The organism is Chromohalobacter sp. HP20-39 (assembly GCF_033052815.1).
Taxonomy (GTDB): domain Bacteria; phylum Pseudomonadota; class Gammaproteobacteria; order Pseudomonadales; family Halomonadaceae; genus Chromohalobacter.
In genome coordinates this window covers 113,783-227,579 of sequence record NZ_JAWHTP010000001.1, presented here as the reverse complement: position 1 = coordinate 227,579, position 113,797 = coordinate 113,783, and the positions used below count along the sequence as shown (strand labels likewise).

At 61.9% G+C, this 113,797-nt stretch carries 104 protein-coding genes, 1 tRNA gene and 1 riboswitch (2 of these 106 cut by a window edge); of the genes, 73 read left to right on the top strand and 32 right to left on the bottom strand.

The features are described 5' to 3' along the window. From RVY79_RS01055 to cra, 3 genes are all read right to left on the bottom strand, one after another. Nucleotides 1-419 carry the 5' end (the start) of an alkaline phosphatase family protein gene (locus RVY79_RS01055; protein ID WP_317462187.1) on the bottom strand. 1,510 nt of this gene lie to the left of the window's left edge, so 419 of the gene's 1,929 nt are visible here — the first part of the coding sequence; the start codon lies at nt 417-419; its stop codon lies beyond the left edge, outside the window. A gap of 119 nt (nt 420-538) precedes the next feature. Further along, complete coding sequence (locus RVY79_RS01050) at nt 539-1,207, bottom strand: phosphoribosyltransferase (protein ID WP_317462186.1); 669 nt, start codon at nt 1,205-1,207, stop codon at nt 539-541. 75 nt (nt 1,208-1,282) lie between these two features. Further along, nucleotides 1,283-2,296, bottom strand: a complete 1,014-nt coding sequence (gene cra, locus RVY79_RS01045) for a catabolite repressor/activator (RefSeq protein ID WP_317462185.1) — start codon at nt 2,294-2,296, stop codon at nt 1,283-1,285. Between the two features lie 315 nt (nt 2,297-2,611). Here cra and ptsP (RVY79_RS01040) point away from each other — a divergent pair, with 315 nt between their 5' ends. From ptsP (RVY79_RS01040) to fruA, 3 genes are read left to right on the top strand one after another with little or no spacing between them, the layout of a single operon-like run. After that, nucleotides 2,612-5,491, top strand: a complete 2,880-nt coding sequence (ptsP, locus tag RVY79_RS01040; protein ID WP_317462184.1) for a phosphoenolpyruvate--protein phosphotransferase — start codon at nt 2,612-2,614, stop codon at nt 5,489-5,491. Then, nucleotides 5,491-6,459 (top strand): 1-phosphofructokinase, encoded by a 969-nt coding sequence (pfkB, locus tag RVY79_RS01035; protein WP_317462183.1) that lies wholly within the window; start codon nt 5,491-5,493, stop codon nt 6,457-6,459. Before ptsP (RVY79_RS01040) ends, pfkB begins: the two co-directional genes overlap by 1 nt. Continuing rightward, nucleotides 6,456-8,240, top strand: coding sequence for a PTS fructose transporter subunit IIBC (gene fruA / locus RVY79_RS01030; protein ID WP_317462182.1), 1,785 nt, complete (start codon nt 6,456-6,458; stop codon nt 8,238-8,240). Before pfkB ends, fruA begins: the two co-directional genes overlap by 4 nt. A gap of 188 nt (nt 8,241-8,428) precedes the next feature. On the opposite strand, the gene RVY79_RS01025 is transcribed toward fruA, so the two are convergent. Beyond that, the gene (locus tag RVY79_RS01025; protein ID WP_317462181.1) at nt 8,429-10,483 is read right to left on the bottom strand and encodes a choline transporter; all 2,055 of its coding nucleotides are present in this window, start codon (nt 10,481-10,483) and stop codon (nt 8,429-8,431) included. A 425-nt stretch (nt 10,484-10,908) separates the two neighbouring features. On the opposite strand from RVY79_RS01025, the gene RVY79_RS01020 reads away from it, so the two are divergent. After that, a complete protein-coding gene (locus RVY79_RS01020) occupies nt 10,909-12,687 on the top strand; it encodes an acyl-CoA dehydrogenase (protein ID WP_317462180.1) in 1,779 nt (592 codons plus the stop codon). 10 nt (nt 12,688-12,697) lie between these two features. On the opposite strand, the gene RVY79_RS01015 is transcribed toward RVY79_RS01020, so the two are convergent. Then, nucleotides 12,698-13,360, bottom strand: a complete 663-nt coding sequence (locus tag RVY79_RS01015; protein ID WP_317462179.1) for a 2OG-Fe(II) oxygenase — start codon at nt 13,358-13,360, stop codon at nt 12,698-12,700. A gap of 23 nt (nt 13,361-13,383) precedes the next feature. Continuing rightward, nucleotides 13,384-14,007, bottom strand: coding sequence for a CoA pyrophosphatase (locus tag RVY79_RS01010; protein WP_317462178.1), 624 nt, complete (start codon nt 14,005-14,007; stop codon nt 13,384-13,386). A 48-nt stretch (nt 14,008-14,055) separates the two neighbouring features. On the opposite strand from RVY79_RS01010, the gene RVY79_RS01005 reads away from it, so the two are divergent. Further along, nucleotides 14,056-14,613, top strand: a complete 558-nt coding sequence (locus RVY79_RS01005; RefSeq protein ID WP_317462177.1) for an NUDIX hydrolase — start codon at nt 14,056-14,058, stop codon at nt 14,611-14,613. A 66-nt stretch (nt 14,614-14,679) separates the two neighbouring features. Here the strand turns inward: RVY79_RS01005 and RVY79_RS01000 are convergent, their stop codons facing one another. Continuing rightward, complete coding sequence (locus tag RVY79_RS01000; RefSeq protein ID WP_317462176.1) at nt 14,680-14,991, bottom strand: NGG1p interacting factor NIF3; 312 nt, start codon at nt 14,989-14,991, stop codon at nt 14,680-14,682. A 117-nt stretch (nt 14,992-15,108) separates the two neighbouring features. Between RVY79_RS01000 and ftsB the strand changes: the two genes are divergently transcribed. The 12 genes from ftsB to lpxL all read left to right on the top strand — a co-directional run bounded on the left by ftsB (nt 15,109) and on the right by lpxL (nt 26,273). Beyond that, a complete protein-coding gene (gene ftsB / locus RVY79_RS00995; protein WP_317462175.1) occupies nt 15,109-15,474 on the top strand; it encodes a cell division protein FtsB in 366 nt (121 codons plus the stop codon). Next, complete coding sequence (gene ispD / locus RVY79_RS00990; protein WP_317462174.1) at nt 15,471-16,193, top strand: 2-C-methyl-D-erythritol 4-phosphate cytidylyltransferase; 723 nt, start codon at nt 15,471-15,473, stop codon at nt 16,191-16,193. Before ftsB ends, ispD begins: the two co-directional genes overlap by 4 nt. Continuing rightward, nucleotides 16,190-16,678: a 2-C-methyl-D-erythritol 2,4-cyclodiphosphate synthase gene (gene ispF / locus RVY79_RS00985; RefSeq protein WP_317462173.1), complete on the top strand. Its 489-nt coding sequence runs from the start codon at nt 16,190-16,192 to the stop codon at nt 16,676-16,678. The genes ispD and ispF overlap by 4 nt, the downstream gene beginning before the upstream one ends. Next, nucleotides 16,675-17,721: a tRNA pseudouridine(13) synthase TruD gene (gene truD / locus RVY79_RS00980; protein WP_317462172.1), complete on the top strand. Its 1,047-nt coding sequence runs from the start codon at nt 16,675-16,677 to the stop codon at nt 17,719-17,721. The genes ispF and truD overlap by 4 nt, the downstream gene beginning before the upstream one ends. A gap of 36 nt (nt 17,722-17,757) precedes the next feature. After that, a complete protein-coding gene (surE, locus tag RVY79_RS00975) occupies nt 17,758-18,510 on the top strand; it encodes a 5'/3'-nucleotidase SurE (RefSeq protein ID WP_317462171.1) in 753 nt (250 codons plus the stop codon). Beyond that, on the top strand, nt 18,491-19,180 hold the full coding sequence (locus RVY79_RS00970) for a protein-L-isoaspartate(D-aspartate) O-methyltransferase (RefSeq protein ID WP_317462170.1): 690 nt from the start codon (nt 18,491-18,493) through the stop codon (nt 19,178-19,180). The genes surE and RVY79_RS00970 overlap by 20 nt, the downstream gene beginning before the upstream one ends. Next, a complete protein-coding gene (locus RVY79_RS00965) occupies nt 19,177-20,118 on the top strand; it encodes a DUF368 domain-containing protein (RefSeq protein ID WP_317462169.1) in 942 nt (313 codons plus the stop codon). The genes RVY79_RS00970 and RVY79_RS00965 overlap by 4 nt, the downstream gene beginning before the upstream one ends. After that, nucleotides 20,111-21,247, top strand: a complete 1,137-nt coding sequence (locus RVY79_RS00960) for a peptidoglycan DD-metalloendopeptidase family protein (protein WP_317462168.1) — start codon at nt 20,111-20,113, stop codon at nt 21,245-21,247. The genes RVY79_RS00965 and RVY79_RS00960 overlap by 8 nt, the downstream gene beginning before the upstream one ends. A 120-nt stretch (nt 21,248-21,367) precedes the next feature. Further along, a complete protein-coding gene (gene rpoS / locus RVY79_RS00955) occupies nt 21,368-22,345 on the top strand; it encodes an RNA polymerase sigma factor RpoS (protein WP_317462167.1) in 978 nt (325 codons plus the stop codon). A 279-nt stretch (nt 22,346-22,624) separates the two neighbouring features. Then, complete coding sequence (locus RVY79_RS00950; protein WP_317462166.1) at nt 22,625-24,076, top strand: TolC family outer membrane protein; 1,452 nt, start codon at nt 22,625-22,627, stop codon at nt 24,074-24,076. A gap of 138 nt (nt 24,077-24,214) precedes the next feature. Continuing rightward, nucleotides 24,215-25,309 carry an alanine racemase gene (gene alr / locus RVY79_RS00945; RefSeq protein WP_317462165.1) on the top strand — a complete coding sequence of 365 codons (1,095 nt, stop codon included), beginning with the start codon at nt 24,215-24,217 and terminating at the stop codon, nt 25,307-25,309. A gap of 43 nt (nt 25,310-25,352) precedes the next feature. After that, entirely contained in the window at nt 25,353-26,273 is a 921-nt protein-coding gene (gene lpxL / locus RVY79_RS00940) for an LpxL/LpxP family Kdo(2)-lipid IV(A) lauroyl/palmitoleoyl acyltransferase (protein WP_317462164.1), read from the top strand. Between the two features lie 8 nt (nt 26,274-26,281). Here lpxL and RVY79_RS00935 read toward each other — a convergent pair whose 3' ends face one another. The 4 genes from RVY79_RS00935 to RVY79_RS00920 form a co-directional block, all read right to left on the bottom strand. Then, a complete protein-coding gene (locus RVY79_RS00935; RefSeq protein WP_317462163.1) occupies nt 26,282-27,649 on the bottom strand; it encodes a DUF2254 domain-containing protein in 1,368 nt (455 codons plus the stop codon). A 250-nt stretch (nt 27,650-27,899) separates the two neighbouring features. Beyond that, nucleotides 27,900-29,561 (bottom strand): energy-dependent translational throttle protein EttA, encoded by a 1,662-nt coding sequence (gene ettA / locus RVY79_RS00930; protein WP_317462162.1) that lies wholly within the window; start codon nt 29,559-29,561, stop codon nt 27,900-27,902. Between the two features lie 127 nt (nt 29,562-29,688). Then, a complete protein-coding gene (locus RVY79_RS00925; RefSeq protein WP_317462161.1) occupies nt 29,689-30,123 on the bottom strand; it encodes a PAS domain S-box protein in 435 nt (144 codons plus the stop codon). Between the two features lie 105 nt (nt 30,124-30,228). Then, a complete protein-coding gene (locus tag RVY79_RS00920) occupies nt 30,229-31,545 on the bottom strand; it encodes an MFS transporter (RefSeq protein ID WP_317462160.1) in 1,317 nt (438 codons plus the stop codon). A gap of 126 nt (nt 31,546-31,671) precedes the next feature. Between RVY79_RS00920 and RVY79_RS00915 the strand changes: the two genes are divergently transcribed. Continuing rightward, nucleotides 31,672-31,944 (top strand): SelT/SelW/SelH family protein, encoded by a 273-nt coding sequence (locus RVY79_RS00915; protein WP_317462652.1) that lies wholly within the window; start codon nt 31,672-31,674, stop codon nt 31,942-31,944. A 4-nt stretch (nt 31,945-31,948) separates the two neighbouring features. Here the strand turns inward: RVY79_RS00915 and RVY79_RS00910 are convergent, their stop codons facing one another. Then, complete coding sequence (locus tag RVY79_RS00910; RefSeq protein WP_317462159.1) at nt 31,949-32,923, bottom strand: zinc transporter ZntB; 975 nt, start codon at nt 32,921-32,923, stop codon at nt 31,949-31,951. 172 nt (nt 32,924-33,095) lie between these two features. Between RVY79_RS00910 and RVY79_RS00905 the strand changes: the two genes are divergently transcribed. Continuing rightward, complete coding sequence (locus RVY79_RS00905; RefSeq protein ID WP_317462158.1) at nt 33,096-33,986, top strand: DMT family transporter; 891 nt, start codon at nt 33,096-33,098, stop codon at nt 33,984-33,986. A 76-nt stretch (nt 33,987-34,062) separates the two neighbouring features. On the opposite strand, the gene RVY79_RS00900 is transcribed toward RVY79_RS00905, so the two are convergent. Then, nucleotides 34,063-34,677: an arylesterase gene (locus RVY79_RS00900; RefSeq protein WP_317462651.1), complete on the bottom strand. Its 615-nt coding sequence runs from the start codon at nt 34,675-34,677 to the stop codon at nt 34,063-34,065. Between the two features lie 76 nt (nt 34,678-34,753). Between RVY79_RS00900 and RVY79_RS00895 the strand changes: the two genes are divergently transcribed. From RVY79_RS00895 to RVY79_RS00835, 13 genes are all read left to right on the top strand, one after another. Beyond that, nucleotides 34,754-35,473 carry an ABC transporter ATP-binding protein gene (locus RVY79_RS00895; protein WP_317462157.1) on the top strand — a complete coding sequence of 240 codons (720 nt, stop codon included), beginning with the start codon at nt 34,754-34,756 and terminating at the stop codon, nt 35,471-35,473. Further along, nucleotides 35,470-37,998 (top strand): ABC transporter permease, encoded by a 2,529-nt coding sequence (locus RVY79_RS00890; protein ID WP_317462156.1) that lies wholly within the window; start codon nt 35,470-35,472, stop codon nt 37,996-37,998. The genes RVY79_RS00895 and RVY79_RS00890 overlap by 4 nt, the downstream gene beginning before the upstream one ends. A gap of 54 nt (nt 37,999-38,052) precedes the next feature. Continuing rightward, nucleotides 38,053-39,075, top strand: a complete 1,023-nt coding sequence (locus RVY79_RS00885) for a sensor domain-containing diguanylate cyclase (RefSeq protein ID WP_317462155.1) — start codon at nt 38,053-38,055, stop codon at nt 39,073-39,075. 415 nt (nt 39,076-39,490) lie between these two features. Then, nucleotides 39,491-40,753 (top strand): serine hydroxymethyltransferase, encoded by a 1,263-nt coding sequence (gene glyA / locus RVY79_RS00880; protein WP_317462154.1) that lies wholly within the window; start codon nt 39,491-39,493, stop codon nt 40,751-40,753. A 258-nt stretch (nt 40,754-41,011) separates the two neighbouring features. Then, nucleotides 41,012-41,794, top strand: coding sequence for a FadR/GntR family transcriptional regulator (locus RVY79_RS00875; RefSeq protein ID WP_317462153.1), 783 nt, complete (start codon nt 41,012-41,014; stop codon nt 41,792-41,794). Nucleotides 41,795-41,805: 11 nt separating this feature from the next. Further along, nucleotides 41,806-42,879 carry a TRAP transporter substrate-binding protein gene (locus tag RVY79_RS00870; protein ID WP_317462152.1) on the top strand — a complete coding sequence of 358 codons (1,074 nt, stop codon included), beginning with the start codon at nt 41,806-41,808 and terminating at the stop codon, nt 42,877-42,879. Nucleotides 42,880-42,989: 110 nt separating this feature from the next. Next, the gene (locus RVY79_RS00865; RefSeq protein WP_317462151.1) at nt 42,990-43,586 is read left to right on the top strand and encodes a TRAP transporter small permease; all 597 of its coding nucleotides are present in this window, start codon (nt 42,990-42,992) and stop codon (nt 43,584-43,586) included. Next, on the top strand, nt 43,587-44,888 hold the full coding sequence (locus RVY79_RS00860) for a TRAP transporter large permease subunit (protein WP_317462150.1): 1,302 nt from the start codon (nt 43,587-43,589) through the stop codon (nt 44,886-44,888). Between the two features lie 102 nt (nt 44,889-44,990). After that, nucleotides 44,991-46,139 carry a galactonate dehydratase gene (gene dgoD / locus RVY79_RS00855; RefSeq protein ID WP_317462149.1) on the top strand — a complete coding sequence of 383 codons (1,149 nt, stop codon included), beginning with the start codon at nt 44,991-44,993 and terminating at the stop codon, nt 46,137-46,139. 10 nt (nt 46,140-46,149) lie between these two features. Continuing rightward, nucleotides 46,150-46,836: a 2-dehydro-3-deoxy-6-phosphogalactonate aldolase gene (locus RVY79_RS00850; protein ID WP_317462148.1), complete on the top strand. Its 687-nt coding sequence runs from the start codon at nt 46,150-46,152 to the stop codon at nt 46,834-46,836. After that, the gene (locus tag RVY79_RS00845; RefSeq protein ID WP_317462147.1) at nt 46,833-47,744 is read left to right on the top strand and encodes a 2-dehydro-3-deoxygalactonokinase; all 912 of its coding nucleotides are present in this window, start codon (nt 46,833-46,835) and stop codon (nt 47,742-47,744) included. The genes RVY79_RS00850 and RVY79_RS00845 overlap by 4 nt, the downstream gene beginning before the upstream one ends. 265 nt (nt 47,745-48,009) lie before the next feature. Further along, nucleotides 48,010-48,897: an HAD-IIB family hydrolase gene (locus RVY79_RS00840; protein WP_317462146.1), complete on the top strand. Its 888-nt coding sequence runs from the start codon at nt 48,010-48,012 to the stop codon at nt 48,895-48,897. Then, nucleotides 48,894-50,114 carry a glycosyl transferase gene (locus RVY79_RS00835; protein WP_317462145.1) on the top strand — a complete coding sequence of 407 codons (1,221 nt, stop codon included), beginning with the start codon at nt 48,894-48,896 and terminating at the stop codon, nt 50,112-50,114. Before RVY79_RS00840 ends, RVY79_RS00835 begins: the two co-directional genes overlap by 4 nt. Nucleotides 50,115-50,144: 30 nt before the next feature. On the opposite strand, the gene RVY79_RS00830 is transcribed toward RVY79_RS00835, so the two are convergent. From RVY79_RS00830 to RVY79_RS00820, 3 genes are all read right to left on the bottom strand, one after another. Then, nucleotides 50,145-50,894: an amino acid ABC transporter ATP-binding protein gene (locus RVY79_RS00830; protein WP_317462144.1), complete on the bottom strand. Its 750-nt coding sequence runs from the start codon at nt 50,892-50,894 to the stop codon at nt 50,145-50,147. Continuing rightward, complete coding sequence (locus RVY79_RS00825; RefSeq protein ID WP_317462143.1) at nt 50,891-51,565, bottom strand: amino acid ABC transporter permease; 675 nt, start codon at nt 51,563-51,565, stop codon at nt 50,891-50,893. The genes RVY79_RS00830 and RVY79_RS00825 overlap by 4 nt, the downstream gene beginning before the upstream one ends. A gap of 62 nt (nt 51,566-51,627) precedes the next feature. Further along, a complete protein-coding gene (locus RVY79_RS00820) occupies nt 51,628-52,386 on the bottom strand; it encodes an amino acid ABC transporter substrate-binding protein (protein WP_411161692.1) in 759 nt (252 codons plus the stop codon). Nucleotides 52,387-52,691: 305 nt separating this feature from the next. Between RVY79_RS00820 and RVY79_RS00815 the strand changes: the two genes are divergently transcribed. After that, on the top strand, nt 52,692-53,603 hold the full coding sequence (locus RVY79_RS00815) for an MBL fold metallo-hydrolase (RefSeq protein WP_317462142.1): 912 nt from the start codon (nt 52,692-52,694) through the stop codon (nt 53,601-53,603). A gap of 191 nt (nt 53,604-53,794) precedes the next feature. Then, nucleotides 53,795-54,514 carry an SDR family oxidoreductase gene (locus RVY79_RS00810; RefSeq protein WP_317462141.1) on the top strand — a complete coding sequence of 240 codons (720 nt, stop codon included), beginning with the start codon at nt 53,795-53,797 and terminating at the stop codon, nt 54,512-54,514. Nucleotides 54,515-54,526: 12 nt separating this feature from the next. Here RVY79_RS00810 and dsbD read toward each other — a convergent pair whose 3' ends face one another. Continuing rightward, nucleotides 54,527-56,437, bottom strand: coding sequence for a protein-disulfide reductase DsbD (gene dsbD, locus RVY79_RS00805; protein WP_317462140.1), 1,911 nt, complete (start codon nt 56,435-56,437; stop codon nt 54,527-54,529). Between the two features lie 152 nt (nt 56,438-56,589). Between dsbD and RVY79_RS00800 the strand changes: the two genes are divergently transcribed. Further along, complete coding sequence (locus RVY79_RS00800; RefSeq protein ID WP_317462139.1) at nt 56,590-57,114, top strand: hypothetical protein; 525 nt, start codon at nt 56,590-56,592, stop codon at nt 57,112-57,114. Nucleotides 57,115-57,136: 22 nt separating this feature from the next. On the opposite strand, the gene crcB is transcribed toward RVY79_RS00800, so the two are convergent. The 3 genes from crcB to RVY79_RS00785 form a co-directional block, all read right to left on the bottom strand. Next, a complete protein-coding gene (gene crcB / locus RVY79_RS00795) occupies nt 57,137-57,535 on the bottom strand; it encodes a fluoride efflux transporter CrcB (protein ID WP_317462138.1) in 399 nt (132 codons plus the stop codon). A gap of 100 nt (nt 57,536-57,635) precedes the next feature. Then, nucleotides 57,636-57,768: riboswitch (Fluoride riboswitch) on the bottom strand. A gap of 29 nt (nt 57,769-57,797) precedes the next feature. Further along, on the bottom strand, nt 57,798-59,603 hold the full coding sequence (locus RVY79_RS00790; protein ID WP_317462137.1) for a sugar phosphorylase: 1,806 nt from the start codon (nt 59,601-59,603) through the stop codon (nt 57,798-57,800). Nucleotides 59,604-59,717: 114 nt separating this feature from the next. Continuing rightward, nucleotides 59,718-59,966 carry a GlsB/YeaQ/YmgE family stress response membrane protein gene (locus tag RVY79_RS00785; protein WP_075369582.1) on the bottom strand — a complete coding sequence of 83 codons (249 nt, stop codon included), beginning with the start codon at nt 59,964-59,966 and terminating at the stop codon, nt 59,718-59,720. 190 nt (nt 59,967-60,156) lie between these two features. On the opposite strand from RVY79_RS00785, the gene nrdR reads away from it, so the two are divergent. From nrdR to RVY79_RS00750, 7 genes are all read left to right on the top strand, one after another. Further along, a complete protein-coding gene (gene nrdR, locus RVY79_RS00780) occupies nt 60,157-60,642 on the top strand; it encodes a transcriptional regulator NrdR (RefSeq protein WP_040243189.1) in 486 nt (161 codons plus the stop codon). A 40-nt stretch (nt 60,643-60,682) separates the two neighbouring features. Further along, entirely contained in the window at nt 60,683-61,849 is a 1,167-nt protein-coding gene (ribD, locus tag RVY79_RS00775) for a bifunctional diaminohydroxyphosphoribosylaminopyrimidine deaminase/5-amino-6-(5-phosphoribosylamino)uracil reductase RibD (RefSeq protein WP_317462136.1), read from the top strand. Nucleotides 61,850-62,025: 176 nt separating this feature from the next. Next, complete coding sequence (ribBA, locus tag RVY79_RS00770; RefSeq protein ID WP_317462135.1) at nt 62,026-63,186, top strand: bifunctional 3,4-dihydroxy-2-butanone-4-phosphate synthase/GTP cyclohydrolase II; 1,161 nt, start codon at nt 62,026-62,028, stop codon at nt 63,184-63,186. Nucleotides 63,187-63,374: 188 nt separating this feature from the next. Beyond that, a complete protein-coding gene (ribE, locus tag RVY79_RS00765) occupies nt 63,375-63,857 on the top strand; it encodes a 6,7-dimethyl-8-ribityllumazine synthase (RefSeq protein WP_133698010.1) in 483 nt (160 codons plus the stop codon). Then, the gene (gene nusB / locus RVY79_RS00760) at nt 63,854-64,354 is read left to right on the top strand and encodes a transcription antitermination factor NusB (RefSeq protein ID WP_317462134.1); all 501 of its coding nucleotides are present in this window, start codon (nt 63,854-63,856) and stop codon (nt 64,352-64,354) included. The genes ribE and nusB overlap by 4 nt, the downstream gene beginning before the upstream one ends. Nucleotide 64,355: 1 nt before the next feature. After that, nucleotides 64,356-65,315, top strand: coding sequence for a thiamine-phosphate kinase (gene thiL, locus RVY79_RS00755; protein WP_317462133.1), 960 nt, complete (start codon nt 64,356-64,358; stop codon nt 65,313-65,315). Further along, nucleotides 65,312-65,785 (top strand): phosphatidylglycerophosphatase A, encoded by a 474-nt coding sequence (locus RVY79_RS00750; protein WP_317462132.1) that lies wholly within the window; start codon nt 65,312-65,314, stop codon nt 65,783-65,785. Before thiL ends, RVY79_RS00750 begins: the two co-directional genes overlap by 4 nt. Nucleotides 65,786-65,869: 84 nt before the next feature. On the opposite strand, the gene mqo is transcribed toward RVY79_RS00750, so the two are convergent. Together mqo and RVY79_RS00740 are read right to left on the bottom strand one after the other, a co-directional pair. Beyond that, nucleotides 65,870-67,396, bottom strand: coding sequence for a malate dehydrogenase (quinone) (gene mqo, locus RVY79_RS00745; RefSeq protein ID WP_317462131.1), 1,527 nt, complete (start codon nt 67,394-67,396; stop codon nt 65,870-65,872). 199 nt (nt 67,397-67,595) lie between these two features. After that, nucleotides 67,596-68,252 carry an HAD family hydrolase gene (locus RVY79_RS00740; RefSeq protein ID WP_317462130.1) on the bottom strand — a complete coding sequence of 219 codons (657 nt, stop codon included), beginning with the start codon at nt 68,250-68,252 and terminating at the stop codon, nt 67,596-67,598. Nucleotides 68,253-68,413: 161 nt separating this feature from the next. Between RVY79_RS00740 and RVY79_RS00735 the strand changes: the two genes are divergently transcribed. Together RVY79_RS00735 and ptsP (RVY79_RS00730) are read left to right on the top strand one after the other, a co-directional pair. After that, nucleotides 68,414-68,911: an RNA pyrophosphohydrolase gene (locus tag RVY79_RS00735; RefSeq protein ID WP_133698004.1), complete on the top strand. Its 498-nt coding sequence runs from the start codon at nt 68,414-68,416 to the stop codon at nt 68,909-68,911. A gap of 120 nt (nt 68,912-69,031) precedes the next feature. After that, complete coding sequence (gene ptsP / locus RVY79_RS00730; protein WP_317462129.1) at nt 69,032-71,293, top strand: phosphoenolpyruvate--protein phosphotransferase; 2,262 nt, start codon at nt 69,032-69,034, stop codon at nt 71,291-71,293. A gap of 39 nt (nt 71,294-71,332) precedes the next feature. Here the strand turns inward: ptsP (RVY79_RS00730) and RVY79_RS00725 are convergent, their stop codons facing one another. Next, the gene (locus RVY79_RS00725) at nt 71,333-72,118 is read right to left on the bottom strand and encodes an NRDE family protein (protein WP_317462128.1); all 786 of its coding nucleotides are present in this window, start codon (nt 72,116-72,118) and stop codon (nt 71,333-71,335) included. Nucleotides 72,119-72,268: 150 nt separating this feature from the next. Between RVY79_RS00725 and RVY79_RS00720 the strand changes: the two genes are divergently transcribed. From RVY79_RS00720 to RVY79_RS00695, 6 genes are all read left to right on the top strand, one after another. Then, the gene (locus RVY79_RS00720; RefSeq protein ID WP_317462127.1) at nt 72,269-74,317 is read left to right on the top strand and encodes a response regulator; all 2,049 of its coding nucleotides are present in this window, start codon (nt 72,269-72,271) and stop codon (nt 74,315-74,317) included. Between the two features lie 87 nt (nt 74,318-74,404). Next, nucleotides 74,405-75,211, top strand: coding sequence for a prolipoprotein diacylglyceryl transferase (gene lgt, locus RVY79_RS00715; RefSeq protein WP_317462126.1), 807 nt, complete (start codon nt 74,405-74,407; stop codon nt 75,209-75,211). Nucleotides 75,212-75,275: 64 nt separating this feature from the next. After that, a complete protein-coding gene (locus RVY79_RS00710) occupies nt 75,276-76,070 on the top strand; it encodes a thymidylate synthase (RefSeq protein WP_317462125.1) in 795 nt (264 codons plus the stop codon). Beyond that, nucleotides 76,067-76,615: a dihydrofolate reductase gene (locus tag RVY79_RS00705; RefSeq protein ID WP_317462124.1), complete on the top strand. Its 549-nt coding sequence runs from the start codon at nt 76,067-76,069 to the stop codon at nt 76,613-76,615. Before RVY79_RS00710 ends, RVY79_RS00705 begins: the two co-directional genes overlap by 4 nt. A 282-nt stretch (nt 76,616-76,897) precedes the next feature. Next, nucleotides 76,898-77,668: a ProQ/FINO family protein gene (locus RVY79_RS00700; protein WP_317462123.1), complete on the top strand. Its 771-nt coding sequence runs from the start codon at nt 76,898-76,900 to the stop codon at nt 77,666-77,668. Between the two features lie 471 nt (nt 77,669-78,139). Next, complete coding sequence (locus tag RVY79_RS00695) at nt 78,140-79,282, top strand: porin (RefSeq protein WP_317462122.1); 1,143 nt, start codon at nt 78,140-78,142, stop codon at nt 79,280-79,282. A gap of 130 nt (nt 79,283-79,412) precedes the next feature. Here the strand turns inward: RVY79_RS00695 and RVY79_RS00690 are convergent, their stop codons facing one another. Together RVY79_RS00690 and RVY79_RS00685 are read right to left on the bottom strand one after the other, a co-directional pair. Then, nucleotides 79,413-80,447 carry a WYL domain-containing protein gene (locus tag RVY79_RS00690; protein WP_317462121.1) on the bottom strand — a complete coding sequence of 345 codons (1,035 nt, stop codon included), beginning with the start codon at nt 80,445-80,447 and terminating at the stop codon, nt 79,413-79,415. A gap of 94 nt (nt 80,448-80,541) precedes the next feature. Next, the gene (locus RVY79_RS00685; protein WP_317462120.1) at nt 80,542-81,249 is read right to left on the bottom strand and encodes a DUF2201 family putative metallopeptidase; all 708 of its coding nucleotides are present in this window, start codon (nt 81,247-81,249) and stop codon (nt 80,542-80,544) included. A 169-nt stretch (nt 81,250-81,418) separates the two neighbouring features. On the opposite strand from RVY79_RS00685, the gene RVY79_RS00680 reads away from it, so the two are divergent. Next, nucleotides 81,419-82,249: a mechanosensitive ion channel family protein gene (locus RVY79_RS00680; protein ID WP_317462119.1), complete on the top strand. Its 831-nt coding sequence runs from the start codon at nt 81,419-81,421 to the stop codon at nt 82,247-82,249. Between the two features lie 98 nt (nt 82,250-82,347). Here the strand turns inward: RVY79_RS00680 and RVY79_RS00675 are convergent. Next, nucleotides 82,348-82,424 (bottom strand) — tRNA-Arg (locus tag RVY79_RS00675). A gap of 67 nt (nt 82,425-82,491) precedes the next feature. Continuing rightward, nucleotides 82,492-84,960, bottom strand: a complete 2,469-nt coding sequence (locus tag RVY79_RS00670; protein WP_317462118.1) for an EAL domain-containing protein — start codon at nt 84,958-84,960, stop codon at nt 82,492-82,494. A gap of 257 nt (nt 84,961-85,217) precedes the next feature. Between RVY79_RS00670 and RVY79_RS00665 the strand changes: the two genes are divergently transcribed. Together RVY79_RS00665 and RVY79_RS00660 are read left to right on the top strand one after the other, a co-directional pair. Continuing rightward, complete coding sequence (locus RVY79_RS00665; RefSeq protein WP_317462117.1) at nt 85,218-85,994, top strand: methyltransferase domain-containing protein; 777 nt, start codon at nt 85,218-85,220, stop codon at nt 85,992-85,994. Further along, nucleotides 85,991-86,986 carry a methyltransferase gene (locus RVY79_RS00660; RefSeq protein WP_317462116.1) on the top strand — a complete coding sequence of 332 codons (996 nt, stop codon included), beginning with the start codon at nt 85,991-85,993 and terminating at the stop codon, nt 86,984-86,986. Before RVY79_RS00665 ends, RVY79_RS00660 begins: the two co-directional genes overlap by 4 nt. An 18-nt stretch (nt 86,987-87,004) precedes the next feature. Here RVY79_RS00660 and greB read toward each other — a convergent pair whose 3' ends face one another. Further along, nucleotides 87,005-87,544: a transcription elongation factor GreB gene (greB, locus tag RVY79_RS00655; RefSeq protein ID WP_317462115.1), complete on the bottom strand. Its 540-nt coding sequence runs from the start codon at nt 87,542-87,544 to the stop codon at nt 87,005-87,007. A gap of 197 nt (nt 87,545-87,741) precedes the next feature. Between greB and RVY79_RS00650 the strand changes: the two genes are divergently transcribed. The 9 genes from RVY79_RS00650 to RVY79_RS00610 all read left to right on the top strand — a co-directional run bounded on the left by RVY79_RS00650 (nt 87,742) and on the right by RVY79_RS00610 (nt 96,742). Next, nucleotides 87,742-88,425, top strand: a complete 684-nt coding sequence (locus tag RVY79_RS00650; protein ID WP_317462114.1) for a hypothetical protein — start codon at nt 87,742-87,744, stop codon at nt 88,423-88,425. Between the two features lie 125 nt (nt 88,426-88,550). Beyond that, nucleotides 88,551-89,180 (top strand): NUDIX domain-containing protein, encoded by a 630-nt coding sequence (locus tag RVY79_RS00645; protein ID WP_317462113.1) that lies wholly within the window; start codon nt 88,551-88,553, stop codon nt 89,178-89,180. Nucleotides 89,181-89,183: 3 nt separating this feature from the next. Then, a complete protein-coding gene (locus tag RVY79_RS00640) occupies nt 89,184-89,630 on the top strand; it encodes a DUF1249 domain-containing protein (protein WP_317462112.1) in 447 nt (148 codons plus the stop codon). Beyond that, on the top strand, nt 89,630-90,352 hold the full coding sequence (locus tag RVY79_RS00635) for a metallophosphoesterase (protein WP_317462649.1): 723 nt from the start codon (nt 89,630-89,632) through the stop codon (nt 90,350-90,352). The genes RVY79_RS00640 and RVY79_RS00635 overlap by 1 nt, the downstream gene beginning before the upstream one ends. A 172-nt stretch (nt 90,353-90,524) precedes the next feature. Further along, nucleotides 90,525-91,442, top strand: a complete 918-nt coding sequence (cysD, locus tag RVY79_RS00630) for a sulfate adenylyltransferase subunit CysD (RefSeq protein WP_317462111.1) — start codon at nt 90,525-90,527, stop codon at nt 91,440-91,442. A 103-nt stretch (nt 91,443-91,545) separates the two neighbouring features. Then, nucleotides 91,546-91,902 carry a four helix bundle protein gene (locus tag RVY79_RS00625; RefSeq protein WP_280564846.1) on the top strand — a complete coding sequence of 119 codons (357 nt, stop codon included), beginning with the start codon at nt 91,546-91,548 and terminating at the stop codon, nt 91,900-91,902. A gap of 77 nt (nt 91,903-91,979) precedes the next feature. Then, nucleotides 91,980-93,422, top strand: coding sequence for a sulfate adenylyltransferase subunit CysN (gene cysN / locus RVY79_RS00620; protein ID WP_317462110.1), 1,443 nt, complete (start codon nt 91,980-91,982; stop codon nt 93,420-93,422). Nucleotides 93,423-93,602: 180 nt separating this feature from the next. After that, nucleotides 93,603-94,514: a serine O-acetyltransferase EpsC gene (epsC, locus tag RVY79_RS00615; RefSeq protein WP_317462109.1), complete on the top strand. Its 912-nt coding sequence runs from the start codon at nt 93,603-93,605 to the stop codon at nt 94,512-94,514. A 152-nt stretch (nt 94,515-94,666) separates the two neighbouring features. Continuing rightward, on the top strand, nt 94,667-96,742 hold the full coding sequence (locus tag RVY79_RS00610) for an LTA synthase family protein (protein WP_317462108.1): 2,076 nt from the start codon (nt 94,667-94,669) through the stop codon (nt 96,740-96,742). Nucleotides 96,743-96,744: 2 nt separating this feature from the next. Here RVY79_RS00610 and RVY79_RS00605 read toward each other — a convergent pair whose 3' ends face one another. The 3 genes from RVY79_RS00605 to cmoA form a co-directional block, all read right to left on the bottom strand. Further along, on the bottom strand, nt 96,745-97,533 hold the full coding sequence (locus RVY79_RS00605) for an ABC transporter ATP-binding protein (RefSeq protein WP_317462107.1): 789 nt from the start codon (nt 97,531-97,533) through the stop codon (nt 96,745-96,747). Between the two features lie 63 nt (nt 97,534-97,596). Next, complete coding sequence (cmoB, locus tag RVY79_RS00600) at nt 97,597-98,601, bottom strand: tRNA 5-methoxyuridine(34)/uridine 5-oxyacetic acid(34) synthase CmoB (protein WP_317462106.1); 1,005 nt, start codon at nt 98,599-98,601, stop codon at nt 97,597-97,599. Then, entirely contained in the window at nt 98,594-99,337 is a 744-nt protein-coding gene (gene cmoA / locus RVY79_RS00595) for a carboxy-S-adenosyl-L-methionine synthase CmoA (RefSeq protein ID WP_317462105.1), read from the bottom strand. The genes cmoB and cmoA overlap by 8 nt, the downstream gene beginning before the upstream one ends. 117 nt (nt 99,338-99,454) lie before the next feature. Between cmoA and pgi the strand changes: the two genes are divergently transcribed. The 11 genes from pgi (at nt 99,455) to RVY79_RS00540 (ending at nt 113,741) form a co-directional block, all read left to right on the top strand. Further along, nucleotides 99,455-101,134 (top strand): glucose-6-phosphate isomerase, encoded by a 1,680-nt coding sequence (gene pgi / locus RVY79_RS00590; protein ID WP_317462104.1) that lies wholly within the window; start codon nt 99,455-99,457, stop codon nt 101,132-101,134. A 52-nt stretch (nt 101,135-101,186) separates the two neighbouring features. Beyond that, the gene (locus tag RVY79_RS00585; protein WP_317462103.1) at nt 101,187-101,840 is read left to right on the top strand and encodes a YqiA/YcfP family alpha/beta fold hydrolase; all 654 of its coding nucleotides are present in this window, start codon (nt 101,187-101,189) and stop codon (nt 101,838-101,840) included. Between the two features lie 10 nt (nt 101,841-101,850). Further along, nucleotides 101,851-103,731, top strand: a complete 1,881-nt coding sequence (gene parE / locus RVY79_RS00580; RefSeq protein WP_317462102.1) for a DNA topoisomerase IV subunit B — start codon at nt 101,851-101,853, stop codon at nt 103,729-103,731. Further along, entirely contained in the window at nt 103,728-105,986 is a 2,259-nt protein-coding gene (gene parC, locus RVY79_RS00575; RefSeq protein WP_317462101.1) for a DNA topoisomerase IV subunit A, read from the top strand. Before parE ends, parC begins: the two co-directional genes overlap by 4 nt. Before the next feature lie 10 nt (nt 105,987-105,996). Continuing rightward, nucleotides 105,997-107,220, top strand: coding sequence for a phosphoserine phosphatase SerB (gene serB / locus RVY79_RS00570; RefSeq protein WP_317462100.1), 1,224 nt, complete (start codon nt 105,997-105,999; stop codon nt 107,218-107,220). A gap of 119 nt (nt 107,221-107,339) precedes the next feature. Then, entirely contained in the window at nt 107,340-109,052 is a 1,713-nt protein-coding gene (locus RVY79_RS00565) for an HD domain-containing phosphohydrolase (RefSeq protein ID WP_317462099.1), read from the top strand. A 95-nt stretch (nt 109,053-109,147) separates the two neighbouring features. After that, on the top strand, nt 109,148-110,191 hold the full coding sequence (locus tag RVY79_RS00560) for a M4 family metallopeptidase (RefSeq protein ID WP_317462098.1): 1,044 nt from the start codon (nt 109,148-109,150) through the stop codon (nt 110,189-110,191). Next, nucleotides 110,188-110,538, top strand: a complete 351-nt coding sequence (locus tag RVY79_RS00555; protein WP_317462097.1) for a protealysin inhibitor emfourin — start codon at nt 110,188-110,190, stop codon at nt 110,536-110,538. The genes RVY79_RS00560 and RVY79_RS00555 overlap by 4 nt, the downstream gene beginning before the upstream one ends. A 377-nt stretch (nt 110,539-110,915) precedes the next feature. Next, nucleotides 110,916-112,631 (top strand): 2-isopropylmalate synthase, encoded by a 1,716-nt coding sequence (leuA, locus tag RVY79_RS00550; RefSeq protein WP_317462096.1) that lies wholly within the window; start codon nt 110,916-110,918, stop codon nt 112,629-112,631. A 7-nt stretch (nt 112,632-112,638) separates the two neighbouring features. Further along, on the top strand, nt 112,639-113,100 hold the full coding sequence (locus tag RVY79_RS00545) for a DUF3465 domain-containing protein (protein WP_317462095.1): 462 nt from the start codon (nt 112,639-112,641) through the stop codon (nt 113,098-113,100). Between the two features lie 47 nt (nt 113,101-113,147). Next, the gene (locus tag RVY79_RS00540) at nt 113,148-113,741 is read left to right on the top strand and encodes a DUF4202 domain-containing protein (protein ID WP_317462094.1); all 594 of its coding nucleotides are present in this window, start codon (nt 113,148-113,150) and stop codon (nt 113,739-113,741) included. Between the two features lie 35 nt (nt 113,742-113,776). Here the strand turns inward: RVY79_RS00540 and epmB are convergent, their stop codons facing one another. Next, nucleotides 113,777-113,797, bottom strand: the final stretch of a protein-coding gene (epmB, locus tag RVY79_RS00535; protein WP_317462093.1) for an EF-P beta-lysylation protein EpmB. It continues 1,050 nt past the right edge of the window; 21 of the gene's 1,071 nt are visible here — the last part of the coding sequence; the start codon falls outside the window, past its right edge; it ends in the stop codon at nt 113,777-113,779.

Here is a 113,797-nt window from a genome sequence, read left to right as displayed (position 1 = left end):
TGCGGCTTGCGACACGAGCCGTGCAGCAATGCATCGAAGCGCGAGCGCAACACGAAGCGGGGACGGTCGGCACCGTCATGCAGCAGATGGGGCGCCCAGTCGGCGATGTTGCGTGATGTGTCATCGGCTGCCTCGGCTATGTGCAGGTCGTAGCCGATCGAACGATCGCAAGGCAGTGGCGTGGAGAGTGGCACGTCGATGAGGTGCAGCCATGCCCGCTCGCCCACCGGCAAGCGTCGGCACAGCGAACTATCCAGTACGAGACGCTGGCTCGGCGTTTTTGTGTCGTCGAGGTGCAGGGTCAATGTCAAATCGAGCGAACGCGACCCGACCAGCCAGATCACCAGGCGGTTGGGGAGTGCGCGACGCAGGATGGGACCGGCGAGAACGTCAGGTAAAGAGGCGGAAGACTGCTTCATGGACGCCAGCATAACGGGCGGTTGGCATGCCGTCATCAAGCGTCTCGCGGAAACGGTGCGCGACGTACCAGGAGGTCGGTCGCCGCCGATGTCACTGGCAAGCAGGCGCGGGCGGTTGTTTACTCCTCGGCTGCGCCTGCGTCATGCGCACTACGCAAGCAAGCGCGCACCTCAGCGTCGCTGGTCTGGTCGAAATGCCGGTACCACTGGCCCACCGAGGCAAAGTTTTCCGGCGCTGCCAGACATTCGATGTGATCGACCTCGGGACGCAGTGACGCGAGACTCTCGGGCGCGGCGACCGGTACGGCCAGGATGCAGTGCTCGGCGCCGAGTCGGCGCACTGCGCGAATCGCCGCGCGCATGGTTGCGCCAGTGGCAATGCCGTCGTCGACCAGCACCACTTGCCGGCCGGTGAGCGTCGGGTAAGCTTGGTTGCCGCGAAACGCGTGTTCACGACGTTCGAGTTCGTGACGCTCATGATCGATGACTGATTCGAGTCTCCGTTCGTCGAGCCCCATTCGGCGTATGAAGGGAGCGTCGAGTACCTGTACGCCATCGCTGGCGATGGCGCCCATGGCGAATTCCTCGTGACCGGGGACGCCCAGCTTGCGCACGACGATCACATCGAGTGCGACCCCTAGCGCGTGTGCGATTTCGGCAGCAACCGGGACACCGCCACGGGGGAGACCTAGCACGAGGGCCGAAGTGCCAACATGGCCCCGTAAGCGCTGGGCGAGGCGCTGGCCGGCGTCTCGACGGTCTTGCAGTGGTAGCTCTTGCTCTGTCATGACGTGCCTCATCGGATGGCGGGCAATTCCGAAGAAAGCATGGTCAATTTTGCGAGCCTGGGCCAACGCTGCGGGTCAACCAATCGGTGCGCGTCTCTGTTTGAATGCTCGGCGATCGTGCAGCGAGCGTTCGATGATGTCGATACCGGGACGATAATCGCCGGATGCCGCCTGCATGGCGCGGTGTAGTGCCAGCTCGGCGATGCGGTCATGGTGCTGGGGAAGCGAGTTGACCGCTACCGGCAAGAAGTCCAGCAGGCGGTCGTCGCCGAACGTAGCCAGACGCAGTTCTTCCGGTAGTCCCCCTTGTTCGAGCAACACATCGAAGACGCCATCGAGCAGCACATAGGATGCGGTGACCAGCGCATCGGGAATGCCGTGCTCGTCGATCAGGCGCCGCATGAGCGCCGCGCCGGTGGCACGGTCGTAGCGCGCACCGCTGAGCAATATCGGGTTGTCGAGAGACGCCTCGCGAACGGTCTCCAGAAAGCCCGCCCGCCGTTCCACGCTGATCGATAGTTCCGGCACCGCATCCAACCAAGCGATGCGCGCGACATCGGCGTCGAGCACCGAACGTGTCAGGGCGCCCGCGGCCTGGGTATTGTTGCTGACGACGCAGACCACGCGCTCCGGATCGAGTGTGCGGTCGAGCGCGATGATCGGTAGACCGCTCGCCATCAGGTCGGGATAGAACGGGTCGTTCATGGCCAGACTGCTGGCGACGATCAGGGCATCGCAGCGCTGGGCGCGCAAGGCGCGTGCCAGCTCGCGTTCGGTCTCCGGGTCATCATCCGAGCCGGCGATCAGTAGCTGATAGCCCAGGCGGCGCGCGCCATTCTCCAGGCGTTTGGCCAGGCGGGCATAACTGGTGTTCTCCAGATCCGGGACGATGAATCCCAGCGTGTGGCTCGCTCCCCGGCGCAGCGCCGCTGCCTGTGCATCGATGCGGTAATCGTGCTTGGCGACCACGGCCATGACGTGTGCCACCGTCTCGGGACGGATCCGCCGCTCGGCGGCCTGACCGTTGATCACGTAACTGGCGGTGGTGCGCGAGACGCCGGCCAGCCGAGCGATTTCTGCGAGAGTCATGGGTGAATTCCTTGAACGAACCGGTAACACAAAAGCGCCTATTCTAGAGGCTGACACGCCGTCTTGCTTGCCTGCCCCTGCGAAGGTCTAGTGTCGTGTGGCTTGATAAATCGCGATGAACGTTTCAGCATTGATTCCAAGATAGCTGACACGATTCAGCCCGTCACTTGAACTAACATGTCAAAAGTTGAATGGCCAGATTCAGCGACCGGTGATGTTGGCGCGCTAACGGCGTGACGAGATCAAGACGGGCGTGATCGTTGTCCTTACCCGACGAGCGGATGGCTCCGTTCCGGCGGCATTATGGAGAGTTCCATGCTGACATTGACAAGCGAAGACGTTCTGCTCGACCGGCGCGCCGAGGACTGGCGCGATGCTTTGAACCAGGCAGGCGAGTCCTTGGTCGAGGCCGGACGCGTGGCCCCCGGCTATCGCGACGGATTGCACGCGCGCGAGGCACAGTCTTCCACCTACCTGGGCAATGGCATTGCCATTCCTCACGGCACCCCGGAGAGTCGCGAACACGTCAAGAGTACCGGTGTGCGGGTACTGCAATTTCCCCATGGCATCGAATGGCATGACGGCCAACGCGTCACCCTGCTGGTGACGATCGCCGCGCAGAGCGATGAGCACCTCGATATTCTGCGCCAGTTGACGCATGTGCTTGATCGGGAGGGCGTGGCCGAGCGCCTGGCCGCTGCCGGCAGTCGTGAAGAGGTCATTGCATTATTGTCCAAGGCGCCGGTCGAGGCGCGTCTGGATGCCGATACGTTGTGCCTGGGGTTCCCTGCGCGTGACCGCTTCGAGCTGGCGCTGGCCGCTGCGGCGCGGTTGCGTCAGGTGGGTAGCGTGGATAGCAGCTTCGTGGCCGAGATCAACACGCTGGAGCCAGTGGCACTGGGTCAGGGGCTGTGGCTGGTGAGCAGTGCTCAAGGCGTCTTCACGCCGACGTTGGGCGTGGCCACGCCGGAACAGGCCTTCTCGGGACCCAAGGGTCCGGTCAATGCGGTGTTCTGTCTGGCGGCGCAAGGCGATGCGCATCGCGGTCTGCTCGAGCGTTTGGGTAGCCTGCTGGATGCCGGCGACGGCGAAAGCCTCGCCGATGCCGACGCTGCGACGCTGCTGGCGCGGCTTTCCGGTGAGTCCGCCGAAGCGGACACTGCGCGCGCGACGGTGCTCAACGCCCACGGGCTGCATGCGCGGCCGGCGAAGCAACTGGTGCAGGTTGCCCGACGCCAGTCCATGCCGGTCAAGGTGCGTCTGCTCGAGGGCAGTGCCGAGGCGGTCTCGGCGGCGAGTCTGACCAAGGTCATTGGGTTGGGGGCGCGGCGTGGACAGACGTTGGTGTTCTCCGCCGAGGGCGAAGGCGCCGGCGAGGCGCTGGAAGCCCTTGTCGCGGCCGTCAGGGATGGTCTCGGCGAGCACGTGACACCCCTTCAGGAGACATCGTTCGAAGCACCTGCCGCCACAGAAGAAGCTTCGCTGCCTGAGCCGCTGGAAGACGACGTCGCGCATCCCGCCGTGCCGGCGTCGCCCGGTCTTGCCATCGCGCCGGTCTTCGTGATGCGCACGCCGCGATTCGAGTACCCCGAACGTGCCGACGCTCTCGACGAAACCCGCCGCGGCGACAGTGTCGCGCAACTGGTGCGCCTCGACGCAGCGATCCAGGAAGCGGCTGAGCAGCTTCGCGCCTTGGTGCGGACCGCGCAGGGCGGCGAGGTCGCCGAGATACTGTCGATGCACGAGGAAATGCTCGACGATCCTGAATTGCGTGAAGCGGCGCATGAATCACTGAATACTGGCATGAGCGCTGAGGCGGCGTGGTGGTCGGCCATCGACACTGCCGCCCGTGCTCAGGAAAATCTCGCCGATCGTCTGCTCGCCGAGCGCGCCGCCGATCTGCGCGACGTCGGCCGACGCGTGCTGGGGATCCTGTGCGGCGTGCGACTGCCCACGCCGCCGGAGACGCCTTACATTCTGATCACCGACGATATCGGTCCTTCGGACGTCGCACGACTGGATACCAGCAAGGTACGCGGCCTTGTCACCGCACGTGGTGGGGCGACCTCGCACAGCGCGATTCTCGCTCGGGCGCTGGGTATTCCTGCGGTGGTGGGCGGCGGTGAGCGCGTGCTGACACTGACCAACGACATTGATGTGATCGTCGATGGTGAGCGTGGCCGCGTGATCCCGGCACCTTCGGACGAGCGCCGCTCGCGGACCGAGTTACGCCTGAAAGAGCATGAAATGCGCGAGCGCGAGGCCTATGCCGCGCGGCATGAGGAAGCGCGCACGCAGGACGGTCACCGTGTCGAAGTCGCCGCTAACCTGGGTAATACGGCCCACGCGGCGGATGCCGTCGAGCGTGGCGCCGAGGGTGTGGGGCTATTGCGCACCGAGTTCGTGTTCATGGCGCACCCCGAAGCGCCGGATCTGGATACCCAGATCGCCGAATATCGCCAGGCAATCGACGCCCTCGATGGCCGCCCGTTGGTCGCCCGCACGCTGGATGTCGGCGGCGACAAGCCGTTGCCTTACTGGCCGCTGCCGCCGGAGGACAACCCGTTTCTCGGCCTGCGCGGCATTCGTCTGGCACTGACTCGCCCCGAGGTGCTCGAGACGCAGTTGCGCGCCCTGCTCACCGCAGCGGGTGACCGGCCGTTGCGGATCATGTTCCCGATGGTCAAGGACATCGCCGAGTTCCGGGCCGCCCGTGAGATCTTCGACCGCGTGCAGGCCGAGGTGCAGGCCGGCGACGTGCAATTGGGGGTGATGATCGAAATTCCCTCGTGCGCGCTGCTGGCACCGAGTCTGGCTGCCGAGGTCGATTTCTTCTCCATCGGTACCAATGACCTGACCCAGTACACCCTGGCCATCGACCGCGGTCACGCCCAGCTCTCGGCCCAGGCCGACGGCCTGCATCCCGCAGTGCTGGCGCTGATTCGCATGACCGTCGAGGCCGCGCACGCCCAGGGCAAATGGGTGGGCGTGTGCGGCGAACTGGCCAGCGATGCCCAGGCGGTGCCCGTGCTGGTGGGACTGGGTGTCGATGAGCTTTCGGTCTCGGCGCGGCAGGTACCGATGGTCAAGGCGCGTCTGCGTGAGCTGACCCTCGAGACCGCGCGTCATCATGCCGATATGGCGCTGCGCCAGTCGACCAGCGATGCCGTGCGCGAAGCGCTGGAGGCCCTCTGATGGCGCGTGTGATGACCTTGACCCTCAATCCCGCGCTGGACCTGGCGATTCGTTTGCCTTCGCTCACGCTGGGGGCGGTCAATCGCACCGAGGCCACGCATCTCGAAGCGGCGGGCAAGGGGGTCAACGTTGCCCGGGTGCTGGCGGCGCTGGGTCATGAGGTGGTGGTCTCGGGCTTTCTGGGCGCGGACAACGACGGCGCCTTCGTGCGCGCTTTTGCCGACTGGGGGTTGGAAGACGCCTTTCTGCGCTTGCCTGGGGATACCCGTATCAACGCTAAGCTCGCCGAAGCCGAGGGCCGCGTCACCGATATCAATGGCCCTGGTCTCGAGGTGGCGCGCGATGACCTGGCGGCGCTTTATGCCGCGCTCGAAGCGCAGCTGACGGATGCCGCGAGATGCCCCGAAGCGGTGGTGATCGCCGGGAGTCTGCCGCCAGGCATGTCGCCTGGTGATCTGGCGGCCTTGATCGGCTGGCTGCGCGAGTATGACGTGCCGGTCTGGGTGGATACCAGCGGCGCGGCGTTGAACGCCGCAATTGCCGCCGTGCCCAGTGCCGTCAAACCCAACGAGACAGAATTGGCCGAGTGGGCGGGTGAGCCGCTGGAAGACGCCGCGTCGCGCCTGGCCGCCGCCACGCGCCTGCACGCGTCAGGCATCGAGCACGCCCTGGTGTCGCTGGGCGGGGAGGGCATGCTGTGGGTCGGCCCCGAGGGGGCCTGGCAGGCCACGCCGCCGCGCGTCGAGGTCGCGAGCACGGTGTGTGCCGGCGATACGTTGCTCGCGGCGATGCTCCACGGTCGGCTCGCAGGTCTCACGGCCGAGGCCATCTTGCGCCTGGCGACGGCGCTATCCGCCGAGGCGGTTCGTCATGTCGGGGTGGGCGATGTGCATGCCCCGGATCTAGACCAACTCCAACAAAATACGTGCGTGCGTCGGCTCGACGAAAACGCGAGGGAGGACTCATGAAAGCGATCCTTATCACGGCCTGCCCGAGTGGCGTGGCGACGACGTTTCTGGCGGCCCGACGCCTCGAGCAGGCCGCCCGACGTCGCGGTTGGCAGGTTACGGTGGAAATGCACGGCGAGCTCGAGCCGCCACAGCCGGTGTCCGAGGCGGACGTGCGCGATGCCGAACTTGTCATCGTGGCCGCCGACCATGTGCCCGATGCATCCCGCTTCACGGGCAAGCGCCTGTTCCAGGCACCCATCGCCGAGGCGCTGCCCGACCCGGATGCCTTCCTGTCACGGGCCGAGCGCGAGGCCGAGCCCTTCGTCGGCGCTGACACAGAGGCGCCGCAAGCGGCATCCACAGGCACCGCCGGAACCGGCGATGATCAAGGCCAACGCATCGTCGCGGTGACGGCATGCCCCACCGGGGTTGCGCATACCTTCATGGCGGCCGAGGCGCTGGAGGAGGCCGGACGCAGTCTTGGACATCACATCCGCGTCGAAACTCAGGGCTCGGTCGGGGCGCAGAACCAGCTCAGCGAGGCGGACATCGCCGCCGCTGATGTGGTGCTGCTGGCCTGCGATATCGAGGTCGACGACGAGCGCTTCGCAGGCAAGCGGATCTACCGGACATCGACGGGCAATGCCCTCAAGAAGGCCCGACAGACCGTTCAGGAAGCCCTCGCCGAAGCCGCCGTGGAGCGCCAGAACGGTGCTGCCGCGTCGTCTGGCGAAAAAAGCACCGGCAAGGGCAAGAGCGTCAAGGACAAAGGGGTCTACAAGCACCTGCTGACCGGTGTCTCGTTCATGCTGCCGATGGTGGTTGCCGGCGGCTTATGTATCGCTCTCTCGTTCGTGTTCGGTATCGAGGCCTTCAAGGAAGAGGGCACCCTGGCGGCGGCCCTGATGCAGATCGGTGGTGATGCCGCCTTTGCCTTGATGGTGCCGGTACTCGCCGGTTATATCGCCTATTCCATCGCCGACCGACCCGGGATTGCACCCGGCATGATCGGGGGGATGTTGGCCAGTAATATCGGTGCCGGGTTCATCGGGGGCATCCTTGCCGGTTTCCTTGCCGGGTACGCCGCCAAAGCGATTACCCAGTATCTCAAGCTGCCGGCGAGTGTGGAATCTCTCAAGCCGATCCTTATCATTCCCTTGCTGGCGAGCTTGTTTACCGGCCTGGTGATGATCTATGTGATCGGCACGCCGGTGGCTGGGCTGCTTGATGCGTTGACCAATTTCCTCGATAGCATGGGCTCGACCAATGCCGTACTGCTGGGACTGCTGCTCGGTGGAATGATGTGCGTCGATATGGGCGGGCCGGTCAACAAGGCGGCGTATACCTTCGGCGTGGGCCTGCTGTCGACCGAAACCTATGCGCCCATGGCGGCCATCATGGCGGCGGGGATGGTGCCGCCGCTGGCGATGGGGATCTCCAGCATGCTGGCCAAGCGCAAGTTCGATCAGACTGAACGTGAGGGGGGCAAGGCGGCCTTCGTGCTGGGGCTTTGCTTCATTACCGAAGGTGCGATTCCCTTCGCCGCCAAGGACCCGTTGCGCGTATTGCCGGTCTGCATCATCGGTGGGGCGATCACCGGGGCCTTGTCGATGTACTTCGGCATTCAACTGATGGCGCCACATGGTGGGCTGTTCGTGCTGCTGATCCCGCACGCGGTCAACTTCGCGCTGTTGTACCTGCTCGCTATCGCAGTGGGCGCGGTCATCGCCGGGGTGGCGTATGCGCTTATCAAGCCTGGGGCTTCCGCCGTGCCGGTCGAAGAGAACGCGACGGTTTGAGTACCCGTTTGACTGATACATCCGCCGCATGAGGATGCCAACGCAAGGAGCGCCCCCAGGGGCGCTCCTTTTGCATGAGCAGACGTTATCAGTGGCAACGCAATGGCACGGTGTCGCCAATAGCAAGGGGCGCATCGAGTGATGCGCCCCTCACCTAGCTTATGCCTCGAACTTAGCGGTTGCCAAGATTACTCCGGCGGTTGCTCGGGACTGTCCGGCATGGTCACGTGACCGGGTGTTTCCCGGTTCAGGTGCAGGAAGTGGAGATGGCGTTCGTACTGATCGAGAATATCCTCGATGACCTGCTCCTTGTTGTAACCCATCAGATCATAGCCCTGGCTGCCTTCGAGGAGGTAGACCTCCAGGCGATAGTAATGGGCATTGTCCTGTTGGGCGCGAAGTGCGAACGAAGGCGTAGCGAAGCGTCGCGGCCAGACCTGATAAGTGAAGCTCTGCTCATCGCCGAGGCTGACATTGAGGGCGAGGTGTGACTCGTCGCCTTCCTTCTCGTCGACCTCGACCTTGACGCCTTCCTGGCCGATGGCCTGGCTGACCTCTTGCATTGCCGGTTTGGCCACGTCATCAAGGAAGCGCCGGGCCTGCTTGCTGTTCGGGAAGCTCATTGCCCGGCTGAGGCGTAGGCGCCATCCGCGCGGTGTGCGTTCGCCGACAGTCGTGCGACTGGAAAGATGTCCTGCGAGACTGGTGCGATGACTATCTTCCTTGAGACCTTCCACGCGCAGTGCCTTGAGTAAGCCCGCCATCATGAAGAACAGCACGATGGAGAAGGGCAGGCCGGTGATTACCACCACGCTCTGCAATGCCGACAAGCCACCGGCCATCAGCAACGCCAGGGTCAAAAGCCCGATCACGCAAGCCCATAGGATGCGCATCCAGATCGGCGCGTCGTTGTTGACGTCCTTGAGCTTGGAGGTGAAGTTGGACAGTACCAGTGCCCCAGAGTCGCCGGAGGTCACGAAGAATACGATGGCCAGAATGGTGGTGATGATGGTCGTCAGCCCCGTCCATGGCAATGATTCGAGGAACAGGTAGATGGACGACTCTGGCGTGTTCATTGCCGCTTGGCCGAAGTCCGTGGCGCCATTCATGACCATGTCAATGGCGCTATTCCCCATGATCGACATCCACGCCATCATGAATACCAGCGGCAACATCAGCGTGCCGGCGACGAATTCACGAATCGTGCGACCGCGCGAGATACGTGCCAGGAACAGCCCCACGAACGGCCCCCAGGCGATCCACCAAGCCCAGAAGAAGATCGTCCAGCCGTTGAGCCAGGCGGTGGGCGGGTCGAAGGCGTAGGTATTCATCGATAGGCTGATGAAGTCGGAGAAGTAGTCGCCGACGTTGAGGACGAGCGCATTGAGCAGGAACAATGTCTTGCCACTGAAGAGTACGAACAAGAGCAACAGCAGCGCCAGCAGCATGTTGAACTCGGATAGGCGACGAATGCCCTTTTCCACCCCGGTGACGGCGGATATCGTGGCGAAGAACACGATCATGACCACCAGCGCGGCCTGCACCAGGGTGTTCTCGGGAATCGAGAACATATAGTTAAGGCCAAAGTTGAGCTGGATGACCCCAATTCCCAGGCTGGTGGCGATACCGAAGACGGTGCCTAGCACGGCGGCGATATCCACGGTGTGACCGATAGGGCCATGGATCTTCTTGCCGATGATCGGATAGAGCGCGCTGCGAATGGTCAGCGGCAGATTGTGCCGATAACTGAAGAAGGCCAGCGACATGCCTACCAGGGTATAGATTCCCCAGCCGGAAAGGCCCCAGTGCAAGAAGGTCAGCTGCATGGCATGGCGCGCAGCTTCTACCGTGTTGGCGCCTCCCTCCGGAGGGGCGAGGAACTGCGATACCGGTTCGGCGATACAGAAAAACAGCAGGTCGATGCCGATCCCTGCCGAGAACAGCATTGCCGCCCAGGAGGCCATGTTGAAGTCGGGCTTGGAGTGGTCGGGCCCCAACTTGATCTTGCCGAAGCGTGACAGGCCGATGGCGATCACGAACACCAGATAGGCAACCACGGCAAGGAAGTAATACCAACCGAAGGTGTCGGAGATCCAGCCAAGCACGGTATTGATGATGCCGCTGGCCGAGTCTGTGAAGAACATCGTCCAGAGTGCGAAGAGCACGATGCCGATCACCGAGCCGAAAAAGACCACCGGGTTGAGGCGGTCGCGACTGACGTCGTCTGTGTGTTGTGGATGCATGAGCGATCCTCTAGTTGTGTTTTAGCACGGCGGTAGCGAGAAGTGGCGCGCTTTCCTGCACTATTCCCACTTGCATGAAAAGTGATCTGGTCATGTGTGAGGCGCCACTGCCCCTGTGGAAACGGCGCACCCCGCGAGCTTCTAGGTAGCGGATCCCTGGCCGCTGCCGAGAAACGCGACGGGCTTGGTTGTGCGTCACGTTCCGTTGGAGATGCACGTCGCATGACTACCAATGGAATGAATCTTTTTTATTGATTGATTGTTCAATAAAAATACTTGGTTATGTATCGTCTTTCAACCGCTAGGGACAATCACTGCACCGTTCGGCTAATGGCTCGTCGCGGCCGGTACCTCTATGATCACGGCATGTATTCCAATTGACACATACGTTTGAATGATAAACGTCTGAACGATGAAGGTGAGCCATGTCTTCCTATGCCGCGCCGTTACGCGATCTTCGCTTCGTCCTCGAGGAGCTCCTCGAGCACCGCTCGCTTCGTCTACCCGAGTATCAAGAGCTTTCAGAGGATCTGGTCACTGCCATCCTCGACGAGGCTGCACGCTTGGCCGGTGAGGTGTGGGCACCACTCAATCGTCGTGGCGATGAACAAGGGTGCCGCCTGGTAGAAGGTGAAGTGCACACGCCGGCGGGCTTCGCCGAGGCCTATCGTGCCTTCGTCGAGGGCGGGTGGAACGGCATCGGCAGCGATCCTGCTCATGGCGGGCAGGGTCTGCCGGAGGTCGTCGCCAGCGCGGTGCAGGAAATGTGGCAAGCCGCCAACATGGCGTTGGCGCTGTGCCCGCTATTGACGGCGGGGGCCGTCGAAGCACTGGCCCAGCATGGCAGCGAGGCACTCAAGGCGCGCTATCTGGAAAAGCTGGTCAGTGGCGAGTGGACGGGCACCATGAACCTCACCGAGCCACAGGCCGGCTCGGATTTATCGGTGGTTCGTACGCGGGCAGTGCCGGAAGGCGAGCACTATCGCATCAGCGGCCAGAAGATATTCATCACCTGGGGCGAGCATGACTGCGCCGACAACATCATCCACCTGGTCCTCGCTCGTCTGCCGGATGCCGCCGAGGGCAATCGCGGTATATCGCTGTTTCTGGTGCCCAAGTTCCTGGTCGATGAACAGGGGCATCTGGGAGAGCGCAATGATGTGAGCTGCGTGTCGCTGGAGCATAAGCTAGGCATTCATGGCTCGCCGACCTGCATGCTCAGCTTCGGCGAACACGAGGGCGCCATCGGGTATCGGGTCGGCGAACCCGGCCGCGGGCTTCAACACATGTTCACGATGATGAACGCGGCGCGCCACAAGGTGGGTATTCAAGGTATTGGCGTGGCCGAGCGATCTTATCAGCAAGCGCGTGCGTATGCCGCCGAGCGCGTGCAAGGCCGCACGCCCGAAGCGCGCGGTGGCCGCCCCGCCGTGCTCAGCGAGCACTTTGATGTGCGCCGTATGCTGCTGTCGATGCGCGCGCGCCTGGAAGCCCTGCGGGCTCTGGCCTTGCTCTCGGCTAGCGAGATGGACCGTGCTCGGCATGCGCCCACGGCGGACGGAAGGCAACGCGCCCAGCAGCGGGTCGATCTCTACACGCCGGTGGTCAAAGCCTTTTCTACCGACCAGGCGGTAGACATCGCGTCGCTTGGCATTCAGGTACATGGTGGCATGGGGTATATCGAAGAGACCGGCGCCGCGCAGCATCTACGCGATGCACGCATCGCGCCTATCTATGAAGGCACCAATGGCATTCAAGCGCTCGACCTCGCCGGTCGGAAGATCTACCGCGATGGCGGTGCCGCCTTGGGTGGCGTGCTCGACGAGGTCGCTGCTTGCGCCGATGAACTTACCGCCGATGCTGATCTCGCTAACTTGGGTGTGTCGCTGCATCAGGGCGTGATGGATCTACGCCGGGCGGTGGCGATCGTGCTGGCGCGGGGCGATGATGCCGCGCGCGGCGCCGACGCGCTCCAGGCCCTGGCGACACCATTGCTGGCGTTGACCGGTCATGTGTTGTGTGCCTGGCAGATGGGGCGTGCGGCACTGATCGCGCAGGCGGCGCTGGCAACCGGGAGTGACGATGCCTTCTATCAGGCCAAACTGGCCAGTGCGAATTTCGTCTTGCGCCAGTGGCTACCCATGGGGAGAGCGCATCTTGCCGCGATCGAGGCCGATCCGGGCGTGTTCGACGAAGCGTGGTAAAGCGGGGTCTTCAGCGGGCCGGGTCGATGGTGCCGCCCAGCGAGGTGTTGCGGCGGAACCAGCCGGCGATGCTGGCGCGTGGGGCCTGGGTAGGCAGCACCTCGTGGGGGATGCGGTCGGCGAGAAAACACACGAAAGTGCCGAGTTCGGGATGTATCCGCGCGATTTCACGCTCGGGGGCGTCGGGGTCGAACAACGCCATTTCGCCGCCATGCGTTGTCGTCCATGCGGGATTGAGATACAGCACAGTCGAGATGATGCGGTTGCTGCGGCCGCGAAAGCTGTCGAGGTGCTTTTTGTAGAAGGCACCGGGCGGGTACAAGGCAAAGTGCGCCTCGAACTCGAAAAGCCCCAGATAGAGCTCTCGATTGATGGCCTGCTGCAAGAATGTCATGACCGTCAGGTATTGGCGCTGGGCCCGGCTTTCGCGATCCAGCCAATGAATGGCATCACCTCGAACATCGCGTTTGATACGGTGCGCCTGGCCGCGGCCGATGCCGGCTTCGTCGAGATGCGAGCGTGCCTTCAGCGTCTGCAATTCCGCCTGCAAGGTGTGGCATAGCGCGGTATCGATGAAGCGTTCGCCGACGAACCAGCCCTGCGTGACCAGCGCATCAAGCAGCCGGGGTAACGCGGCCATGTCGAGGTAGTCGGCGGGGTTAGATTGCGACATGCAGAGAGGGTCCAGTGCAGGTTTCAAGGCCGTGGCGGGGGTGGTGCGGGCAGATGACGCAACGGACTACCGAGGGGCGCACGGTCGAGGCTGATGGGGCGCGCGAACCCCACCGCCAGCAGTTCGACCAGCATCATCGCCGACAGCCCCCATATTACATGATTGGCGTAGGCGTAGCTGGGCACATAATAGGTGTACTCGCCGTGACGGATGACATCCGTGTGGCTGCGGCGATCCTCTAGGAACCACGCCAGCGGCACCTCGAAAATGGTATCCAACTCATTATGGTCCGGTCTCAAGGGGAGGCCGGGCGGAATCAGGCCGACGAATGGCGTCACGCAGATGCCGTGGCGCGAGGTGACATCGCTCAGCCGGCCGAGGAGCGCGACGTGCGCGGGCGGCAGGGCGATCTCTTCGTGTGCTTCACGCAAGGCCGTGGCCCACAAGTCGGCATCCTCGGGCTCGACCTTGCCGCCGGGAAACGCGACCTGCCCGCCATGCTGCGCGAGATGACCAGCGCGACGTGTCAGTACGAGCGTGGGCTCGTGGCGCTCGACGATCGCAAGCAGCACTGCGGCTCTCGGCATGTCGGCGCGCAATTGCCGTGGTCGATGCGCTTGCAGGCGTTCGCGCAGAGTCTCTAACATGTTGCTTTTCACCTAATGGGGCGCCGTATCGCTCGCCCGAGGACGACCATGAATTTCTGTAGCCATTGTGGCCAAACCGTGCGCTTCGCGATTCCCGAGGGCGACGATCGCAGGCGTTTTCTCTGCGATGCCTGCGGCACCATTCATTACCAGAACCCGCGTATCGTAGCCGGTACCTTACCGGTAGCGGGTGAGCGCGTCTTGTTGTGCCGGCGTGCCATCGCACCTCGTATGGGCTACTGGACGCTGCCCGCAGGTTTCATGGAAAACGGCGAAACCACATCCCAAGCCGCCATGCGCGAGACACGCGAGGAAGCCTGCGCCGACGTCGACCTCGAGGGCCTTTATACGCTCATCAACCTGCCGCACATCAACCAGGTCTACATGATCTTCCGTGGCGCACTGCGCGGCGACTATGCGTCCGGTCCCGAGAGTCTCGAAGTGGCGCTGTTCGAGGAAGCCGAGATCCCCTGGCACGAGTTGGCTTTCCCCACCATCGAACGCACCTTGCGCCACTATTTCGACGATCGCCGCGGCGGTGATTATCCGCTTCACGTGAGCGATATCACCGCCGAGGACCGCGAGCGTTATTTGGGCAGTGCGTAAGCGACTCGCGCAAGCCTAAGCTGTATCTGACACACTGGCGAGCGACGGTCAGTTTCCGTACACAATCTAGATATCTACCAGACGCCACGCTTCATACGCCGGCTCCTCGTAGGGGTGAGCCAGTTTGAGCGCCGCCACGGCGGCTTCTAGATGATCGTCGTCGCAGACCAGTTCGACCTTCAATTCTGTGACATGAGTGAGCGCGCCGACCTGGCCGATATGCGGGTCGGCGCCGTCGCGCGGGCGAAACTGGCCTTGTCCAGGCGTTTGGAAGCAGCAGGCCTCGTAGTCGCCGATGCGCCCGGCACCGGTGGCGAACACGGCTTCCTTGACGCTTTCGGCATCGTCCACAGGAACGAAAAACGCGAGTTTGTACATGGGCGGCTCCTTGGCATCGTCGGTCAGACGCGCGGCGAAGGCTCGCCGCGCGGACTGCGCGGGTGCCTTGATGATGGCATAATGCCGAGCAGCTGTCGGTCCAGGACGGAACCAACGATGTTGAAGTGGATATGCATTGCACTAGTGGTACTGATCGTTCTACTGCAGTATCACCTGTGGTTCGGTGAGGGGGGAGTGCTCGAACTCAACCATATTCGTCACCGTGCCGATGTGCTCGAGGAGAAAAACGAGCGTCTACAAGCGCGCAACGACCGCTTGGCGGCGGAAGTGATCGACCTCAAGAACGGACTCGATGCCATCGAGGAGCGGGCGCGCAGTGACCTGGGCATGGTCCGCCGTGACGAACAGTTCTTCTGGGTCCCCGGCGTGACCGCCGAGCGCTCCATTCTGGAGCAAAGCGCGACCGCGCTGCAGGGTGATCCCGAGAAAGCGGCGGCGATGCCCGAGGAGGCCGCACCGTGAGTCGACTTTGGCTAATCGTGCCGGCGGCGGGGCAAGGCCGTCGCATGGGCGCTACCTTGCCCAAGCAGTATCTCGAGATCGCGGGCCGTCCGGTGCTGGCGCATACGTTGGCGCGTCTGCATGACGCCTTTCCGAACGCGGCTCTGCGCCTGTGCCTTGATGCCGACGATGCCCGCTTCTCGCCCGAGTGGGTGCCTTTCGCCGACTGGCAGCGGGTGCCCGGCGGGCAGGAGCGCGCCGATTCAGTGGCCAATGCGCTGGCCTCGCTCGAGGGTAGCGCGGCGGACGCTGACCTGGTGCTGGTCCACGATGTCGCGCGGCCTTGCGTGGCGCTTGAGGACTTGCGTCGCCTGCGCGGGGTGCTGGAAAGCTCGCCCGACGGGGGGCTGCTGGCAGCGCCGGTGGCCGACACCATGAAGCGCGCCGATGCCGATGGGCACGTCGTGCATACCGTGTCGCGCGAGGGGCTATGGCATGCCATGACGCCGCAAGGTGCTTCCTATCGCGTGCTGTGTCGGGCCTTCGCGCATGCCCGTGACACGCGTGTGGCGCTCACCGACGAGGCCTCAGCACTCGAGGCGCTGGGCCTGGCACCGCGCTTGGTGCCCGGCCGCCGGGATAATCTCAAGATCACGCACCCCGAGGATTTTGCCCTCGCTACGCGGCTTCTCAGCGAGGCCGCCTGGGATTCCACGATTTCCGACGAGACTTGCTCATGACGTTACGTATTGGTCACGGTTTTGACGTGCACCGCTTCGGCGATGGCGATCACCTGATGATCGGCGGCGTGCGCATCGCGCATACGCATGGCTTCATTGCCCATTCGGACGGCGACGTTCTACTGCATGCATTGTGCGATGCTCTGCTCGGCGCCTGCGGCCTGGGCGATATCGGCCATCATTTTCCCGATACCGACGCAGCCTGGGCCGGTGCCGACAGTCGTGAATTGCTGTGCCGGGTACACGAGCAGTTGATCGCCTCGGGCTATCGGATCGTCAACCTGGATACCACCGTCATCGCTCAGGCGCCGCGCCTCGCCGACCACATCGCGCTGATGCGCACGCGTATCGCCGAGACGCTGGGAATGGAGAAAGACGCGGTCAACGTCAAGGCGACCACCAGCGAGCGGCTTGGCTTCACCGGGCGCAAGGAAGGCATCGCCGCCGAGGCCGTGGTGCTACTGGCACGCGCGGATGCGACATGATCGATATGTCGCTTTGGCCACCCGACTGGCCCCGCGCCCATGGCGAGCCACGGGCGTCGGGCGAGTTTCGCATGACGCCCGATGACTTCCTCGTCGAGGAGGTGTTTGATTTTGCGCCGGAAGGACAGGGCGAACACCTCTGGCTGTGGATCGAGAAGCGCGATTTGACCACGCCGGAAGCCGTCAAGCATGTGGCGCGGGTGTGTGGTGTGCGCCCGCGCGACGTGGGATATAGTGGCCTCAAGGACCGCGTCGCGGTCACCCGCCAATGGCTCTCGGTGCACTTGCCGGGGCGTGATGCTCCCGAGGCGTTCCGCGCCCAACTGAGCGATGTGGGGATCGTGGTGCATGATGCACAACGCCATCCACGCAAGCTCAAGCGCGGCGTGCATCGCGCTAACCGTTTCACGCTTCGCCTGAGTGGCGAAGTTGCATCGCATCCCGATCTGGCGCGCCGTTGGCGGACTCTGTGCGAAGACGGTGTGCCCAATTACTTCGGGCCGCAACGCTTCGGCCGCGAAGGACGCAATCTGGTGCTTGCCCAGAAAGCCTTCGCACGCGGTTGGCGCAAGCGTGACGATCCGCATGGCATGCAGCTTTCCGCAGCGCGCAGCTTCCTGTTCAATGAGGTGCTGGCTGCGCGTCTGCGCGCGCAGACCTGGCGAACCCCGCGTCCCGGCGATGTGCTGGCGTTGGCGGGGACGTCCAGCCGTTTTGTGGCCGACGACATCGATGCCACCTTGCATGAACGCGCCGCGCGCGGCGACGTCACCCCCACCGGTCCCTTGTGGGGGCGCGGGCGTCTGGAGAGTGGTGCGGAGGTGGCAGCGGAAGAAACGCGGCTCGCGATGCAACATGAAACGCTGACGCAGGGACTGGAAGCGGCCGGCGTGCGCTTGGATCGGCGTGCGCTATGCGTGCCGCTTGACGCACCGTCGCTGACCCATGAGACCTCTGACCGGATGACACTCGGTTTCGGCTTGCCGCGTGGTGCCTTCGCCACCTCGGTATTGCGTGAATTGATGCACCACCCGTTGCTGTGAAGGGATACCGGCTATCAGACAAGCAAGAGGATAGATATGCGCAAGTTACTGTTATCCAACGATGATGGCGTCCATGCGCCGGGGCTACGCGCGCTTCATGATGCGCTCTCGGCACATGGGCGCCTGCGTGTGGTGGCCCCGGACCGCGACAAGAGCGGGGCCAGTAACTCGCTGACGCTGACGCGCCCCTTGTCGTTGACGGCGCTCGACAACGGCTTCTATTCGGTCGACGGCACGCCGGCCGATTGCGTGTACCTGGGGGTTAACGGCGTCTGGGACGAGAAGCCAGACTTGGTCATCTCGGGAATCAACCATGGCGGCAACCTGGGCGATGACGTGTTGTATTCGGGTACCGTGGCCGCCGCGATGGAAGGACGCAATTTAGGCATGGCGGCGATTGCCGTCTCCTTGTGTGGCGAGCGCTATTTCGAGACGGCTGGGCGTGTCGCGTCAACCCTGGTGGGGGCGGCGGAGTCGCTGTCATTGCCGCCGCGGAGCCTGCTCAACGTCAATGTGCCGGACGTGCCCTGGGAGGACATCCAGGGTGTGCGAGTGACGCGCATGGGATATCGCGGGCCTGCGGCCCAGCCGATGAAGGTGAAAGATCCGCGTGGCCGTGAGCGTTATTGGATTGCCGCCGTCGGCGATAACGCCGATGATGGGGCGGACACCGATTTCGCGGCCATCGAAGCGGGATTCGTATCGATCACACCCCTTCAGACCGATCTAACGCGGCATGCCGCGTTGGACGACGTACGGAACTGGCTGGATGCATTGTCAAACGCCTGATACTCACGATATGTACCGATTCGGTGGCATTGGCATGACCTCGCAGCGTACTCGCAATCGACTGATACGCCGCCTGCAAGCAGGTGGTATTCGCGATACCCGGGTGCTCGACGTCATGGCGCGCGAACCGCGTCACGTCTTTCTCGACGAGGCGCTGTCGCACCGCGCTTATGAGGATACCGCCTTGCCGTTGGGTCATGGCCAGACGCTTTCGCAGCCGTGGATCGTGGCGCGGATGACCGAACTGGTGTTGGCCGCGCAACCGCGACGCGTGCTGGAGGTAGGGACCGGCTCGGGCTATCAGACGCTGATTCTGGCGCGTCTTGTCGAGTCGGTATGCAGCATCGAACGCATCGGGGCGCTGCATCGCAGAGCCGCCTCTCGCCTGGCCATGCTGGGCGTCTATAACGTGCGCCTGCGCCATGAAGATGGCGGGCATGGATGGCCACAGGCCGCCCCCTTCGATGTCATCCTCTTCACTGCCTGTGCCAGCGTACTCCCCCAGGAGCTATTGTCTCAGTTGGGTGATGGGGGAGAACTGATCGCACCGCTTGAGGATGAGGCGGGCCGCCAATGGCTGACACGCGTGCGGCGCCGCGGCACCACATTCGAACGAACACGACTTGAACGCGTCAGATTCGTACCGCTATTGGAAGGGGTCATACAATGAAGCGTTATCTGACGCTTTTCTTCAAAGGCGCCGGGATGGGCGCTGCGGACGCAGTCCCCGGAGTTTCCGGCGGCACCATTGCTTTCATCACCGGCATCTACGAAGAGTTGATTGACTCGATCAAGCAGTTCGGCCCCCGCGCCTTCGGAGTGTGGCGTCGTGGCGGTCTGACGGGGCTCGTGAAGTATCTCAATCTGGCGTTTTTGCTGCCCTTGCTGCTGGGGATCGTGGCGAGTCTGGTGAGTGTCGCGCATCTCGTCACCTGGCTGCTGGACCATCACCAGTTGCTGCTCAATGCCTTCTTCTTCGGATTGGTGCTGGCCTCGGCCATCGTCGTGGGCCGACAGATCGGTGATTGGCAGTGGCGGCATGCCTTTCCCTTGATTCTAGGTGTCTGCGCAGCGTTGTGGCTGCCCAGCCTGCTGCCGGCACCCAGCGAGGCCAGTCAGTGGATATTGGTGGTGGGCGGCGCCATTGCCATCAGTGCGATGCTGTTGCCGGGCGTCTCGGGGAGTTTTCTATTATTGGTGATGGGGCTTTACGGGACGGTCATGGAAGGCATCAAAAGCGTCGACCTGTCCCTGATCGCGACCTTCGGGGCGGGCTGCGTCATCGGCTTGATGGTTTTCTCGCGCGTACTCTCATGGCTTTTTCATCACTACCGAGTGGGGACGCTCTTGACCCTGGTCGGCTTCATTCTCGGTTCATTGCCACAACTCTGGCCATGGCGCGAACTCGCCAGCTACCGCCTTGCCGGCGATGGCAAGATCGTGCCGCTCGATTATCGCTATCTCATGCCTTCGGACTACAGCGCGATTACCGGTGAACCAGCCCACTTGTTGGCGGCGATCGCTCTGATGATCGCCGGCCTGGTGCTGGTCATGGTGATCGGTGAACGCAGTCCTTCCCCCTTTCAGGAGGATCGAACTCATGTCTGACTCTCGTCGACTACTGCCTGCGCTGGGACTCGTGGCGCTGGGCCTGGCGGGGTGTGTAAGCTCCAGCGGCGCTCCCCAGGTGCAGGACCTTTCGGTCAGCCGTAACAGCGCCCCCCCGAGTACGTATACCGTGAAGTCGGGCGATACCCTGTACGGCATCGCCTGGCAGAACAATCTCGATTTTCGTGACTTGGCGCATCTCAACGGCATCACGCCTCCCTATCGCATCGAGCCAGGGCAGACGTTGCGCTTGACGTCCGAAGGTAGCCCCGAGGCGTCCTCAAGTGCGTCGCCGTCAGGGGCATCTTCGGATGAGATGACAGCCGCGGTGACAACTCCGCTGGGCGGTGGAAACACGTCCAGCGGTGCTGGCACTGACGATGACTGGCTGGCACCGGCGGAGAGTTCATCACCGTCATCTCGCGAGCCGGATGGCGTCGCTACCGATCCACAGGCTGTAGAGGCTGCTTCCAAGGTCGGCGGCGTTGGTGCGCCGGGGCCGGTCTACGACGCGGAAGATGCGACCGACTCTGCAGGAGATGGCACAGACACCCGTAAGGTCCCGGATGCGTCATCCGTCAGTGACGCGCCGCAGGAGACGGCAACCGACAAAGCGTCCCGTCAGGGCGATGAGAGCGGTACGACAGGCGGTACGTCGTCTGCCGCCACCAGCGGTGACAGTGATGCCGGCACGCGCGTTGCCGGCGAGAGCAAGGCGGCTACCGATCGTTCGCAACGCGAGTACCAGCCGGTTGATAATGTCGCTTGGCAGTGGCCCACCCAGGGCGATGTCGTCAGCGGCTTCGATGATGAATCCAGCGTGACGGCTGGCATTGATATCGCCGGGGAAAAGGGGCAACCTGTCAAGGCAGCGGGACCGGGCATCGTGGTGTATGCCGGCAGTGGCGTCCGTGGATACGGCAACCTCATCATTCTCAAGCATAACGACCATTTTCTGAGTGCTTACGCGCATAACGACACATTGCGCGTGGAGGAAAACGATGTTGTCGAAGCGGGAGACGTCATCGCCACCATGGGCGACACCGATGCCGATCGCGTTAAATTGCATTTCGAGGTGCGCCAGGACGGCCAGCCTCAAGACCCAATGGAGTACCTGCCGTCGCGTTGAGCGCGGTAGGGCTCGGACCCTGAACATGCGCACAACAATAAACGGGTAGTCCGCCATGGCCGGTGGCTCGCGCCCCGGCTGTGGTCATCAAATCGGCAGCAGTAAAGTGGGGTATCGGATATGAGCATGCTGGAGCGGGATATTCAGGGTGTGGATCTTGACGACGTTGACAACGAAGTGGAAGTCGATGCCGCAGAGGTCACTCGTGACAAGGATGACGATGCGTTTGAGAAAGCGCTGAACCGTGATGACAACACTTACCACCAAAGCCTCGACGCTACCCAGATCTACCTCAACGAAATCGGCTTTTCGCCGCTTTTGACCCCCGAAGAAGAAGTGCACTACGGGCGCCTGGCTCAGAAGGGCGACCCTGCCGGACGCCAGCGCATGATCGAGTCCAATCTGCGTCTGGTGGTCAAGATAGCCAGACGTTACCTCAATCGTGGATTGTCGCTCCTTGATTTGATCGAGGAGGGTAATCTGGGCCTAATTCGGGCCGTGGAGAAATTCGATCCCGAGCGAGGTTTTCGCTTCTCGACCTATGCGACCTGGTGGATTCGACAGACCATCGAGCGGGCGCTGATGAACCAGACACGCACGATCCGCCTGCCTATCCATGTGGTCAAGGAACTCAACATTTATCTGCGCGCCGCACGCGAGTTGACGCAACGGCTCGACCACGAAGCCACGGCCGAGGAAATCGCCGAGTTTCTGGACAAGCCGGTGGGCACTGTCAAGAAGATGCTTGGGCTCAACGAGCGGGTGTCGTCGGTCGACTATCCGATGGGCGGCGAGAGCGACAAACCCTTGATCGACACGCTGGCCGATGAAAATGAAGCAGGACCCGAGTCGTTGCTGGTCGGCAACGATGTCAAACAGCACGTCGACGACTGGTTGGCGGAACTGACCGACAAGCAAATGGAAGTCGTCGTGCGTCGTTTCGGTTTGCGCGGACATGAAGCTGCGACTCTCGAGGATGTCGGCGCGGAAATCGGGCTCACGCGCGAGCGGGTACGTCAGATTCAGGTCGAAGCGCTGAAAAAACTGCGCCGAGTACTGGAGAAGCAAGGGTTGTCGTTGGACTCGATCTTCGAATGACACGTCGGGCATGAAGGACCATATGGCCCTTCATGCCTGCAACCTGTCACAGCAATGACGTGTTTTCCCACTATCCTTGGTACTTGCATATTCTCCTGATACATTGATCTGAAGCAATACATGCGGCATTGTATGTAACCTCGATGCCTCCTGTAGGCGGTGACGCTGCCGGTGGGCGAGTCTGTGATCAGCTCGCCCCCGAGAAAATCAGTGAAAAGCAAGTCAGTCAAAAGTACGTTCATCAAAAGGACGTGCGTCAAAAGAAAGGAACCCAAGCCGATGTCCTCTCGAGAGCCGTCATCGCCGAAATTTCGGTTGCGTTTATTGCCGGTGTTGATTGCCGCTGCCGTCACTTCTCAGGCGCATGCCGCCGATTTGTGGACGATCACGCAGGATGCCTTGCAGAACAACGCTACCCTGGACGCCTCGCGGTCGACCTTCCAGAGTGTCGAGGCGGGACGTGACGTGGCACGTGGCAGCTTGTTGCCGCAGATCGACGCGACTGCGCAGGTGGCGCACAACAACACGTTAGAGAGTCAGGAGGGCGGTACCCAGAGTGGTTTAGGGAACTCCGAGGATAGCTACAATTCCACTAGTGCCAGCCTCGAATTGACCCAAGCGCTGTACGACGCGGCGAGCTGGGCTTCGCTGGAGATCGCCAAACGCGAGACTGATCAGCAAGCGCTTTTGTTGCAAGCGGATCGTCAGCAGCTTCTTTACGATGTCGCCTCGGCGTATTTCGAGATTCTACGTGCCTATGAGGTGCTCCAGGCACGCATTGCGCAAGAAAAAGCCATCAAGCGCCAACTCGACCAGGCGAAGGAACAGTTCGATGTCGGGTTGGTGGCCATTACCGATGTCAACGAGGCCCGGGCGTCGTACGATCTGGCTCGTGCGCAGCGTATATCCGCCGAAAATGACCTGCAGGTTAGTTTCGAGGCGCTACAGCGATTGACCGGCAAGCGTTATGACAGCATCGAAATGCTCTCGGAAGACATTCCTATCGAAACCCCTGAGCCTGCGGCACGTGATAAGTGGGTTCGTATGGCGATCGCCAATAATCCTAGTGTGCAAGCAGCGCAGGCAGCGGTGAATGTCTCGCAAGCCGAGGTCGATCAGGCTCAGGCCGGCCACCTGCCGACACTATCGGCCTTCGCCAATTATAACTATTCGGATAGTGATCAGGATTATCTCAATGGCCATAATGAAGGCACTGAGGTCGGCCTCCAGGCCTCGCTGCCTATCTACAGCGGTGGCGCGACCAGTGCTCAGGTGCGTCAGCAGACCTATTCGCTGGAAGCCACACAATATGATTTCGAAGCTCAGCGTCGCGACACCACCCAGCAGGTACGCTCGCTGTTCACGCAGGTCATGAACGATGTCGAAAGCGTCGAGGCTCAGCGGCAGGCGATCATTTCCAACCGGAGCGCACTGGAAGCGACGCGTTCAGGCTACGAGGTGGGAACCCGCAATATCGTCGATGTGCTCGATGCCGAGCAAAGCCTCTATCAAGCGATTGCCGATTACGCCGACGCGCGCTACACCTACGTGACCGACATGGTGGCGCTGCGTCAGCAGGCAGGTATGCTCGATCAACAGGTGATTCGTGAGCTCAACGAGTGGCTGCGGGAGACTCAGACAGTGAAGCTTCGTTTGCCCGAAGACGGCGGCATGAGTCAGATAGAAGACATTGGCAAGCGACCCACCATGGGGCCGTCGGCCACGCCCTGAGGCGAGTTCGAGACGCGCCATCCGTTACGCCGCACCTTTCCTTTGGGGGTGCGGCGTTTTGCATCGTGCCGCGCGCCACGCCGCGCGAGCGGGTAGAATAATGCGCTGCTTATCGCCTTGTGAGGAGGAACGTTTGCCATGTCCCGGCCGTTGGTCGCCGATATCGACCTGGGCGCCTTGCGCCACAATTATCGTCTCGCCTGTGAGCAAGCGCCTCAAAGCCGCGCGGTAGCCGTCCTCAAAGCGGATGCTTACGGCCATGGTTCGGTAGAGTGCGCCCACGCCCTGGCCGATATAGCGCCCGCGTTTGCCGTCGCGAGTCTCGAGGAAGCAGTCGCGCTGCGCGACGCGGGAATTGCCCAGCCGATCATGCTGCTGGAGGGGGTCTTCGATGCCGAGGAGTTGCCGCTCATCGACGCGCACCGGCTATGGATCGTCGTGCACAGCGACTGGCAGCTCGACGCTTTGTTGGCATTTCGGCCACGAACGCCGATTCCCACCTGGCTCAAGCTGGACTCGGGCATGCATCGTCTAGGGTTCGCGCCGGAGGCTTTCGTGGCGCGCTGGCAGCGCCTGAAGGCGGCACCGACCCAGGCCACCGATCTGCACTTGATGACGCACTTCGCCACCGCCGATGCGCTCGATCCGGCGTATTTTCGCCGCCAGATGGCGTGTGTCGAGGCGCTGCGTCAGCAGCTTGAAGCACCGGTCTGCCTCGCCAATTCGCCGGCCACGCTAGCCTGGCCCCAGGCGCATGGCGATTGGAACCGTCCGGGGGTCATGCTCTACGGCAGCGACCCGCTGGAAGGTGCCAATGACGCCAGCCGCGCCCTCAAGCCGGTGATGACCTTGCGCTCAGAACTCATAGCGGTACGTGAATTGGCGACGGGGGAGGCAGTCGGCTACGGGGGACGTTGGCGGGCGATGCGCCCCTCGCGTATCGGTGTGGTCGCCTGTGGCTACGGTGATGGCTATGATCGTCACGCCCAAGACGGCACGCCAGTACTCGTCGAGGGGCGGCGTGTACCACTCGTCGGCAAGGTGTCCATGGATATGCTGACGGTCGATCTCACCGACGTATCCGAGGCGGATGTCGGTAGTCGGGTCGTGTTATGGGGCGAAGGGCTACCCGTCGACGAGGTGGCGCGTTATTGCGATACCATCAGTTATACGTTGCTGACCGGCATACTGCCCCGTGTCCCGCGCCGTTATCGGGCTGCCGACACAGTATAAAAATCCGCTACAATGAGCGGCGTTTCGATGCCCCGAGAGAGATATGGCCAAGCACGTATTTCCCGACAGTTTCTTTCACCCACGCTATTGGCCCACCTGGCTGGCCATCGGTGCCATGTACCTCGGTGCCTGGCTGCCCTGGCGTCTCAAGATGGCGGCAGGACGTGTCATCGGGTTGAGCGTCTGGCGTTTCGCGCGCAGTCGACGGCGTATTACCGAGACCAACCTGGCGCTGTGCTTTCCCGAATTGAGCGAGGAGGCGCGGGCTCGGCTGGTACGCGACACCTTCATCGCCAACGGCAAGGGGATTCTCGAGACCGCCACCGGCTGGTGTCGTAATCCTCAGCATTTGCGCCACCGGGTGACCTTCACGGGTGAAGAGCATATGACGCAGGCCTTGGCGCAGGGCAAGGGGGCGCTGATCGTCGGGGTCCACTTCTCGACGCTCGATCTCGGCGGCGCGCTGCATTCGCTGTTCTTCCCTGCGGACGTCGTCTACCGGGCGCATGACAACCCCTTGTTCGAGCGCTTCATGACACGTGCACGACGGCGTATCTTCGGTCGCGCCATCGATCGTCACGATCTGCGCGGCGTGGTGCGTCGCATCAAGGAGGGCCACGCCGTGTGGTATTCGCCGGACCAGGACTTCGGGCGCGATGCTAGCGTCTTCGCGCCCTTTTTCGGCGTCGAGGCCGCCACGCTCAAGTTGACCGCCAAGATTGCGCGCATGACAGGGGCGCCGGTGATGCCGCTGATCTTTCATCGCAATCCCGATGACGAGACCTATACGATGGAGTATCTGCCCGCACTGGAAGACTTTCCTTCGGGCGACGATGTCGCCGACGCCACGCGGATCAACGACCTCATCGAAGACGCCATTCGCCGTCATCCCGAGCAGTATCTATGGCTGCATCGGCGCTTCAAGACGCGTCCGCGTGGAGAGGCCTCTCTGTATCCCAAGTGAGCGGTCGCTCATTCGCGGCCGGGGACGTTGATGGCGTCGGTGGGTGGCATTGCTTGAGAGAAGTCGCATGGCAGCTTTAAACGATGTTCACCGGCTTGCATGCGCTGGGCAATGAAATGCTGGTCCAGCGTATGCTTGGACGCTGTCTCAAGTGTCTCGACTACGCGGTCGGCGTGCGCTTGGATGACCGCCAGTGTCTCTTTATCGGCAAATAGCGAAAGCGTTTTCAAGGCTTTGAGCAGGGCCAGCATTATGCTGATGTCGTCGCGACCGTAATGCAGGATCGGCGTAAAAAGCCGGTAAAGTAGGCTGTCAAAGTCGTGTGTCTTCCAGCTCACTCTAAGGGCCCCATGCTCATCGGTCACGGCGTTGCTGGGGGCGAGCGTTAGTCGCCTGCATAGCAGTTCCGTCAGTTGATGTAGACACAGGCGGGCGGTGCCGGGGTCATTGATACCCGGTGAAAGCGCCTTGACGGCGATCTCCATCAATTGTGTCAGACCATTGATATAGAGGTCTTTCACCGACTCCCCCTGCACATAGATCAGTGTTTCTAGCACTGCGTCCTCGAACGCCTCGCCGGGTTCGTCGACGGTATCGATTGTAAAAAGAGGCAAGCCGACGACGGTGTAGTCGCCGAACATGAAGTTGAGATGAATGACCATGCCGTGCTCTTTGGCGAGCCGCGCCAGCGTTTCTAGTTGAACGTACTGGACATACCCACTTTGTCGACCATAGATCACATGGCCGTTGGTCGGTACGTCAATGTGGGCGTATCGCCGCCAGTGCTCTCGCTGCTGCAGGGTAGCCAAGTGTTGCATCGACTCGCGAGTGGACTTGTGCAGGCCTTGGAGGATGGCGTTGATCTGCACTGACTGGGAAGAGTTGTGGATGAAGTAGACGAACAGACCCAGGCAATGGATGACCATCAACACCCCCAGATACCCTCCCAGTGAGCGCCATAGGCTGGGCGTATTGCCTTCGAAAGGCACCATCAACAGAATCAGAATAAAGAGAATGGTGCCCAAGTAGTGGCCGAGTACCCGTTGATGATGGCTTTCCGTGATCAGGCCGAAGACCAATTTGTGTGAAAAGTTGCCGCCCGCCTGGGAAAGCACCGTCATGACCATCGAGAAACTGAATACCACCATTGAGATCATCCCGGCGATCAGCGTCGATAGCAGTGCTCGAGCCGTCTCGGGATCCTTGAAGTCGAGATGGCCGAGTATCGCGGGTAGGGCGGAGGCGGGCACTCGCGGCACGACGGCGATCAAGCCCAAGATAAAGTAGATCAGTGCCAGCAGGCAGGGGAGAAAAGCGATACTCTGTCGAACACGGTTGAACAGCTGGTACGGCCAGGTGATAACGGCAGCCATCATGTCATCCCTCAAGAGTCATAAGTTCTATCGTGTCCAGTCTTCGCCTTTCACGTCTTCCCTGTCTTGGCCTGAAGCACTCGATGAGCGGGTGGTGAGGCTAGGCAGCGCTGGTAGTAATGACGTGTCCGGGGCGTCAGTCCACGGTTCGTGCCGATTATTATGCGGCCTGGGCAGGGGGTGTGCGTCGTCCAGAGCGTAAAAGGCCCCGCTGTATTACACAACGGGGCCTTTGTGCTGCCACGCATTAGGGTCAGGCGTCGATGCGCTTGTACTTCATGCGCTTGGGCGTGTCGCTACCCACGCGTTGGCGATAGTCTTCTTCGTACTCGCTGTAGTTGCCCTCGAAAAACGTCACGCTGGAATCCCCTTCGTAGGCGAGAATATGCGTAGCGATACGGTCGAGGAACCAGCGGTCGTGCGAGATGACCAGCGCGCAGCCGGGGAAGGCGAGCAGCGCTTCTTCAAGCGCGCGCAGCGTCTCGATGTCGAGATCGTTGGAGGGTTCGTCCAGCAGCAGGACGTTGGCGCCTTGCTTGAGGGTCTGTGCCAGTTGCAAGCGACCGCGTTCGCCCCCCGAGAGCTCCGAGAGTCGCTTCTGCTGATCATTGCCCTTGAAGTTGAAGCGTCCCACGTAGGCGCGTGAGGACATCTCATAGCCATTGATGCTGATCATGTCCTGACCGCCGGATACTGCTTCCCATACGGTCTGCTTATCGTCGAGATGATCGCGCAACTGCTCCACGTAAGCGATGTCCACGGTTTCGCCGATGACGACCTCGCCGCTGTCGGGTTGTTCCATGCCGGCGATCAGCTTGAACAGCGTGGACTTGCCGGCGCCGTTGCCGCCGACGATGCCCACGATGGCGCCCTTGGGTAGCTGGAACGATAGATTTTCGAACAGCAGCTTGTCATCGAAGCGCTTGGCCACGTCGTGGAACTCGATGACCTTGTCGCCGAGACGCGGCCCGGGCGGAATATAGATCTCGTTGGTCTCGTTGCGCTTCTGGAAATCGCCCGATTGCATTTCTTCGAAGCGGTTCAGACGCGCCTTGCTCTTGGCCTGGCGTCCCTTGGCATTACTGCGGACCCACTCGAGCTCCTGCTTGATCGCCTTGTTCTTGGAAGCCTCCTGCTTGGCTTCCTGCTCGAGGCGTTTTTCCTTCGATTCTAGCCACTGCGAGTAGTTGCCCTCGAAGGGGATACCCTGGCCACGGTCCAGCTCGAGAATCCAGCCGGCGACGTTATCGAGGAAATAGCGGTCGTGGGTGATCGCCACCACAGTCCCACTGTAGTCGTGTAGATAGCGTTCCAGCCAGGCCACCGATTCGGCGTCGAGGTGGTTGGTCGGCTCGTCAAGCAGCAGCATGTCGGGGCTCGAAAGCAGAAGGCGACACAATGCCACGCGGCGACGCTCACCCCCGGAGAGGTTGCCGACCTTGGCGTCCCAGGGCGGCAGGCGCAAGGCCTCGGCAGCAACTTCAAGCTTGCGCTCGATGTTGTGCGCGTCGGCAGCCTCGATCAGGTCCTCGAGGCGTGCCTGTTCGGCGGCCAAGGCATCGAAGTCGGCATCCGGCTCGGCATAGGCGACATACACCGCCTCGAGTTGTGCCTGAGCGTCGGTGATCTCGCTCAAGGCTTCCTCGACGGTCTCGCGGACGTTCTTTTCGTCGTCGAGTTCGGGTTCCTGTGGCAGGTAACCGATATTGATGCCCGGCATGGGACGCGCTTCGCCGTTATATTCCTTGTCCACTCCGGCCATGATCCGCAGCAGCGTGGACTTGCCCGCGCCGTTGAGGCCGAGCACGCCGATCTTTGCGCCAGGGAAAAAGGAAAGCGAAATGTCCTTGAGGATTTCATGTTTGGGTGGGACGGTCTTGCCCACCCGATTCATGGTATAGACGTATTGCGCCATGGAATTCCGGTTTGGTTGAGAAGTGAATCATGAGTGACGATGATAGAGGGGGCGTAGCGTAAAGGCTAGCGTGATGGAGTAGCCCTTACTCTCAGCGAGTACCCGTCCTCGCGTCTGCAAACGCGCCTCAGATTTGATCATGCCGGGCGCGCAGGCGCTCGAGCTCCTGCATTGCCTCGACACGTTCGGTGACGTCCTTCTGCACGCCGACGAAGTAGGTTAGTTGATCCTCGTCGTCGTAGACAGGCGTGACCGACAGTTCATTCCAGAACATCGCTCCGTCCTTGCGATAGTTGCGCAGAACCTCCCGGCAAGGCTTGCCCTCGCGGATCGCCTGGCGGATGTTATCCAACTGAGGCTGGTCGCGATCGTCGTTCTGGAGGAAACGGCAGTCGCGGTAGAGAATCTCATCGGCACTGTAACCGGTGAGGCGTTCGAAGCCCTGGTTGGCGTAGATCAGGATGGTTTCGTCGCCTTCTTGTTCGGCCACCACGATGCCATCGTCTGACGCATTGACGATACGTTCGAGTAGCGCCGGGCTGATCATGGGAGGTCGTTTCATCTCTCTCGCGTTCCTTTGCCTTTCGTTGTCATGAGCCGTTCGTGCGAGGCAGTCGTATATTCATCATGGCCATGCCGGGACCGGATTTCAACGCGCTGCAAGGCGTCACGTCTCGACTTCCGGCAAACGCTGGCTGGCTGCCGTCGCGCCAATTGCGCATAGCGCCAGTACGAGCAATAGCCCACCGCTGCCTATGAAGTGTGCGACGGCACCCAGTAGCCCGCCTACCAGCAACATGAGAATGCCGGTGAAGGTATTGGAGAGCGCGACATACAAGGCACGCTTGTCGCTTCCCGCCATGTCGACCACGTAAGTCTTGCGGCCCAACCGAACACCGGCATGGGCGATGACGAGCAGTGCGTATACCAGTGCGTATGGCCATATGCTATTGCTCCATGCGTCGGGCAGCCAGGCGATCAATGCCGCCGCCGCGCAGCACAACGCGGCAATCGCGGCGCTGTTGCGCATCACCTTGCGGCTGGAACGATCGGCCAGCTTACCCCAGATAGGACTGGCCAGCATGCCTGCCAATCCTGAGACCAGGATCATGATGCCCAGACCGCCGAGGTTGGAGCCGCTTTGTTGCTGTCCCAGCAGGGCGATATAGGGCAACGCCAGGGCGCTGGAAAGCAGCAGCGCCCGCGCCAGGTTGAAGTGCAGGAAGTGGCGGTCGGTTCGCAGCAGGTGCAGGCCTTCGCCGAGACTGCTCCAGACATTCTGGCCGCCCTCGGTGGCGCCGGGCTCTTCCTTGATGCGTGATGCACAGAGAGCATTAAGTGCCCAGCCGAGCGTGGCGATGAGCAACAGGATTGCCAGCGCGATCTGCCCTGGGCGGTCGCCGAATAACATCAGCACCGCGCCTACTGCCAGCGTGATGGCGCCCGCGGCGCTACCGCTCCATCCCATGAGCGTGCCACGGCGTTGCTTGGCTATCGTCTTACCCAGCACGTCCTTGGTGGCAATCGACGATAGCCCCCGGCCGAGCGACAGCACCACCAAGGCCGCAAGGACGATGGCGCCGCCCCAGAAACCCTGGCCAAACAGCGCCATGATGGCCATGACCAGCGCCGCGAGCGCTTGCACGATGCCGCCGGTGACCCACACCCCCTTGCGAATCGCCTTGAGGCGAATGTAGCCGGCGACGAACACTTGCGGAAGCAAGGCGCCGGCCTCTCGGATCGGGACCAGAAAGCCTACCATCCACACCGGCGCGCCGAGGGCGCCCAATAACCATGGCAAGACCAGGCGGGCGCTGGAGAGCTCATCGGCGAGCTTGTTGCCCAGCGAGGCCAGTAAGTGGCGCAGGAAGTTGCCGGGCTGCTCATGGCAGGCGGCGTCGGGAATGTCCTTGCATAGCCGGCCATCTTCGTCGCCGGTCAAGCGCTCGTAGAGTCGCGTCAAGGAAGAGGCGCGATCACCCATGCGTTTTGTCCTTACGTTGTGCCTTTACGTTATGTCCTTGCTGACTGGGCGCGGTTGCCAGGCTTGTTCGAGGGGCGCGGCCACCGCATCATGGCCGCCTTATCCACCGACGGAGGCACGCTCGCCATGTCCTGCATTCGCATCCATTATTGCACGCAATGTCACTGGTTGTTACGGGCCGGGTGGTATGCACAGGAACTACTGCAGACCTTCGGTGAAGATCTCGAGCAGGTTGCGCTGGCGCCCAGCCACGGTGGCCATTTCGAAATTATCTACGATGGCGACGACGTGGTCTGGGAGCGCAAGCGCGACGGCGGTTTCCCCGATATAAAATGGCTCAAGCAGCAGGTACGTGACCGGCTCGATCCCCAGCGAGATTTGGGGCATACCGACCGATAACGCGTTACCACCAATGCTTGCGCTTGAGCAGCCACATCACGCCCAGCCCCACCGCCAGGGTGATGGTGATGAAGACGGCGAAACCGTAGGGGCTATCGGCGCCGGGAATGCCACCTACGTTGATGCCCAGTAGCCCGGTCAAGAAGCTCAAGGGCAGGAAGACAGTGGTGACGATGGCTAGCATGTACATGCGCTGGTTGAGCTGCTCGTTGTGCTCGCTCCAGATCTGCTCCTGGAGGATCAGCGCGCGCTCCTGCATGGCGCTGAAATCCTCGACGTAGCGCGAGAGCTGGTTGGCGTTCTCGCGCAATGAGACCTGGGTCGTCTCATCGAGCCACTGAGGGCTCTGGGCAAGCTGCGAGAGGCAGTCGCGCTGCGGCCCCATGAAGCGCCTCAGGGTAATGAAGGGGCGGCGCAGCCGGGTGAGATCATCGGCGTCGACATCGCCCTTGGCGAGTTGCAATTCCTCGAGCTCGCCGAGGGCGTTATCGAGTTGGTGGGAATAGTCGCCGACCTGATCCACTAGCGCCTCGACCAGCCAGGCGAGGAGGTCGGGTACCGACAGCGCGCCTTCGCCGGCATCCAGGCGTTCTCGGACATCGCTGGCGGCCTTCAGTGGGCGGCGACGCAGCGTAATCATGCGCTTGGGTGTCATCCACACGCGCAGCGAGATCATGTCGTCCATGGCGGCGCCGGGGTTGTGGTTGACGCCGCGCAGCGTGGTGACGACGCCGCGCCCGAACTTGGCCACACGTGGACGCGTGTCTTCCTCGAGCAATGCTTCGACGACTGTCTCGTCGAGCTCGGCCAAGTCGTTGAGATAGGTCTCGACGTCGTCGTGACGGAAGTCGAGATGCATCCATATCGGCGCACCGTCGTCGGCCCAGGCAGACTGCAAAGCGCGCCGGCTCAGTAATTCTCCACCCCCCTGACCGTTCAATCGGTAGGCGGCCACTAGCGCGGTGTCCATGTCACTCATCGGGGTCTCCTTGTCGACGATTCGCTTTGCAGGGTATGCATGCGTTAAATAGTCATCGCTGATATGCGTAAAATCAACCGGATAAGCATTCTGGGGACGTCGCTTTGGTCATGCGAACGCATTAGGCTGGGCTTTATTACGTACCGAGAAACATGTATTTGCAGGGAGGCGCATGACAGGGGATCGTCGAGCAATCGCATGTGGGCTGGTGGCGGTGGGGCTATGGTCGACCGTGGCCACGGCTTTCAAGCTGGCCTTGGAGACGATGCGTCCTGTCGAGCTGATATGGCTGGCGGTACTGGTGTCCTGGGCGTTGATCGGGGGATTGGTCATTGCCCAGGGGCATGCCCGCGAGGCGCTCACCCATGGTTGGCGTACCGCATTATGGGCGGGCCTGATGAATCCCGTGGCCTATTATCTGGTGTTGTTCGCCGCCTACGACCGTCTACCGGGGCAGGAGGCGATGGCGCTCAATTACACCTGGGCGCTGACCATGGCATTGCTGGCCGTACCACTGCTCAAGCAACGCCTGACATTGATGGATATCGTCGCGGGGCTCGTTGCCTATGCCGGCGTGTGGACGATCGCCACACGCGGCGATGTGTGGCAAATAGCGTTTGCCGATGGCTTGGGTGTTGCCCTGGCGCTGGTATCAACGCTGATCTGGGCGTTGTACTGGCTCTTCAATGCTCGTGATGCGCGTGCACCGCTGGTCGCCCAGTGGCAGAACTTCAGTGTCGGGATCCCTGTGTTGACGGCAATCGTGTGGTTCGGACCGGGCTTTGAATGGCATGGCTGGTTGTCGCTGGGCGCAGGCATCTATGTCGGCTTGTTCGAAATGGGCATTGCGTTCGTCTTCTGGCAACTTGCGGTTCACCAGGTATCGCGCACCGCCAAGGTCGCCAATCTGATCTTCCTGTCGCCGCCCATCTCGCTGTTTCTGCTGCATTGGGTGGTTGGCGAACCCATCCTGATCTCCACGCTGGTGGGGTTGGTGCTGATTCTCGCCGGGTTGGCGCTGCAACAGTTTCAGAAGGCGCCGGCGTCAGTAGCGGAAAAGTAAACTCTGCTGAATAAAGTGACCAACGAATCAGCTCGATAAAATTTAGTCCCATTATAGTCCGCAAACAACGTGACGATTACGGCTTATCGGTATTGGCGGCATCGTCGGGTAGCAGGTTTTTCAGTTCGGGCCACACATTGTCGAGAATGATCGGCTGTGCCTCGGCGGTGGGATGGATGCCGTCGTCCTGCATCATGGCGTCTTGCAGGGCGACACCGTCGAGAATGAAGGGCACAAGCGGAATAGCGTATTCTTCACTGAGCTGCCGGAAGACACCGCGAAAGGCATCCGTGTAGGCCGCGCCGTAATTGGGCGGTATTTCGATGCCTAGCAGCAGTACGCGTGCGCCGGCGGCCTGGCTTTTTTCGATCATGTCACTCAAGTTGAGCTTCATCTGTTGCGGTGAAAGCCCCCGCAGGCCATCGTTACCGCCTAGTTCGAGCAGCACGATGTCCGGTGCGTGACGCTCGAGTAGTGCCGGCAGGCGCGCCGCACCGCTCGAGGTGGTGTCGCCGCTGATGCTGGCATTGATCACTTGGTGTTGACTGCCTAGGCGTTGTCGAAGCAAGTTGACCCAGCCGGCGTCGCGCTCGATACCGTGGGCTGCGCTCAGACTGTCGCCGACCACCAGGAGGGTGGCGGCCCGGGCATTCACCGCATGTCCTGCAGCGAAGCACAACACGGCGACCATCAGGACCTGGAGGCAGCCCCGTGTCCATGATTGGCGCACTCTTGGCCAGCTTCCCAATACGAAGGAATTCTCACGCATGGTCGACGACTCCCTGAATGACTCGAAGGTTTCCATTCTACACGCAGCACAGGTGTCACAGCGCGTGCGCAGTGGTGAGCGTGTACTGACGATTCTCGATGACTTGGCGCTGGACGTCCATGCTGGCGAAAGCGTGGCCATTCTGGGTAGTTCGGGGTCGGGGAAATCGACCCTGCTGGGCTTGCTGGCGGGGCTGGATACGCCCAGTGAAGGCGAGATTCAGTTGTTTGGCGAGTCGTTGAGCGCCTTGGATGAAGATGGCCGGGCGCGGCTGCGTGCGGGGCAAGTCGGTTTCGTGTTTCAGAACTTTCAACTCCTGCCCACCCTGACGGCGTTGGAAAACGTCCTGCTACCCCGGGAGCTTTCGCCATCGGGCGATGACGAGCAGCGCGCGCGCAACTGGTTGACGCGGGTTGGGCTCGGCGAGCGGCTCGGCCATTTGCCCAAGCAGCTTTCCGGCGGCGAGCAGCAACGCGTGGCGGTGGCACGTGCCTTCGTCAGCCATCCCCGGCTGGTCTTCGCTGATGAACCCACCGGTAACCTCGACCGCGCCACGGGAGCACATATCATCGACTTGCTGTTCGAACTCAACCGGGAAATGGGTACCACCTTGGTGCTGGTCACGCACGATCATGCCTTGGCGCGCCGCTGCGGGCGTTGCCTGCGCCTTGAAGAAGGGCGCCTGCAGGCCATGAGCCATGATGAGGTGGCCTCGTGAAGGCTCTGTCGCTATCGCTCAAGGGGTTGTGGCGCGATCTTCGTGCCGCCGATGTGCGGGCGCTTTTCGTAGCGTTGGCCCTGGCGGTGGCGGCCTCGACGATGATCGGTTTCTTCCTGGATCGCCTCGACCGGGGGCTGACCCGCCAGGCCGGGCAGTTGATGGGCGGCGATCTGGTGCTCGAACAAAGCGATCCTTTCTCCGAGGAACTCCGCCAGACGCTGCGCGATGCCGGGCTGACGCTCTCGCAGCAGGTCGATCTGATCTCGATGGCGAGTCGTGATAATGCCTTCCAACCGGTCAGTCTCAAGGTCGTTGACGCCGCTTATCCGTTATATGGGCAGGTACGTGTCGCGCGTGGCGAGGGCACCGAGACGCTGGACCATGGCCCTGCACCCGGCAGTGTGTGGGTAGCACCGCGGCTGGCTCGACTGATGGAATTCGAACTCGGCGACGTGCTGCGCATCGGCAAGAGCACACTCACCGTGAGCGGCCTGATCGAGCGCGAGCCGGATCAGAGCGCCGGGTTCTCGGCCTTCAACCCACGGGTGATGATGCACCGCGACGATCTGGCGGCCACCGACCTGGTGCAGCCCGGCTCGCGGCTCGAATACGAGTTGTTGGCCAAGGGCCCGCCCGACGCCGTGGCGCGCGTGCAGTCGCGTCTGGAGCGACTCCGCGACAACGGTGTCGAGGTGCGCGATGTACGCGAGGATCGCCCCCGGCTGGGTGGCGCGTTGGATCGCGCGCAGCGCTACCTGAGTTTGTCGGGGCTGGCGGCAGTGTTACTGGCGGGCGTGGCGGTGGCCATGGCTACGCGCCGCTATGTCGACCGACACCTCGACACGGCGGCGTTGTTGCGCTGTTTCGGTGCTTCCCAACGCCAACTGGCGACACTGTTCGCCCTGCAGCTCGCCTGGCTGGCGTTGGCAGCGGCGGTGGTGGGGGCGCTATTGGGCCTGCTGGGACAGGCTGGTTTGCTGATGATTCTGACGAATTTTCTGCCGCTCGAGCTGCCGCCGCCGGGGCCGCTGCCGTTATTGATGGGGGTGCTCACTGCGCTGGCAGTGCTCATCGGCTTTGCCGGCCCCACCTTGTTGCGTCTCAAGCGGGTGAGCGCACTCAAGGTGCTGCGACGAGAACTCGACCCCGTGCCCATGGCCGGCTGGGCCGTGGTGGCCATCGCTAGTGGGGTTTTTGGTGCTTTGCTGTGGTTGTATTCGGGGGATTTCACGCTCTCGCTGGGGCTTTTGGTCGGCGGCGAACTGGCGCTGGCGGCGCTGTGGTTATTAGGCCACGGGCTGCTCTCGGTCTTGATGCGATTGGTGCGAGGTGCCGCCGGCGAGCGTCGCCACGGCGCGCGGCACGCGTGGCGCCTCGGCGCGCGGCAATTGGCACGGCGCCGACATGCCAGCCTGGGGCAGTTGCTGGCCTTTTCGGTCACCTTTGCGGCCATGGCGATTATCGCCCTGGTGCGTGGCGATCTGGTGAGCGCCTGGGAAGCTCAATTGCCCGAGAATACCCCCAACTACTTCGCCATCAACATCCAGCCTGATGAACGCGAAGGCTTTCGCGAGATCGTCGAGGATGCCAGTGACACGCGCAGCGACCTGTATCCTATAGTGCGCGGACGACTTGTCACCCTCAATGGCAAGCCCGCCGGTGCAACGGTGCCGGCGGGTCAAGAAGCGCCGGATGAGTTACGCCGAGAGCTCAATCTGACCTGGCGCGATACTCTGCCCGAGGGCAATCGCATCGTCGCCGGTGAGTGGTTCGATGCGGACACACCCGCTGCCGATGGTCAACCGGCGCCGATTTCCATGGAGCAGGGGCTGGCCGAGCGCCTGAACGTGTCACTGGGCGACGTACTGGGGTTCGATATCGGCAGCGAGCACGTTTCAGGGCGCGTCACCAGTTTGCGCAGCCTCGACTGGGAAAGTTTCCGGCCCAATTTCTTCGTGATTTTCCCACCGGGGGTGCTTGAGCGCTTCAGCCACAGCTATATCACCTCGTTTCATCTGGAGGGTGACCGTCAGGCGACCATCGGCAAACTGGTCTCGCGCTACCCCGGTGTCTCGCTGCTTAATGTCGATGCCATTCTCGAGCAAGTCCGCGAATTGCTGGTACAAGTGACGCGTGCCATCGAACTGGTACTGGTTTTCGTGTTGCTGGCGGGGATCAGCGTGCTCTACGCCGCGCTTACCGCGAGCCGTCCGATGCGTGCTCATGAAAGCGCGTTACTGCGGGTGTTCGGCGCCGGCGACCGGATGATCGCACGGATTCAAGGTGCTGAGTTCGCGCTGCTGGGCATCGCCAGTGGCTTGTTGGGGGCGTTGCTGGCGGAGTCTGCGGCGCTGGGTGTCTACCTGATGTGGTTCGACTTGCCGCCGCGACTGCATTGGCCGCTATGGGTCGTGATGCCCGTGAGCGGTGGGCTGCTCATCGGTGGCATAGGCCATCTGCTGACACGCCAGGTACGTCGTCAGGCACCCATGGAAAGCCTGCGACTGTTGGGGGAAACTTGAATGCGTTGCAGGCACCGCCGTTACATCACCACAACGTGAACCCGGAGCCATACGATGATGAGCCAACGTCCCATTCCCGAGTCGCTTCTGGCACGTCTCGACAACGCGCCTGGTGATCCCGAACGGCTGGAAGAAGTGATTAGACCCCTGCTGACGCTGTTGGTCGAGATCACGGGGCTCGAGTCGGCCTACTTCACGCTCGTCGATGAAGCGCAAGGCGTGCAGAGCGTGCTCTATGCCCGCAACACGCGGGACCTGTGCATTCCTGAAGGGCTCAGCGTGGCGTGGGAGGACACTCTGTGTCGACGTGCGCTGAATTCGGGGCGTACGTATACGCAAGACGTTGCCAATTGTTGGGGGGATTCTCAAGCCGCGCAAGCGCTGGGCATACAAACCTACCTCAGTGAACCGGTCAAACGCATCGGCGGCCAGCTCTTGGGCACTCTGTGTGTGGCAAGCAAAGCCTCACAACACGTCGCCGACGAGGCACGTCACTACGTGGCGATCTTCGCCACCTTCATCGGCAAGTATCTCGAAAGTGAAGCCTTGCTGGATCTCTTGCTCAACGAAAACCTGCGTCTCAGCGAACAAGCCTTTACCGATCCGTTGACGGGTATCGCCAACCGGCGTGCCATCGACCAGGCTTTGGCGACGCAGCTGGCACACGCCGAGCATCGCCATGGCGTGCTGCACGTGGCTTTCATCGATCTGGATGGCTTCAAGGAAATCAATGACGAGTACGGTCACGATGCCGGCGATCGTTTTCTGATTCAGATCGCGATGTTGCTGAGCGGGCACTGCGACGCCAGCGATATCGTGGGACGTTACGGCGGTGACGAATTCGTGGTGATACGCCCTGTCGGCGCGGACGACGACCTGGAGGCCCAGCGTGAGGCATTCAGGCAACACCTGATGCACTTGACGTGCGGGACCTTTGAGCTTGAAGGCGCCACTTTCGAGTATATCGGCGCCAGTGTCGGAGTGATTACCACTGCGCTCGGCGAAACCGATGTGCAGGCAGTCCTGCGCCAGTCGGACGATGCCATGTACCGCTGCAAGCAAGCGCGCCGCGAATGACGCACGAGATCGAGGACACGGCCTGCGAGGCAAAATACGCAAGAAGCCCCGCCAACGATCGCTTGATCGTGCGGCGGGAAAGGCCAAACTTGCAGGGCATTGTCGGTGGGCATCCATACCCGTTGCATTCCTTAGACTCGACGACGAACTGCCGACGAGCCGTGCCACTGTAGCGTTCAAAGGCGAGGCGCAGAAGATGAGTTCACTCATCGCCGCGTGCGGTTTTGCTCATCGCGCGCGTGCTTGAGTGCCTCTAAAACGACCATGAGAAATCCTGCAGCGACCCATGATCCCCTTTCATATGAAAGGCGTTGCGGGCTGCGCTATCATGGCGCCCTGGTAGCCCGACGCACTACCCGTTGACCCCATGCGGCTTGCGCCGCTTAGACCTTCCGTGATTCGAGGACTCTCGCCGATGTTCACCCGTGACATGCAGATTGCCGGTTTCGATGATGCCCTGTGGGACGCCATGCAGCAGGAGGTGGGCCGTCAGGAAGCGCACATCGAGCTGATCGCCTCCGAAAACTATGCTAGCCCGCGCGTCATGCAGGCGCAGGGCACGCAGCTGACCAACAAGTACGCGGAAGGCTATCCCGGCAAGCGTTATTACGGCGGTTGCGAGCATGTCGATGTCGTCGAGCAGATGGCCATCGACTACGCCAAGGAGCTATTCGACGCGACCTACGCTAACGTTCAGCCGCATTCCGGCTCCCAGGCCAATGGCGCGGTGTTCCAGGCGTTGATCAAGCCCGGCGACACCGTGCTGGGCATGAGTCTCGATGCCGGCGGCCACCTGACCCACGGTGCCAAGCCGAACTTCTCCGGCAAGCATTACAACGCCGTGCAGTATGGCCTCGACGACAACGGCTTGATCGATTACGACCAGGTCGCCCGTCTGGCACGTGAGCACCAGCCGAAGATGATCATTGCCGGTTTCTCCGCCTATTCGCAGATCATCGACTGGGCCAAGTTCCGCGAAATCGCCGACGAGGTGGGCGCCTACTTGCTGGTCGACATGGCCCACATCGCCGGCTTGGTCGCGGCGGGCGTCTACCCCAGCCCCTTGCCCCATGCGCATGTGGTCACCACCACCACGCACAAGACTCTGCGCGGCCCGCGCGGAGGGTTGATTCTCTCTGCTGAAAACGACGCCGAGATCGAGAAAAAGTTTCAGTCCGCCGTCTTCCCCGGTAGCCAGGGCGGCCCGCTGATGCACGTCATCGCCGCCAAGGCGATCTGCTTCAAGGAAGCGATGGAGCCCGACTTCAAGGCCTACCAGCAGCAGGTGGTCGTCAACGCCAAAGCCATGGCCGGTGTGTTCATCGAGCGCGGCTATGACGTCGTGTCCGGCGGCACCGAGGATCATCTCTTCCTGCTCTCGCTGGTCAAGCAGGGCCTGACCGGCAAGGATGCCGATGCCGCGTTGGGTCGTGCACATATCACCGTCAACAAGAACGCCGTGCCGGGCGATCCGCAGAGCCCGTTCGTCACCTCCGGGCTGCGTATCGGCACGCCGGCAGTGACCACCCGAGGCTTCGGTGAGGCCGAATGCGCTGACCTCGCCGGCTGGATCTGCGACATCCTCGACGCCATGCAGCAGGGCGATGCCAGCCAGGCCGAAGCCGACGTCAAGGCCAAGGTCGAAGCCGTCTGCGCGCGGTTGCCGGTGTATCGCTAAGCGTGTGATGTTGTCCTGACGCTGGCCGCATGCGGCGTCACAAAAGCGTGGGCCATGTCCTTCAGGGGCATGGCCTTTTTTGTTGTGATGGCCCTCTACGCTGACAAGCAGTGATCTTGTGGGAGGAAGGACCGTCGCGCCGACACATGCCACGTTGGCGCAGCCGATGAAACTAATGTCTAAAAGCCAACAGAGCGAAAATAAGCGATTCTATATCAGACATAGAGTTTGGTTTGTTTTACAAGGCGGGAGCCAGGCATGCCCTCGGCGTTTTCAGAGACAACAATTTCCGATTCAACGACGCGGGTCGATCTCACGGAGGCGCTGGCTGAGGCGATCTTCAGTGGACGCTACGCGCCGGGGGAGTTGATTCCGCGCGAAGTCGATCTCTGCAAGCAGTTCGGGGTCAGTCGCAGCAAGGGCCGTAGTGCGTTGCAGGAGCTGGTCTCGGCGGGGCTTTTGGTGCGTGTTTCCGGACAGGGGACACGGGTACGCGAGCTGACCCAATGGCACATGTTGAATCCACGCGTCACCGACTGGATGGTGCGCTACGCTGAACCTAATCCACGCATTCAACGTGAGATATTCGCTTTCCGTGTGGCGGTGGAACCCTTCGTCGCGCGCCTGGCCGCCGAGAACGCTACGGCGGTGGATCTATTGGCAATCGAAACCGCCTATGAAGGCATGATCAATGCGCTGGCGCAGGAGGACCTGCGTTGGCAAGGCACGACGCACGACGAATATGACGTGGCGTTTCATGAGGCGATCTTCGATGCCTCGCACAACTTGATATGGGCGCAGTTGAGTCATGTGCTGCGGCCCGCCATCTCGCTGGTGGTGGAACGTTCCAATCATAGTGCCGAGGAACTCAACGACAGCATGGAGCGCCACCGTTGCGTGATGGAGGCGATCCGATTGCGTCAACCCGAGCAAGCCGCTGCGGCGGCTTTGGCGGTGCTTGATCGCACCGCATGGGATCTAGGCTTTTCCGGCCTGATTCATGAACTTGCCGTTCTCGAACCATCTACAACAAGCGACTAGAGGATGACGACATGATGTCACGCACTCCGCTCAAGACGCTCACCGCTGCCATCCTGGCTGCGAGTGCCTTTTCCGTACAGGCCGCTGAGTATGAATGGACATTTCAAACCTCGGAGACTGCAGGCGAGCCCCAGTTCGAGATGAAGAAACAATGGGCCGAGAACGTCGAGAAGATGTCCGATGGCCGTATCTCGATCGAGATCCTGCCGGTGGGCGCCGTGGTACAGGCCAATCAGACACTGCAGGCGGTAAAATCCGGCATCTTGCAGGGTCACCTGACCGATCCTAGCTACTTTACAGGCCAGAATCCGGCCTTCGGCATGATCGGTAACCTGGTGGGTGCCTGGAGCGATCCCTACAACTTCCTGGATTACATGAACAACGGCGGCGGCGAAGAGATTTATAACAAGCTGTCCGAATCATATGGCGTGCATCTGATCGGTGCGGCGGCCACGGGGCTGGAGTCATTGCCGTCTTCCAAGCCGATCCGCTCGGTCGAGGACATGAAGGGCCTGAAGCTGCGTACGCCGGAAGGCATGGTCTCTAACGTCTTCGACAAGGCGGGCGCCACGCCGGTCAATCTGCCGGGCTCCGAGGTCTACACGTCACTGGAAAAGGGCGTGATCGACGCGGCGGACTACACCGTGTTCGCGACCAACCAGTCGCAAGGCTTGCATGAGTTCGCCAACTATCCGCTGTATCCCGGGTTTCACTCGCTGCCGATGGTCGCCGTATCGATCAACAATGAAATCTGGAATGGTCTGCCCAGTGATCTGAAGGCGATCTTGAGTACGTCCGTCGACGCCATGGCTTACAAGATGGTCGGTCAGCTCAAGACGCGTGATCTAAAAGCCGTGCGCGAAGCGCGCAAGGATCCCAATATCCACATCATCGACCTGCCTGCCGAGGAGCGCGCCAAGTTCCGTAGCATTGCCAAGCAGGAATGGCAGAGCTGGGCCGACAAGAACGCGACCACTCAGGAATTCTACAATTCCGTGGTCAGCTACCTGGAAAACCATAACTTGCTGAAAGCCGAGGATGGCAGCAGCGGCGACAAGCAAGCATCCACCGATTCACAGTCATAACGCAGGCGTTCGGCCCCCTCGTCGGGGCCGTCGTTAACGCGACGGGGCCTGCGGGTCTCGTCGACGTTACGTGTGTACGATGAGTGTGATCTAGCGTGTAGAGGAATGTCATGTCTTCCCAATCTTCAAGCAGCACGCCGCCTGAGACGCCGGAAGGCGAACAGGAGACGAGCGTACCGGTCCGCAGTGCTTTCGACCGTGGCGTCGTGTGGTGTGCGCGTCGCGTCGCCTGGCTGGTGTTCATCGCCATGGCGATCAGTGTCTACGAGGTCATCATGCGCTATGGCTTCAATTCCCCGACGTCCTGGGTGCATGAGTCGGTGGTCATGCTGGTGGGGGTGACCTTTGCGTTGAGCGGCCCGGCGGCACTGGCAAGCAATAAGCATATCCGTGTGCGCGTGCTCTACGATAGCGCCGGCCCGCGGCTCAAGCTATGGCTCGATCGTTTCAATGATCTGGTGACGTTCGTGTTCTGCCTGGGCATGAGCTATGCCGCCTTTACCATGTTCTGGACGGCCACGCACAACCCCATGGGCGAGTGGGACCTGGAGCGTTCGGGCACCTCCTGGAATCCGCCGTTTCCGGCTTACGTCAAGACCATCATTATGGTGGCCCTGATCGTCATGTGTGTTCAGTCGCTGATCCATTTATACCAGTCTTTGCGCGGCAAGCCCGCCACACCGTCCGACGATCAGGGAGCTGCATAAATGAGTATCGCCGACGGAACATTATTGATGGTCGGGGCGATCTTCGCCCTGTTGATCACCGGGCTTCCTCTGGCCTTTATCACCGGCCTGGTCGCGCTGGTCTTTACCTTTGGCTGGTTCGGGGGCATGGCATTGCCATTGGTGACGACCCGCGTCTATGGCTTCGTGACGGAATATGCGTTGGTCGCGGTGCCGATGTTCATCCTGATGGCGTCGTTACTTGACCGATCGGGAATAGCCAAGGACCTGTTCAATGCCATGCGCGTGTTTGCCGGGCGGCTTCCCGGCGGAGTGGCGATCCAGACGGTGGTGGTGGCGTTCTTCCTCGCCGCGCTGTCGGGGATCATTGGTGGCGAGATCGTGCTGCTAGGCATTCTCGCGCTACCGCAGATGCTGCGCCTGGGGTACGACAAACACCTGTCGATCGGGGTGGTCTGTGCGGGGGGCTCCCTGGGCACCATGATGCCGCCATCGATCGTGCTGATCATCTATGGCCTGATGGCTAGCCAGTCGATTGCCGATCTATTCACAGCTGCGATTACACCCGCGTTGTTGCTGATGGGCAGTTACATCGCCTATGTGCTGGTGCGCTGCCTGAAGAACCCCAGTATGGGGCCGCCGTTGACGGAAGCTGATCGCGCCGAGACGTTTGCCACCAAGGGGCAGGCCTTGAAGGCGATCATTGTGCCAGGGCTGATCGCGTTCATGGTGCTGGGCTCGATCTACGGCGGTGTCGCCTCGGTCACGGAAGCGGCGGCCATGGGCGTGTTTGGCGTGCTGCTGGCGGTCCTGCTGCGTGGTGAGCTGAGTCTCAAGACATTGCATGGCAGTCTCGGTCAGACGCTGATGACCTGTGGCATGATCATCTGGATCGGTATCGGCGCCGCCGCGCTGGTCGGGGTGTATAACCTGATGGGCGGTAACCGCTTCATCTCGGGGGTCATCATGGGCCTGGACGTGGCGCCGATCGTGATCATCCTGGTGATGATGGCGATCCTGATGGTGCTGGGGATGTTCCTCGATTGGATCGGGGTGGCGATGCTGACCTTGCCGATCTTCGTGCCCATCATCGAGCAGCTCGGCTATAGCCCAATCTGGTTCGGTATCCTGTTCGCGGTGAATATGCAGGTCTCTTTCCTGTCGCCGCCATTCGGGCCGGCCGCGTTCTATCTGAAAGGGGTGGCGCCGCCCAGTGTCAGCCTCAAGGATATCTTCGTGGCACTGCTCCCGTTCATCGCGATTCAGATCTGCATGCTGGCTGTGCTGTTGATTTGGCCGAGTGTCGCCATGTGGCCGGTGTAACGCTTTTGTGGGAGAGGACTCGTTCTCGATAGGCTGCGAGCTGGCATCGTCAACGAGTTCGCTCTCGCGGCCGCAATAGAAAAATTTCAGACGGGTGAAATCTTGAAAATTACCAAGTTGAAAACCTGGCAAGTTCCGCCACGCTGGCTGTTCCTCAAGATCGAGACCGACGAGGGATGCTATGGCTGGGGCGAGCCGGTAGTCGAAGGCCGCGCAGCCACCGTCGAGGCGGCAGTGCATGAACTCGCCGACTACCTGGTCGGCCAGGACCCGCACCGCATCGAATACCTGTGGGACATGATGTATCGCGCCGGTTTCTATCGCGGCGGGCCGATTCTGATGAGCGCCATCGCGGGGATCGATCAGGCGTTGTGGGACCTCAAGGGCCGTGATCTCGGCGTGCCCGTCTATCAATTGCTGGGGGGCAAGGTGCGCGACAAGATGCGCATGTATGCCTGGACCGGTGGCGATCGTCCCAGCGACGTGGGCGCTGGCGCCAAGGCCTTGGTCGACAAGGGGTTCACGGCGTTCAAGATGAACGGTACGCCGGAAATGCAGATCGTCGATTCGCACCGCAAGGTCGACGAGGCGGTAGCTCGCGTCGCTGAGGCACGCGAGGTGGTGGGACCGGATGTGGGCATCGCCATCGATTTTCACGGTCGCGTGCATCGGCCTATGGCCAAGGCCTTGCTGCGTGAACTTGAGCCCTATCACCCGATGTTCGTCGAAGAGCCGGTGTTGCCCGAGCACTTGCCGAGTTTGAAGCACATCGCCACCGGGCTCGGTTATCCTATCGCCACCGGCGAGCGCTTGCATACCCGCTATCAGTTCCGCGATCTGCTGGCCGAGGGTATGGTGGATATCATCCAGCCCGATCTTTCGCACTGCGGCGGTATCAGCGAGGGTATGAAGATCGCCACCTTGGCGTCGTGTCACGATGTCGCGCTGGCGCCGCATTGCCCGCTGGGGCCGTTGACGCTGGCTGCTTCGCTACATGTGGATGCGGTGAACCACAACGCGTTCATCCAGGAACAGAGCATGGGCATCCACTACAATCGTGATAACGATGTACTGGATTACCTGGTCGACAAGTCCGCGTTGACCATCATCGATGGCTTTTGCGCGATTCCTGATGGCCCCGGGCTTGGGGTGGAAATCGATGAGACGTTCGTCGAGGAACGCGCCAAGGTCGGCCATCGCTGGCGCAATCCGGTGTGGACGCACGAGGATGGGTCGATAGCGGAGTGGTAACGGAGGCTTTATGAACGAGACTCAGCAGGCCGCACTCGACGCGGCGCTCGAGGAATTGCCGCTGGTGGCGATTCTACGCGGTATTCGCCCCGAGGAAGTCGACAAGGTCTTCGATGCGCTGGTCGATGCGGGGTTTCGTCTGATCGAGATTCCCCTCAACTCTCCCTTGCCGTGGAAGAGCATTGAACGCGTCGCGGCACGTTGCCCCGAGCATGTTCTGGTAGGCGCCGGCACGGTGCTGGAGACTGCTGATACGGCCGAGCTGGCACGTCTCGGCGCGCCGTTGATGGTCACTCCGAACAGTGACCCGGAGGTGATTCGCGCCGGTGTCGAGCAGGGCTTGGCGCCACTGGTCGGGTGCATGACGCCCAGTGAGGCGTTGAGCGCAGTGCGTGCCGGGGCCACGGCGCTCAAGCTGTTCCCGGCCGGGCGCCTGGGCACCGGTTACTTCAAGGATATCAGCGCGATCCTGCCGCCTGAATTGCCGGTGTTCGCGGTCGGCGGCATCGACAAGAGCAACATGTCCGACTGGCATGGTGTGGGCATTCGCGGCTTTGGCTTCGGCAGCAATTTGTACCGCCCCGGGCGCAGTGCCGTCGAGGTGGGTGAGGTTGCACGCGAGCTCGTTGCCGAGTGGCGGCGGCTCGAGGAGCTCTACACCATGACCGAATTGTTCGAGCACGAGGGCGATCAATGAGCGCCGAGGAGCGACTGATTGTCATCGACTGGGGCACTAGCAATTTCCGGGCGTTTCTGGTCGATCGGCAAAGCGGTGCTTGTCTCGATACGCGGCGTAGCGAGGCAGGCCTCAAGGCGCTGGAAACCGCTGAGTTTCCGCATTACTGCCAGGCCCAGGTCGGCGACTGGCGCGAGGGTGGGCGTGTCCCCGTCTATCTGGCAGGCATGGTTGGCTCCAAGCGCGGCTGGAGTGAGGCACCGCAGCTCGACCTGCCCGTCTCGGGGTGGGATCTCGCCGCGCATGTCGTGGCCGCGCCAGGGTTGGAAAATGCCTGGATCGTGCCGGGCGTGAAGCAAGTCGACGAGGCCCACTGTGACATCATGCGCGGTGAGGAAGTCCAGGCCTTCGGTGCACTGGCCCTGGCGGGGACCTCTGATGCCGATTGTTGCTTGCCCGGTACCCACAGCAAGTGGGCGCGCCTGCGCGATGATCGCATGACTACTTTCACCACCCTGATGACGGGTGAGCTTTATCACGCGGTACGCTTTCACACCTTGCCAGGCGAGCCCGCCCGTGATGAGGCGCCGTTCGATGAAGACGCCTTTCGCCAGGGACTGGCGCGTGCCCAGGACGAGGACGGCGTGCTGCATGCCCTGTTCGAGGCGCGCAGCCGACATCTCTATTGCGGTCTGGCAACCGAGCAGGTGGGCAGCTTCATCTCCGGCGTGTTGATCGGTGAGGAAGTGCGTGCCATGCGCGCCGCACGCCCCGACCTCGAACGCCTGCTGTTGATCGGCGCCGAGGCTCTACGCAGCCCTTATACGCTGGCACTGGCAGCGGCCGGTCTCGAGGTCACGCCGCTGGATAGCGACGCGGCGACGCTTGCCGGGTTGGCGTTGATCGCCGAGCATCATCACGCCGAGTAGCGGGTTCTGCTCATATTGCCTATGCATGGTACGCCCCGTTGTAGTGCACAAGATGCGCCGCAGCGGGGCATTTTTGTGGGCGTGCCTCAATCATGCACCGTGGCGGGGCGTGCACGAGCCCTTGGCAGCCGGGCTCGAAGCGTTGCCTGTCAGAGGATGGCATGATCCGTGCTACTCTCATCTGAAGAGTTCCTTTCATGGACGCTTGCGGCGGCCATGCGGCGCATTCCGGGACATTTGAAGCGGTGCAAGGGGGAGAAGGCTCATGACGCAGTCGGTTTCGCATACGCCGTGGCTGGTGTTCACCGATTTGGATGGCACGCTACTCGACCACGACAGCTATACGTGGCAACCCGCCGCCGCTTGGTTGTCACGGCTCACCGAGGCCGGTGTCGCGGTGATTCCTACCACCAGCAAGACCCGCGAGGAACTGCTGGCCCTACGCAATGAGCTGGGCTTGACGGAGACGCCGTTCATTGCCGAAAACGGTGCGGTGATCGGACTGCCGGCACGCTGGCAACATGCCCGACTGGATCGCGACCCCGCCGCGCCGGATGGGCTTATCGTCAAGACGCCGTCACTGGATATCGGTTTCATTCGGCGGCGTCTCGAGGTGCTACGCGAGCGGTTGGGCGTGCGCTTTCGTGGCATGGGCGAGTTGTCTCTCGACACACTTTGCGAGTTGACCTCGCTGAGCGCCGACAAGGCGCGTCAGGCGCAGGCGCGTGAAGGTAGTGAGCCACTATTGTGGGACGACGACGAGGGGGCCCTGGCGCGCTTTCGTCACGCCTTGGAAAGCGATGGCCTGCGCCTGACCCGAGGCGGGCGTTTCTGGCATGTGATGGGGGCGGTCGACAAGGGTCAAGCGGTGCGCTGGCTGCTCGATCGTCACACGGCGCTGCGCGGTGTCCGGCCTTCCAGCGCGGGGCTTGGCGACGGTCCCAACGATGTCAGTCTGCTCGAGGCCGTCGATCATCCGATTCTAGTGCGCGGCAAGCACGAGGCGGTGGTGGACATCGCCGGAGGAATGACGCTCTATCGCACCCGGCAGCCTGGCCCCGAAGGTTGGGCTGAGGGGATCGCCGATTGGTGGCAGACCTGCATGGATGCGACGTCCGGAGACAAGACCCCCCAGGAGGACACGTCACGATGAGCGACTTCTACCAGAACGGTATCGTTACCACTTTCCATAACCTGACCCAGCGCCCGGTGGAGGCCTTGGAAGCCGACCTGGTGCGGTTCTCCAAGCGCCGGCCGATGGGCTTGATCCTGCCCTCGTTGTTCTCCGAACTCGAAGGGCCGGCGCTTTCGAATATCGTCGACGAATTAGCGCAGGTGCCGTATCTCTCGGAGGTCGTGATCGGGTTGGATCGCGCCGATCGTGACCAATTCTTGCGCGCCCGCGAATTCTTCTCGCGCCTGCCGCAGCATCACCGCATCCTGTGGAACGACGGGCCACGTCTATCGGCGCTGGATGCCGAGTTGAGCGCCCTCGACCTGGCGCCACAGGAGCCGGGCAAGGGACGCAATGTGTGGTACTGCAGCGGTTATGTGCTGGCCTCCGCGCGCACCTCCGCGGTGGCGCTGCACGACTGCGACATCCTCACCTATGACCGTGGCATGCTGGCGCGCCTGCTGTATCCGGTTGCCAACCCGCAGTTCAATTACGAATTCTGCAAGGGGTATTACTCGCGTGTGGCCGACAACAAGCTCAATGGCCGCGTGGCGCGCCTGATGGTGACCCCTCTGATCCGTGCGCTGAAGATGGTCTTCGGGCCGTTGCCGTATCTGGAGTATCTGGACAGCTATCGCTACCCACTGTCCGGGGAGTTCTCGATGCGTTCCGATGTGCTCGACGGCATTCGTATCCCCAGTGATTGGGGCCTGGAGATCGGCGTACTCTCGGAGGTTCACCGTAACCACTCGACCAAGCGGCTGTGTCAGGTGGATATCGCCGATTTCTACGACCACAAACATCAGCCCGTCTCCCCGGACGACCCCAGCGGCGGGCTCAACCGCATGAGCCTGGATATCGCCAAGGCCATGTTCCGCAAGCTGGCGACACTGGGCGTGCCCATCCACTCCGAGACCTTCCGCACCATCAAGGCGACCTATTACCGCACCGCGCTGGATCTGATCGAGGCCTACGACAACGATGCGCGCATGAACGGCCTGTCGCTCGACCGCCACAGCGAGGAGCAGGCGGTGGAGCTTTTTACCGCGAATATTCTCGAGGCAGGGATCTCCTTCCTCGAATCGCCTCGCGACAAGCCGTTCATCCCCAGTTGGAACCGGGTGGGTGCGGCGATCCCCGACCTCAAGGAACGCATGTACGAGGCCGTGGAACTCGACAATCAAGGTGAGGTGTAGCCGTCCAGGCACCTGGCTGTGTGTCACAAATCAGACGACGGGATTGTTGGCCAGCACCTTGCGCAGGAAGCGCTGGGTGCGTTCGTCCCGGGGATTGGTGAAAAGCTCGCTGGGCGGACCTTGTTCGATGATCCGGCCTTCGTCCATGAACACCACGCGGTCGGCGACCTCGCGGGCGAATTGCATCTCATGGCTGACCACGATCATGGTCTGGCGCTCCAGGGCGAGCTGTTTCATCAGGGCCAGTACCTCGTCGACCCATTCGGGATCGAGCGCCGAGGTGGGTTCGTCGAAGAGGATGACCTCGGCCTTGGCGGCCATCGCCCTGCCGATGCCTACGCGTTGCTGCTGGCCGCCGGAGAGCGACGCCGGGTACGCATTTGCCTTGTCTGCGAGACCGATGCGTTCGAGAATCTTGCGCCCTCGGGCATGGGCCTCTGACTTGGAGAGACCATCGACGACGATCATGCCTTCGCAGATATTGTCCAGCGCGGTCTTGTTGGCGAACAAGGCATAGTTCTGGAACACGAACGCCGTGCGTCGACGCAGGGCCAGGATCTCCTGACGGCTGGCGCGGGTCACGTCGAGGCTGAGATCGCCCACTGTGAGCCGTCCGGCGTCGGGCGTTTCGAGATAATTGATGCAGCGCAGAAGGGTCGACTTGCCGGTGCCCGAGGGACCGATAATGACGATGATCTCGCCCTGCTCCAGCGTCAGGTCGATATCTTCGAAGACGCTATGTGCGCCGAAGCGTTTGGTGATGCCGTGGAGTGCGATCATCGTTGGTAGGCCCGGTTGAGTCGCTTTTCCAGCCGCCGTTGCAGCCACGACAGAATTTCCACCACGATCCAATAGATGATCGCCGCCAACAAGAACGCTTCGAAGTAGAGAAAGCTGCTGGCGGCTTCCTTCTGAGTGGCGCCCATGAGTTCGGTCACGCCCAGCGTGAAGGCCAGCGAGGTGGCCTTGATCATGTCGATAAAGTAGTTCATCAGCGTCGGCGTAGCCACGCGTGTGGCCTGCGGCAAGATGATGCGACGCATCAGTTGCCCTTGGGTCATGCCGATGGACAGTGCCGCTTCGGTCTGGCTACGGTCGACCCCGACGATGGCGGCGCGGATCGATTCCGCCATATAGGCAGAGAAGTGCAGGGTCAGCCCCAGGATGGTGGCGGTGATACCGTTGATGGCGACCAGGAAGGTCAGTATTTGCGGCAAGCCATAATAGAACAGGAACAGCTGCACCAGTAGCGGTGTGCCGCGAAAGAAGGAGATGAACAGCATGGCCAGCGCATTGAGCCCTGGCGTTCGCTGCACCCTCACGACGGCCAGCAGGCAGGACAGCACCAGTGCCGCGAGCATGCCGGCGCCGGCCATTTCCAATGTCAGCGGTAGATAGCCGAGCAGGATCGGCAACAACCCCAGCATGTAGTCGAGATCGAGAACGTGCATGATCGAGTCGCCTGAAAGCAGACGGCCGGGGCTTGCCTCGGCCGTTCAAATGGAGCGTGGTGTCACGGCGTGGTGACATCGGTGCCGAACCACTTTTCGGAGATTTGCTTGAGCGTGCCGTCGTCGCGAAGCGCTTCCAGGGCTGCATTGACGCGGTCGCGCAAGGCATGCCCAGCTTTATCGTCGCGGAAGGGCAGGGCATTCTCGATGCGCGAGAACGGCTGACCGGCGAGTTCGAGCGGCAGAGGCTTGTCCTTGATGACCTGGGTGGCGCTGATGCGGTCCATGACGAAGGCATCGGCACGCCCCAAGGCGACGTCTTGCTCGATGTTCGATTCGTAGGTCTTGATCTCGATGTCATCGGCATAGGGCAGCTCACGCAACAGCTCCTCGTAGTTGGAGCCGAGATTGACCGCGACGGTCTTGCCCTTGAGATCTTCGACCCCCTGGATGGCGTCGTTGCCCTTGCGTACCACCACCTGGGCACCGTCGTAGACGTACGGCTCGGTGAAGACGTACTTGTCCTGACGTTCGGGGGTGATGGTGATCTGATTGGCGATGGTGTCGATCCGCTTGGCGTCGAGCATGCCGGCGAGTCCCGAGAAGCTGGCGGTGACGAACTCGATATCGTCCCCCATCTGCTCACCCACGGCATTCATGACGTCGACCTCGAAGCCCTTGAGTTCGTCCTGTTCGACGAAGGTGAAGGGGTAATAACTGCCGGACATGCCGACACGCAGGGTATCGGCATGCGCGGTGAGGGCGGTCGCGCTCAAGGCGAGTCCCGCCAGGGCATACTGCATGAAGTGGCGCAATGACATGATGGGCTCCTGCATGGTTTCGAAAACGATCGTTTGGGGATTGTCATAATGACGCGGCCCCGATGTGTAGCGCTAGTGTAGCTCAACTAGTGCGTTTGAGAATAATGAACCAATTTTATATTCCTTTTAGTTTTTCTGCATCCCTGCCACCGCGGCCTTTCCAACTGCGGTTCATTATATAGTCATCTTATGACGCGCCATCATGACGCGTCTCTATATATATTAAAAATATATAACGTTAGAACTAAATATATATTAAACTGAGGAGTAACGTTCATACATCCATAGAGGCGAGAGCAGAGCCGATGAACACCTTTGCCTTATCACGTGGCCAGGGCGCCGGATATCCGGACGTCGCCGGCTTTTTCGATCCTCGCACCTTCAGCATCCAGTACGTCGCCAGTGACCCCGCCACGCGCCGATGCGTAATCATCGATCCGGTACTCGATTTTGATGAGAGAGCCGGGGCAACGGCCACGCTGCAAGCCGACGAGATCCTGTCCTACATCGAACGCGAAGGGCTCGAAGTCGAATGGATTCTGGATACGCACCCGCACGCCGATCACTTTTCCGCCGCGCGCTATCTGCATCAAAAGACCGGTGCGCCCACCGCCATCGGTCGACCGGTAACCCAGGTTCAGGCGCTGTGGAAAGTGATCTACAACTGGCCGGATCTGAAAGACGATGGCAGCCAGTGGGATTATCTGTTCGACGAAGGGGATACCTTCAAGCTGGGCGAGATCGATTGCCGCGTGATGCACTCGCCGGGTCATACGCTGGCCTCGATTACCTATGTGATCGGCGACGCGGCCTTCGTCCATGACACGCTCTTTCAGCCGGATTTCGGCACCGCACGGGCGGACTTCCCCGGCGGCGACGCCCATCAGTTGTGGCAATCCATTCAAGATATTCTCGCCTTGCCGGACGACACGCGATTGTTCACCGGCCATGACTACATGCCTGACGGGCGCGAACCCGAATGGCAGAGCAGCGTGCGCGAGCAGCGCGAGACCAACAAGCACCGATTGGGCGACAGCAGCGAGACCGAGTATGTCGAGTTGCGCAACCGCCGCGATAGCGAATTACCCATGCCCAAGCTGATCCTGCACGCGCTACAGATCAATATCCTCGGCGGACGCCTCCCCGAGCCGGAGAGCAACGGCAAGCGCTATCTGAAAATTCCACTCGACGCCCTGGAAGGGGCAGCCTGGGATTGAAGGCGGCGCATGCCGCACGATCAGGAAAGCTGACGTCAAGGGCACTTTGATGATGAAGCCAATGAGAAGACGACCACGCAGTCGGTGAGGTCGCGCAGTCACATTGTTCATCTCATGGCATCGCGGTGATGTAGTAGATATCTTATTCAAGAATGAACATATCATTGCAGTGATCCCGGGGGATAACGATCATGACCGAGCGCGTGCTTTGGATTACGGGCGGTGGGAGCGGCATGGGGGCCGCGAGCGCCAGGAGCGCTGCAGCGAACGGATGGAGCGTAATACTCAGCGGACGAAGGGTCGAACAGCTCGAGCGGGTCGCGGCCGACATAGTCGCCGCTGGAGGGCGAGCGGACGTGCTGCCCCTCGATGTGCAGGACTCGGCCGCGATCGTGACCGCGCGTGACACACTGCTTGCACGGCATGGCCGGATCGACGCGCTCGTTCATGCAGCCGGCTGCAATGCGCCGAACCGCCGCTGGGATGATCAGACGATAGACGCGTTCCGCGCCATCGTTGATACGAACCTTACGGCAGTAGCCGCCGTCATCGACGCCGCACTGCCGTCGTTGCGCGAGTCCTCCGGCGTCGCTGTGGTGATCTCCTCCTACGCGGGGTGGACATTCCAGCCCGGTGCGGGCGTTGCTTACTCGGCGAGCAAGACCGCGCTCGGCTCTCTGGTTCGCACCTTGAATCAGCAGGAAGCCCCTCAGGGTGTGCGGGCCACGCATCTGTGTCCCGGCGACGTCGCCACGGACTTCCTTGAGCAGCGCCCGCAGGTGCCGGGCGAGTCCGCCCGAGCGGCGATGCTCTCGCCGGAGGATATCGCCCGTACAGTCGACTTCGTCATCGACGCGCCCCAGCACGTTCGGGTCGATGAAATGGTGCTCTCTCCGTTGTCCCAACGGTGACGACTAGGATCGTCATGCGTCGTCTCCCGCGCGGGCCGTGCCTTTCAACCGCTTGAGGCGTTCAAGGAACGCTTCCGCGCTTACCTCGCCTACGATGCGCTTGCCTCGATGTTCGTGGCCATCGCGGTCGTAGAACATCAGGGTCGGGGGGCCGGCCACGCCGAGGGCCTGCATGATGGCTTGGTCTGTGGCGTCGTTGTCGGTCACGTCGATGCGCAGAAGTTGCACGTCCTCCAGTGCCGCTTGCACGCGTGTATCGCCGAACACTTCTTCCTCGATGATCTCGCAGCTGATGCACCAGTCGGCAGTGAATTCCACTAGTGTCCGGCGTTGCTGTGCCGCCGCTTCCTCGAGACGCGCGTTCAAGGCATCGATGTCGTCGACGGTCTCGAAGCTGAGTGCCGAGGATGTCTCGGAGGCCTGGGAATCGCTGCCGCCGGTGAAGCCCGCCAAAGGCCGCAGCGGATCATGTTGCCCCCCCGCTGCGCCGACGAGCATGAGAATTCCCCACACGCCGAAGAGCATGGCCAGGCTGCGCCCCAGCACCCGCAGCGCGTCGCGCAGTGTGTGTGCTGCTGTCCAACTGGCCTGGGCCAAGCCGATGAGCAGGGCCGCCCAGGCAGCCATCTCCAGTGCCGGGGGCAGGATGCGTGCCGCGAACCACACCGCCATGCCTAGCAAGACGAAACCGAATATCGTTCGGACCCGGTTCATCCACGGCCCAGGGTGGGGTAGAACGCGCGGGCCCAGCAGGCCGACCGCCAGCAAGGGCGCTCCCATGCCCAGCCCCAAGGCCCACAGTGCCAGGCCGCCGTGCCAGGCATTGCCGCTTTCGGCGATGTACAGCAATGCACCGGCCAGGGGGGCCGTCATGCATGGCCCGACGAGTAACGCCGAGAGCACGCCCATGATAGCGGCACCTTTGAGGCGTCCGCCGCGTTGGCGCGCCATGCGCGCATCGAGCCGGGTGAGCAGGCCCTGAGGAAGCGTCAGTTCGAACACGCCGAACATTGCCAGCGCCAGCAACACGAAGAGCACGGCAAAGCTGGCGATGAAGGCAGGGGCCTGGAAGAGCATTTGCAGATTGGCGCCGGCCAGCGCCGCCACGACGCCGAGTACCGCATAGGTCGTGGCCATGGGCAATATGTAGGCGAGCGAGAGCACGGCGCCGTCACGCATTCGGGGCCGACCGTCGCGCGTGGCGCCGACGATGAGACTGGAAAGGATCGGCACCATGGGCAGTACGCAGGGCGTGAAAGTCAGCAGCAATCCCATGCCGAAGAAGATCAGCAGTACCCAGCCCAAACGGGCGTCGGCGAGCTGAGTCGCGAGACGCTGGTCATCGGCCTGGGCGGCATCGTCTGAGGGCGATGTGGCGTCTGCGCTTGCCGTGTCATCGGTTGTGACGGCGGTATCGCCGGCACTGTGCGTAGCGTTCGCGCTACCCGCCTCGGCGCTGGCGGTGAGCGTGTCGACATCGATGGTTCGGTGCTGCGGCGGATAACACAGTCCGGCTTCGGCACAGCCTTGCCAGGTCAACGTCATCTGCTCGGCATCGCCCAATGCGGCACGCAATGTCACTTGATAATGGTAGACCTCCGAGCGGCCGAAATAGTCGTCCTCGATGGTCTCGCCCTGGGGCAGGTCGATATCCACGGGGCCGTCGTCGGTCTCGACGCTGAAGCGATGCCGGTATAGATAGTACTCGGGGGCGATGTCCCATTCGGCGATGAGCGTGTCGTCATCGCGCGAGACTGACAACGAAAAGGCTTGATCGGCGGAGAGGAAATCGTCCTGGCTGGCAAATGGCGACTCGGCGAGGGCTGGTGTGGCGAAGACGCCCATGAGCGCGGCCAGGCAGACCGCGAGCGCATGGCTGAGGGAGCGAAAATGGCCTATTGGCCGGCGCGAACCGTGAATCATGAGAGTCCAATTGAACGATGACAGGGTGCCTAGCATAACGGTGCGGGATTAGCCGAGCATCAAGAGTAATGCAGGTCGGCATATCACGGCGCTTGCCAAGCGAGCGGCAACGCGGTGAAGTGGTGAGATTGTAATCTCTGCGAGGGGCCGACATGACGACAGGCTGGGGCAATTGGATATCACGGCAGTCGCCGAGCGCCACGCCAGCGCCCATCGACGACGCGCCGCTCGCCGGGCAAGAAGAAGCCCAGTGGTTGCCGCTGGCGCATGGCACCTACCGGGCGCTTTTCCAGTGGACAACGCCCAGTGCTCAGGGTGTCATGGCCAACGCCGGGCTGCTGCGCGCCGTGCGTGCGGTGAACCTGTTCGCGGCGGCCGACGTGCCCGTCGAGCGCCGCCATATGATCGTCCTCGTCTCCGGCGCGGCGACGCCGTGCCTTCTCGAGGATACCGCCTATGCGCGCCATTACGGACTGCCGCCTGACTCGAACAATCCCAACCGCGTGTTGATCGAGGCGCTCCAGCGCGAAGGCGTCGGCGTCATGGTGTGTCTACAGGCCTGGCACGGGCAGGGATTCGCCCGCGACGCTCTGCTGGCCGATATCGAGCTGGCCCAGTCCAGCATGACGGTGGGCATCGCGCTGCAGAACGCTGGCTTCGCGCTGGTGGCAGTTTAGCGCTACCCGTGTTGCCATTCGCTCATTTCAAGACTCCCGTAAGGTGTTTGATGGCACCGAAGGTGGCGATGCCCACGCCGGTCATGGCCAACGAGCCGAGGACGTGCACGGCGATGCCCGACAATGCCATGAGATAACGCCCGGCCTGCAGGTTCGTGAACATCTCGGCGGAAAAGGTCGAGAAGGTCGTCAGCGCCCCCAGAAAGCCGGTCACTACGAACAGACGCCACTCCGGGGAGAGGTGCGGTAGTTGGGCGAAGACGGCGATAGCCAGGCCGATCAGCCAGGCGCCTAGCCAGTTGGCGGCCAGAGTACCGGGAGGGATCGAGGGGAAGAGGGCGTTGAGCCATATCCCCAACAGCCAGCGCAGGTTAGCGCCGAGCGCGGCGCCGGCACCGATCGCCACGATGGATAACCACATGCGTACAATTCCTCGCAACTGAGAACAATCATCGAGGTGGGCGTGCCGGGCGGCTTGCAAAAAAGGGAACCGCGATACCTGCGCACGACGCACCTCGGGTGCGTTGGCAGGCATCATTAGCGCTGGCGGGAATGCGTCGGCGTTGCAATGCCGGGGACCAGGCGGTTTGTCGCGATAGGCGCTTGCTGTCGGGCGCCGATGGCGACGGGAGGAATGCCATCTCCATGTTTACTGTAACCAGCGCGGGGCGCGTCGGCAAGCCTCAGGCGGTCGGGGCGCCGGGTCGTTGCACCAGCCACAAGCTGCGATACGGGCGTAGTTCACGCGGGGCCTGCGCGTCCCAAGGAGCGTCGGCGAGCAGGTCGTACCAGTCGTCTTCGTCGAGGTCGGGTAAGGGCAATGGTTGGCGTTTGTCGGTGACGTTGTAGACCGCGAGCAGGCGGCGCCCGTCGGCAAGCGGGCCTCGCTGCACGGCGAAGAGTGTGGGGGGAGTATCGAGAATGTGCTGTTCGACCTCGGGGTGAAAGCAGGGCTCCTGGGCGCGCAGTTTGAGGCGCCGCCGCAAGGCCATGAACACCTCGCGTGTGGGCGTATTGCGGCTGTCGAGCAGCTCATCTAATGCTTCTTTCTCCCAGCGCCGACGGTTGATGGTGCGTAACTGTCCGCTGCGCTCGACGCCTTCGTGGTCATTGAGTGTGGCGGTCAGGCAGTGGAAATAAATACCCGGCACGCCCTGCAGCGCGAGCATCAAGTGTTGGCTGCACAAAAAACGCTCCACCTGCCAGGGGTCGGCGCCGCGACGTGTGCCGCGTAGTGCATCGAAGTAGGTGATGTTGACCTCGTAAGGCGTGTCCTTGCCATCGGCGTTGGCCTTCATGCTCACATACCCGCCGAAACGGTGCATGAGCTCGAGCATGGCGTCGATCTCGTGGGGCGGAAGCAGTCCTTCCAGCGCGCGGACGCCGATCCCGTCGTGGCTGGCGGTGAAGTTGAAATAGGTGCAACCGGGCGGCAAGACGGGCAGGCTGCGTGCCCAGGCTTCCAGCGCTGTGGCATCGCCGCTGGTGAGCGTGTGCACCAGCAGCGGCGGCAGCGTGAACTGATAGATCATGTGCGCTTCGTCGGGCTGCGCGGGCGCGTCCGACGCGGTGGTGTCATCGAGGTGTTCGAGGCCGAAGTAGCTCATGTTCTCGCGGTGCGGCACGTTGGTTTCGGTGATCAGCAGCGTGCCGGGGGCGAGATGGTCGAGTACGGCGCGCAGCAGCCTTACCACGGCGTGAGTTTCCGGCAGGTGGATGCACGAGGTGCCGACTTCCTTCCATAGATAGGCAATGGCGTCGAGACGGATGATGCGCGCGCCTTGCTCCACGTAGTAGAGCATGATGCCGATGAACTCGATGAGTACATCGGGATTGGCGAAGTTGAGATCGATCTGGTCTTCGGAGAAGGTCGCCCACAGATAGCGTGTCCCACGGCGGGTGGAAACCGGTACCAGCAGTGGCGAGCTGCGTGGCCGGGTGACCTGCGACAGGTCGGTGCTCGGGTCCATTTCGATGAAGTAGTCACGCCCGGGCTGGGTGCCGGCCAGGTAGTCGACGAACCACAGTGACTCTCGGGAGACGTGATTGATGACCAGGTCGACCATCAAATCGCCGTGGCGTGTCAGACGACGAATGTCTTCCCAGTCGCCCAGCGCCGGGTTGACCTCGCGATAATGAATCACCGAGAAGCCATCGTCGCTGCTCCAGGGAAAGAAAGGCAGCACGTGAACGCCACTGAAGGTATCTGCAAGGCGTGTCTCGAGAAACTCGTCGAGCACTTGCAGTGGCGGTCGCTCGCCATCGAGCAGGAGATCGCCGTAGGTGATGAGTAACTGGTCGCGCTCGCTCCATAATGGACGCGAGCGTTCGGGGATGGCACCACGTTGGTGCGATATCAGGCGCAGCAGACGGCGCAGCACTTCATCGGCACGTGGCCCGTAGATGTCGTCCAGACGCGCCTTGGCGCGTGCGGTGAAAGCGGCTTCATCGAGTTCGGTCTGTGGGGCTTGGGAGATGGGGTGGGGCATCGAGGGTCCTCGTGAGAATCGGTGGCTCGCACGTCGACATTGTCATTGCTGTTGCAGGAGTCGTGCCATGCCCGACACGCCGGCGATGGCCGGCGTGTACGGACGCGGCAAAGGTCATTTCTTCACGATGCGGTATAGCCCCAGCAGGATGATGGCGCCGAGCACTGCAATGACGAAACTGCCGAGGTTGAAGCCATCCACCGAGCCGAATCCCAGCGCGGTACCGACCCATCCCCCGACGATGGCCCCGAGGATCCCGATGATCATGGTGATGATCATGCCACCGGGGTCGCGCCCCGGCATGATCAGTTTGGCGACGATGCCGGCCAGCAGGCCGAAGACGATCCATGCGATGATGCCCATTGGCTTATCTCCTAGGCGATTCCTTGTAAAGCATGCTTGGCGAGCGCGGAAACGCAAGCCGCATCATGAGCTTGGTCGGCCTGACGGCAGCGCGCAAGCGAGTTTCCGCGCGACGCGGGGAAAGGCTACAATGTCAGGCAATCTCGATGACCACGACTCATTCTCGATATTCAACTGCGGACGCGCCACGATGCACTGCCCCTTTTGTGGAAAGTACGACACCAAGGTGACCGATTCGCGCCTCGTGGCCGAGGGGGACCAGGTGCGTCGGCGCCGCCAGTGCAATGACTGCGGCGAACGCTTCACCACCTACGAGACGGCGGAACTGGTCATGCCCCGCGTGATCAAGGGCGATGGCTCGCGCGAAACCTTCGACGAACGCAAGCTGCGTGCCGGCATGCTGCGGGCCTTGGAGAAACGCCCGGTCAGCGCTGAATCCATCGAGGCAGCGGTCGAGCGTATTCGTCAGCGCCTGCGCGCCCGTGGCGAGCGTGAATTGGAAGCGCGCGAAATCGGCGAGGAGGTCATGCGCTCGCTGAAACGGCTCGACCAGGTCGCTTACATCCGCTTCGCCTCCGTCTACCGGCGCTTCCAGGATCTCGACGAGTTTCGCGCCGAAATCGACCGTCTGGCGCAAGAGCCCAGCTTCGTGCCCGACGATAACGATCAGCGCTGACCTCGGCACGTACCGATTCGAAGTACTCACGGAGCGACCCATGACACAGAATGCCGCGTCGGCGCTATCTCACGAGGCGTGCATGGCCCACGCGCTGAAGCTCGCCGGGCGAGGGTGCTATACCACCCATCCCAACCCGCGTGTCGGCTGCGTGGTGGTACGTCATGGGCGCATCGTCGGGGAGGGCTATCATGCACGTGCGGGTGAACCTCACGCCGAGGTGCACGCCTTGCGAGCCGCTGGCGAGGCGGTGCGAAACGCCACGGTCTATGTCACGCTGGAACCCTGTTCGCACCACGGTCGCACGCCGCCGTGTGCCCAGGCGCTGATCGAGGCCGGGGTGCGCCGTGTCGTGGTCGCCATGGTCGATCCCAATCCGCAGGTGGCTGGGCGTGGTGTGGCGATGCTGCGTGAGGCCGGCATCGAGGTCGAGGTGGGCTGCCTGGAGGCCAATGCCGAAGCGCTCAATGTCGGTTTCGTCAAGCGCATGCGCGAGGGGTTGCCGTACGTGCGCTTGAAGATGGCGATGAGCCTGGATGGCCGCACTGCCATGGCCAGCGGTGAGTCACAATGGATCACCGGGGCAAGCGCACGTACCGAGGTGCAACGCTTGCGGGCGCGCTCGAGTGCAGTGATGACCGGGGTCGATTCGGTGATTTTCGATAATTCGCGGCTCACGGTGCGTTCCGCGCAGCTAGAATTGAACGATGCTGAAGCGATCGCCGAGCGCCAGCCCCTTCGTGTCGTGGTCGACTCGCGGCTGCGCTTGCCGGTGGCGGCGGCGTGCTTGCGCGAGCCGGGGCGGACCCTGGTGGCGACCGTCTCGTGGGATGAGGCGCGCCGCGCGACGCTGGAAGAGGCCGGGGCGGAGGTGCTCGTGCTGCCTGAAGCGGCTGAAGGGCGCGTCGATCTACGTGCCTTGCTGGCGCATCTGGCGCAGCGCGAGCAATGCAACGAGGTGCTGCTCGAAACCGGTGCGACGCTAGCCGGGGCCATGCTCGATATCGATGCCATCGATGAGATGCACCTGTTCGTGGCACCGACGCTACTGGGCGGCGAGGCGCGGCCTTTATTCGCGTTGCCGGGGCTCGAGCGCATGGCGCAGCAGCGTCCGTTGCGAATCGACGACATCCGCGCCGTGGGGCGTGATTGGCGCATCATCGCGCGGCCGCTTCCTCGCGAGTGCGTGGCGTCTGACGACGCCTGAATCGTCGTTTGCCTGGGGGTTGCCACTGGCGCGCAAGCGCGCTTGCAGGTACTCTGGGCGCCGACCTGACTGGGTGTCGAAGAGCGACGACGCCCGCGTCGTGACACCACGACACATCTTATGACGGCGCCGGCGACAAGACCGCATCGGCGTGCGAGACGAGCATCGGAGACATCATGGCGCTTTCACCCAAACAGGGCTTGGCCTCCATCGAAGCCATTGTCGAAGACATTCGTCAGGGCAAGATGGTCATACTCATGGACGATGAGGATCGCGAGAACGAAGGTGACATCATCATGGCCGCCGAGTGCGTCGAGGCCGAGCATATCAATTTCATGGCCCGCCACGCGCGGGGCTTGATTTGCCTGCCGATGACCCGTGAGCGCTGCGAGCGTCTCGAGTTGCCGTTGATGGTGCGCGACAACGGTTCCGGCTTCGGCACCAAGTTCACGGTCTCCATCGAGGCCGCACGCGGTGTTTCCACGGGCATTTCTGCTTCCGATCGCGCACGTACCGTACGCGCCGCGGCGGCACGCGATGCCGTCGCGGAGGACATCGTCCAGCCTGGGCATATCTTTCCGCTGATGGCCGAGCCGGGCGGCGTGCTGCGCCGTGCCGGGCATACCGAAGCCGCTTGCGATCTGGCGGCCATGGCCGGGTTCGAGGCCAGCGGCGTGATCTGCGAGGTGATGAACGACGATGGCAGCATGGCGCGGCGCGATGAGCTGGAGCGTTTCGCCGCGGAACACGATATCAAGGTGGGGACGATCGCCGATCTGATCCATTACCGCATTCATCACGAGCGTACCGTCGAGGAAGTCGAGCGCACGCTCGTTGACACGGCGTTCGGTGAATTGACGCTGCATGTCTTCCGCGATCGGATTCAGAACGCCCATCACTTGGCGTTGGTGAAAGGTACGCCGTACAACGAGACGCCGACCACGGTGCGTGTGCATATCGCCGATACGCTGCGTGATCTGCTGATGCTGAGCAAGCCAGAGAGCCACAGTTGGACGGCGTCCAGCGCCCTGGCGGAGATCGCCGAGGCCAAGGCCGGGGTCTTCGTGCTGCTCGACGATGGCCGGCCGCGCCTCGACCTCAAGGAGCAGCTCGATGTGCTGCTGGCGCGCAAGCCGGCGCCGCGCTCAAGCGCCTCCGATGGCGCCGGCAATTATCTGACCATTGGCACCGGATCGCAGATTTTGCGCCAACTGGGCGTCGGGCAAATGCGCCTTTTGAGCTCCCCATGGAAGTTTTCCGCGTTGTCCGGCTTCGATCTCGAAGTCGTCGAACGCGTGGGGGGCGATACCCCCGAGAGCGACCAGCCGGTAGAATAAGCCTTTCATTCATCCGACCGTCGGGCCACAGGGGCGCCGGCGGCCGCGCGTGCCGGTGAAGAAAAGCGCTGCTCGGCGGTGGTGATACCACGCGCCATGTTGAAGTAAGTGATCGCTTCACTGGCATGCACTGACACAGCTGATATATCGTGCGCGAAGTGTCGCGCATTCAGACCCGGGATTTGACAATGCAACCGATCTCTCAAGTCGAGGGTGGCTACACCGATGTCGATGGCCGTTATGTCATCGTCGTGGGCCGCTTCAATCATCACGTGGTCGATAGCCTAGTGGAAGGGGCGGTGGATAGCCTCGTGCGCCATGGCGTGGACGAAGAAAACGTCGATATCATCCATGTCCCCGGCGCCTGGGAGTTGCCATTGGCCGTCAAGCGTGCCGTGCGAGTACTCCAGCCGCATGCCGTCATCGCTCTGGGGGCGGTGATTCGCGGGGGGACGCCACATTTCGACTACGTGGCGGGTAATTGCAACAGCGCCATGAGCAGTCTACAGCTGGAACTGGAGACCCCCATCGCTAATGGCGTGCTGACCGTCGACTCTATCGATCAAGCCATCGAGCGCGCCGGCACCAAGGCGGGTAATAAGGGTGCCGAAGCGGCCATGGCGGCGATGGAAATGGTCTCGTTGTTCAAGCGTATGGGGGGTGAGGCATGAGCCAATCGCCCCGTGATGCGACCCCGGCTCAGCAGGCGCGTCGCGCTGCGCGTGAGTTGGCGGTGCAGGGACTCTACCAATGGCAGATGACCGGCAAGTCGATCACGGCGGTGGAGTCGGAGTTTCGCGCGCAGATCGCCGATGAAGACCTCGAGGATCACGAAAACTGGCACAAGGTCATGGGTATCGCCGACCTGGCGCTGTTTCATGAATTGCTGCACAACGTGGCGGGCGACCGCGAGGCCATCGATAAGACCATCGCCCCATTGCTTGACCGTCGCCTAGAGGATCTCGATCGCATCGAGCTGGCGATCCTGCGGCTGGGGGCCTATGAACTCAAGTATCGTCTCGAGGTGCCGTATCGCGTTGTGATCAACGAGGGCATCGAACTGGCCAAGGGCTTCGGCGCCACCGATGGCCACAAGTACGTCAACGGTATTCTCGACAAGCTGGCAAGTCGCTTGCGGGGAGCCGAGGTCGCTGCGCGTCGTCGTTGACATGCTGGGTGAATTCGACATCATCGCGCGTTATTTTGCGACGCCCGATAATACCTCTTCGATGGCTGGCATCACATTGGGTCCGGGCGATGACTGTGCGCTGCTGAGTCCCGCTGCAGGAACCGAGCTGGCCATGAGTGTGGATACTTCGGTGGTCGACGTGCATTTCCCCGGCGATGCACCGCCCGAGGCCATCGGGCATCGCGCGCTGGCGGTAGCGCTTTCCGATCTGGCAGCAATGGGGGCACGTCCACGTGGCTGCCTGATGGCCCTGACGCTGTCGCATGCCGAGCCCGTCTGGCTGGAACGGTTCGCTCACGGGTTTCGCGATCTCGCTTGGCGTACCTCGACGCCCTTGGTCGGCGGCGATGTCACGCGTGGCACCCTGTCCATCGCGGTCACGGTGATCGGCGATGTGCCTGTTGGCCAGGCGCTGCGGCGGAGTGGTGCAGCGCCGGGCGAGCGTCTGGCGGTGACCGGTGCGCTGGGTGGCGGCCACGGCGGCCTGCGCATGTGGCAGGCCGGAGGCCATGACCTCGAGGATCCGTTGCTAGCCGCCTACTTGATGCCGGTGCCCCAACTTGAAGCGGGCCAAGCGTTGCGGGGGCTGGCCTCGGCAGCGCTGGATGTCTCCGATGGGTTGCTGGCCGATCTCGGGCATCTATGTCACGCCTCGGGCGTGGGCGCCAGTCTCGACCCGGCGTGTATTCCTCTGGCGCCTACGCTTGAGATGACGCTGGGCAGCGAAGGCGCCTTGCATGCCGCACTCAACGGCGGAGACGATTATCAGCTTCTGGTCAGCGTGCCTGATGCGGCCTGGGAAGAGGCTCGTCGGCGGTGTGCCGAGTGCGATGTCACGTTGACAGAGATCGGGCATGTCGTCGCTGAGCCGGGTATCCTGGGGGTTCCGGAGACACTGTCGGGCGTCGGGTGGCAGCATTTCACGGGGGACGGACCATGAACCGCTCACCGCGCAGCGTCTGGCGCCGTCCGACCCACTTCCTGGCATTCGGCCTGGGCAGTGGTGCGATTCCCTTTGCGCCGGGCACCTTCGGCACACTGGCCGCGATCCCATTCTATTGGTTGTTGTCGGGACTTTCTCTCGACTGGTATCTGGGATTGGTGGGCATCGCCTCGATTCTGGGTATCTGGCTGTGCGAAAAGACCTCGCGTGACCTTGGCGTTCACGATCATTCCGGCATCGTCTGGGATGAGTTCGTGGGCTACTGGTTGACCATGTCGGCGGTGCCTTTTTCGTGGGAGGCGGCGTTATGGGGCTTCGTAGTATTTCGTGTGTTCGACATCATCAAGCCGTGGCCGATTCGCTGGGTGGACCGTCGTGTGGCGGGCGGTTTCGGGATCATGTTCGATGACGTGCTCGCAGGCGTGTATGCCTGGAGCACCATGCACCTGTGGTTCTGGCTGCATTAGCGCTTCTATACGCTCGTTGGCTGTGCCATGAAAAAGCGCCTCGATCGATGGATCGAGGCGCTTTGCATTGGGAGGTGCGTATCTTTAGGTGACCGGCGCTGGGGCGGGCTGGGCATCGGCGAGCTTGAGCGTGGTGTGCGTGCGGCGGCGCACGTCACGCAGCAGTTCGCCGTGATCGGCCAGTGTTTCGGCGCGTGCGGGCACGAGTTCCTGTAGGCGTTGTTGCCAAGTGTCGCTGGCAAACTTCTCGGGGAAGCATTGCTCGACGAGATCGATCATGATCGAGGCGGCGGTGGAGGCGCCCGGCGAGGCGCCGAGCAGGGCTGCGAGCGAACCATCGCTGGCAGCCACGACTTCGGTCCCGAATTGCAGTATGCCGCCTTTTTCCGGATCTTTCTTGATGACCTGAACGCGTTGGCCGGCGATCTCGAGGCGCCAATCCTCGGTTTTGGCCGTGGGGTAGAAGGTGCGTAGCTCATCGACACGTTGTTCGTGAGAGAGCCGTACCTGATCGATCAAGTATTTGACCAGGCTGAAGTTGTCGCGTGCCACGGAGAGCATGGGGCTCAGGTTGGAGGAGCGCACGGATCTGGCCAGATCCATTATCGAGCCGGTTTTCAAGAATTTGGTGGTAAAACCGGCAAAAGGCCCGAACAGCAGCGAGGGGGTGCCGTCGACGTTGCGTGTGTCCAGATGGGGCACGGACATCGGAGGGGCGCCGATGGGGGCCTTGCTGTACACCTTGGCGTGATGCCGAGAAACGATCTCGGGCTTGTCACAACGCAACCATTGGCCGCTGACCGGGAAGCCCGCGTAGCCCTTGCCTTCGGGGATACCGCTTTTCTGCAGCAGATGCAGTGAGGCACCGCCGGCGCCCAGGAACACGAAGCGTGCACGCAGGGTGCGCTTGGCGTTGTCGTTACCTTCGACCTTGAGGGTCCAACTGCCATCGTCGTTGCGATCAAGATCCTCGACTGTCTGGCCCGTGGTAATGCGTACCTGCTCGTCGGGCTCTTCCTCGAGCCGAGCGAGGAGTTGGCGCGTCAAGGCGCCGAAGTCGACATCGGTACCGCCGGCAACGCGCGTCGCGGCCAGCGGTTCGTCACTTTCGCGTCCGTCCAGCAACAGCGGCGCCCATTGGGCGATGACGCTACGCTCCTCCGTGTATTCCATCCCCTCGAAACACGGATGCTCGCGCATGGCATGGTAGCGATCGCGCAGAAAGCGGACGTCGTCTGCGCCGCGTACGAAGCTCATGTGCGGTACCGGATGCACGAAGCGCGCTGGATCGCCGAGGTTGCCCTTTTCGACCAAGTAGCTCCATAGCTGCTTGGACTCTTCGAACAGGGTATTGGTGTGGATGGCCTTGTCGAGCACGATCGAGCCGTCTTCGGCGCGGGGCGTATAGTTGAGCTCGCACAAGCCGGCGTGACCGGTGCCGGCGTTGTTCCAGGCAAACGAACTTTCGCTGGCAGTGGTATCTAGGCGCTCGATGATCTCGATGCGCGCTTCCGGTTCCAACTCGTGAAGCAGTGTCGCGAGCGTGGCGCTCATCACGCCTGCACCCACGAGTACAATGTCTACTGACTCATCCATATGCGTGCCAACCATTCACATAGCCCTTGAGAAGGTGCGTCGGTCAGCCGGTGAGCGGCGTCTCGATCTGCGACCGGCGCGATGGAATTTATGCGCTGCATTATAACGCTTTTGACGCGAAAATACTGCCTCCCCAAGCCCGACATTATGACTAATGACATAGCCATAAGGGATACCTTTGGCGTCTTATAAATGCGCGACTGCTGGTGTACTCTCAATCACGCAGGCTGATGATACGCCAACCGCGTTGATCGGCGGCCTCGCGCAGGGCGGCATCGGGGTCGACGGCAACCGGGTGGTCGACACGTTCGAGAAGCGGCAGGTCGTTGTGCGAGTCGCTGTAGAACCACGCGCCGTCGAGAGTGGCGTCTTCCTCGGCGAGCCAGGTGTCCAGGCGCGTCACTTTGCCTTCGCGGTAGCTAGGGGTTCCCACCACGCGCCCTGTATAGTGGCCGGCCTCGACTTCGGGCTCGACGGCGATCAGGTCGTCCACGCCCAGGCGCTCGGCGATAGGGCCGGTGATGAAACGATTGGTGGCGGTGATGATCAATAGCCGGTCGCCTTTGGCGCGATGGCGTGCCAGCAGTTCTTCGCCGCGCGTCAGGATGTGCGGCTCGATCTTGCTGGCCATGAACTGTTGATGCCAGGCGGCCAGTTGCTCCGGGGTGTTCTCGGCCAGTGGCTTAAGCGCCAGGGCCAGATACGCCATGATGTCGAGATCGCCGCTCTGATAGTCCTGGTAGAAGCGCTCGTTGGCGTCGCGATAGGTCGTCGCGTCGACAGCGCCTTGCTCGATGAGGAATTCGCCCCAGGCGTGGTCGCTGTCGAGGTCCAGTAGGGTATTGTCGAGATCGAAGATCGCCAGGCTCAAGGAGGGCTCCTTGCATCGTGCTGGGTGAACAGGGGAATTGCCGCGTAAAGGAAAGTGGATTATCGCAGAGTTACCGAATGTTGCCCACCACAAGGCGTATTGATGCGCTTTCTGGCTTTGTGGAAGAATGGCTGTAACGAAGATTCATTAAGGTGATGTCCGTGATCGACGCTGACGGCTTCAGGCCCAACGTTGGCATCATCATTGCCAACCGCAGCGGGCAGCTGCTCTGGGCGCGTCGTGTGGGACAGAATGCGTGGCAATTTCCGCAAGGAGGGATCAAGGCGCATGAGACACCGGAACAGGCATTGTATCGGGAACTCGAGGAAGAGATCGGCCTGACGCCGGAGGATGTCGAGATCCTGGCCTGTACGCGCGGATGGCTGCGCTACCGTCTCCCACGACGCATGGTGAGAACGCATTCAAGGCCGGTGTGCATCGGCCAGAAACAGAAGTGGTTCCTGCTCAAGATTCGGTGTCGGGATAGCCGAGTCTGCGTGGATTCCACGCCCAAGCCTGAATTCGATGGCTGGCGCTGGGTAAGTTACTGGTATCCACTGGGGCAGGTCGTGCCCTTCAAACGCGAAGTCTATCGTCGCGCCCTGCGCGAATTGGCGCCACGCGTTCACCGTTTGGCGAACGAAGAAGGGCCTTGCTAGGTGCTGCTCTGAGGTATCGTGGCCTGAGGGCCGATACCGCAGGGTATGCGCCTATACCCTGCGTTCGCTTTGAGACCAACCGTCGCACGCGCGTCGTGACGACAACAAGAAGAAACGCCCATGCTTGACGTTCTCCGACGCATCATCCAAGAAGTCAACGGCGCACGTAGCCTCGAGGCCGCGCTGGCGACCATGGTGCGTCGAATCCGTAAGGCCATGCGCACCGACGTGTGCTCCATCTATTTGTTCGATGTCGAGCGCGAACGCCTGGTGCTCATGGATACGCTGGGCCTGCGCACCGCGGCGGTGGGGCAAGTGAGCATGCCGCTGGGCGAGGGGCTGGTAGGGCTTGTGGGGCAGCGGGAGGAGCCGCTCAACCTCGAGGATGCGCCCTCGCACCCGTATTTTCGCTACTTCGCCGAGACAGGCGAGGAGCGTTTCTCGAGCTTCCTCGGCGTGCCGATCATACATCAGCGTCGCATGCTCGGCGTGCTGGTCGTTCAGCAGCAAGCCATGCGGCGTTTCGATGAAGGCGATGAGGCGTTTCTGATTACCATGGCGGCGCAGTTGGCCGGTGTCCTGGCGCATGCCATGGCCACGGGTACGCTGACCCGACCGACGAAGGCCGATGGTCAGGCGGTGTTCTCGGGCATTGCGGCGTCACCCGGCATGGCCATGGGGGAGTTGGTGGTGCTGACACCGCCGGCAGATCTCAATAGCGTGCCCGATTTGATTCCCACCGATATCGAGGCCGAGATCGCACGGCTGCATGAAGCGATCGCCAATGTGCGCAAGGAAATCGGCGTTGCGGCGGCACGCTTGGTCAAGCGTATCTCGGCGCAGGAAGTGGCGCTGTTCGACGTCTACCAGCAGATGCTAGGCGACGAAGCGCTGGGCCAGGAGGTCGAAAAACGCATTCGTGAAGGGCAATGGGCGCCGGGAGCGCTGGCCGATGTGGTCAAGCGCCATGTCCAGTATCTCGAGCGCGTCGATGATAATTACTTGCGCGAGCGAGCCGCGGATATTCGCGATCTGGGGCGGCGCGTACTCTCCCATTTACAGGAAGACAGCCCGCGCACGCCGGATACGTTCCCCGAACAGACCATCTTGATCGGCGATGAGTTGAGTGCCGCCTCGTTGGGTGAGGTGCCTCGCGACAAGTTGGTGGGGCTGGTGTCGATTCGCGGCTCGAGCACCTCGCATGTCGCTATTCTGGCGCGTGCGATGGGCATTCCCACCGTGCTGGGGATGGTCGATCTACCCTTGCCGAGACTCAACGGCGCCCGGGCGATTCTCGATGGCCATCGCGGCCGGTTGTTCGTGCGCCCCGATGCCGAGCGTGAGCATCATTACGAGACCTTGATCGCCGAGGAGAAGGCCCTCAGCGAGGTGCTCGAGCATGAGCAGGATCGCCCCAGCGAAACCTCCGACGGTTACCACATGCCCTTGATGGTCAATACCGGCCTGGCTGTAGAGGCGGTAGCGTCACTCAAGTCGCGGGTCAGTGGCGTGGGGCTTTATCGCACCGAAGTGCCGTTCATGATGAACGAGCGCTTCCCCAGCGAGCAGGAACAGACGCGGCTGTACCACGATCAGCTCGAGAGTTTCGCGCCGTTGCCGGTGGTGATGCGCACGCTGGACATCGGTGGCGACAAGGACCTGCCGTACTTCCCCATCGACGAGGCCAATCCCTTTTTGGGATGGCGCGGGATCCGCGTGACGCTCGATCATCCGGAAGTGTTGATGGTCCAGTTGCGCGCCATGCTGCGTGCCTCGGTGGGCCTCGACAATCTGTGCATCCTGTTGCCGATGATCTCGAGCATCGAAGAGGTCGATACCGCGCTCAAGCTCATCGACCGAGCTCAGCGGGAATTGGCCGAGGAGGGCGTCAAGCTGGCGCGCCCTCCGGTCGGGGTGATGATCGAGGTGCCGGGGACGCTCTATCAGCTCGAGGCACTGGCCGCCCGTGTCGATTTCTTTTCGGTGGGCAGTAACGATCTCACCCAATATCTGCTGGCGGTGGATCGCAACAATCCGCGCGTGGCGAGTCTCTACGATGCTTGCCACCCGGCCGTACTGGGCGCCTTATCGCATCTCGCCATCGAGTCGCGACGCTTGCAGGTGCCGGCCTCGGTATGCGGCGAATTGGCCGGCGATCCCGCTGGCGCCCTGCTGCTGATGGGCATGGGCTTCGAGGCACTCTCCATGAATGCGCCTAGCTTGTCCCGCGTGCGCGCGGCGATCCGACGTGTCTCCTTCGCAGACGCGCGGACATTGCTCGACGAAACCTTGGCGTTACCCACCACTGCGGCGGTGCGGGCGCATCTGCGCCGGCGCATGGGCGAGTGGAAGCTGGCCCATTTGCTGCCCCCCGACGATTGAACCCTGTCGGAGTGCGTGGCGCTTGGTGAGTACGGCGCGTCAAGACGGAGTGGTCGCGCCCGTCAGGGCGAGTGAATGCCGGTGGCTGCCCTGCGTGACGCCGTTCGGGCCGAAACGCGATTCCTGTAGCTCGATGTGGGTGGACCGCCATTCCACGAGTGTCGTGGCTCGCGTGCCGTAACGTTGCCCGCGAATGAAGATTGGTGCCAGAAAGCGTTCCATTTCCGGGCCCACGCCGGTATTCGGCAGGTTCGGTGTCGGCGCCGTCTGGGTATCACGCATCAACGCCTGTGCGGGATCCTGCCATGGTGTTTGCGTCAGTGCTTGCTCGAAGCCGTCTCGGGCGCGAATCACTTTCGGCCAGGATGTATCCAGGGTGGCGTTGGAAAGGCCATGCACACCGGGCGGAACCCGGGTGAGCGTCGTCCCCGTCGGGCTGTGGTGAACATGGATCAGCGTGACGCCGTCGCAATAGAGTAGATTGAACCAGGCATAGGCACGTGCCTCATGTGTCGCGAGGGCATCGAGCCAGTCGAGTGGAGCGGCGTGCGTCAGCGCTTGATAGGGCAGAGCCCCTCGGCTGGGGGGTGAGGTCGGTGCGGCGGCGTGTGCATCGCGGACATTGGTGACTGCCGCAAGGCGACCCTTTTGCGACGCCGCCAACCACGTGCCGCCGGCACGCAGGTCACGGCCGCCGACGAGGGTCGGGGCATCCGGCCATGGGGCCAGCGCTTGTGTCGGGCGGGCGTGAATCTCATCACGGTTGGCGGCCAGGCGCAGGGGCGTGTCGCTGCCCGGGCGCCAGTCGAAGACGATCAAGCACATGCCATGTTTCTCTCTCCAAGGGCTTGCGTGGACGTTGCTATCGCGGAGACGATGGCGCCAGCGTAACTCGCCATGCCACGCCCCGCACCTGCCATGACAGCCGGTAAGCGAGCGCGTACACTCGCTGCATTGTCACGAGCAGGGTAGGGAATGCACAAAGCCGCGACTTCTTCGAGCCCCCATCGTTCGCGCTGGAAAGCATTGCTGTGGCCGTTATTGCTGGCCGAGATAGGCTTCACGTTGGTGTGTCTGGGTGCCGGGGCATTGATCTGGCAGGCCAGCGACCGTCGGGAATCGGAAAATGCGCTGGATCGCCTGCAGGCGTCGCATAGTGTCTATGCGCGTCAGTTGGATGCTCGTCTAACCTCCCAGGAACAACACCTCTTGATGCTCGCGCGTGGTTCGCGGCGCATTCTTCAATCGAGGGTCGAGAATGCCTCGACCTCGCCGGAGGCTTCCCCGGTGCTGCCGGCCGTGCTGTCGCACGACGATACCCAGCGCCTCCTGATGCGGCTGCTCGATGATTACTATGGCATGGATGCTCTGGTCACCCGCGTTTTCGTCTTGCCGGTGGGCATGCGTGATTTCAGCGTTCCTGAGCCGCAGGGCGATATCGATAGCGACCTCCCACCTTATCAGCGAGAACGCACTCCCGGCGATGTGACCTGGTGGACCGGCGCGCAAGCGCCGCCGGGGCGGCTGGTCGCCACTCACGATGTCGTTTGGAATGAGCGTTACCTTGCGCGGGTAGGGATGGAAATCTCCCTGCCACGGTTGAAGCGGTTGCTGCGTGATGAAACGGGCAACACTGGGGAGCACTGGCTGGTCGATGGTACCGGGCATGCCTTGATGCGTGACGATGCGCCCCGCGTGCTGCCGGACGCGGCGGGACGCTATGGCAGGCAATGGCTGGAGGAAGGGCGCCGAGCGTTGATCTGGGACACGCTTCCCGGCACCGGTTGGCGGCTGGTGAGTCGCCTGAGCTTACCCGACGACAGTGCCTGGCAGAAAGCGCTGCCCTGGCTGAGTATCGGCTTGATTCTGGGCAATGTGCTGATTTTTGCGGGCTTCGTGACCGTGCTCTATTGGCGATTGCAGCGCGAGGAGGACGCCTGGCAAGCCGCGCTAGGAAGGCTCGTCGGCTGGCTTCCCCGAACGCAGGATCAAGATGATGTGCCGGACGCCACCGATGTCGCGCCGGCGACCTTGAATGCATTGCTCACGCGTCTCGAGCCGCAATTGGGCACCCGCGTATCGAACGAGACGTGGGACATGCCGGCGTGGCTCAACACCCTGCAACTACCGGCCTTGCTGACCAAGGGCGATGCCATCGTCACTCTGAATCCCATCTTGGCGCGGTTGCTCGGCGAGCGCCCTGAGGCGCTACGCGACATTGTGCTGGCCGAGTGGTTGAAGCCTCGGCTCGTTGACGAACAACGGCGCCGGGTGCGGGTCACCGATGCGGGGGGAGGAACGCGTGAATATCGACTCGAATGCCTGGCCGTGCGGGGCGAGCACTCCGTCTGGGCGTTGATCGATCAGACCGAGGCCGGTGAAACCTTGCACCATGTGCGCCTTGCTCGTGATCAGGCGCGTGAGGATGCACGTCTCAAGACGGACTATCTGTCGCATTTGCGTCAGGAGCTCGAGGCTTGCGTGCAAACGTTGAGCACGCCCACCGAGTCCGATGCGCCTCATCACCCGCCACGGTGGGAGGCGCTGCGTCGACGCCTGGAAGACGCCATGCTGTTGCTCGACACGCTGACGAGGGAGAAACCGGCGTCCGATGCGCGCCAAAGCGAAACGAGCCCGCGGGTGCTGGTCGTCGACGACGGCCCTGTCAATACGCTGTTGGCATGTGGCGTGCTCGAACGCCAGGGGTGTCATGTCGAGACCGCCACGAATGGCGAGGAGGCGCTGGCGCTGGCCGAGCGTCAGTCGTTCGATCTGGTGTTCATGGACATCTACATGCCGACCCTCGATGGTATGGAAACCAGCCGTCGCTGGCGGCGATTGGAGCGTCGACTGGCGAGGCGGCATACCAGCGTGCTGGTGGCATTGACTGCCAATGTCACCGAAGCTGGTCGAGACGCCTTTCTGCAGGCAGGCATGGATGACTACCTGGCCAAGCCTTACCGCCCCGGCGATCTGGTCGCCATGGTGCGCCGTTGGATAGGCGAAGACGCAAGGCCCAAGTAGTAGCCGTCGTCGGTGCCGTTGCCGCCCGGCGGCGGCTGTCGTAAGGTGTCGAGCCCACGCCGCCCAGCTCGTATGCAAGGAGAACGCATGCTCAGTTATCCCGATATCGACCCCATCGCCATCGCCTTGGGACCCCTCAAGGTACATTGGTACGGGCTGATGTATGTGATTGGTTTCGTGGCGGTGTGGTGGCTGGGGCGCAAGCGCGCCGCGCGCATCGGCCTCAAGGCCGATGATATAGGAGACCTGTTGTTCTATGGGGCGCTGGGGGTCGTCCTCGGCGGACGCGTAGGGTATGCGATCTTCTATGGTTTCGAGCGTCTGATGGCCGATCCGTTATGGATCTTTCAGGTCTGGGATGGCGGCATGAGCTTTCATGGCGGCCTGATCGGTGTCCTGATTGCAGCAGGCTTGTTCGCGCGCAAGCATCAGTTGGCGTTTTTCCAACTGACCGATTTCGTGGCGCCGATGGTACCGATCGGTCTGGGGGCCGGACGCATCGGTAACTTCATCAATCACGAGTTGCCCGGGCGCGTGACCGACGTGCCCTGGGCGCTGGTGTATCCCGGCCTGGGGCCAGAGGGACGCCATCCCTCGCCGCTTTATGAGTTCGCGCTGGAAGGCGTGGTGATGTTCGTGGTGCTGTGGTGGGTCTCTAGCCGGCCGCGTCGGCGTGGTATGATATCCGGCCTGTTTCTGTTGCTTTACGCGGTGTTTCGCTTCTCGGTCGAGTTCGTGCGCCGGCCGGACCCACAGCTCGGCTTCATCGCCTTCGGCTGGTTGACCATGGGGCAGTTGCTGACTATCCCCATGGCCCTGGCCGGCATCGCCTTGATTGTCTGGTCGCGTCGGCAGCCGGTCGACGACGCGCGTGAAGCATCGCCGACAGCGTGAGTTCAGGTGTTCAATTTCGGCGCGGCATTGTTGCCGCGTCTTCATCGTTCAATGTTTGGATGTCATGCAGCCTTATCTCGATCTGATGCGCCATGTGCTCGATAATGGCGTGGAAAAAAGCGACCGCACCGGCACCGGGACGCGCAGCGTCTTCGGTCATCAAATGCGCTTCGACCTGGCCGACGGCTTCCCGCTGGTGACCACCAAGAAGCTTCACTTGCGCTCGATCATCCATGAGCTGCTGTGGTTCCTGCGCGGTGACACCAATATCGCCTATCTCAAGGAACATAATGTCCGCATCTGGGACGCATGGGCTGACGAGAACGGCGACCTGGGGCCGGTTTACGGCTATCAGTGGCGCAGCTGGCCGCGACCGGACGGCGGGCATGTCGATCAGATCGCCAATGTCGTCGAACAGATCAAACGTAACCCCGATTCGCGTCGGCTGATCGTCTCGGCCTGGAATCCCGCGTTGGTCGATGACATGGCGCTACCGCCGTGCCATGCCCTGTTCCAGTTCTATGTCGCCGATGGTCGGCTGTCGTGCCAGCTGTACCAGCGCAGCGCCGATATATTCCTGGGCGTGCCGTTCAACATCGCCAGCTACGCGCTACTCACGCACATGATCGCGCAAGCGTGCAACCTGGCGCCGGGCGAGTTCATTCATACCCTGGGCGATGCGCACCTCTATCTCAATCACCTCGATCAGGCGCGCCTCCAGTTGAGCCGTGCGCCGCGCCCGCGCCCGCGCCTGGTGCTCAACCCCGAGATCACGGATGTGTTCGATTTTACCTTCGAGGATATCGCCATCGAGGATTATGATCCGCACCCGCATATCAAGGCGGAGGTTGCCGTATGAGCGAGCCCATGAGCACCTGTGTCGATACCGTGGTGCCCATCGCCCTGGTGGCGGCGATGTCGCGCGAGCGTGTCATCGGCGCCGATAACAAGCTGCCCTGGCACTTGCCGGAGGATCTCAAGTTCTTCAAGCGCGTGACCATGAGCAAGCCACTGGTCATGGGGCGCAAGACGTTCGAGTCCATCGGCAGGCCGTTGCCGGGGCGCCTGAATATCGTCATCACACGTGATCGTGGCTATTTCCATGACGGGCCCCCCGACGGCGTTCGCGTTTGTCATGACCTGGCCAGTGCCCTGGAAATGGCCGATAGCCAAGCCATCATCGAGGGCGTCGAGGACATCTGCGTGATCGGCGGTGGCGAAATTTTCGCCGCGGCCTTGCCCTGCGCCACGCGGCTTTATCTGACCGAGGTCGATGTAGCGGTACATGGCGATGCCTGGTTTCCGGCCTTCGATGCCACGCATTGGCAGGAAACCCAGCGCGTGCCGGGGCAGGGCGGCGACGGCACGCCCGACTACGCGTTCGTGCATTACGAGCGTCGATGAGGTTGCCAGCGCGGCGAAGCTGGCACAGACTTACTCGGTAGCCCGCATGGGCCGGGCCTGTCTGCCGTGCCGATGTTCTATCGATACGTAGACGATTCGAGGCCTAGGCCTCGTCTGAAAAGTCGACGAGCGATGATCAGACAAGGCAAAAATTGGCGAAAAGACGGAGTTTACAGGTCGTAAATGAGTACTTTGAGCCCATTTTTAACGCCGTATGATCGAGTGTAGGCACTTTTCAGACAGTGCCTAGTGTTCGTTCAAGGCAATCAGGGAGTGCACGCCTTGCTGACCGACCACGCAGACGCCCTGTTCAGGGCATTGGAACATCAAGCCGAAGCCTGCCGGGCCGATCTCGAGGCGGCTCGTGGACAGGTCTCGGCGCTCGAGTCGGAAAACCGCGCCCTGCGTGAGCGCCTCCTGGCGCTTGCCGAGCTGGAGCCCGACGATACCGAGACACCCGCCGCCCAGGCGGAGCTGCCCGATGCCGGCGCGAAAGCCAGAGGGCTAGGGCCCATCGCGTTTCGTGGCCCGCGTCGGCCGGCGGAAGCCACCGAAGATCCTGCGTTTTCCGCCTCTCCCTCCTCGCCAGACGATCACAACCAGCCCGCTGGCGACGCAGAGAGCGAGCCCCCGCAGGCACGCCTGGCGCTGGGCGCGGAACATGAGCCGCCTTCTCCCCAGGCGTTGCTGGCGCAGTGGTACCGGCGCTATCCGGAAACCTTCTTCAAGGGCCACACTCAGCCCCTCAAGACGGGCATCCATCTCGACTTGGTGGCGCGCGAGCCCTGGCCGGAGAAACTCGTGCGTCGCGCCCTGGCGTGCTACGTGCACTTGCCGCGCTATCTCAAGGCGGTGCGGGTCGACGTGATGCGGGTCGATCTCGACGGTCAGGCGGCAGGCACCGTGACCGAGGGCGAGGCGCGCCACGCCCGCAAACAACTCGATGAGCTCACCAAGAAGCAGAAAAAACAGCAGAAGCAGCACAACGAGCGCAAGGAATCCGAGCAGCTAGAGCGCAAGTTGAGCCAGTTGCTTGCCAAGCACGGCCGATGACAATTAGATGAAAGTATTGAAAAAGAGGGGCACGAGCCCCTTTTTTCTTGTCGCGGCGTAGTGTATTTCGCGATATGCTGATTAACGACATACGACTTTTGTAGTAAAACATGCCGTACTGGCACGTTGCCTCTTGTCAGCACGCGCCTGAGTCGTAAAGATGAGGGTGCCGCTAACGTCACGCCAATGTCATATTGGCGGTGTAGGGTGGCTCCAGGCCTCTTGGGGCCGGCTTGCGGAAGAGGTGACCTTGACCGAATCGACAGGAAGCGCGGAAGGAAAACAGTGTTTTTTTCTTGTTGCGTTCTCCAAAAGACGGGTATAAGGTTTCCCTGCGAGCATTGGATAACAACAAGGCTTTATGAACTCGTCTCGACACCGCTAAAAAGCATGTCGAGAAAAAACCGGGTCGAAAGCCGACTGCATTTGCAGACACGATCGAACAGTAAGCTAGTTAAGGAACCTATCGCGATGAAAAAGACACTCTTAGCGACTGCCGTTGCCGGCGCCATCGGTGCCTCAGCAGGTGCTGCCCAGGCTGCCACTGTCTATAACGAAGACGGCACTCAGCTCGATATCTACGGCAACGTGCAGATTGCCTACAAATCTATCGACCAGGCCGACGGTGATACCGAAGACGAGCTGTTCGATAACGGCTCGACTATCGGCTTCTCCGGTCAGCACGTCATCAACCCGGGCCTGATGGGCTACTTCAAGGCCGAGTTCGAGCACCAAGCCGATGAAGAGAAGATCGGTGATGGTCTCAGCGACGGTGACCAGGCTTACCTGGGCCTCAAGGGCAACTTCGGTGATGCCCGCGTCGGTTCGTGGGATCCGTTGATCGATGACTGGATCCAGGATCCGATCTCAAACAACGAATACTTCGACATGACCGACTCCTCGTCGGATCTGGGTAACGTCTACGGTGGTGATGGTCTAGACGTTTCGGCTGATCGTGAAGGTGACAAGGTTCAGTATATGTCACCGTCCTTTGGTGGCCTGCAGTTCGCTGTCGGCGCGCAGTATAAGGGCGACGCTGAAGGAGAATTTAACGGTGACCCGGACGCTGATAACTATTTGACAGGTTATGAAAATCAGGGCTCCAACGCTGCCTTCTTCGGTGGTGTGAAGTATACCGTGGGTGCATTCTCCATTGCGGGTGTCTATGACAGCCTGGATAACTACGAGCTGCGTAATACCACTAACGGTGATGAACTCTCGACTGAAGCCTATGGTGTGAACGCTCAGTACACCATGGATGCGCTGCGTGTGTCCGCCAAGGTCGAAAACACCGATGTCAAATACGCTGGCGAAGGTGGTGACATCATGCGCTATGCGCTGGGCGCGCGTTACGGTTATGGCTTCGGTGATGTCTACGGCTCTTACCAGCGTGTCGACGCCGATGAAGAAGTAGCCTTTGTTGCCAATCCTAGTGGCGTAGCGATCAGTGGTGGCGCGGTTACTTATAGCGGCGATAACACCTTCAACGAATTTGCGCTGGGTGCCACCTACAACATCTCTCCGGCGATGTACACCTTCGTTGAGTATGCTCAGTATGACCGTACCAACGACGCAGGCGACGGCGTTGCCGTGGGTGCTGTCTACAGCTTCTAAGCTGTCGATGCCCCAGCGATCTTGAAGGTCGCGAACAAAACGAAGCCGGCTCATTACGAGCCGGCTTTTTTGATTAGTAGGGATAAGGTTTTAGCGTTTATAGCAAGAATATGTATGGAGGTAGCGGGCGCTACGTCGCGGTGTCGATGGCAGTGTCCGAAGATGACTGCGCCAGAATACGGCGGGCGTCGTCACGTATTTCCTCACGCCAGGCGCTGGGTTCCAGGACCTCGACATTGGCGCCCATTCCTTTCAGCCACCAGAGTGTCTGCTGGTCGTCGGGTAATTCGACGCTGAGCTGCTGCCACTGGCTATGCGGCAATGGCGTCAGTGTTTGCTTGCTCGCCAGCGGTGTCTCGGTGAGTAGCCAGGCGACTTGCGGGGCGACATTGGCAAGCAGGTGGATATCATCGCGCGATTGTCGATAACCGAACGCGCCGTCGGCGATATACGCATCGAGATCGAATCCCGGGGTTTCGCGCCACGGCATCTGACTGATGGTCGCTTGGTGTATCCGATGTAGTGCGAACTGACGCAGATCGCTATATTCACCCACGGTCGCCACGACATAAGTAACGCTGTGACGGCTGACCAGCCCCTGTGGGTGAAGAATCAGGGTCTTGTAATCCTCACGACTCCGCGAGAGATAGCGTATTTCGATGGCCTTGTTTTCCAGCAAGGCCTGCGTCACGCATTGCCATACGGAGGCGTCTACGGCGGCGGGGAGAAGGGCTTTGCCGTTGGGAATGGCCCGGACACGTTTCTTCCATTGGCTCAAGCTGTTGCCTTCCAGGTCGTCGAGTAGACGGTGGGCATCGGCGAATTGGGGAGATAGCTGCCCCAGCACGACGGGGGGCAGAATGCCCTTGAGATATTCTTCGGCGAGCACGAGCGTGAGGGCGCTGGGTAAATCCAAGGCCGGAAGGTTGCTTTGAAACTGGCGGTCGAAGTACCAGCGAAAGGGCTTTTGTGTATCGTCGCAGACCAAAGGGAAGTGCAGTGCCAATTTGTCGCGAAGGTCGCGTTGCAGCGAGCGGGCATCGACCATGAAGCCGCGCTCGCGAAGCTTCTCCAGCAGCACGGGGGTTGCGATGCGGCCCGGGCTGCGGGGGATTAGCTGTAATAGGGTCAGATAGCGAAACAACGTATCGCGAACGTGGGGCATGGCATCCTCGAAGAATGGTTACTTTTCTTTACATAATGGTTATCGGCTTGTATGAAGCCTGCTTTAGCAGATTCGGGTATTCAGTCGATTTGAACTATGACAAGTGCCTCAGGCGGTTCGCGATGGGCAGGGGAAGGTGATGCGTCCACCGGTAGTCGTTGGCGAGCGTCCGGGTGTGGGAGCGCCATGTGTCGATGAGTCTGCTGTCGGGTGGCGTCGGCATGAAATCTGGGTCAAGGCTTGCCTGTGATGAAGGGAGAGGCACGATGCACTCTTCATGCAGACGATCGGTCGTGGCCTCCTGTTCCAGCGCAGGGTGCGTGAGCAGCCAGTCATGCACTTCGTGAGCGGGGTGCGGGACCTTTGAGAAGAACAATACCGCCGCGGTCGGCAGCATATAGCCCTGTTGCAATAGCAGACTGTTGATCTCATGGTCCCATGCCAGATGCCACATATCGGAGGAGGGCGGCGGAGGGAGTAGGTAGCCCAAGGCACAGTGCCAGATCAGATGCGCCTGTAGATAACGGCGATGCTCCGCTTCGAGCGTTGCGCTGAAGCGTGCATCGAAATAGAGGTTGCGCCCATCGGTGGTGGCCGTCGCCACGCGGTCGTCGATGACAGGGACGAGCGTGAGGCTATCGGCGAGATCGGCATTCAAGGGACAACTATCGTGCCAGAGATCACGATCCGACGCCCACAACGCTAGCTGCTCATCCTTCAGCGTTCGTGCCGCCGTGCTCTGGGTATTTCCTTTTTGGCGTGCGACGTACGACGCCAACTGCGTCACCACTCCCTTGCTCATACCGAACTCCTCGCACGTTGAAGTATGCAAGGAGTATCGAGGTAGGCAGCGACAATAGGTGTCGCAGTTTCCGCCGATCGACGCGGCAGCGTCGCTATGTCAAGGTCGTGTCTGACCATTAATCTGCACGGATGAGAGCCAAACCGACATGCCTGAGGATTCCTTTTGGATGGAACTGCTGAGCAACCGTGGGGTGAGTTCGGTAGCGTTGGTGGCTGTTCTCTTCACGTTGCGTATCCTCGCGGTGCGCGTCATACGCGGTCGGAAAGAGATTCTGTCCGATTACCGCCGTGCATGGCTGGCCCGCATCCGGAACACTACTGTGGTCCTTGCCCTGACCGGCCTGGTGCTGATCTGGCTGCCTTCGCTGCATGCCTTCGCGTTGTCCATTACCGCCTTCGCCGTCGCGCTGGTGATCGCGACCAAGGAGTTGATCCTCTGTCTGTCGGGAACCGTTCTCCGCGTCGTCAACCAGCCTTTCGAGATCGGCGATTGGGTCGAAATTGGCAACCTGCGCGGCCAGGTGGTCGATGAGACCATGCTGGCGACGACCCTGCAGGAAATCGGCGGGCCCGTGGGACGCTTCGAATACTCAGGCAAGACCATCGTGGTTCCCAACAGCGTTTTCCTGACCACTCCGGTCCAGAATCAGAACTTCTTCAAGAAGTGGGTATATCTCGAAGTTTGCGTAGTCCTGGAGCCTGATGTGGACATGCACTCGGTGCTGTCGGAATTAGAGCAGGAAGTAGCAACGTTGCACGCCCCTCATGCCGATTTGGCCCAACGCTACAGCGTGCTAATCAGGAAGCGTACCGGCATCGATATCGCCGACCCCCACCCTCGCGTGAGCCTTACCACCACGGACATCGGTAAACAGCGTGTCGGCGTCACGTTGTTCTGCCCCACTCCCAACGCCTTCGAGCTGGAGCAGGCCATCAACGATGCTGTGCTGCGCCGTTACTGGCGCCTTCGCAGTATGGCAAGTGCCTCAGGGGTATGATCAGCAATCCTCAGGCCTCTGGTGAAACAGGGGACTGCACCAGGATTCACCCTCACGCTGGTGTTTCTGAGTTTTGCTCAGGTTACAAAAGATTGAGCTGGTGCCCCCATCAGGATTCGAACCTGAGACCTTCCCCTTAGGAGGGGGACGCTCTATCCAGCTGAGCTATAGGGGCTTGGCGGGGTCGGCATTATAAGCGTCCCGGAGCTTGGGATAAACCCGTGTCACGCGCCGGCGTGGGTTTATTGAGCCTGTAGCGCCAGTGGATAGGAGAGCTGGGGCGTGCCGGTTAGATAGCGCGCTTCGAGCTCATCGCTTGGCATGGGATGGCCGATAAGAAAGCCTTGTGCCATGTCGCAGCCCATATGGCGCAGGATATCGAGTTGCTCGGGCGTTTCGACGCCCTCGGCGAGCACGATGCGTTGCATGGCATGCGCCATGTCGATGATGCTGCTGACGAAGCGTCGTTGTTGCGGCCGCTCGACGAGGTGTCGAATGACCGCCTGATCGATCTTGACGATGTCGATGGGAAGCTGGCTGGCGTACGTCAACGATGAGACGCCGGAGCCGAAATCGTCGAGGGCGATCTGGGCACCCAGCCGTCTTGCGTACTGGAGTTGGTTGTAGGCCAGGTCGATGTCATGGAATTGGGCGGTTTCCACGACTTCCACATTGAGGAACGGCGAGACAAGCGCATGACGCTTGCGTGCCTGTTCCATGTCTTCGGCGAGCTGGCCGGATTCGACCTGATCACGCGTGACGTTGATGCTCACGGTGACTGCCATGTGACAGGCTTGAAAGCGTTGTGCGGTGTGCGCGGCCTGATGGACGAGCCAGGAGCTGTAGGCGCGCTCCAGCGAGGAATGATTGACGATATCGATAAAATGGTGCGGCGCGAGCAGGCCTTGCTCGGGGTGATGCCAGCGCACCAGTGCTTCGAAACTGACGATGCGTTCGTCGGCCAGCGATAGGATGGGTTGATAGAACAGCGCCAATTCTTCTTGCTCCAGGGCGTTCTGCAGGCGCGTGTAGAGAGTATCGCCATCGCTTGGGTGGCGCTGGCTCATTGAGACGCGATTCTTGCCTTGGCTCTTGGCTTCGTACATGGCGCTATCGGCGGCCGCGATCAACGCGTTCGCGGCGTACTGGCTGTCCTCGGTATAGGCGACCCCCACCGAGGCGGAGAGCGTGATGCTGTTTCCGTTGCGCAGGTTGATGGGGCTGATCAGGTCGTCGAGGATCTTGAAGGCGACCTTCTCGGCTTTTTCTGCGCTGCGCATGCCTGCCAGGGCGATGACGAATTCGTCGCCTCCCAAACGTGCGACCAGGTCGGTGCTGCGTGTTTGTTGCTTGAGCCGCTGGGCGATGATCACCAGCGCTTCATCGCCTGCTGCGTGGCCGTATGTATCGTTGATTGGCTTGAAGTCATCGAGATCGATAAACAGCACGGCAATGCCGATTCCAGTGAAGGAAAGCCCGGAGAGCAGGTTTTCCAGCGCCCCGCCGAAATGATCGCGATTGAACAAGCTGGTGAGCGGATCATAGATGGCGCGCCGTTCGAGGCGCGCCTGTTTCAGATGTTTCTGGGTGATATCGCGGAACACTGCGATGTAATGGGTGATGGTGCCGTGGACATCGTGGATCGCCGAGATGGTGACGTTCTCGATGAGCTGGCGACCGTCCTTGCAGACGCTCCAGATATCGCCCGTCCAGTATCCTTGCTGATGCACGGTGGTGAACAGGTTGGTATAGAACTGCGCATCGTGTTTGCTAGAGGAAAGTAAGTGAGGCGTGTGTCCTAGGGCTTCCTCGGCACTGTACCCGGTCAACTGCGTGAAGGCGGGATTGACGTCGATGATGCGCTTGTCGGCATCGGTCACGAGGATGCCGTCATGGGTGCTGTCGAAAACCGTCTCGGCAAGCGCCATGCGTTTCATGGCAAGCTTGCGCGCGGTGACATCGGTCAAATAGCCGTGCCACAGTGTGCCCCCGTTGGCGAGACGTGTGGGCATGGCGGCGCACTCCAGCCAGCGCAGTCCCCGGGTGGGGTGATGATAGCGAAAGGCGGACTGCCATAACCGCAGCGAGGCGGCGGAGCTTTCGAGTGCGTCGCTCAGGTGGCGTCGGTCCTCCGAAGCGATCCGCGAGAATAGCGTGTCGGCGTCCTGCTGCAGGGTTCCGGTGTCGATGCCGCAATAATCCGCCAGCCGAGTGCTGATATAGGAGAAGCTGCCCTGCCCGCTGGGCGATTGCCGGTATTGAAACAAAACGCCGGGGACTTGGGCGCTGAGCTGATCGAGCAGGCGATTCTGGGCTCGCCAGCGGGCATGCGGTCGATGCTGCTTATCGATGTCGCGCTGCACACTAATCAGGTAGCAATGCCCCGCCTGATTGTACAACGGGGTCAGCACCAGTTCGCTGTCGAAGCGAGAACCGTTCTTGCGGCGACTTTTCAGGGTCAGCGTCAGCGCCGTGCGTTCATCGATAGCGCGCTGTAGACGATGGTTGGCCTCGGGATCCGCATCGCCCGTCTGCAGTAAATGGGAGGAACGCCCCAGCACTTCCTCGCGGGTATGGCCGGTGAGTTGTTCGAAACCCTTGTTGACGAAGACCAAGGGGCAGCCGGTTTGGTCGCCATCGGCAATAGTGAGCGCGATGCCTGGCACTTCCAGCAGCTCGGTCAGCGACGCAGGCAAGATATGTGGGGCCAAGGTTTCGTGTCCTCTACGACAGCCACGCGGGGCGTGGGAATGGCACTATTTATCGGCCACCGGCCGGAGCGCGATCAAGTGACGTCATGCGTGTCGGGCCGACGCCATGCACTGTGGTTGAAAGCCCTGCGTGGTCTGGGCTGGAGGCATACGGCCAGCAGCGCTAGACTACCCTTTTTTTATATTCCAGTGCCAGGCTTTGGACGGAAAAGTGTCTTCAATCGCCGACATTTTAGAAAACGCTGGATAGCCAGGGGATGTCATTGGTCACCCACGACCGCATTTTCGACGGCTTGGCCGACAAGTTCGAACGTGGCCTCTACGGGACGCCGCGAGGTGCGATTCGTCTGGCGGTGCTGGAGCATGTGTTACCCCATGAACTCCCCGCCGATGGTCGTCCCGCATTGGATGTGGGTGCCGGTCTGGGCCAAATGAGCATGTGGTTGGCGCAACGCGGTCATGCGGTGACCATGGTCGAGCCCTCGCGGGACATGCGCGAACGTGCCATCGCGGGGATGGGGGATCTGGTCGTCACGCCCGTCGATGCCACTTGGCAGACGCTTCACGAACGCACGCCGGGGCCGTGGGGGCTGATCGTCTGTCATGCGGTGCTCGAGTGGTTGGCGGCGCCACAGGCTGCTTTCGCGCAACTCGCCACGTTATTGGCGCCGGGCGGGTATCTGTCGCTGATGGTCTTCAACCGCGATGCATTGCGGTTTTCCAACGTGATCAAGGGCAATCTGGACAAGGCGCTCGACGATCGGCTGGAAGGGCTCGGCAAGCGTCAGCGCCTGACGCCGATTTCGCCGCTCACCGATGCCCAGATATGCGCATGGAGTAAGGCGGAAGGCCTGTCGATCGAGGCGGTGACGGGCGTGCGTATCTTCCACGATTACCTTGCGGAGCGCCACCCGGCGCCGGCGCAACTCGAGAAGGTGATTGAGCTCGAGCGTCGTTATTGCCAGCAGGAACCGCATTGGCGCCTGGGACGTTATCTTCACTATACCCTGTACAAACCGGAGACCGCGTCATGAGCGCCGAGACGCCCCCTTGCCAACTGCTTGCCCGTCAGTCCCACGATTATCGCAATTGGCTTTGGGTCGCGCCGCCTCGCGATGCCTGGCTGGAAATGCATGGGAGCAGCGTATGGAGCGCGGATGCGTTGGTTTGCCAGGCCTGGCGAGCGCGGGGATACCGGGTTTACGACGCCCTCGCGCCGGTGCTGGAAGCACCGGTCGCGGGCGCTGTGCTGTTTTGGCCCAAGACGCATGCGCTCGGCGAATGGTGGCTGCTGGCGCTGTGCGCGGTGTTGCCCGAAGGGACGCCCCTACAGGTCGTCGGTGAACACCAAGGGGGCGTCAAGCGTGTGCTCAAATCGCTGGCCGCCCTGGGTCTCGGGTGCCGCAAGGTGGATAGCGCGCGGCGTTGCACATTGTACGCTACGCGCACCGCGCCGCTGTCGTTGTCACCGGAGGCAGCCTGGACCACGTTCGAGGCCGCGGGACTCAACGTGGCGAGCCATCCCGGCGTGTTCGGCCATGGCAAGCTCGACGACGGCACGCGCTTGTTGCTCGAGACATTGCCCGATGCGCTGGGTGATCCTGCCGGGCGTCATCTGCTCGATATGGGATGTGGTGACGGCATTATAGCCGCCTGGCTCGGAACACGGGGCGCAAGCGTCTCGGCGGTGGATCTCAGCGCCTTCGCGGTGGCCGCGACGCGCCGCACGCTAAAGGCCAATCGCGTGGCGGGGGAGGCCTGGCAGAGCGATGTCTACAGTGAAGTGACGGGAAAATTCGACGCCATCGTCAGTAACCCGCCTTTTCATCAGGAGCGTGCCATCGACTATGGCCCGGCGGCGCGCTTGATACGCGAGGCGCCTGACAAATTGGTACGGGGCGGCAGCCTGATTCTGGTGGCCAACGCCTTCCTGCCGTATCCCCGCTTGCTGGAAGAGGCCTTCGGTGACTTCAAGATCCTCGCCGATGATCGGCGGTTTCGGGTATATCGCGCCATCAAGCGTTAGGCACTTTTCAAATGAGACTTAGGTTTCGGGGTCGGCGTAGGCGATATCCGTGATCACATAGGTGGTGTCGCCCCCCGGTGCCTGGACGGTGACGTCATCGTCGAGCCCTTTGCCCAGCAAGGCCCGGGCGAGTGGGGCGTCGACGCTGACCCAGTGCTTGTCGGTGTCGGTTTCGTCGTGGCCTACGATACGGATTGCCAATTCCTCGCCGTTTTCATCCTCGAGTGTGACATAGGCACCGAAGTATACCCGTGAAGTGTCGGCGGGCAGGCGGTCGACGACCTGCACCTCATCCAGGCGCTTGCCGAGGTAGCGAATGCGTGCGATGACACGATTGAGCTCTTTCTTGTTATAGGTGTAGTCGGCGTTCTCGCTGCGATCCCCCTGGGCGGCGGCTTCGCCGACCTTGGTGGACAGCGCGGGGCGTTTGACACGGGAAAGATGCTCATGGATGCCCTTGAGCCGAGCATAGCCCTGTGCCGTGATCAGCGGGCTCTTCTTTTCCTGGCGCGGGTCCTTGGCGGGATCGCGCCAACGGGTCATGTTGCGGCCTTTCATGCCTACCTCCAGAGCGTGGAATGCTTACCCTACGCAAGCCTTGCCGGTACGCCAAGCCCGCTACCCGGTGCGAGGCTCGTCGACACTACAGCTCGCACTACGACGAATCGACTTAGCGAGTAATTCAAACGTTCGTTACATTTTAGACGAGTAAGCATACCTACCATCGCAAAGGTGCAGCACGCCAGGAGGTCGTCATGCAGGGTCGTCATTTCGTGGGAGCACGCCGTCGACGCCGTCTCATACCGGCACGTCTTCATGCTGTCTTGTGCGCTGCCTTGATCGGCGCGCTCAGTAGCGCTCCGGTCTGGGCCGACGCCTCGCCGGACGGTGTGTATCCGCTGATGTCGCGTTGGGGAAACGTGGAGTATGGCATGCAGGGTGCGGCACAGGAAAAGGCGCTGGCAAGCCTGGCGCAGGAAGCCGAGATGCTTGCCGAGGCGCATCCCGACAACGCGCATGTGTTGACGGCCGAAGGCGTGATTCTTGCCTCGTACGCCAAGGCCAAGGGGGGCCTCGGGGCGCTCGATCTGGCGAAACGCGCACGCCAGGCACTGGAGCGTGCCATCGAGCTCGACCCGCGTGGCGATGACGGCGCCGCCTATGTGACGCTAGGGGCGCTTTACGATCGGGCGCCGGGCTGGCCAGTGTCGTTCGGCGACGATGACAAGGCCGGTGAGTTGCTGCGGCGTGCGCTGGAAATTCGCGGCGATGGCATCGACACACATTACTTCTATGCTACGTATCTCCGCGACGAGGGGCGCCTTGACGAGGCCCGTCGCCACGCGCAGCAGGCCGTGAACGGTCAGGCCCGCAAGGGGCGCGCCTCGGATGAGGCGTTGCGCGAGAAAGCGCGGCGGCTATTGAACGAATTGTCATAGATGATGGTCGGCGCGGTTGGCATTCCCATGCTGCGTCGGGATAATGAGGCGCATTGTGCCGTGTATCGGGACGACGCGCCTTTTATCGTGTCGCCTCGTTTGCGGTTTTACTGTCAGGAGGCGTCATGGCTGAACAGTCCCACCCTTACACGCCGCGTTATGCGCATGAGTCGGTCGAGGAGCGCTTCGATGAAACGCTTCAGGCGGGATTTTTCAGTCTCGAGCGGCGTCATTATCGGCATCGTCGTTTCGACGGCCGGTGGAGCGAGCGGGTCATCCGTGAAGTCCATGTGCGCCACGACGCGGTCGGTGTGCTGCTTTATGATCCGCAGCGCGATTGCGTGGTGCACGTCGAACAGATACGTGCCGGCACATTGGATGATCCGCTAAGCCCCTGGAAGCTGGAGCCTGTGGCGGGGTTGGTCGACGCGGGTGAAACTACCGCCGAGGTCGCTCGCCGTGAAGCGCAGGAAGAAGCCGGCTGCGAGATCGGCGAGTTGATCGAGCTGTATACGTACTATCCGAGCCCCGGTGCATGCACGGAGCGGGTTACCTTATTCTGTGGGTTGGTGGATAGCGACGGTGTGGGCGGTGTGCACGGTCTCGAGAGCGAAAACGAAGACATTCAGGTCCACGTGTTGTCCTTTGCCGAGACCTGGGCGCTTCTCGAGCAAGGTATCATCGATAACGCGATGTCCCTGATCGCATTGAATTGGTTGGTGCGTGAGCGTGCCTCACTACGGGCAAGGAGGTAGGGGATGACGAAAGCAGCCTATGTCAACGACCTCAAGTCCCTGCAGGGCGAGTGCACGGCCAACTACCTGCGCCTGAGTCGCCTGCTCGGCGATATGGATGCCGGCGAGACGCGTGAGGTCGCCCTGGCCGGCGAGCATCGCCGCTTCGGCTCGTTATGGCTGGAAGTGCTCGAATGCGCGCCTTACACCACCATTTGCCGCGTTTCGCAGAGTGGTGTGCTGGACGGCATCATCGAGTCGCCGCGCATGCGCGTGCATCTGTATCACGATGCGCGCATGGCGGAGGTCACCGACTTCCAGCGCCAGCGGCATTTCCATGGCCGCTATCGCTATCCCAACGCGCGCATGCATCAGCCCGACGAAAAACTCCAGCTCAATCGGTTCCTGGGGGAATGGCTGGAACATGGGTTGGCCCACGGCTTGACCGTGGACGTGCCGGAGCTGCCTTGATGCGCCTGATCCAGATCAGCGATTGTCATCTCTGTGCCAATCCCGAGGCGCGTTCGCGCATTGGCTACCCGCTGAGCCAGTTGCGCGCTGTCGTCGCTCGGGCGCGGCGCTTGCGTCCGGACATCGTGCTGGTCAGCGGCGATATCGGGCATGACGAATCCCCGGCCGCGTACCGCCATGCCTTCGAGGTCTTCGCTGAATTCGAATGTCCATGGTTCTGGATGACCGGCAATCACGACCATCCCGAGTTCATGGAAGAGCTGCATCCTTTCCACGATGAACTCGACCTCGGGGACTGGCGACTGTTGTTGCTGGATTCCCGAGTACCCGGTCAGGCCGGCGGGGAGCTCGGCCAAGACGCCTTGCAGGAGCTTGCCGTGCGCCTCGAGGAAGACGACCGTCCCACGTTGCTGGCCATGCACCATCCGCCATTGTCGGTCGGCTCGGCGTGGATGGATGCCCTGGGGCTGGCGGATCGTGAGGCATTCTGGCAGACGTTGGCCGCCTATGCTCAGGTGCGGGCGGTGCTGTGTGGGCATATTCACCAGGCTTTTGCGGCACGGCACGGCGACATTGCCGTTTACGGCTGCCCCGCGACTGCCGATCAGTTTCTTCCTCGGCAAGACGATTTCACGCTCGACGAAGCCTCCCGTCCCGGCTTTCGGATCGTTGATCTGGAAGGGCAACGGTTGTCGACTTGGGTGGAGCGTGTCGACCCTTGACTGCGTCTGATCGCGTTGCGTTAGAGCCCTTTTATTCTTAATCGTGCTTAAAAGATATTTCTTAATTCTTTGACGTTATCATGTGTCTCTGGGTACCGTGAGCGCCATGACGCGTAGAGTGGCGGCCCACGAATTCTCTCACCGCCATTGAACCTGAATTTCCGGATACTCTATGACCGAAATCTCACCCGAACGCCAGACCCACTTGAAGCAGCTCGAGGCGGAGTCGATCCGTATCATCCGCGAGGTGGCCGCCGAATTCGCCAACCCGGTGATGCTGTATTCCATCGGCAAGGATTCGTCGGTGATGCTGCATCTGGCGCGCAAGGCGTTTTATCCCGGCACGCCGCCGTTCCCGTTGATGCATGTCAACACCACCTGGAAGTTCCGCGAGATGATCGAGTTTCGCGACCGCATGGCGGACGAGGTGGGCATGGAGTTGATCGAGCATATCAATCAGGAAGGCGTCGAGGCGGGTATCAACCCGTTCGATCACGGCAGTGCCAAGCATACCGACATCATGAAGACCCAGGCGCTCAAGCAGGCCCTGGACAAGTACGGCTTCGATGCCGCCTTCGGCGGCGCGCGCCGCGACGAAGAAGCCTCTCGCGCCAAGGAGCGTGTCTACTCCTTCCGCGACAAGCACCACCGCTGGGACCCCAAGAACCAGCGCCCGGAGCTGTGGAGCATCTATAACGGCAAGATCAACAAGGGCGAGTCGATTCGCGTCTTCCCGCTCTCCAACTGGACCGAGCTGGATATCTGGCAGTACATCTATCTCGAATCGATCCCCATCGTCCCGTTGTATTACGCCGCCCCGCGCCCGGTGGTCGAGCGCGACGGCACGTGGATCATGGTCGACGACGACCGCATGCCGCTGGAGGAAGGCGAAGTGCCCGAAGAGAAGTGGGTACGCTTCCGCACGCTCGGCTGCTACCCGCTCACCGGCGCGGTGGAGTCATATGCCGACACGCTGCCCGAGATCATCCAGGAAATGCTGCTGACCAAGACCAGCGAACGCTCCGGCCGTACGATCGACAAAGACCAAGCCGGCAGCATGGAGCGCAAGAAGCGGGAAGGGTACTTCTAACGCGCCGGGCGGCGAGCTACGGGCCACGAGCGGCGGGCTGCGGGCCGCGAGCTTCGGGCTACGAGCTACGGGCCACGAGCTAAAAAGCTAACAAGGAACGTACATGCGACATGAACAAATGGAAGTTTGGCAGCGTAGCAAACGCCTGAGTGTCGATGTTTATCGGGAGCTTCGTAGCCTCCGAGATTTTGGCTTTAAAGACCAAATTACGCGCTCCGCACTGTCCATTCCTAGCAATATTGCCGAAGGTTTCGAGCGCTTTACCGAACGCGAGAAGTTCCGTTTCGTTTCAATCGCCAAAGGCTCTTGTGGGGAGTTCGCGACGCAAGCTTTGATAGGCATCGAAGTTGGCTACATTCCTGACGAGATAGGTCAGCAGTGGCGTAGTGAAGCGATGGCTCTGTCGCGAATGCTTGGTTCCTTGCTCAAATCCCTATCCAACAGCCCCCGGCTGTCATAACTGAACATGAAGAGAGCACGACCTGCTCGTAGCCCGAAGCGCGTGGCTCGCAGCGTCAGTGCCACCAGGAGAGAATTATGTCTCATGCATCGCCGATGATTGCCGACGATATCGAGTCCTACCTGCACGAGCATGAAAACAAGGATCTCTTGCGTTTCATCACCTGCGGGAGCGTCGACGACGGCAAGTCGACCCTGATCGGGCGGCTGCTGCACGATTCCAAGATGATCTACGAGGATCAACTGGCGGCGATCACCCAGGCCTCCAAGACCAGCGGTACCACCGGCGACAAGGTCGATCTGGCGCTGCTGGTCGACGGTCTGCAGTCCGAGCGTGAGCAGGGCATCACCATCGATGTTGCCTATCGGTACTTCTCCACCGACAAGCGCAAGTTCATCATCGCCGATACGCCGGGCCACGAGCAGTACACCCGCAACATGGCGACCGGTGCCTCCACGGCCAGCCTCGCGGTGATCCTGATCGATGCGCGTCACGGCGTCCAGACTCAGACTCGGCGGCACAGCTTCATCGCCGACCTGCTGGGCATCCAGCACCTGGTGATCGCCGTCAACAAGATGGACCTGGTCGGCTATTCCCAGGCGCGTTTCGACGAGATCGTCGCCGAGTACCGCGACTTCGCCGCCAAACTCAATGCCCCCGACATCCATTTCGTGCCGCTGTCCGCGCTGGAAGGCGATAACGTCGTCAATCGCAGCGAGAACATGCCCTGGTACCGTGTCGAGGGCCAGCCCGGGACGCCGTTGCTCGAGCTGCTCGAGACCGTCGAGGTCACCTACGATCAGAACCTGACGGACCTGCGCTTGCCGGTGCAGTACGTCAACCGCCCGCATCTCGACTTCCGCGGCTACTGCGGCACGCTCGAGGCCGGCATCCTGCGGCCCGGCCAGGCGGTCAAGGTGCTGCCCTCGGGCAAGCACTCCACGGTCGAGCGCATCGTCACCTTCGACGGCGATCTCGAGGTGGCTTATCCGGGGCAGGCGATCACCGTCACCCTGAGTGACGAGATCGACATCTCGCGGGGCGACTGGCTGGTCGCCGCCGACGCCGAGGTGCCACTGGCCGATGTCTTCGAGGCCGACATCGTATGGATGCATGACACCGCTCTCGAGCCCGGCCGGCTTTATGACCTCAAGCTCGCCACCCGGGATCTGGCCGGTAAGGTGAGCCAGATCGACTACCAGATCGACGTCAACACGCTCGCGCATCACGCCGCCGAGACCCTGGGGCTTAATGCCATCGGCCGCTGCCGCATCGAGGTGGCCGGCACGCTGCCGGTGGACGATTACCGCGTCAGCCCCGGCACCGGCAGCTTCATCGTCATCGACCGGCTGACCAACGTCACCGTGGGTGCGGGGATGGTGCGAGGCGCGGCCGAAGGTGCTGGTACGGGCACTGGCGAGGTGGATTGGCAAGCCTTCGAAGTCGAGCTCAATGCCTTGGTTCGAAAGTATTTCCCGCATTGGGAGGCGAAAGACGTTCGCTCACTACTGGGGCGCTGAGAGACTGATCTCGGTGCATCGCATGCCCTTTCTCGCTTGCGAGAAAGGGCATTTTGCATGGTGCCCTCAAGGAGCGGCGTGTGATGGGACATGGTCTACTTGTATGCGACACCGAGGTCGCACTCGACCATGAGGCGGCTTATCATGAGGCACTCGCATTCATTGAGGACACGGTGAGGTATGCATAACGTCGATTGGCAGCTTGAAAAAATCGTGACGCAGTTGAGAGCCACCCGGGAAACCTGGCGCGAGCGTCATGGTCGTTCGCGCGAGCGTGGCTGTCGTGAACTGCCGTCGCGGAGTGCCATTCGTGTCATCACCGACGACTTGATCGGGGCGTTGTTTCCGATGCGTCTCGGCCCCAGTGACCTGCGTCGCGAGAGCGAGGATTTCTACGTGGGCCATACGCTGGATGCCACTCTCAATGCGCTGTGCCACGAGGTGCGCTTGGAACTCAAGTACATTGCTCGCCAACTCGGACACGATACTGGCGACGTTCAGGCACGGGCGGTAGAAATAGTGAAAGGGTTTGCGGCCCATCTGCCTGAGCTGCGGCGTCGGCTCGATGCCGATGTAATGGCTGCCTATCATGGCGATCCGGCGGCGCGGAGCGTCGATGAGGTGTTGCTGTGCTATCCGGGGGTGCATGCGGTGGTCCACCACCGTATCGCCAATTATTTCTACCAGGAGGACCTTTCGTTGCTGGCGCGCATGATCGCGGAAAGCGCGCATTCCGACACGGGGATCGATATCCACCCTGGCGCGACCATCGGCGAGGGATTCTTCATCGACCATGGCACTGGCGTGGTTATCGGCGAAACCGCGATCATAGGCAATAACGTGCGCCTTTATCAGGCCGTGACATTGGGGGCCAAGCGTTTTCCGGCGGATGAGCGTGGCCACCTGGAAAAAGGCCTGCCGCGCCATCCCATCGTCGAGGACGATGTGGTCATCTACGCCGGAGCGACGATTCTGGGACGTATTACCATCGGCAAGGGCTCAATCATCGGTGGCAATGTCTGGCTGACACGCGACGTGGAGCCAGGCAGTAACGTGACGCAGGCCAATCTGCAGAGCGGTCCCTGCCCGTAAGGCAATGGGCGCTAGGCGGCATCGCGACGCGCGGCTTCGGCCGCGCGTCGTCGTTTCTGAAGGTTTTCATTTATCCCAATTAGCAAGCTAACGTATCGCCAGAGTCGTTCAAGGTCGGTATAGTGTCCGCGCTTATCAGGCTGAGATGACATATGTATAACGATTCTGTGACCGTTTCGCGTTGGCAGCATTGGCGTGAACTGAACCGCCAGTTGTGGCGGTTGGGGCTCATCGGGGTAGCGACCCTGACTTTGATGCGTGTTCTATTGTGGCAGTTGAATGCGCCCCCAACCCTGGAAGTGCCCGTCGGCGAGATGTGGCAAGCCTTCTGGATGGGGTTGCGTTTCGATGCCAAGATCATGGCGGTCCTTCTGGGGCCATGGCTGATAGTGGCCACGGCGTTGCTTCCCTTGCCGCGCGTCTTTATGGCCGGCTGGCGCCGCTTGTGGCTGGTCTGGGCCATCGCGATCATGGCCTTGGTCAATCTCTTGGCGCTGATCAACCATTTCTTTTTTACCTTTTATCAAGGGCCGATCAATTCGCTGATCTTCGGGCTGTTCGAAGACGATACCCAGGCGGTGCTGCAGACGATATGGAGCGATTATCCCTTTATACCCTTGCTGATCGTCTTGATCGGCATGACGGGAACCCAGGTTGCCCTGATGCGGCGCGGCCGTCGACATGAACGGCGTCAACTGGGATGGCGTAGGGCTACTCTGCTGGTGGTGGCTTCCTGGGTGGCATTGATAGGGTTGGGACGCGGCACGCTAGGGACGTTTCCACTGCGCGAGATGCACATGGCGGTGTCGTCGAACTCCTTCATCAACGACCTGGTGCCCAGTGGGCCGGAGGCGCTTTATCTGGCCTGGAAGGAGCGACAGGTCAACCGGATCGGGGATGATCCACAGTCGGGCCTGGCGCGTTATGGCTTCAATTCTCCCATGGCGGCGGCAGAGGTGCTTGGCTGGTCGCAGGCGGATACCCCCCAGGCGGTTCTTGGCCACATGACCGAGACGACCCCCGTGCGACCCGCAGCAAAAGCGAAGCCACCGCATGTCGTGTTCAGTTTGATGGAAAGCTGGGGACGTCATCCGTTGGATTTCGATGACCCCGAGAATAACGACCTACTGGGCCGCTTGCGCCCCTGGGTGAAGGAAAAGGCGGATTACTTTCCGCATGCGCTATCGGCTGAGAACGGTACACATCCCTCCCTAGAGGGGCTGCTACTCGACACGCCGATCAGTCCGTTGACGCAAAGTCGTTATGGTTATCGTCAGTATTCCACGTCGACGGTGCTGCCGTATGAACGCGCAGGCTATCATACCGTCTTCCTGACGGCGGGCTCGACGCAGTGGCGTGACCTCGACGATGCGCTCAAGCGTCAAGGTTTCGACGAAGTGTTGGGCGAAAGCGCGATTCGGGAGCGTTTCCCTGAGGCTAAAGGCAGCACCTGGGGGCTCTATGACGAGTGGATGTTCCGTTACGCCGAGGAACTTCTAAAGCAAGCCGAAGCCAATGATGAGAAGTTGCTGCTGGTGATGCTATCGATCACCAATCATCCGCCGTACAAGATCCCGGAAGACTACGATCCCGGGCCCCTGGATGTCTCTCGGCTGGGCGATGAATTAGCCGTCTCGCCCGAGTTCGGCACCTCGATCCTCGAGACCTACCAATACGCCAATGACAGCATGGGGCGCTTCCTGAATCATCTCGAAGCCGATGGGTTGATGGACCATACGCTGTTCGCGGCTACCGGTGATCACAACACGCGCTCCCTCATTCAGTATCCCGACGCGCATGATCTGTTCGATCAGTTCGGGGTGCCGATTCTGATGTGGATTCCACCGGCCTACCGAAATGGTGGCGAGGCGCAGGTCGATGACTGGACCAGTCATCGGGATATTTTCCCGACGCTGTGGGCGCATTCGCTTTCCAACGCGCAGGTGCCGTGGATGGGGCGTGATCTGTACACGCCAGAGCCGTCGCCGATGGCGTTGACGTTCAATCAGCAGGATGGCGGGCAAGGCGTTATGATCAGTGACGCGGGCGCAGCCACGAGTCTCGCCAACCCTACCTATTATCGTTGGTCGGACGACGCGCTGCAGGCGGTTGAATCCCCCTCGCGAGCCCTTAAGGAGCAGACGCAGCGAGCACGGGCGCGTATGGCGCTGGAAGACTGGCGCATCCGGCGTGAGGCCTTGCAGGTCGACACGCCGGAGACCGATTGACGTCAGGACGTGGCGCTCGGGGCCGTGGGGTGCGATCTTTCCGCCTTCGGCGGCGTCACCTGTACCTTCAGCACATGACGCACCGAGGGCGTGAGGTTGGTGCAGCGTGCGCCGGGGCCCATCCACCACACGCGATCACAGCAGGCGAGACTCGCGTCGCACTGGCTGACGACCGGCACGATACACAAGCGGTGGCGCCGTGAGGCGGCACCTAGATCGGCGAGTAGGCGCTGTTCTTCCTCGGGCGCCAGAGGCTCGAGGTCGAGCAGCAGGATGCCGTTGTCGCGCCGCTGCCGGAATGGGCAGTGGGGTGCCGCTGTGACTTGGCACAGCGAGCGCGCGATCATCGCGCGTTGGGCATTCGCCGGGTCGAGTTCTCCCAAGCGTTGGTCGCCCATGACCTGCAGGTCGAGCGCTTCGAGCGCCGTCTCAACCGCAAGCGGAAGGCAGGGCGGCGAGCTGGCGCCGTGTTGCGTGACGCGTGAGCAACTCTCCAGCAGGCCCAGCCCGACGAGGTCGCGCACGCGCCAATCGGCCAAGCTTTGCGGTGGTGCGACGACATGCGCGATGCGTTGGGCACGATAGGTGCTGGGCCAGCAGTGCAGGGGCTGGCCGTCGAGGCAGATGCTGCCGCGCGTGGGTCGGTAGAGACCGGCGAGCAAGCCGATCAGGGTACTCTTGCCGGCGCCATGCGGTCCGCAGATGCCGAGTAGTTCGCCCGGCACCAGACGATCATTGAAGGGCATCAGGCGCGGAACTCCCTCCAGGGCCGTATTGAAGAGCGACAGCATGACAGGCCTCCTTCGACGTCGATAATGATAAACATTATCGTTCGCATGTCGACGAAGGGCAAGTCACTCAGGCTTGCGCGCCACCAGTACGGCACGGCGTGGCGCCGGATAGCCTTCGAGGGTCAACGTGGGATCCTCGGGATCGAGAAAGTTGGCCAACGACTGGAACGTCATCCACGGAGTGCTGCGCTGTTCTTTCAGCGATGTCGGAGCCTCGTCGACGATCCTCACGTCCTCGAAACCGCAGCGTTCGAGCCAGTGCGACAGCGCCTTTGATGAGGGCAAGAAGTAGACGTTGGGCATGGCGGCGTAACGCTCGCCGGGCATGAACACGGTGGTGACATCGCCCTCCACGACCAGGGTCTCGAGGACCAGTTCACCGCCGGGGCGCAGTGTGTCGCGCAGTTGTGCCAGATGCTCGAGCGGGGAAGGGCGGTGGTAGAGCACGCCCATCGAGAAAGTGGTGTCGAACGCTTCGAGTTGTGGAGGAACGTCCTCGATGCCGACCGGCAGGAAATGTGTGCGCCATGCGTCGGCATCGCCTACGAAATGGCGTATGGCCTGAAACTGGAAATAGAAGCGTGGCGACGGGTCGATGACCAGCACGAACGCCGCACCCGCACCGGCCATGCGCCAGGCGTGATAGCCGTTGCCGCCGCCGACATCCAGCACGCGGCGTCCCTCGAGCGGTGATAGGTGCGGTGCGACGCGCTGCCATTTCCAGTCCGAACGCCATTCGGTATCGATGTGGATGCCGCCCAGGGTGTAGGGTCCCTTGCGCCAGGGCATCAACTTGCGCAGCAGGTTCTCGCACTGGCGTTGTTGACTCTCGGTGAGCGTGACATCGACATGCACGCTGTCCTGGTCAAGGGCGATATGACGCGCCTCGGGCAATGCCGGGAGTTTGGCGACGGCCTTCTCCCAGGCGGGTAGATCGCCGAAGCGTCGACGGTCCAGGCCGTTGGCGAGTTGCGTCGGGAGCTGCGCAATCCATTCGGTCAGACCGTGGTCCAGGAAAGCATCGAACAGCGCACGTTGGCTACGGTCGAGGGGGAAGCGATCAGGCATCCTTGAAGGCCACCATCGAGGCGAAATTGAGATACTGAAACCAGGTGCTGACGCGCGTAAAGCCAGCGCTACGCAGACGGGCGTGATGCGCCTCGAGGGTGTCTGGCACCAGCACGTTTTCCAGCGCCGTGCGCTTCTGGCTGATTTCCATGTCGCTGTAGCCGTTGGCACGCTTGAAATCGTGGTAGCGTTCCACCAGCCAGGCGTTTTCCTGCTCGTCGGGCAGCACGATCTTCTCCGAAAGCACCAGCACACCGCCGGGTTCCAGAGCGCCGTACAGGCGCTCGATGACCGCACGGCGGTCCTCGGGAGGCAAGAATTGTAACGTGAAGTTGAGCACGATCATGCCGGCGGGTCGGTAATCGACGTGACGGATATCGCCTTCGATGATATCGATGCGATGATCAGGACATTCCTCGCCGAGCGTTTCGCGCGCTCGGGCGACCATCGTGGGTGACAGGTCGACCCCGGTCAGGGTAAAGGCCTCGGGCGGCAAACGCCCGGCGAGGGCCAGGGTCACTGCGCCTAATGAGCAGCCCAGGTCGTAGACATGTGCGCCGAAACGCAGGTGACGTTCGGCGATCAAGCCCAGCATGCCCAGTATCTGGCCATAGCCGGGTACCGAGCGACGGATCATGTCGGGAAAGCAGGCGACGACCTGTTCGTCGAAGGAAAAGTTGGCCACCCGGTCGAGGGGTGTCGAAAAGATCGCGTCACGGTAAGATGCGTCACTCATGAGGCACTCATCGAGTCGAGGCGTGGCCGGGCCACAGGGAATGGCGCATTGTACGCGCCGCGCCGTGGCTGTGCACCCGCAGGGCCATTAGCGAGCTTGTCAAGGAGAGTACGAGTCATGACCCAGTCAACCATGATCCACCATTCGCCGGCCTGGCAAAGGCTCGCCGCGCATGCCACTGAGATGCGTGATGTGCATCTCAAGAGCTTGTTTGCCGAGCATCCCGATCGTTCTGCGCGCTTTACGCGACGCGGGGTAGGGCTGACGCTGGATCTTTCCAAACATCGCTGGCGTGACGAGACGCTGTCGATGCTGCTCGAGTTGGCCCGCGAGGCCGATCTCGAGGGAGCCATCATGCGTCTGCAAGACGGCGAGCGGGTCAATCTCTCCGAGGACCGCCCGGCCTTGCATACCGCCTTGCGCCTGCCACCCGAGGCGAGCCTGGTGGTCGAGGGCGAGGATGTCGTTCCCGATGTCCACGAGACGCTGGCCCGCATGCAGGCGATGGTCGAAAAATGTCACGCCGGGCAATGGCGCGGTGCCACGGGACGGCCGATCACCGACGTGGTGAACCTGGGCGTCGGCGGCTCCGACCTGGGCCCTTTGATGGTGACCCACGCCCTGGCCGATTATCGCCCGCGCGACGTGCATCAGGTCGATATTCATTTCGCCTCGACCATGGATGGCTCGCAACTCGCCGACTATCTGACCCGCTTCAACCCGGCCACCACGTTGTTCGTGCTGTCATCGAAGTCGTTTACCACCATCGATACGCTATCCAACGCCTCGACCGCGCGCGACTGGTTGATGACGCGCTTGGCCGACGGCGGTCAAGACACCCAGATGAGCGAGCTGGTGATGCGTCAGCATTTCATCGGTGTCTCGGCCAAGCCCGAGAAAATGAGCGAGTGGGGCATCGATCCGCGTCATCAGTTGCGCTTCTGGGAGTGGGTCGGCGGGCGTTATTCGCTATGGGGTGCGATTGGCTTGCCCATTGCGCTGGCGGTGGGCATGGACAACTTCCGCGAGCTGCTGGCGGGCGCCCACGAGATGGATCGCCACTTCCGCGAGACACCGCTCGAGGACAACCTGCCGGTGCTGCTGGCCTTGGCGGGCATCTGGAATGTCAACTTCCTGGATGTGCGCGCGCACTCGATTCTGCCTTATGATGGCCGGCTCGAATACTTCGCCAGTTATCTCGAACAGCTCGAGATGGAATCCAACGGCAAGTCGGTCACCAATAGTGGCGAGATCACGCCGTACTCCACCTGCCCGGTACTGTGGGGACAGCTTGGCCCCAACGCGCAACACGCCTTCTATCAGTTGCTGCATCAGGGCACTCAGGCGGTGGAGTGCGATTTCATTGCCCCGGTGCGACGCTACGATCGGGTCGAGGACCCGGCCACGCGGGCGCACCTCAAGGCCCAGCACCGCTTGACGCTGGCCAACTGCATCGCCCAATCGCGGGTCTTGATGCTCGGCGACGAGGCCCTGCCCAGCGATGCTCCGCGCCCCAGTCACAAGCGCTACCGTGGCAATCAGCCCTCGACCACGCTGCTGCTCGACCGCCTGACGCCCCGCACATTGGGCGCGTTGATCGCACTCTACGAGCACAAGGTGTTCGTGCAGGCCACCCTCTGGGACATCAACCCCTTCGATCAATGGGGCGTGGAATTGGGCAAGCAGATCGCCTCCGAAACCGAGCAGATTCTGGCCTCGCGGCGCGGTGCTGAGACGCTGGACGATTCCAGCCGGGGCCTACTCGATGCTGTATGGCAAGCACAGGACGGAACATGATACTGGCTGTTTGTACAGGTTGTGCGGTATGCTGACGAGGCCCGTAGCGAATATGACGCCTGTTGCCAATATGACGCCCGTGGCCAATGTTTTGTACCTGCACGGTTTCAACAGTGGTGCGGCGTCGCCCAAGGCGCGCTTGATCGCGGCCACCTGCGAGTGTCTGGCGAGCGAAGGTGTGGCGCCCCCCAGGTGCGTTACGCCGCAATTGCCGCATCGCCCCGATGAAGCCTTGGCATGCGCTGAGCGCGAGTTGCATGCCCTGGGCAATGACACCTTGCTGATCGGCAGTTCGATGGGGGGCTTTTTGGCTACCTGCCTGGCCGAACGCTTCGGAGTGCGCGCGGTGTTGATCAACCCCGCGGTACGGCCGGCACGCTTGGTGACGCAATGGATGGGCGCGCCGTTGGAAAATCCTTATACCCATGAGCGTTTCACCATCGACGCACGCCATGGCGAAGCGCTCGAGGCCATGACGCCCGCCGCCGTCATCGACCCGAGCCGCTATCAAGTGCTGCTGGGCAGCGCCGATGAAACACTGGATTGCCGCGATGCGCTGGCTTTTTATGCCGGTGCTTCGATGCTCGTGCATCCCGGCGGCGATCACGGCTTCAGTGCCCTGGCCGATTATTTGCCGGCCATCTTCGCGCATGGTGGTTGGACGCTGCACGCACGATCGTACGCGCGCTCTGACGAACTCACTTAATGGACACCGCATGACGCAATACAGTGCCAGTTCCATCGAGGTCCTGTCGGGACTCGACCCGGTGCGCAAGCGCCCCGGAATGTACACCGATACCAGTCGCCCCAACCATCTCGTGCAGGAGGTCATCGATAACAGCGTCGACGAGGCGCTGGCCGGTCATGCGCAGCATATTCGTGTGCAGCTGCATGACGATGGCGGCATCGAGGTCTCTGATGACGGACGCGGCATGCCCATCGATGTACATCCCGAGCATGGGGTGTCTGGCGTCGAACTCATCCTGACGCGATTGCATGCGGGCGGTAAGTTCTCGCAATCGAGCTACCGTTTCTCGGGTGGCCTGCATGGTGTCGGGGTGTCGGTGGTCAATGCGCTGTCGCGGCGCCTGGAAATCGAGGTCTGCCGCGACGGCGACCGCCACGGCATGGCCTTCGCCCACGGCGATAAGGTAGAGGAACTCGCCGTCGTTGGGTCGTGTGCCAAGAAGGCCACGGGTACGGTAGTGCGCTTCTGGCCGGATGACAGCTATTTCGATAGCCCTAAGCTGTCGTTGCCACGTCTTCAGCACCTGCTGCGCGCCAAGGCGGTCCTCTGCCCGGGGCTCGAGGTGACACTGGTGGATACCGACGGCAGCCAGAACGTCTGGCAATACGCCGACGGCTTGCGCGATTATCTGGCCCAGGCCACCGACGACGTCGAAACGCTGCCTTCCTCGCCGTTTCTCGGTCATTTCGAGGACGATGATCAGGGCGTCGATTGGGCGATCCAGTGGCTGCCGGAAGGCGGTGAGTTACTGCAGGAATCCTACGTCAACTTGATTCCCACCCCGCTCGGCGGGACGCACGTCAACGGCTTGCGCTCGGGGTTGCTCGAGGCGCTGCGTGAATTCTGCGAATACCGCAGCCTGTTACCGCGCGGGGTCAAGTTGACCGGTGATGACCTGTGGGAGCGCGTCGCCTTCGTGCTCTCCGTGAAGCTGCTCGATCCCCAGTTCGCCGGTCAGACCAAGGAGCGACTCTCCTCGCGCGTGGTGGCGGGCTTCGTCTCCGGCGTCGTCAAGGACGCCTTCTCGCTGTGGCTCAACCATCACGTCGACCAAGCCGAGGCGTTGGCCGAACTGGTGATCAATGCCGCCCAGCGGCGCCAGAAGAGCGCCAAGAAGGTGGCGCGCAAGAAGGTGACTTCTGGTCCCGCTCTGCCGGGCAAGCTCGCCGACTGCGCCGGGCAGGACCCGGCGGCTTCCGAGTTGTTCCTGGTCGAGGGCGACAGCGCCGGCGGCAGCGCCAAGCAGGCGCGCGATCGCGAGACGCAGGCCATTCTTCCGCTGCGCGGCAAGATTCTCAACACCTGGGAAGTCGAGGCGCACGATATCTACAGCTCCCAGGAGGTCCACGACATCGCCGTGGCCATCGGCATGGACCCCGGCAGCGATGACCTCACCAAGCTGCGCTATCACAAGATCTGCATCCTCGCGGATGCCGACTCCGACGGCCTGCATATCGCGACCCTGCTGTGTGCGCTGTTCGTGCGCCACTTCCCGTCGCTGGTCGATGCCGGCCATGTCTTCGTGGCCATGCCGCCGCTGTATCGCATCGACCTGGGCAAGGAGGTCCACTATGCCCTCGACGAAAGCGAGAAGACCGCCATCTTGAAGCGCCTGGAAGGTAAGCGTGGCACGCCGAACGTCCAGCGCTTCAAGGGCCTCGGCGAAATGAGTCCGCTGCAATTGCGCGAAACCACCATGGCCGCCGACACGCGCCGCCTCGTGCAACTGACGCTTACCGCGGATGACGGCACCCGCGAGATGATGGACATGCTGCTGGCCAAGAAGCGCGCTAGCGACCGCAAGAGCTGGCTCGAGGATTACGGCAACCTGGCGGAGATCGAGGTATGACCATGGACATCCATGTGGAGGAGGGCGACGTCGAGCGTCTGTCCCTCAAGGAATATACCGAGAAGGCGTATCTCGATTATTCGATGTACGTGATTCTCGACCGGGCGTTGCCGCATATCGGCGACGGCATGAAGCCGGTGCAACGTCGCATTGTTTATGCCATGCGCGAGCTGTCGCTGACGGCGAACGCCAAGTACAAGAAGTCGGCACGCACCGTCGGCGACGTGCTGGGTAAATTCCACCCGCACGGCGACAGCGCCTGTTACGAGGCGATGGTGCTGATGGCGCAGTCGTTCAGCTATCGCTATCCACTGGTCGATGGCCAGGGCAACTGGGGGAGTCCCGACGATCCCAAATCGTTCGCGGCGATGCGCTATACCGAGGCGCGGTTGTCGAAGTTCTCGGAGGTGTTGCTCTCCGAGCTCGGTCAGGGCACCGTCGACTGGACGCCCAACTTCGACGGCACCCTCGACGAGCCGGCCGTACTGCCGGCGCGTTTACCGCATGTGCTGCTCAATGGCGCGACTGGCATCGCGGTGGGCATGGCCACCGATATTCCGCCACATAACGTGCGCGAAGTCGTGGATGCGACCTGCCACCTGCTGCGCCATCCCGAGGCCAACGTCAGTGATCTAATGGCCTACGTACCGGCGCCGGATTTCCCCACCGAAGCGGAAATCATCAGTTCACCGGCCGATCTCGGCAAGCTCTACGAGAGCGGACGCGGCTCGGTAAAACTGCGCGGCCGTTACACGCTCGAAGACAACAATGTCGTGGTCACTGCGCTGCCGTATCAGGTCAGCGGCGCCAAGGTGCTCGAGCAGATCGCCGCGCAGATGCAGGCCAAGAAGCTGCCCATGGTGGCGGATCTGCGTGACGAATCGACCCACGAGACGCCCACGCGGTTGGTGCTGGTGCCGCGCTCCGGCAAGGTCGATGTCGAGGCGCTGATGGCGCATCTTTTCGCCACCACTGACCTCGAGAAGAACGTGCGCGTCAACCTGAACGTGATCGGGCTCGACGGTCGGCCGCGGGTCATGGCGCTCGATGCCATCCTGGGCGAATGGCTGCGTTTTCGCCGAGCGACGGTGCGTCGGCGACTCGAGCATCGTCTCAACAAGGTCGAGGATCGCCTGCATATCCTCGAAGGCTTGCTGGCGGCGTATCTCGATATCGACGAGGTGATCCGCATCATCCGCGAGGAAGACGAGCCCAAACCGGGATTGATCAACGCCTTCGGGCTCAGCGAGCGTCAGGCGGAGGCGATTCTCGAGCTGCGCCTGCGGCATTTGGCCAAGCTCGAGGAGTTCAAGATTCGCGGCGAGCAGGACGAACTGAGCGCCGAACGCGAACGCCTCAAGGAGCTGCTGGGCAACGACGCAGCGCTGACCGACCTGATCGAGCGTGAGTTGCGCCAGGACGCCGACGACTATGGCGATGCACGTCGCGCGCCGCTGGTCGAACGTGGCGAGGCCAAAGCCTTGTCCGAGGTCGAGCTGGTGGGCGCCGATCCGATTACCGTGGTGCTCTCCGAAAAAGGCTGGATTCGTAGTGCCAAGGGCCACGAGATCGATCCTGCAGGGCTTTCCTACAAGGCGGGCGACAGCTTTCATCTGGCTGCACGTGGCAAGTCCAACCAGCCGCTGGTATTGCTCGACGATGCCGGGCGCAGCTATACGCTGAGCGCGCATAATCTGCCCTCGGCTCGTAGTCAGGGCGAGCCCATCACGGGGCGCGTCAACCCCGGCGCCGGGGCGCGCATGGTGGGGGTGATGCTCGATGTCCCCAAGGCACGCTATCTGCTGGCCTCCGATGGCGGCTACGGCTTCATCGCCCGGCTCGAGGATCTGATCGGCAAGAGCAAGGCGGGCAAGGCCGCGCTCAGCGTACCCAAGGGCTGCAATGTCATGCCGCCGGTCGCGGTGCCGGAAGGTGAGGGCACGCGCATCGCCGTGGTCTCCAACGAGGGGCGTTTGCTGGTCTTTCCGCTCGAGCAACTGCCGGTCATGGCCAAGGGCAAGGGCAATAAAATGATCGACATCCCCGGCGCCAGGGCCGCCAACCGGGAGGAATTCGTGCGCGACCTGGCCATGCTACCGGCCGGTGCCTCGTTGGTGGTGCATGCCGGCAAACGCAAGCAGACGCTCTCGAGTCGCGATATCGACTATTACGTCGGTGAGCGGGGTCGGCGGGGAAGCAAGTTGTCGCGAGGCTTCCAGAAAGTCGACCGGCTAGAGGTCGAAGAAAGAGGTTAGAAGAGGCCATATGACACAGCGGTTATTGATTCGCGCCGGTGGTCCCAGCCACCCGAGCCAGTTGGCAGCGCTAGGCGCGGCCTTGATGGAATGCCAGGCGCGGCTTGTGGACATCCACCAGCACAGCGCATTGGGTCACGTCGCCTTCGAGATGCTGGTGAACGCCGAGGTCGGCGCCAATGCCTTCAAATCGCAACTGAACGAGCATCTCGCCGCACAAGGCCTTGTCCAACAGGGACTTGCCGTCGAGGTCGAAGCGGTGGCGGCGGACACACTGAAAGACCTAGAGGCTCAGACCGAGATGCCGCGCCTGATCCTGACCCTGCTGGCTCCTCGGCTGCCTTCGGGGATTCTCGCCGACGTCGGTGAGCTGGCGGCGGCGCATGGGTTGAGCGTCGAGCGTATTGCGCGCTTGTCGGGCGGCGATTCCCTGGATGAACAGTCCCCCCATGGCGCTTGCGTGGAGTTCATCCTGCGCGGGGCAGCGGTCGAGCTGCCCCGCCTGCGCGAACAGGCGCTGGCGCTGGGTACGCGCCAGGGCGTGGATGTCGCCATTCAGGAAGACTCCTTGTGGCGCCGACACCCGAGGCTGATCTGCTTCGACATGGATTCGACCCTGATCCAGGCCGAGGTGATCGATGAGCTGGCGCGCCGGCACGGTGTCTTTGAGGAAGTGGCTGCCGTCACCGAGCGTTCCATGCGCGGCGAGCTGGATTTCAAGCAGAGCTTCCGCGAGCGCATGGCCAAGCTGCAAGGACTCGACGAGTCGGTATTGCGTGAGATTGCCGAGAACCTTCCGCTGATGGATGGCGTCGAACGCTTGATGGCGAATCTCAAGCGCCTGGGTTATCGCACGGCGATCATTTCCGGGGGCTTCACCTATTTTGCGCGTTACCTGCAGGAGCGCTTGGGTTTCGACGAGATTCACGCCAACGAGCTGGTGATCCACGCGGGCAAGATCACCGGCGAGGTGCGCGAGCCGATTATCGACGCCGAGCGCAAGGCCTGGTGGCTGGGTGAAATCGCGCGGCGCGAAGGGTGGGACATGGCGCAGACCATTGCCGTGGGCGATGGCGCCAACGACCTCAAGATGCTGGAAAGCGCGGGGCTGGGCATTGCCTTCCGCGCCAAGCCGCTGGTACGCCAACAGGCGCGGCAGTCGATCAGCACGCTGGGGCTGGACGCCGTGCTCTACCTGTTGGGCTATCATGAGGATGAACTGACCCGTCTGTAGTCGCCATCAGGCGCTATTCAAGTCGTACATGATATAGTCGATAATAGATTACATACCCTTACACGAGCACGCCGCGTGACGGAGGTGCTCGTTTTCGCTTCGTCAGCGCCGAGACCTCAATGTCGCCACCCGATTCCGCACCAACCCAGGATGTCACGCACCCCGGCGAACTTTACGGCTTTCTCGAGACCCTCACCCTCCCTGGGGGCGCGAGTCTGTGCTTCGAAAGTGGCGACGGAACGCCGTGGCCCGTGGTGATCATGGATATCGTCCAGGAGGAGTCACTGTGCCTGGATGTCTCGGCGGTTCGCGAGATCGTCCCTCGGCTGCGGCGCGGCGAGACGTTCCAGCTGATGGGGCAGGTCGAGGGCGCGATGTTGACCACACAGGCGCTCGCGGTAAATGAATGGCGTGAGCAGGGGGAACGCCTGCTGGCCATGTGCGATTATCCGCAGACGGTGTCAGTGGTGCATCGCCGCCAGAGCTTTCGGGCCGCATTGCGCGCGGACATGGAGGTTGGCGTCATGTTACGTGTGGCGGGCGAGGACACGCCGTATGAAGGGCGGCTTTGCAATCTCTCGTTGGGTGGGTGTTTGATCGCGCTACCACTGGCTGCGGCGGCAGCGCTCAAGCCCGAGAAGGTCATCGATAGCATCCGCCTGATGTTTCCCAATCAGCGTCACTTCGAATTACCGGCCAACGTTCGCCACGTGCGTACCGACGAGGCATGGACGCAAGCGCAGGCGGGCTGCGAGTTCACTAGCCTCTCGCCGGCCATGGAGCGTCTGGTGTGGTACTGCGTCAAGGAAATCGAGCGCGAAAGCGCGCGTAGCGCAATGCATGCTGGACGCCCACTGGAACCCTCATCGTTGTTTCAATCGCCGAGTGATAATCGGCGAGATAGGGGGCGCCAGCGACGAACGAAGTCGCAGCCGGGAGGCGCGGTGGCGTCCCGGCTGCAGAAGGTTGCCGATTATCTCAACGCGCAATTGGTGCAGTTGAAGAGCGGTGAGCCGGTGGCCTCGACACAGCTCTCGCGCAGCACCGATACGCTGCTGGCGTTGTGGCAGCAGGACCGTCAGGCACTGCTGTATGCGAGTGCGTGTTTTACCCAGGAGTCGCATCTGGTTCAGCACAGCCTGATGGTGGCCGTGAGGATGCTGGATCTTGCCCAGTCGCGGCGTATGGCACCGGAACGCCTCAAGGCCGTGGTGGCCTGTGCCCTGCTTCACGACCTGGGCAAGGGTATGCTGCCCGATAGCCTTTTGCGTGACGAGACGCTGAGTCCTGAAGAGCAAACGCAGCTCCATGCCCACGTTGGTTTGATACGCGAGCGCCTGGACGACTGCCGTTGGCTGGATGGTGATGTCATCGAGCAGGTGATCGGCATGGCTAACGAGCGCCTCGATGGCAGCGGCTACCCAGCGGGTAAGCGGGGGGACGCATTGCCCGAGCTGGCGCGCATGATGGCAGTGGTGGACGTCGCCGATGTAATGACGCGCCCGCGGCCTGGTCGTGCGGCATGGACGCAGCGCGAGGTCTATCGGCATCTGCTGACACGGAACGAAGGCTTCGATAACACCTGGGTGCAGCGCTATATCCGCCGCTTCGGCATGGCGCCGATCGGATCTCTCGCCCTCTACGCCAATGGCGCGCTGGCCTGGGTTCAGCGTCAAGATGCGCATGGCACGCCCAGCCAGGTGCATGTCGTCCTTAACACTCACAACCCCAAGCGGCGTCTCGATCAGCGTCTCGATGACGACGATATCGACCAACTGGGCACGCTGAAAGAGGCCGTGAATTCCGCGCGCTATCGTATGACGCCGGTATAGACATGGCGGCGGCATCGTCTCGTTGCGCTTGATCTAGCATCTTGAGCCACACTGCCTGGGTATGTTCGATAGTCGATCGAGGAGGCCTTAAGGTCATGCCGGATACCAAGACCTCAGCGCGTGGTTTCATGCCGCCCCATGTACTCGAGCGCATCGCGGTGCAAGGGTCGGTACGCTTACGTCGTTGTGCCCAGCAGACGCTCGAGGCCGATCACTGGTTTCGCCAGCGCGGTGCATCGGCACCGCAGCGGGATGCGGCACGGGCCGTTGCCGGGCGTCCCGACCGTTGGATTCACAGCGCCGAGCATGAGCAGACGCTGCCGGGGCGCCTGGTGCGAGAAGAAGGCCAGCCCGAGAGCGGCGATCCGGCCGTGGACGAAGCCTATGAATGGCTGGGTGCGACCTATCGGTTCTACTGGGAGGTCTTCGAGCGCGATTCCATCGATGACAAGAGCATGCCGTTGATCGGTACCGTGCATTACGCTCGCGACTACGACAATGCCTTCTGGAACGGCTCGCAGATGGTCTTCGGCGACGGTGACGGCGAACTCTTTCGACGCTTCACGGCGGCGCCGGAAGTCGTCGCGCACGAATTGACTCATGGTGTGATCGAGCGCGATGTCGGCCTGATCTATGCCGATCAGGCGGGGGCGCTCAACGAGTCGCTGGCCGATGTATTCGGGGTGCTGGTCAAGCAGTACCACGCCGGCGAGTCACCCCAGGATGCCGATTGGCTGATCGGTGCGGCACTGTTGACCGAGCGGGTGCAAGGCCGGGCGTTACGTTCCATGCAGGCGCCGGGCACGGCGTATGACGATCCCGTGCTGGGGCGTGATCCGCAGCCGGGCCACATGCGCGATTTCGTCGATACCCAAGCCGACAACGGCGGTGTGCATATCAATTCAGGCATTCCCAACCGGGTGTTTTACCTTGCCGCAGTGGCCCTCGAGGCACCTGCCTGGGAAAGCGTGGGGCCGATATGGTACGCCGCGATGCGTGACGCGACATTGAGTCGAGAGGCGGATTTCGCGGCCTTCGCCGTCCTGACGCTCGATCATGCCGAGCGTCTGCATGGGCGCGAGAGTCGCGAGCGTCGCGCGGTGGGTGAGGCCTGGCGCGAGGTAGGCGTCATCTCATGAGCCACACCGAACAGCCGGTGCTGTCGGGCGATACGCGACTGGCAGTCGCACGTGAGGGCGGTTTCGCTTATCTACCGGGATTGGCCGCGCCGCGCGAGATCGATTGCGACCGGCTGACGCCCTTGCAGTGGGCGCATCTCGACGCGGGCTTGCGTGCCCTGGCGACGCTGCCCGAGGCAGCGCGCACGTCGCCCGATGGCCGGTTTTTCCGCCTCACGCTTTCCTCGCGGTGTACCGGGGAGTTGCATTGGCAACGCTGTCTCGACGAGCCGCATGCCCCGGCGTGGCTGGTGCGCCTGTGGCGAGATGGTCACGCGGCGCTCGATGAGGAGGCGCCATCATCGTGAGTGGCGGTTGACAGCCATGCATGCAGCTGTTTAGTTAGCTATATGACGATCTTCGACATGCGACTAACACGCTTAGACCTACGACTTACCATCGGCCTATGAGCCGACGGGATGCCTCGCGCATCGTCACCCTCACGGTCTTACGAAGCCTAGTCCAACGAAGATAATGTCAGCCATGTCGAATACTGCCTCCCGCTCCCCGACCTCCCCGAATACGTTTCGTGCCGTTGTCAAGCGCTCTTCGGTCCGCGAGCCGATGTGTCATGCCATTGCCGACGCCCCGCGGTGCTTATCCGCCGCGGGGCGTCGTCGTGTTTCGGGTTGGGGAAGGGCATTTCGATTCCCGTCATTTGAATATCGTAGAAGGAGATAACGCCATGATGCTCAAGGACCCCTCCACCAAATATCGTCCCTTCGAGGCCGTCGACCTGCCCGATCGCCAGTGGCCGGCGCAGCGGATCACGCACCCGCCCGTGTGGTGCAGCGTGGACATGCGCGACGGCAATCAGGCGCTGATCGATCCCATGGATCTCGAGCGCAAGCGGCGCTTCTTCGACTTGCTGGTCAAGACCGGCTTCAAGCAGATCGAGGTCGGCTTTCCCTCGGCCTCGCAGATCGATTTCGACTATGTGCGTGAGCTGATCGAGGACGACGCGATCCCCGATGACGTCACCATCCAGGTACTGACCCAGGCGCGGCCGCACCTCATCGAGCGCACCTTCGAGGCGCTGGAAGGCGTCAAGCGCGCCATCGTGCACGTCTACAATGCCACCGATCCGGTCTTCCGCCGGGTGGTATTCGGCGTCGACAAGTCGCAATGCATCCAGATCGCCCAGGATGCCACTGCGCAGATCAAGGACATGATGGCGGCCCGCCCGCAAACCGACTGGACTTTCCAGTATTCGCCGGAGCTCTTTACCTCGACCGAGCTGGATTTCGCCGTGGAGATCGTCGAGGCGGTCAGCGAGGTCTATCAGCCGACCCTAGCCAAGCCGATGATCGTCAACCTGCCGGCTACCGTGGAAATCGCCACGCCCAATCATTATGCCGATCAGATCGAGTGGTTCTGCCGTCACGTCGCGCGGCGCGATAGCCTGGTAGTGAGCGTGCATCCGCACAATGATCGTGGCACCGGTGTGGCGGCGGCGGAGCTGGCGATGATGGCTGGCGCCGACCGTGTGGAAGGCACGCTGTTCGGCAACGGCGAGCGCACCGGCAACGTGGATATCGTTACCCTGGCGATGAACATGTACACCCAAGGCGTGCATCCACAGCTCGATTTTTCCAATATCACGCCACTGATGCGTGAGGTCGAACACTGTAACCAGTTGCCGGTGCATCCGCGCCACCCGTATGTCGGTGACCTGGTATTCACGGCCTTTGCCGGCTCGCACCAGGATGCCATCAAGAAAGGCATGGCCGAGCGCCGCGAACATCCCGAGAGCCGCTGGGGCGTGCCGTATCTGCCCATCGACCCGCTCGACGTGGGGCGCTCCTACGAGGCAGTGATCCGCGTCAACAGCCAGTCAGGCAAGGGCGGTGTCTCCTATCTGCTGGAACAGGAGCACGGCATCGAACTGCCGCGTCGCTTGTCCATCGAATTCAGCCAGGTGGTGCAGACGGTGGCCGAGCGCACCGGGCGCGAGATCACGTCAGAAATGATCTATCGCACCTTCGAGGACGAATATCTCACCAGCCGCGAACCCTATGCGCTGATCAATCATCGCTTGAGCTCGGATGACGATAGCCCCCGCGTGCGTCTCGACGCTCAGATCGATGAACAGGGCGAACGTCGCCACGTCACCGGCGAGGGCAATGGCCCCCTGGCGTCTTTCATCAAGGCGTTGGCGGCTCACGGGCTGGATGTCGAGATCATCGACTATCACGAACATTCGCGTGGTCAGGGCGCCGATGCCGAAGCGGTGGCCTATGTCGAGGTGCGTGTCGAGCAGACGCCGATATTCGGGGTCGGCATCGACGAGAGCATCACCAGCGCCTCCATGAAGGCCGTGCTCGGCGCGTTGAACCGCCATTGGCGTACTCAGCAGGCGCCGGCGCCCAACGTCACCGCCGAGACGTTTGGCGAGGCCTGAGGTCGGCATGAGCATGCGCCGCCGTGCGATCATCCTCGGTCTGACGTTCGCGGCGGCGGTACTCGTACTCGCCGGAGCGCTGGCGGTCCTGGCACCATCGGTACCGGCACCGTCAGCCGGCGAAGGGGCGCGTTCGGACGTCGTGACCCTGCGCGAGGCCTACCAGCAGCACCATAGCGGGCTTCAGGTCGAGGCACGCGGCGAGGTGGTACGCGTGCTGCCGGACGACGACGAAGGCAGCCGCCATCAGCGCTTCATTCTGCGCTTGGCGAGCGGCCAGACCCTGCTCATCGCGCACAATATCGACCTGGCACCGCGCCTCGAGGGATTGCAAGCCGGGGACACGGTTAGTTTCTTCGGTGAGTACGAATGGAACCCTGAGGGGGGTGTCGTGCACTGGACACATCGCGATCCCGGCGGCGATCATCCCGCCGGTTGGCTGGAATATCATGGGCAGCGCTATTGGTAGCCTTGTGCCAGCAGACACGCTCAAACACGCATCGTAAGGAGGTCAGCATGCCCGGGAACACGCCCTTTCAGCGCGCTCAGGCGGCGTTGGACGCGGCCCATGCCGAGGATCCCAAACGCGCAATGACAGAAGAGGGCGATGAACAACCCGCCGAGCTGCTCTATGCCCAGCGCATGAGCGACTGGCTGGCGCGGGTCGCCCCGGAAGCCTCGGAGCCGTTGCAGCTCGCGGTGCGCGCCCAGCATTTGAGACGCTGGGAAGTGCCGCGTGACGATTACCCGCGCGATCGCCCCGGCTATCTGGCCTGGCGGCGCGATCTCGGGCGTCGACAAGCGGCGCTGGCGGAGACGGTCGTCCGCGAGGCAGGCTACGACGAGGCGGCGGTGGCGCATGTCGGTGCCTTGATCCGCAAGGAGAACCTCAAGCGTGACGCGGACACCCAGGCGCTGGAAGACACCGCTTGCCTGGTCTTCATGGCGCACTATTTCAGCGATTTCGCCCGTGAGCACGATGATGACAAGCTGGTGCGCATCGTCGCCAAGACCTGGCGCAAGATGTCGCCGCGTGGGCACGAGCTGGCGTCAGCGCTGACGCTGCCCGAGCGGGAACGCGAGATCGTGGCGCGCGCCCTGTCGGCGTGAGATCGGTTGCTTGGCGACAACTGTGAGTGCCACACCTAAGCCAGCGGCGTCTTGCT

What these genes read in the sequence shown, in the direction of transcription:
- RVY79_RS01050 (WP_317462186.1), bottom strand. Translation starts at nt 1,207, where the DNA reads ATGACAGAGCAAGAGCTACCACTGCAAGACCGTCGAGACGCCGGCCAG.
- cra (WP_317462185.1), bottom strand. Translation starts at nt 2,296, where the DNA reads ATGACTCTCGCAGAAATCGCTCGGCTGGCCGGCGTCTCGCGCACCACC.
- ptsP (WP_317462184.1), top strand. Translation starts at nt 2,612, where the DNA reads ATGCTGACATTGACAAGCGAAGACGTTCTGCTCGACCGGCGCGCCGAG.
- pfkB (WP_317462183.1), top strand. Translation starts at nt 5,491, where the DNA reads ATGGCGCGTGTGATGACCTTGACCCTCAATCCCGCGCTGGACCTGGCG.
- fruA (WP_317462182.1), top strand. Translation starts at nt 6,456, where the DNA reads ATGAAAGCGATCCTTATCACGGCCTGCCCGAGTGGCGTGGCGACGACG.
- RVY79_RS01025 (WP_317462181.1), bottom strand. Translation starts at nt 10,483, where the DNA reads ATGCATCCACAACACACAGACGACGTCAGTCGCGACCGCCTCAACCCG.
- RVY79_RS01020 (WP_317462180.1), top strand. Translation starts at nt 10,909, where the DNA reads ATGTCTTCCTATGCCGCGCCGTTACGCGATCTTCGCTTCGTCCTCGAG.
- RVY79_RS01015 (WP_317462179.1), bottom strand. Translation starts at nt 13,360, where the DNA reads ATGTCGCAATCTAACCCCGCCGACTACCTCGACATGGCCGCGTTACCC.
- RVY79_RS01010 (WP_317462178.1), bottom strand. Translation starts at nt 14,007, where the DNA reads ATGTTAGAGACTCTGCGCGAACGCCTGCAAGCGCATCGACCACGGCAA.
- RVY79_RS01005 (WP_317462177.1), top strand. Translation starts at nt 14,056, where the DNA reads ATGAATTTCTGTAGCCATTGTGGCCAAACCGTGCGCTTCGCGATTCCC.
- RVY79_RS01000 (WP_317462176.1), bottom strand. Translation starts at nt 14,991, where the DNA reads ATGTACAAACTCGCGTTTTTCGTTCCTGTGGACGATGCCGAAAGCGTC.
- ftsB (WP_317462175.1), top strand. Translation starts at nt 15,109, where the DNA reads ATGTTGAAGTGGATATGCATTGCACTAGTGGTACTGATCGTTCTACTG.
- ispF (WP_317462173.1), top strand. Translation starts at nt 16,190, where the DNA reads ATGACGTTACGTATTGGTCACGGTTTTGACGTGCACCGCTTCGGCGAT.
- truD (WP_317462172.1), top strand. Translation starts at nt 16,675, where the DNA reads ATGATCGATATGTCGCTTTGGCCACCCGACTGGCCCCGCGCCCATGGC.
- surE (WP_317462171.1), top strand. Translation starts at nt 17,758, where the DNA reads ATGCGCAAGTTACTGTTATCCAACGATGATGGCGTCCATGCGCCGGGG.
- RVY79_RS00970 (WP_317462170.1), top strand. Translation starts at nt 18,491, where the DNA reads ATGCATTGTCAAACGCCTGATACTCACGATATGTACCGATTCGGTGGC.
- RVY79_RS00965 (WP_317462169.1), top strand. Translation starts at nt 19,177, where the DNA reads ATGAAGCGTTATCTGACGCTTTTCTTCAAAGGCGCCGGGATGGGCGCT.
- RVY79_RS00960 (WP_317462168.1), top strand. Translation starts at nt 20,111, where the DNA reads ATGTCTGACTCTCGTCGACTACTGCCTGCGCTGGGACTCGTGGCGCTG.
- rpoS (WP_317462167.1), top strand. Translation starts at nt 21,368, where the DNA reads ATGAGCATGCTGGAGCGGGATATTCAGGGTGTGGATCTTGACGACGTT.
- RVY79_RS00950 (WP_317462166.1), top strand. Translation starts at nt 22,625, where the DNA reads ATGTCCTCTCGAGAGCCGTCATCGCCGAAATTTCGGTTGCGTTTATTG.
- alr (WP_317462165.1), top strand. Translation starts at nt 24,215, where the DNA reads ATGTCCCGGCCGTTGGTCGCCGATATCGACCTGGGCGCCTTGCGCCAC.
- lpxL (WP_317462164.1), top strand. Translation starts at nt 25,353, where the DNA reads ATGGCCAAGCACGTATTTCCCGACAGTTTCTTTCACCCACGCTATTGG.
- RVY79_RS00935 (WP_317462163.1), bottom strand. Translation starts at nt 27,649, where the DNA reads ATGATGGCTGCCGTTATCACCTGGCCGTACCAGCTGTTCAACCGTGTT.
- ettA (WP_317462162.1), bottom strand. Translation starts at nt 29,561, where the DNA reads ATGGCGCAATACGTCTATACCATGAATCGGGTGGGCAAGACCGTCCCA.
- RVY79_RS00925 (WP_317462161.1), bottom strand. Translation starts at nt 30,123, where the DNA reads ATGAAACGACCTCCCATGATCAGCCCGGCGCTACTCGAACGTATCGTC.
- RVY79_RS00920 (WP_317462160.1), bottom strand. Translation starts at nt 31,545, where the DNA reads ATGGGTGATCGCGCCTCTTCCTTGACGCGACTCTACGAGCGCTTGACC.
- RVY79_RS00915 (WP_317462652.1), top strand. Translation starts at nt 31,672, where the DNA reads ATGTCCTGCATTCGCATCCATTATTGCACGCAATGTCACTGGTTGTTA.
- RVY79_RS00910 (WP_317462159.1), bottom strand. Translation starts at nt 32,923, where the DNA reads ATGAGTGACATGGACACCGCGCTAGTGGCCGCCTACCGATTGAACGGT.
- RVY79_RS00905 (WP_317462158.1), top strand. Translation starts at nt 33,096, where the DNA reads ATGACAGGGGATCGTCGAGCAATCGCATGTGGGCTGGTGGCGGTGGGG.
- RVY79_RS00900 (WP_317462651.1), bottom strand. Translation starts at nt 34,677, where the DNA reads ATGGTCGCCGTGTTGTGCTTCGCTGCAGGACATGCGGTGAATGCCCGG.
- RVY79_RS00895 (WP_317462157.1), top strand. Translation starts at nt 34,754, where the DNA reads ATGGTCGACGACTCCCTGAATGACTCGAAGGTTTCCATTCTACACGCA.
- RVY79_RS00885 (WP_317462155.1), top strand. Translation starts at nt 38,053, where the DNA reads ATGATGAGCCAACGTCCCATTCCCGAGTCGCTTCTGGCACGTCTCGAC.
- glyA (WP_317462154.1), top strand. Translation starts at nt 39,491, where the DNA reads ATGTTCACCCGTGACATGCAGATTGCCGGTTTCGATGATGCCCTGTGG.
- RVY79_RS00875 (WP_317462153.1), top strand. Translation starts at nt 41,012, where the DNA reads ATGCCCTCGGCGTTTTCAGAGACAACAATTTCCGATTCAACGACGCGG.
- RVY79_RS00870 (WP_317462152.1), top strand. Translation starts at nt 41,806, where the DNA reads ATGATGTCACGCACTCCGCTCAAGACGCTCACCGCTGCCATCCTGGCT.
- RVY79_RS00865 (WP_317462151.1), top strand. Translation starts at nt 42,990, where the DNA reads ATGTCTTCCCAATCTTCAAGCAGCACGCCGCCTGAGACGCCGGAAGGC.
- RVY79_RS00860 (WP_317462150.1), top strand. Translation starts at nt 43,587, where the DNA reads ATGAGTATCGCCGACGGAACATTATTGATGGTCGGGGCGATCTTCGCC.
- RVY79_RS00850 (WP_317462148.1), top strand. Translation starts at nt 46,150, where the DNA reads ATGAACGAGACTCAGCAGGCCGCACTCGACGCGGCGCTCGAGGAATTG.
- RVY79_RS00845 (WP_317462147.1), top strand. Translation starts at nt 46,833, where the DNA reads ATGAGCGCCGAGGAGCGACTGATTGTCATCGACTGGGGCACTAGCAAT.
- RVY79_RS00840 (WP_317462146.1), top strand. Translation starts at nt 48,010, where the DNA reads ATGACGCAGTCGGTTTCGCATACGCCGTGGCTGGTGTTCACCGATTTG.
- RVY79_RS00835 (WP_317462145.1), top strand. Translation starts at nt 48,894, where the DNA reads ATGAGCGACTTCTACCAGAACGGTATCGTTACCACTTTCCATAACCTG.
- RVY79_RS00830 (WP_317462144.1), bottom strand. Translation starts at nt 50,894, where the DNA reads ATGATCGCACTCCACGGCATCACCAAACGCTTCGGCGCACATAGCGTC.
- RVY79_RS00825 (WP_317462143.1), bottom strand. Translation starts at nt 51,565, where the DNA reads ATGCACGTTCTCGATCTCGACTACATGCTGGGGTTGTTGCCGATCCTG.
- RVY79_RS00820 (WP_411161692.1), bottom strand. Translation starts at nt 52,386, where the DNA reads ATGTCATTGCGCCACTTCATGCAGTATGCCCTGGCGGGACTCGCCTTG.
- RVY79_RS00815 (WP_317462142.1), top strand. Translation starts at nt 52,692, where the DNA reads ATGAACACCTTTGCCTTATCACGTGGCCAGGGCGCCGGATATCCGGAC.
- RVY79_RS00810 (WP_317462141.1), top strand. Translation starts at nt 53,795, where the DNA reads ATGACCGAGCGCGTGCTTTGGATTACGGGCGGTGGGAGCGGCATGGGG.
- dsbD (WP_317462140.1), bottom strand. Translation starts at nt 56,437, where the DNA reads ATGATTCACGGTTCGCGCCGGCCAATAGGCCATTTTCGCTCCCTCAGC.
- RVY79_RS00800 (WP_317462139.1), top strand. Translation starts at nt 56,590, where the DNA reads ATGACGACAGGCTGGGGCAATTGGATATCACGGCAGTCGCCGAGCGCC.
- crcB (WP_317462138.1), bottom strand. Translation starts at nt 57,535, where the DNA reads ATGTGGTTATCCATCGTGGCGATCGGTGCCGGCGCCGCGCTCGGCGCT.
- RVY79_RS00790 (WP_317462137.1), bottom strand. Translation starts at nt 59,603, where the DNA reads ATGCCCCACCCCATCTCCCAAGCCCCACAGACCGAACTCGATGAAGCC.
- RVY79_RS00785 (WP_075369582.1), bottom strand. Translation starts at nt 59,966, where the DNA reads ATGGGCATCATCGCATGGATCGTCTTCGGCCTGCTGGCCGGCATCGTC.
- nrdR (WP_040243189.1), top strand. Translation starts at nt 60,157, where the DNA reads ATGCACTGCCCCTTTTGTGGAAAGTACGACACCAAGGTGACCGATTCG.
- ribD (WP_317462136.1), top strand. Translation starts at nt 60,683, where the DNA reads ATGACACAGAATGCCGCGTCGGCGCTATCTCACGAGGCGTGCATGGCC.
- ribBA (WP_317462135.1), top strand. Translation starts at nt 62,026, where the DNA reads ATGGCGCTTTCACCCAAACAGGGCTTGGCCTCCATCGAAGCCATTGTC.
- ribE (WP_133698010.1), top strand. Translation starts at nt 63,375, where the DNA reads ATGCAACCGATCTCTCAAGTCGAGGGTGGCTACACCGATGTCGATGGC.
- nusB (WP_317462134.1), top strand. Translation starts at nt 63,854, where the DNA reads ATGAGCCAATCGCCCCGTGATGCGACCCCGGCTCAGCAGGCGCGTCGC.
- thiL (WP_317462133.1), top strand. Translation starts at nt 64,356, where the DNA reads ATGCTGGGTGAATTCGACATCATCGCGCGTTATTTTGCGACGCCCGAT.
- RVY79_RS00750 (WP_317462132.1), top strand. Translation starts at nt 65,312, where the DNA reads ATGAACCGCTCACCGCGCAGCGTCTGGCGCCGTCCGACCCACTTCCTG.
- mqo (WP_317462131.1), bottom strand. Translation starts at nt 67,396, where the DNA reads ATGGTTGGCACGCATATGGATGAGTCAGTAGACATTGTACTCGTGGGT.
- ptsP (WP_317462129.1), top strand. Translation starts at nt 69,032, where the DNA reads ATGCTTGACGTTCTCCGACGCATCATCCAAGAAGTCAACGGCGCACGT.
- RVY79_RS00725 (WP_317462128.1), bottom strand. Translation starts at nt 72,118, where the DNA reads ATGTGCTTGATCGTCTTCGACTGGCGCCCGGGCAGCGACACGCCCCTG.
- RVY79_RS00720 (WP_317462127.1), top strand. Translation starts at nt 72,269, where the DNA reads ATGCACAAAGCCGCGACTTCTTCGAGCCCCCATCGTTCGCGCTGGAAA.
- lgt (WP_317462126.1), top strand. Translation starts at nt 74,405, where the DNA reads ATGCTCAGTTATCCCGATATCGACCCCATCGCCATCGCCTTGGGACCC.
- RVY79_RS00710 (WP_317462125.1), top strand. Translation starts at nt 75,276, where the DNA reads ATGCAGCCTTATCTCGATCTGATGCGCCATGTGCTCGATAATGGCGTG.
- RVY79_RS00705 (WP_317462124.1), top strand. Translation starts at nt 76,067, where the DNA reads ATGAGCGAGCCCATGAGCACCTGTGTCGATACCGTGGTGCCCATCGCC.
- RVY79_RS00695 (WP_317462122.1), top strand. Translation starts at nt 78,140, where the DNA reads ATGAAAAAGACACTCTTAGCGACTGCCGTTGCCGGCGCCATCGGTGCC.
- RVY79_RS00690 (WP_317462121.1), bottom strand. Translation starts at nt 80,447, where the DNA reads ATGCCCCACGTTCGCGATACGTTGTTTCGCTATCTGACCCTATTACAG.
- RVY79_RS00685 (WP_317462120.1), bottom strand. Translation starts at nt 81,249, where the DNA reads ATGAGCAAGGGAGTGGTGACGCAGTTGGCGTCGTACGTCGCACGCCAA.
- RVY79_RS00680 (WP_317462119.1), top strand. Translation starts at nt 81,419, where the DNA reads ATGGAACTGCTGAGCAACCGTGGGGTGAGTTCGGTAGCGTTGGTGGCT.
- RVY79_RS00665 (WP_317462117.1), top strand. Translation starts at nt 85,218, where the DNA reads ATGTCATTGGTCACCCACGACCGCATTTTCGACGGCTTGGCCGACAAG.
- RVY79_RS00660 (WP_317462116.1), top strand. Translation starts at nt 85,991, where the DNA reads ATGAGCGCCGAGACGCCCCCTTGCCAACTGCTTGCCCGTCAGTCCCAC.
- greB (WP_317462115.1), bottom strand. Translation starts at nt 87,544, where the DNA reads ATGAAAGGCCGCAACATGACCCGTTGGCGCGATCCCGCCAAGGACCCG.
- RVY79_RS00650 (WP_317462114.1), top strand. Translation starts at nt 87,742, where the DNA reads ATGCAGGGTCGTCATTTCGTGGGAGCACGCCGTCGACGCCGTCTCATA.
- RVY79_RS00645 (WP_317462113.1), top strand. Translation starts at nt 88,551, where the DNA reads ATGGCTGAACAGTCCCACCCTTACACGCCGCGTTATGCGCATGAGTCG.
- RVY79_RS00640 (WP_317462112.1), top strand. Translation starts at nt 89,184, where the DNA reads ATGACGAAAGCAGCCTATGTCAACGACCTCAAGTCCCTGCAGGGCGAG.
- RVY79_RS00635 (WP_317462649.1), top strand. Translation starts at nt 89,630, where the DNA reads ATGCGCCTGATCCAGATCAGCGATTGTCATCTCTGTGCCAATCCCGAG.
- cysD (WP_317462111.1), top strand. Translation starts at nt 90,525, where the DNA reads ATGACCGAAATCTCACCCGAACGCCAGACCCACTTGAAGCAGCTCGAG.
- RVY79_RS00625 (WP_280564846.1), top strand. Translation starts at nt 91,546, where the DNA reads ATGCGACATGAACAAATGGAAGTTTGGCAGCGTAGCAAACGCCTGAGT.
- cysN (WP_317462110.1), top strand. Translation starts at nt 91,980, where the DNA reads ATGTCTCATGCATCGCCGATGATTGCCGACGATATCGAGTCCTACCTG.
- epsC (WP_317462109.1), top strand. Translation starts at nt 93,603, where the DNA reads ATGCATAACGTCGATTGGCAGCTTGAAAAAATCGTGACGCAGTTGAGA.
- RVY79_RS00610 (WP_317462108.1), top strand. Translation starts at nt 94,667, where the DNA reads ATGTATAACGATTCTGTGACCGTTTCGCGTTGGCAGCATTGGCGTGAA.
- RVY79_RS00605 (WP_317462107.1), bottom strand. Translation starts at nt 97,533, where the DNA reads ATGCTGTCGCTCTTCAATACGGCCCTGGAGGGAGTTCCGCGCCTGATG.
- cmoB (WP_317462106.1), bottom strand. Translation starts at nt 98,601, where the DNA reads ATGCCTGATCGCTTCCCCCTCGACCGTAGCCAACGTGCGCTGTTCGAT.
- cmoA (WP_317462105.1), bottom strand. Translation starts at nt 99,337, where the DNA reads ATGAGTGACGCATCTTACCGTGACGCGATCTTTTCGACACCCCTCGAC.
- pgi (WP_317462104.1), top strand. Translation starts at nt 99,455, where the DNA reads ATGACCCAGTCAACCATGATCCACCATTCGCCGGCCTGGCAAAGGCTC.
- RVY79_RS00585 (WP_317462103.1), top strand. Translation starts at nt 101,187, where the DNA reads ATGACGCCTGTTGCCAATATGACGCCCGTGGCCAATGTTTTGTACCTG.
- parE (WP_317462102.1), top strand. Translation starts at nt 101,851, where the DNA reads ATGACGCAATACAGTGCCAGTTCCATCGAGGTCCTGTCGGGACTCGAC.
- parC (WP_317462101.1), top strand. Translation starts at nt 103,728, where the DNA reads ATGACCATGGACATCCATGTGGAGGAGGGCGACGTCGAGCGTCTGTCC.
- serB (WP_317462100.1), top strand. Translation starts at nt 105,997, where the DNA reads ATGACACAGCGGTTATTGATTCGCGCCGGTGGTCCCAGCCACCCGAGC.
- RVY79_RS00565 (WP_317462099.1), top strand. Translation starts at nt 107,340, where the DNA reads ATGTCGCCACCCGATTCCGCACCAACCCAGGATGTCACGCACCCCGGC.
- RVY79_RS00560 (WP_317462098.1), top strand. Translation starts at nt 109,148, where the DNA reads ATGCCGGATACCAAGACCTCAGCGCGTGGTTTCATGCCGCCCCATGTA.
- RVY79_RS00555 (WP_317462097.1), top strand. Translation starts at nt 110,188, where the DNA reads ATGAGCCACACCGAACAGCCGGTGCTGTCGGGCGATACGCGACTGGCA.
- leuA (WP_317462096.1), top strand. Translation starts at nt 110,916, where the DNA reads ATGATGCTCAAGGACCCCTCCACCAAATATCGTCCCTTCGAGGCCGTC.
- RVY79_RS00545 (WP_317462095.1), top strand. Translation starts at nt 112,639, where the DNA reads ATGAGCATGCGCCGCCGTGCGATCATCCTCGGTCTGACGTTCGCGGCG.
- RVY79_RS00540 (WP_317462094.1), top strand. Translation starts at nt 113,148, where the DNA reads ATGCCCGGGAACACGCCCTTTCAGCGCGCTCAGGCGGCGTTGGACGCG.